At 58.1% G+C, this 115,343-nt stretch carries 98 protein-coding genes, 4 tRNA genes and 5 pseudogenes (2 of these 107 cut by a window edge); 71 read left to right on the top strand and 36 right to left on the bottom strand.

Annotation, left to right across the window (positions count from 1 at the left end; translation table 11 throughout):
• Positions 1 to 920: the 3' portion of a DUF1615 domain-containing protein gene (locus ACA079_RS08940; protein WP_497703254.1), read on the top strand. The gene continues 175 nt to the left of window position 1, outside the view; the window shows 920 of its 1,095 coding nt (coding positions 176-1,095); its start codon lies beyond the left edge, outside the window; it ends in the stop codon at positions 918 to 920.
• A gap of 80 nt (positions 921 to 1,000) precedes the next feature.
• Here the strand turns inward: ACA079_RS08940 and ACA079_RS08945 are convergent, their stop codons facing one another.
• Both ACA079_RS08945 and ACA079_RS08950 read right to left on the bottom strand, forming a co-directional pair.
• Positions 1,001 to 1,402, bottom strand: a complete 402-nt coding sequence (locus ACA079_RS08945; RefSeq protein ID WP_497703255.1) for a hypothetical protein — start codon at positions 1,400 to 1,402, stop codon at positions 1,001 to 1,003.
• Between the two features lie 153 nt (positions 1,403 to 1,555).
• Positions 1,556 to 2,350, bottom strand: a complete 795-nt coding sequence (locus ACA079_RS08950; protein ID WP_497703256.1) for a DUF4349 domain-containing protein — start codon at positions 2,348 to 2,350, stop codon at positions 1,556 to 1,558.
• A gap of 163 nt (positions 2,351 to 2,513) precedes the next feature.
• Here ACA079_RS08950 and ACA079_RS08955 point away from each other — a divergent pair, with 163 nt between their 5' ends.
• A complete protein-coding gene (locus ACA079_RS08955) occupies positions 2,514 to 3,137 on the top strand; it encodes a glutathione S-transferase family protein (protein WP_497703257.1) in 624 nt (207 codons plus the stop codon).
• A 1-nt stretch (position 3,138) separates the two neighbouring features.
• Here ACA079_RS08955 and ACA079_RS08960 read toward each other — a convergent pair whose 3' ends face one another.
• Positions 3,139 to 3,579 carry a CBS domain-containing protein gene (locus ACA079_RS08960; RefSeq protein WP_123366129.1) on the bottom strand — a complete coding sequence of 147 codons (441 nt, stop codon included), beginning with the start codon at positions 3,577 to 3,579 and terminating at the stop codon, positions 3,139 to 3,141.
• Positions 3,580 to 3,945: 366 nt separating this feature from the next.
• On the opposite strand from ACA079_RS08960, the gene ACA079_RS08965 reads away from it, so the two are divergent.
• Positions 3,946 to 6,306, top strand: a complete 2,361-nt coding sequence (locus ACA079_RS08965; RefSeq protein WP_497703258.1) for a DNA polymerase II — start codon at positions 3,946 to 3,948, stop codon at positions 6,304 to 6,306.
• Here ACA079_RS08965 and ACA079_RS08970 read toward each other — a convergent pair.
• Together ACA079_RS08970 and ACA079_RS08975 are read right to left on the bottom strand one after the other, a co-directional pair.
• Positions 6,271 to 6,741 (bottom strand): DUF1810 domain-containing protein, encoded by a 471-nt coding sequence (locus ACA079_RS08970; protein ID WP_497703259.1) that lies wholly within the window; start codon positions 6,739 to 6,741, stop codon positions 6,271 to 6,273. The genes ACA079_RS08965 and ACA079_RS08970 overlap by 36 nt on opposite strands.
• Positions 6,742 to 6,770: 29 nt before the next feature.
• Entirely contained in the window at positions 6,771 to 7,592 is an 822-nt protein-coding gene (locus ACA079_RS08975) for an aldo/keto reductase (RefSeq protein ID WP_497703260.1), read from the bottom strand.
• A gap of 222 nt (positions 7,593 to 7,814) precedes the next feature.
• Between ACA079_RS08975 and ACA079_RS08980 the strand changes: the two genes are divergently transcribed.
• The 5 genes and pseudogenes from ACA079_RS08980 to ACA079_RS09000 all read left to right on the top strand — a co-directional run.
• Positions 7,815 to 8,564, top strand: coding sequence for a hypothetical protein (locus ACA079_RS08980; RefSeq protein WP_497703261.1), 750 nt, complete (start codon positions 7,815 to 7,817; stop codon positions 8,562 to 8,564).
• Positions 8,565 to 8,791: 227 nt separating this feature from the next.
• A complete protein-coding gene (locus tag ACA079_RS08985; RefSeq protein WP_046047606.1) occupies positions 8,792 to 9,577 on the top strand; it encodes a sulfite exporter TauE/SafE family protein in 786 nt (261 codons plus the stop codon).
• 183 nt (positions 9,578 to 9,760) lie between these two features.
• Positions 9,761 to 10,360 (top strand): biliverdin-producing heme oxygenase, encoded by a 600-nt coding sequence (locus ACA079_RS08990; RefSeq protein WP_497703262.1) that lies wholly within the window; start codon positions 9,761 to 9,763, stop codon positions 10,358 to 10,360.
• Positions 10,357 to 11,838, top strand: a pseudogene (locus ACA079_RS08995) (GAF domain-containing protein); the annotation flags it as partial. The gene ACA079_RS08990 and the pseudogene ACA079_RS08995, both read left to right, overlap by 4 nt.
• A gap of 75 nt (positions 11,839 to 11,913) precedes the next feature.
• Positions 11,914 to 12,567, top strand: a pseudogene (locus ACA079_RS09000) (sensor histidine kinase); the annotation flags it as partial.
• A gap of 20 nt (positions 12,568 to 12,587) precedes the next feature.
• On the opposite strand, the gene ACA079_RS09005 reads toward ACA079_RS09000, so the two are convergent.
• Complete coding sequence (locus tag ACA079_RS09005; protein WP_497703263.1) at positions 12,588 to 12,956, bottom strand: VOC family protein; 369 nt, start codon at positions 12,954 to 12,956, stop codon at positions 12,588 to 12,590.
• 179 nt (positions 12,957 to 13,135) lie between these two features.
• On the opposite strand from ACA079_RS09005, the gene ACA079_RS09010 reads away from it, so the two are divergent.
• Positions 13,136 to 13,699 (top strand): DUF4174 domain-containing protein, encoded by a 564-nt coding sequence (locus ACA079_RS09010; RefSeq protein ID WP_497703264.1) that lies wholly within the window; start codon positions 13,136 to 13,138, stop codon positions 13,697 to 13,699.
• 117 nt (positions 13,700 to 13,816) lie between these two features.
• Here the strand turns inward: ACA079_RS09010 and ACA079_RS09015 are convergent, their stop codons facing one another.
• From ACA079_RS09015 to ACA079_RS09025, 3 genes are all read right to left on the bottom strand, one after another.
• Entirely contained in the window at positions 13,817 to 15,967 is a 2,151-nt protein-coding gene (locus ACA079_RS09015) for an autotransporter outer membrane beta-barrel domain-containing protein (RefSeq protein WP_497703265.1), read from the bottom strand.
• A gap of 96 nt (positions 15,968 to 16,063) precedes the next feature.
• On the bottom strand, positions 16,064 to 19,636 hold the full coding sequence (locus ACA079_RS09020; RefSeq protein WP_497703266.1) for an ATP-binding protein: 3,573 nt from the start codon (positions 19,634 to 19,636) through the stop codon (positions 16,064 to 16,066).
• Between the two features lie 3 nt (positions 19,637 to 19,639).
• A complete protein-coding gene (locus ACA079_RS09025) occupies positions 19,640 to 20,263 on the bottom strand; it encodes a response regulator (protein ID WP_497703267.1) in 624 nt (207 codons plus the stop codon).
• Between the two features lie 500 nt (positions 20,264 to 20,763).
• On the opposite strand from ACA079_RS09025, the gene ACA079_RS09030 reads away from it, so the two are divergent.
• Entirely contained in the window at positions 20,764 to 21,132 is a 369-nt protein-coding gene (locus ACA079_RS09030; RefSeq protein WP_497703268.1) for a DUF6124 family protein, read from the top strand.
• Between the two features lie 165 nt (positions 21,133 to 21,297).
• On the opposite strand, the gene ampC is transcribed toward ACA079_RS09030, so the two are convergent.
• The gene (gene ampC / locus ACA079_RS09035) at positions 21,298 to 22,458 is read right to left on the bottom strand and encodes a class C beta-lactamase (RefSeq protein ID WP_497703269.1); all 1,161 of its coding nucleotides are present in this window, start codon (positions 22,456 to 22,458) and stop codon (positions 21,298 to 21,300) included.
• 142 nt (positions 22,459 to 22,600) lie between these two features.
• Between ampC and ACA079_RS09040 the strand changes: the two genes are divergently transcribed.
• Entirely contained in the window at positions 22,601 to 23,479 is an 879-nt protein-coding gene (locus ACA079_RS09040; RefSeq protein ID WP_497703270.1) for a LysR family transcriptional regulator, read from the top strand.
• A 126-nt stretch (positions 23,480 to 23,605) separates the two neighbouring features.
• Here the strand turns inward: ACA079_RS09040 and gudD are convergent, their stop codons facing one another.
• Entirely contained in the window at positions 23,606 to 24,949 is a 1,344-nt protein-coding gene (gudD, locus tag ACA079_RS09045; RefSeq protein WP_497703271.1) for a glucarate dehydratase, read from the bottom strand.
• 24 nt (positions 24,950 to 24,973) lie between these two features.
• Positions 24,974 to 26,320, bottom strand: coding sequence for an MFS transporter (locus tag ACA079_RS09050; RefSeq protein WP_497703272.1), 1,347 nt, complete (start codon positions 26,318 to 26,320; stop codon positions 24,974 to 24,976).
• Between the two features lie 281 nt (positions 26,321 to 26,601).
• On the opposite strand from ACA079_RS09050, the gene ACA079_RS09055 reads away from it, so the two are divergent.
• Positions 26,602 to 27,315 carry a FadR/GntR family transcriptional regulator gene (locus ACA079_RS09055; protein ID WP_046054181.1) on the top strand — a complete coding sequence of 238 codons (714 nt, stop codon included), beginning with the start codon at positions 26,602 to 26,604 and terminating at the stop codon, positions 27,313 to 27,315.
• A gap of 134 nt (positions 27,316 to 27,449) precedes the next feature.
• Here the strand turns inward: ACA079_RS09055 and ACA079_RS09060 are convergent, their stop codons facing one another.
• Positions 27,450 to 28,358 (bottom strand): DMT family transporter, encoded by a 909-nt coding sequence (locus tag ACA079_RS09060; RefSeq protein WP_497703273.1) that lies wholly within the window; start codon positions 28,356 to 28,358, stop codon positions 27,450 to 27,452.
• A gap of 96 nt (positions 28,359 to 28,454) precedes the next feature.
• Here ACA079_RS09060 and ACA079_RS09065 point away from each other — a divergent pair, with 96 nt between their 5' ends.
• Positions 28,455 to 29,324 (top strand): LysR substrate-binding domain-containing protein, encoded by an 870-nt coding sequence (locus tag ACA079_RS09065; RefSeq protein ID WP_497703274.1) that lies wholly within the window; start codon positions 28,455 to 28,457, stop codon positions 29,322 to 29,324.
• 182 nt (positions 29,325 to 29,506) lie between these two features.
• On the opposite strand, the gene trhP is transcribed toward ACA079_RS09065, so the two are convergent.
• The gene (gene trhP, locus ACA079_RS09070; protein ID WP_497703275.1) at positions 29,507 to 30,832 is read right to left on the bottom strand and encodes a prephenate-dependent tRNA uridine(34) hydroxylase TrhP; all 1,326 of its coding nucleotides are present in this window, start codon (positions 30,830 to 30,832) and stop codon (positions 29,507 to 29,509) included.
• Positions 30,833 to 30,995: 163 nt separating this feature from the next.
• On the opposite strand from trhP, the gene ACA079_RS09075 reads away from it, so the two are divergent.
• Entirely contained in the window at positions 30,996 to 32,057 is a 1,062-nt protein-coding gene (locus ACA079_RS09075) for an AI-2E family transporter (RefSeq protein WP_497703276.1), read from the top strand.
• Here ACA079_RS09075 and ACA079_RS09080 read toward each other — a convergent pair.
• The 3 genes from ACA079_RS09080 to ACA079_RS09090 form a co-directional block, all read right to left on the bottom strand.
• A complete protein-coding gene (locus tag ACA079_RS09080) occupies positions 32,054 to 32,236 on the bottom strand; it encodes a hypothetical protein (RefSeq protein ID WP_095128871.1) in 183 nt (60 codons plus the stop codon). The two genes, ACA079_RS09075 and ACA079_RS09080, sit on opposite strands and share 4 nt — an antisense overlap.
• A 100-nt stretch (positions 32,237 to 32,336) precedes the next feature.
• Positions 32,337 to 32,531: a hypothetical protein gene (locus ACA079_RS09085; protein WP_003179723.1), complete on the bottom strand. Its 195-nt coding sequence runs from the start codon at positions 32,529 to 32,531 to the stop codon at positions 32,337 to 32,339.
• A gap of 235 nt (positions 32,532 to 32,766) precedes the next feature.
• Positions 32,767 to 33,141 carry a hypothetical protein gene (locus tag ACA079_RS09090; protein ID WP_497703277.1) on the bottom strand — a complete coding sequence of 125 codons (375 nt, stop codon included), beginning with the start codon at positions 33,139 to 33,141 and terminating at the stop codon, positions 32,767 to 32,769.
• Between the two features lie 245 nt (positions 33,142 to 33,386).
• Here ACA079_RS09090 and ACA079_RS09095 point away from each other — a divergent pair, with 245 nt between their 5' ends.
• Complete coding sequence (locus tag ACA079_RS09095) at positions 33,387 to 34,238, top strand: shikimate 5-dehydrogenase (RefSeq protein ID WP_497703278.1); 852 nt, start codon at positions 33,387 to 33,389, stop codon at positions 34,236 to 34,238.
• Between the two features lie 12 nt (positions 34,239 to 34,250).
• Positions 34,251 to 34,769 (top strand): cupin domain-containing protein, encoded by a 519-nt coding sequence (locus ACA079_RS09100; RefSeq protein ID WP_095128874.1) that lies wholly within the window; start codon positions 34,251 to 34,253, stop codon positions 34,767 to 34,769.
• 31 nt (positions 34,770 to 34,800) lie between these two features.
• On the opposite strand, the gene ACA079_RS09105 is transcribed toward ACA079_RS09100, so the two are convergent.
• Positions 34,801 to 35,448 (bottom strand): YceH family protein, encoded by a 648-nt coding sequence (locus ACA079_RS09105; protein ID WP_497703279.1) that lies wholly within the window; start codon positions 35,446 to 35,448, stop codon positions 34,801 to 34,803.
• Positions 35,449 to 35,758: 310 nt separating this feature from the next.
• Between ACA079_RS09105 and ACA079_RS09110 the strand changes: the two genes are divergently transcribed.
• The 5 genes from ACA079_RS09110 to ACA079_RS09130 are packed head-to-tail and all read left to right on the top strand — an operon-like array spanning position 35,759 to position 39,869.
• Positions 35,759 to 36,736, top strand: a complete 978-nt coding sequence (locus ACA079_RS09110; RefSeq protein ID WP_497703280.1) for an NAD-dependent epimerase — start codon at positions 35,759 to 35,761, stop codon at positions 36,734 to 36,736.
• Positions 36,737 to 36,780: 44 nt separating this feature from the next.
• Positions 36,781 to 37,521, top strand: coding sequence for a glycosyltransferase family 2 protein (locus ACA079_RS09115; RefSeq protein ID WP_497703281.1), 741 nt, complete (start codon positions 36,781 to 36,783; stop codon positions 37,519 to 37,521).
• Positions 37,518 to 37,796 carry a lipid-A-disaccharide synthase N-terminal domain-containing protein gene (locus ACA079_RS09120; protein WP_076028031.1) on the top strand — a complete coding sequence of 93 codons (279 nt, stop codon included), beginning with the start codon at positions 37,518 to 37,520 and terminating at the stop codon, positions 37,794 to 37,796. Before ACA079_RS09115 ends, ACA079_RS09120 begins: the two co-directional genes overlap by 4 nt.
• Positions 37,797 to 37,799: 3 nt before the next feature.
• Positions 37,800 to 39,320, top strand: a complete 1,521-nt coding sequence (locus ACA079_RS09125; RefSeq protein ID WP_497703282.1) for an ArnT family glycosyltransferase — start codon at positions 37,800 to 37,802, stop codon at positions 39,318 to 39,320.
• Positions 39,321 to 39,359: 39 nt separating this feature from the next.
• On the top strand, positions 39,360 to 39,869 hold the full coding sequence (locus ACA079_RS09130) for a DUF1993 domain-containing protein (RefSeq protein ID WP_008148402.1): 510 nt from the start codon (positions 39,360 to 39,362) through the stop codon (positions 39,867 to 39,869).
• 163 nt (positions 39,870 to 40,032) lie between these two features.
• Here the strand turns inward: ACA079_RS09130 and sstT are convergent, their stop codons facing one another.
• Positions 40,033 to 41,265 carry a serine/threonine transporter SstT gene (gene sstT / locus ACA079_RS09135; protein ID WP_497703283.1) on the bottom strand — a complete coding sequence of 411 codons (1,233 nt, stop codon included), beginning with the start codon at positions 41,263 to 41,265 and terminating at the stop codon, positions 40,033 to 40,035.
• Positions 41,266 to 41,545: 280 nt separating this feature from the next.
• On the opposite strand from sstT, the gene ACA079_RS09140 reads away from it, so the two are divergent.
• Positions 41,546 to 42,700 (top strand): MFS transporter, encoded by a 1,155-nt coding sequence (locus ACA079_RS09140; protein WP_497703284.1) that lies wholly within the window; start codon positions 41,546 to 41,548, stop codon positions 42,698 to 42,700.
• 4 nt (positions 42,701 to 42,704) lie between these two features.
• On the opposite strand, the gene nhaR is transcribed toward ACA079_RS09140, so the two are convergent.
• The gene (gene nhaR / locus ACA079_RS09145) at positions 42,705 to 43,604 is read right to left on the bottom strand and encodes a transcriptional activator NhaR (RefSeq protein WP_008148408.1); all 900 of its coding nucleotides are present in this window, start codon (positions 43,602 to 43,604) and stop codon (positions 42,705 to 42,707) included.
• 249 nt (positions 43,605 to 43,853) lie between these two features.
• On the opposite strand from nhaR, the gene ACA079_RS09150 reads away from it, so the two are divergent.
• Positions 43,854 to 44,096, top strand: a complete 243-nt coding sequence (locus tag ACA079_RS09150; protein WP_008148410.1) for a hypothetical protein — start codon at positions 43,854 to 43,856, stop codon at positions 44,094 to 44,096.
• A gap of 28 nt (positions 44,097 to 44,124) precedes the next feature.
• A complete protein-coding gene (locus ACA079_RS09155) occupies positions 44,125 to 44,874 on the top strand; it encodes a TerC family protein (protein ID WP_497703285.1) in 750 nt (249 codons plus the stop codon).
• A gap of 77 nt (positions 44,875 to 44,951) precedes the next feature.
• On the opposite strand, the gene ACA079_RS09160 is transcribed toward ACA079_RS09155, so the two are convergent.
• Positions 44,952 to 45,119, bottom strand: a complete 168-nt coding sequence (locus ACA079_RS09160; RefSeq protein ID WP_165934015.1) for a hypothetical protein — start codon at positions 45,117 to 45,119, stop codon at positions 44,952 to 44,954.
• 167 nt (positions 45,120 to 45,286) lie between these two features.
• On the opposite strand from ACA079_RS09160, the pseudogene ACA079_RS09165 reads away from it, so the two are divergent.
• The 3 genes and pseudogenes from ACA079_RS09165 to ACA079_RS09175 all read left to right on the top strand — a co-directional run bounded on the left by ACA079_RS09165 (position 45,287) and on the right by ACA079_RS09175 (position 46,550).
• A pseudogene (locus ACA079_RS09165) lies at positions 45,287 to 46,016 on the top strand (peptidase C39 family protein).
• 94 nt (positions 46,017 to 46,110) lie between these two features.
• Positions 46,111 to 46,317, top strand: coding sequence for a DUF6021 family protein (locus ACA079_RS09170; protein ID WP_497703286.1), 207 nt, complete (start codon positions 46,111 to 46,113; stop codon positions 46,315 to 46,317).
• Positions 46,318 to 46,334: 17 nt separating this feature from the next.
• Positions 46,335 to 46,550: a hypothetical protein gene (locus ACA079_RS09175; protein WP_140680193.1), complete on the top strand. Its 216-nt coding sequence runs from the start codon at positions 46,335 to 46,337 to the stop codon at positions 46,548 to 46,550.
• A 54-nt stretch (positions 46,551 to 46,604) separates the two neighbouring features.
• Here the strand turns inward: ACA079_RS09175 and pbpG are convergent, their stop codons facing one another.
• Both pbpG and folD read right to left on the bottom strand, forming a co-directional pair.
• A complete protein-coding gene (gene pbpG, locus ACA079_RS09180; RefSeq protein WP_497703287.1) occupies positions 46,605 to 47,543 on the bottom strand; it encodes a D-alanyl-D-alanine endopeptidase in 939 nt (312 codons plus the stop codon).
• A 238-nt stretch (positions 47,544 to 47,781) separates the two neighbouring features.
• Positions 47,782 to 48,636, bottom strand: a complete 855-nt coding sequence (folD, locus tag ACA079_RS09185) for a bifunctional methylenetetrahydrofolate dehydrogenase/methenyltetrahydrofolate cyclohydrolase FolD (protein WP_497703288.1) — start codon at positions 48,634 to 48,636, stop codon at positions 47,782 to 47,784.
• 275 nt (positions 48,637 to 48,911) lie between these two features.
• On the opposite strand from folD, the gene ACA079_RS09190 reads away from it, so the two are divergent.
• The 11 genes from ACA079_RS09190 (at position 48,912) to ACA079_RS09240 (ending at position 59,370) form a co-directional block, all read left to right on the top strand.
• A tRNA-Arg gene (locus ACA079_RS09190) sits at positions 48,912 to 48,988 on the top strand.
• 32 nt (positions 48,989 to 49,020) lie between these two features.
• Positions 49,021 to 49,096, top strand: a tRNA-His gene (locus ACA079_RS09195).
• Between the two features lie 57 nt (positions 49,097 to 49,153).
• Positions 49,154 to 49,238, top strand: a tRNA-Leu gene (locus ACA079_RS09200).
• Positions 49,239 to 49,315: 77 nt separating this feature from the next.
• Positions 49,316 to 49,391: transfer RNA gene (locus ACA079_RS09205), tRNA-His, on the top strand.
• Positions 49,392 to 49,794: 403 nt separating this feature from the next.
• On the top strand, positions 49,795 to 51,105 hold the full coding sequence (gene tig, locus ACA079_RS09210; protein WP_046047576.1) for a trigger factor: 1,311 nt from the start codon (positions 49,795 to 49,797) through the stop codon (positions 51,103 to 51,105).
• 93 nt (positions 51,106 to 51,198) lie between these two features.
• Complete coding sequence (gene clpP, locus ACA079_RS09215; protein ID WP_033057292.1) at positions 51,199 to 51,834, top strand: ATP-dependent Clp endopeptidase proteolytic subunit ClpP; 636 nt, start codon at positions 51,199 to 51,201, stop codon at positions 51,832 to 51,834.
• A gap of 112 nt (positions 51,835 to 51,946) precedes the next feature.
• Positions 51,947 to 53,230: an ATP-dependent Clp protease ATP-binding subunit ClpX gene (gene clpX / locus ACA079_RS09220; protein WP_007946893.1), complete on the top strand. Its 1,284-nt coding sequence runs from the start codon at positions 51,947 to 51,949 to the stop codon at positions 53,228 to 53,230.
• A 161-nt stretch (positions 53,231 to 53,391) separates the two neighbouring features.
• On the top strand, positions 53,392 to 55,788 hold the full coding sequence (gene lon, locus ACA079_RS09225) for an endopeptidase La (RefSeq protein WP_497703289.1): 2,397 nt from the start codon (positions 53,392 to 53,394) through the stop codon (positions 55,786 to 55,788).
• A 147-nt stretch (positions 55,789 to 55,935) separates the two neighbouring features.
• Positions 55,936 to 56,208, top strand: a complete 273-nt coding sequence (locus ACA079_RS09230; RefSeq protein WP_002552737.1) for an HU family DNA-binding protein — start codon at positions 55,936 to 55,938, stop codon at positions 56,206 to 56,208.
• A 233-nt stretch (positions 56,209 to 56,441) separates the two neighbouring features.
• Entirely contained in the window at positions 56,442 to 58,313 is a 1,872-nt protein-coding gene (locus tag ACA079_RS09235; RefSeq protein ID WP_497703290.1) for a SurA N-terminal domain-containing protein, read from the top strand.
• A 229-nt stretch (positions 58,314 to 58,542) separates the two neighbouring features.
• The gene (locus ACA079_RS09240) at positions 58,543 to 59,370 is read left to right on the top strand and encodes a DUF2242 domain-containing protein (protein ID WP_497703291.1); all 828 of its coding nucleotides are present in this window, start codon (positions 58,543 to 58,545) and stop codon (positions 59,368 to 59,370) included.
• A 350-nt stretch (positions 59,371 to 59,720) separates the two neighbouring features.
• Here the strand turns inward: ACA079_RS09240 and ACA079_RS09245 are convergent, their stop codons facing one another.
• The 6 genes from ACA079_RS09245 to ACA079_RS09270 all read right to left on the bottom strand — a co-directional run bounded on the left by ACA079_RS09245 (position 59,721) and on the right by ACA079_RS09270 (position 67,632).
• On the bottom strand, positions 59,721 to 60,761 hold the full coding sequence (locus ACA079_RS09245) for an AraC family transcriptional regulator (RefSeq protein ID WP_497703292.1): 1,041 nt from the start codon (positions 60,759 to 60,761) through the stop codon (positions 59,721 to 59,723).
• Between the two features lie 3 nt (positions 60,762 to 60,764).
• Entirely contained in the window at positions 60,765 to 61,895 is a 1,131-nt protein-coding gene (locus tag ACA079_RS09250) for a carbon-nitrogen hydrolase family protein (RefSeq protein WP_497703293.1), read from the bottom strand.
• A 360-nt stretch (positions 61,896 to 62,255) separates the two neighbouring features.
• Positions 62,256 to 63,743 (bottom strand): hypothetical protein, encoded by a 1,488-nt coding sequence (locus tag ACA079_RS09255; protein WP_497633568.1) that lies wholly within the window; start codon positions 63,741 to 63,743, stop codon positions 62,256 to 62,258.
• Between the two features lie 506 nt (positions 63,744 to 64,249).
• Entirely contained in the window at positions 64,250 to 65,179 is a 930-nt protein-coding gene (locus ACA079_RS09260) for a TniB family NTP-binding protein (protein WP_497633570.1), read from the bottom strand.
• Positions 65,169 to 67,004, bottom strand: a complete 1,836-nt coding sequence (locus ACA079_RS09265; protein WP_497633571.1) for a TnsB C-terminal domain-containing protein — start codon at positions 67,002 to 67,004, stop codon at positions 65,169 to 65,171. The genes ACA079_RS09260 and ACA079_RS09265 overlap by 11 nt, the downstream gene beginning before the upstream one ends.
• Positions 66,946 to 67,632: a hypothetical protein gene (locus ACA079_RS09270; RefSeq protein ID WP_497633573.1), complete on the bottom strand. Its 687-nt coding sequence runs from the start codon at positions 67,630 to 67,632 to the stop codon at positions 66,946 to 66,948. Before ACA079_RS09270 ends, ACA079_RS09265 begins: the two co-directional genes overlap by 59 nt.
• Before the next feature lie 2,344 nt (positions 67,633 to 69,976).
• Between ACA079_RS09270 and ACA079_RS09275 the strand changes: the two genes are divergently transcribed.
• The 6 genes and pseudogenes from ACA079_RS09275 (at position 69,977) to ACA079_RS09300 (ending at position 73,986) form a co-directional block, all read left to right on the top strand.
• Positions 69,977 to 70,393, top strand: a complete 417-nt coding sequence (locus ACA079_RS09275; protein WP_497633574.1) for a hypothetical protein — start codon at positions 69,977 to 69,979, stop codon at positions 70,391 to 70,393.
• 751 nt (positions 70,394 to 71,144) lie between these two features.
• Positions 71,145 to 71,927 (top strand): SIR2 family NAD-dependent protein deacylase, encoded by a 783-nt coding sequence (locus ACA079_RS09280; RefSeq protein ID WP_497703294.1) that lies wholly within the window; start codon positions 71,145 to 71,147, stop codon positions 71,925 to 71,927.
• A gap of 179 nt (positions 71,928 to 72,106) precedes the next feature.
• Positions 72,107 to 72,334, top strand: a complete 228-nt coding sequence (locus ACA079_RS09285; protein ID WP_497634644.1) for a BPSL0761 family protein — start codon at positions 72,107 to 72,109, stop codon at positions 72,332 to 72,334.
• Positions 72,335 to 72,470: 136 nt separating this feature from the next.
• A pseudogene (locus ACA079_RS09290) lies at positions 72,471 to 72,574 on the top strand (hypothetical protein); the annotation flags it as partial.
• A 459-nt stretch (positions 72,575 to 73,033) separates the two neighbouring features.
• Positions 73,034 to 73,252, top strand: coding sequence for a BPSL0761 family protein (locus ACA079_RS09295; protein WP_497633577.1), 219 nt, complete (start codon positions 73,034 to 73,036; stop codon positions 73,250 to 73,252).
• 545 nt (positions 73,253 to 73,797) lie between these two features.
• On the top strand, positions 73,798 to 73,986 hold the full coding sequence (locus ACA079_RS09300) for a hypothetical protein (RefSeq protein WP_497634645.1): 189 nt from the start codon (positions 73,798 to 73,800) through the stop codon (positions 73,984 to 73,986).
• 205 nt (positions 73,987 to 74,191) lie between these two features.
• Here ACA079_RS09300 and ACA079_RS09305 read toward each other — a convergent pair whose 3' ends face one another.
• On the bottom strand, positions 74,192 to 75,082 hold the full coding sequence (locus tag ACA079_RS09305) for a LysR substrate-binding domain-containing protein (RefSeq protein WP_497633578.1): 891 nt from the start codon (positions 75,080 to 75,082) through the stop codon (positions 74,192 to 74,194).
• A gap of 127 nt (positions 75,083 to 75,209) precedes the next feature.
• On the opposite strand from ACA079_RS09305, the gene ACA079_RS09310 reads away from it, so the two are divergent.
• The 4 genes from ACA079_RS09310 (at position 75,210) to ACA079_RS09325 (ending at position 80,336) form a co-directional block, all read left to right on the top strand.
• Entirely contained in the window at positions 75,210 to 76,556 is a 1,347-nt protein-coding gene (locus ACA079_RS09310) for an NAD(P)/FAD-dependent oxidoreductase (protein ID WP_497633580.1), read from the top strand.
• A gap of 64 nt (positions 76,557 to 76,620) precedes the next feature.
• Complete coding sequence (locus ACA079_RS09315) at positions 76,621 to 78,291, top strand: FAD-dependent oxidoreductase (protein WP_497633582.1); 1,671 nt, start codon at positions 76,621 to 76,623, stop codon at positions 78,289 to 78,291.
• A complete protein-coding gene (locus ACA079_RS09320) occupies positions 78,179 to 79,465 on the top strand; it encodes an NAD(P)/FAD-dependent oxidoreductase (RefSeq protein WP_497634646.1) in 1,287 nt (428 codons plus the stop codon). Before ACA079_RS09315 ends, ACA079_RS09320 begins: the two co-directional genes overlap by 113 nt.
• A 73-nt stretch (positions 79,466 to 79,538) precedes the next feature.
• Positions 79,539 to 80,336, top strand: coding sequence for a transporter substrate-binding domain-containing protein (locus tag ACA079_RS09325; protein ID WP_497633584.1), 798 nt, complete (start codon positions 79,539 to 79,541; stop codon positions 80,334 to 80,336).
• Between the two features lie 299 nt (positions 80,337 to 80,635).
• On the opposite strand, the gene ACA079_RS09330 is transcribed toward ACA079_RS09325, so the two are convergent.
• Complete coding sequence (locus ACA079_RS09330) at positions 80,636 to 81,232, bottom strand: cupin domain-containing protein (RefSeq protein WP_497633585.1); 597 nt, start codon at positions 81,230 to 81,232, stop codon at positions 80,636 to 80,638.
• A 178-nt stretch (positions 81,233 to 81,410) separates the two neighbouring features.
• Positions 81,411 to 83,372, bottom strand: coding sequence for an oxidoreductase (locus tag ACA079_RS09335; protein ID WP_497633586.1), 1,962 nt, complete (start codon positions 83,370 to 83,372; stop codon positions 81,411 to 81,413).
• 241 nt (positions 83,373 to 83,613) lie between these two features.
• On the opposite strand from ACA079_RS09335, the gene ACA079_RS09340 reads away from it, so the two are divergent.
• From ACA079_RS09340 to ACA079_RS09440, 21 genes are all read left to right on the top strand, one after another.
• A complete protein-coding gene (locus ACA079_RS09340; protein WP_497633587.1) occupies positions 83,614 to 84,261 on the top strand; it encodes a TetR family transcriptional regulator C-terminal domain-containing protein in 648 nt (215 codons plus the stop codon).
• Positions 84,262 to 84,353: 92 nt separating this feature from the next.
• Complete coding sequence (locus ACA079_RS09345) at positions 84,354 to 85,070, top strand: response regulator (protein WP_497633588.1); 717 nt, start codon at positions 84,354 to 84,356, stop codon at positions 85,068 to 85,070.
• Positions 85,071 to 85,096: 26 nt separating this feature from the next.
• A complete protein-coding gene (locus ACA079_RS09350) occupies positions 85,097 to 85,849 on the top strand; it encodes a substrate-binding periplasmic protein (protein WP_497634647.1) in 753 nt (250 codons plus the stop codon).
• Positions 85,846 to 88,110 (top strand): ATP-binding protein, encoded by a 2,265-nt coding sequence (locus ACA079_RS09355; protein WP_497633590.1) that lies wholly within the window; start codon positions 85,846 to 85,848, stop codon positions 88,108 to 88,110. Before ACA079_RS09350 ends, ACA079_RS09355 begins: the two co-directional genes overlap by 4 nt.
• Before the next feature lie 218 nt (positions 88,111 to 88,328).
• Positions 88,329 to 89,741, top strand: coding sequence for an amino acid permease (locus ACA079_RS09360; RefSeq protein ID WP_497633591.1), 1,413 nt, complete (start codon positions 88,329 to 88,331; stop codon positions 89,739 to 89,741).
• Between the two features lie 371 nt (positions 89,742 to 90,112).
• Positions 90,113 to 90,904, top strand: a complete 792-nt coding sequence (locus tag ACA079_RS09365; protein WP_497633593.1) for an enoyl-CoA hydratase/isomerase family protein — start codon at positions 90,113 to 90,115, stop codon at positions 90,902 to 90,904.
• Between the two features lie 43 nt (positions 90,905 to 90,947).
• Positions 90,948 to 92,108 (top strand): acyl-CoA dehydrogenase family protein, encoded by a 1,161-nt coding sequence (locus ACA079_RS09370; protein WP_497633594.1) that lies wholly within the window; start codon positions 90,948 to 90,950, stop codon positions 92,106 to 92,108.
• An 18-nt stretch (positions 92,109 to 92,126) separates the two neighbouring features.
• The gene (locus ACA079_RS09375) at positions 92,127 to 94,226 is read left to right on the top strand and encodes an acetate--CoA ligase family protein (protein ID WP_497633595.1); all 2,100 of its coding nucleotides are present in this window, start codon (positions 92,127 to 92,129) and stop codon (positions 94,224 to 94,226) included.
• A 10-nt stretch (positions 94,227 to 94,236) separates the two neighbouring features.
• A complete protein-coding gene (locus ACA079_RS09380) occupies positions 94,237 to 95,844 on the top strand; it encodes a 5-guanidino-2-oxopentanoate decarboxylase (protein WP_497633596.1) in 1,608 nt (535 codons plus the stop codon).
• Between the two features lie 71 nt (positions 95,845 to 95,915).
• Positions 95,916 to 97,106: a pyridoxal phosphate-dependent aminotransferase gene (locus ACA079_RS09385; protein ID WP_497633598.1), complete on the top strand. Its 1,191-nt coding sequence runs from the start codon at positions 95,916 to 95,918 to the stop codon at positions 97,104 to 97,106.
• Positions 97,099 to 98,514: an aldehyde dehydrogenase family protein gene (locus ACA079_RS09390; RefSeq protein WP_497633599.1), complete on the top strand. Its 1,416-nt coding sequence runs from the start codon at positions 97,099 to 97,101 to the stop codon at positions 98,512 to 98,514. The genes ACA079_RS09385 and ACA079_RS09390 overlap by 8 nt, the downstream gene beginning before the upstream one ends.
• A gap of 98 nt (positions 98,515 to 98,612) precedes the next feature.
• Positions 98,613 to 100,226: an ABC transporter substrate-binding protein gene (locus ACA079_RS09395; protein ID WP_497633600.1), complete on the top strand. Its 1,614-nt coding sequence runs from the start codon at positions 98,613 to 98,615 to the stop codon at positions 100,224 to 100,226.
• Between the two features lie 106 nt (positions 100,227 to 100,332).
• On the top strand, positions 100,333 to 101,292 hold the full coding sequence (locus ACA079_RS09400; protein WP_497633602.1) for an ABC transporter permease: 960 nt from the start codon (positions 100,333 to 100,335) through the stop codon (positions 101,290 to 101,292).
• Between the two features lie 3 nt (positions 101,293 to 101,295).
• The gene (locus ACA079_RS09405) at positions 101,296 to 102,123 is read left to right on the top strand and encodes an ABC transporter permease (RefSeq protein ID WP_497633604.1); all 828 of its coding nucleotides are present in this window, start codon (positions 101,296 to 101,298) and stop codon (positions 102,121 to 102,123) included.
• Between the two features lie 2 nt (positions 102,124 to 102,125).
• Positions 102,126 to 103,772, top strand: coding sequence for an ABC transporter ATP-binding protein (locus ACA079_RS09410; RefSeq protein WP_497633606.1), 1,647 nt, complete (start codon positions 102,126 to 102,128; stop codon positions 103,770 to 103,772).
• Positions 103,773 to 103,781: 9 nt separating this feature from the next.
• Positions 103,782 to 104,504, top strand: a complete 723-nt coding sequence (locus ACA079_RS09415; protein ID WP_497633608.1) for an NAD(P)H-dependent oxidoreductase — start codon at positions 103,782 to 103,784, stop codon at positions 104,502 to 104,504.
• A gap of 173 nt (positions 104,505 to 104,677) precedes the next feature.
• The gene (locus ACA079_RS09420; protein WP_497633609.1) at positions 104,678 to 106,681 is read left to right on the top strand and encodes an aminotransferase class I/II-fold pyridoxal phosphate-dependent enzyme; all 2,004 of its coding nucleotides are present in this window, start codon (positions 104,678 to 104,680) and stop codon (positions 106,679 to 106,681) included.
• Positions 106,682 to 106,709: 28 nt separating this feature from the next.
• A complete protein-coding gene (locus ACA079_RS09425; protein ID WP_497633611.1) occupies positions 106,710 to 107,492 on the top strand; it encodes a transporter substrate-binding domain-containing protein in 783 nt (260 codons plus the stop codon).
• A 123-nt stretch (positions 107,493 to 107,615) separates the two neighbouring features.
• Complete coding sequence (locus tag ACA079_RS09430; RefSeq protein WP_449646112.1) at positions 107,616 to 108,329, top strand: ABC transporter permease; 714 nt, start codon at positions 107,616 to 107,618, stop codon at positions 108,327 to 108,329.
• Between the two features lie 18 nt (positions 108,330 to 108,347).
• Positions 108,348 to 109,046 (top strand): ABC transporter permease, encoded by a 699-nt coding sequence (locus ACA079_RS09435; RefSeq protein ID WP_497633612.1) that lies wholly within the window; start codon positions 108,348 to 108,350, stop codon positions 109,044 to 109,046.
• Entirely contained in the window at positions 109,046 to 110,050 is a 1,005-nt protein-coding gene (locus tag ACA079_RS09440; protein ID WP_497633613.1) for a DMT family transporter, read from the top strand. The genes ACA079_RS09435 and ACA079_RS09440 overlap by 1 nt, the downstream gene beginning before the upstream one ends.
• On the opposite strand, the pseudogene ACA079_RS09445 reads toward ACA079_RS09440, so the two are convergent.
• Positions 110,006 to 110,635, bottom strand: a pseudogene (locus ACA079_RS09445) (TetR/AcrR family transcriptional regulator); the annotation flags it as partial. The gene ACA079_RS09440 and the pseudogene ACA079_RS09445 sit on opposite strands and share 45 nt — an antisense overlap.
• Positions 110,636 to 110,652: 17 nt before the next feature.
• On the opposite strand from ACA079_RS09445, the gene ACA079_RS09450 reads away from it, so the two are divergent.
• A complete protein-coding gene (locus ACA079_RS09450; RefSeq protein WP_497633614.1) occupies positions 110,653 to 111,669 on the top strand; it encodes a M14 family metallopeptidase in 1,017 nt (338 codons plus the stop codon).
• 82 nt (positions 111,670 to 111,751) lie between these two features.
• Here the strand turns inward: ACA079_RS09450 and ACA079_RS09455 are convergent, their stop codons facing one another.
• The 3 genes from ACA079_RS09455 to ACA079_RS09465 all read right to left on the bottom strand — a co-directional run bounded on the left by ACA079_RS09455 (position 111,752) and on the right by ACA079_RS09465 (position 114,985).
• Positions 111,752 to 113,059, bottom strand: coding sequence for a Xaa-Pro dipeptidase (locus ACA079_RS09455; RefSeq protein WP_497633615.1), 1,308 nt, complete (start codon positions 113,057 to 113,059; stop codon positions 111,752 to 111,754).
• Positions 113,060 to 113,094: 35 nt separating this feature from the next.
• Positions 113,095 to 114,375: an OprD family outer membrane porin gene (locus ACA079_RS09460; RefSeq protein ID WP_497633617.1), complete on the bottom strand. Its 1,281-nt coding sequence runs from the start codon at positions 114,373 to 114,375 to the stop codon at positions 113,095 to 113,097.
• A gap of 226 nt (positions 114,376 to 114,601) precedes the next feature.
• Positions 114,602 to 114,985, bottom strand: coding sequence for a VOC family protein (locus tag ACA079_RS09465; protein ID WP_497633618.1), 384 nt, complete (start codon positions 114,983 to 114,985; stop codon positions 114,602 to 114,604).
• Positions 114,986 to 115,273: 288 nt separating this feature from the next.
• Here ACA079_RS09465 and ACA079_RS09470 point away from each other — a divergent pair, with 288 nt between their 5' ends.
• On the top strand, positions 115,274 to 115,343 hold the beginning of the coding sequence (locus ACA079_RS09470) for a hypothetical protein (RefSeq protein WP_497634758.1). Its footprint extends 188 nt past the window's final position; only the first 70 of its 258 coding nucleotides appear in the window; its start codon is at positions 115,274 to 115,276; its stop codon lies off the right edge, out of view.

The raw sequence follows: 115,343 nt of genomic DNA on the forward strand, positions 1-115,343 counted from the left end.
CAGCATTTGCTGCCCAGAACATCTATCCATCCACCCAAAACCTGTGCTCGGTACTGGCGGTCACCGAGCAGGAATCGACCTTTCAGGTGGACCCGCCGGTACCGGGCCTGGGCAAAATCGCCCGCGAGGAGATCGACCGCCGTGCCGACAAAGCCCACATTCCCGGCCTGCTGGTGAGCGGTGCGCTGCAGGTGAGTTCATCCAACGGCAAAAGCTACAGCGACCGTCTCAATGCGGCGCGCAGCGAAAAAGAGCTCAGCGCGATCTTCGATGACTTCATCGGCATGGTGCCCATGGGCCGGACGCTGTTCGGTGGGTTCAACCCGGTGCACACCGGTGGGCCGATGCAGGTCAGCATCGATTTCGCCGAGCAACAGGCAAAGGCGTATCCGTACCCGGTGGAAGGCTCGATCCGTCATGAAGTGTTCAGTCGTCGCGGCGGCCTGTACTTTGGTATCGCCCACTTGCTCGGCTATCCGGTGAGCTACAAACAACCGCTGTATCGCTTTGCCGATTTCAATGCCGGTTGGTACGCCAGTCGCAATGCTGCGTTTCAGAACGCGGTGAGTCGCGCGTCGGGCATACCGCTGGCGCTGGATGGTGACTTGGTTCGCTACGATTCGATCATGCCCGGCACCACGGAATTGGCGGTGCGCACCCTCGGCAAGCAACTGGGCATGCGCAATCCGACCATTCGGGACCAATTGGAGGAGGGCAAAAACTTCGAATTCGAGGACACCCAACTCTATGCACGGGTTTTCGCCCTGGCCGAAGAGGCGGAAGGTCGGCCATTACCGCGCGCGGTGTTGCCAGGGATTGCGCTGCAAAGCCCGAAAATCACCCGCAAACTCACCACCGCGTGGTTTGCCAAGCGGGTCGATGAGCGTTATCAGCGTTGCATGGCACGGGCCGGCAAGTGACCGAGCGCAAAAAACAGGCGTAAAAAAACCCGGCTGATAAGGCCGGGTTTTTCATTGAGTCCCGCGGTAAAACCATTCATTTATGCGGCGCGGCTTTCGATCAGACGATCCGAGCCACCTTCAGCGACGCGGTTTTCGATCAGACGATCCGAACCACCTTCAGCCACACGGTTTTCGATCAGACGATCCGAGCCACCTTCGGCAACGCGGTTTTCGATCAGACGATCCGAGCCACCTTCAGCGACGCGGTTTTCGATCAGACGATCGGAACCACCTTCAGCAACGCGGTTTTCGATCAGACGATCCGAGCCACCTTCGGCAACGCGGTTTTCGATCAGACGATCCGAACCACCCTCAGCCACACGACTTTCAATCAGTCGATCCGAGCCGCCTTCAGCGACAACCGGGTGAGCAGAGGTAGCGGCGAAAGCGTTAACTGCAAAAACCGAGAAAGCGATGCTGAGGATAGTTTGGCGTTTCATGATGGTGTGCTCCGGGGTGTAGTTGTTTGGTCTGGAGCTGATGTTACGCCGCGGATTTTTTATGAGAACTTCATTGCCGTGATGGTGAACATCGACGGCAATGATAGGAAGCACGACGCACCCCACGCGAGCGTGATGTTTCAGTTCAACGACTCACGTGCGACGGCGGACAAACTTGCGCCACAGCCAGACCCACAGCATGAACAGCGGGAAGGCCAGAATCAGGAAGGGCAGCGCATAGCTGACTTTTTCCAGCGCATCGGCGGCGCCATCGGCCAGGTTGTCCAGCAAATTGCTGAACGCTTGGCTCAGGTGCGACGAGCGACTGCTGGCGCCGGTCGGCAGGAACGACAGCGTGACCCGATTGGTGTCCAGACGGCGCTGGTGTCCGGCGGCGATCTGGGCCAGGGCTTGCAGGTCGTTTTCGATCCCGGCCTGCTCTTTGCTCAAGGTAATCAGGTCCGTGACGCTGATGTCTTTGCGGGTCGCCAACTCATCCAGACGTTGCTGCTGAGCCTTGAGCCGCTCTTGGCGCCGACGAGTGTCGTCCACGGCATCGGCCAGGTCTTCGGCACTGGTGATTCGTTGACCCAGTTCCCCACCCTCGGCCGCCATCGTGACCAGCGGTTCGACGCCAGCAGGGGCAATGCGCAAAGTGATCTCGGCGCGGCCGGCGCCTTGCTCGATACGCAGAACGTTACAGGCCCCGAAGCGTGCGGTTTCGCAGGCCTCACGTGTGGCCTGCAAGCGCGGCCCGATTTGCGCCTGGGGCAGCAACAGTTGCAGTTCGTGCTCATAGGCGAGCATGGCGCCACCGCGCCCTTGTTCACCGGCTAAACTGGCCGATGACGAGTGTTCGCTCGGCGAGCAGCCACTCAAGGCCAGGCCTGCCAGAAGAAACCCATAGATACGAAGAAACGGGGCGAGACCGCCATCCTGTTGGCGCATGTTCTTTCCTTGAAGTGTGCAGTAGGGCTTGAACCGCGACGGGTAGTCATGAGTGCGGCCCGGGAGGCGTATCTTACCTGTATCGCCCGGCCCAATGGCAGGGAACGTGCCTCGTGCCCAATCGTTTGCTGACTCTATTTTCGTTTCGCCAGGAGCGCGCGATATGTACCAGCTATACGGACACCAGAACTCCGGCGCTGCCGCGATAGAAGCGGCGCTGGAACTTTGCGAAATTCCTTACCGCTTCATCGACGTTGAAACCTCTCCCGAGGCGACCCACGCGCTGGAGAAACTCAATCCGCTCAAGCAGATCCCGACACTGCAATTGCCCGATGGCAGCGTTCTCACCGAGAGCGCGGCGATTCTGATTCACCTGGGGCTCACGTTCCCCAAATCAAACCTGTTGCCGAAAAACACCGCGGCGCGGGATCAGGCCATTCGAGGCCTGGTGTACATCGTCAGCAATTGCTATTCGGCCATTGGCGTCATCGACTACCCCGAGCGCTGGTTGGCCGAGGCGGATGAATCGTCCAGGCAAAACCTCATGATCGGCGCCCGCGCGCGACTGCACAGGAATTGGGAGGTGTTTGCCGATCAGTTTTCGGGCGATTTGTATCTGGGCGACGAGACGCCGGGAGCCCTGGATGTGCTGGCGGCGGTGGTTTCCAGATGGGCGGGCAGTCGGGAACATTTACGCAGTGCAAGGCCTGGGTTTTTCGCGTGGCTTATGCGCATCGACCGGCACCCGACATTGGCACCGGTCTTCGCGCGGCATTGGCCGGATTGATCTATTCACCGCGGATGTACTGCTCCAACTGGCGAATCAACTCAGCCTGTTCGGCGATGGCCTCCTTGACCAGGTCGCCGATCGACAGCAAGCCGATTAACTGGCCGTTTTCCACCACCGGCAAGTGGCGCAGGCGTTTGTCGGACATGATGCCCATGCAGGTTTCGACGGTTTGATGGGTGTCCACGGTGATCACCGGCGACACCATGATGTCTTCGACCGGTGTACCAACGGAGGAGCGGCCCTTGAGTACGAGTTTGCGCGCATAGTCACGCTCGCTGATGATGCCGACGACCTCGCCATTCTTCAGGACCGGCAAGGCGCCGACGTTTTTGGCGGCCATGACCATCAACGCTTCCAGCACCATTTGATGCGGTGCAATGGTGTGGACTTCATGATTCTGTTCAGCCTTTAACTTCAGCAGTTGGGCGACGGTTTTCATGGCAGTTTCTCAGGTGTTGTCGTTGTTCTTGAAGAATCGTAGACACAGGCGCTGAGGGCAAGAGAGAAAGCGGCAGATAACACGCAAAAAACGCCATTCAGCGGTTTTTCTTCGGTCAGCCTGAAATTTTTCGCAGTTATTCATTGATCCATGGGCTCCATCAAACCCTGTGGGAGCGAGCTTGCTCCGGGCGGCGTTCCGACGATGAGGCCATAGCATTCGACATCTCTATTGCCTGTTACACCGCTATCGCGAGCAAGCTCGCTCCCACAGGTTCTAGGTCTGTTCGAGACGTTGGAGCCAGACGGGCTATCGCCTTCGATGACGCGTAGAATTGCGACCTGAATCAAATGTGAGGTTGCAGTGGTGGATTTACAGCGGGGCTTCGTCCTGACCCGGCATTGGCGCGATACCCCGGCCGGTACGGAAGTCGAGTTCTGGCTGGCGACCGACACCGGTCCCCAGCGGATCCGCCTGCCTCATCAAATGTCGGTGGCGTTCATCCCCGCAGCCCAGCGCGAGCAGGCCGAAGCGCTGCTGCGCGGCGAAAAGAACGTCGAGCTGCGGCCGCTGGCGTTGCTGGATTTCGAGCACCGCCCGGTGCTCGGTCTGTATTGCCAGCAGCACGGTCAGCTTATGCGTCTGGAAACCGCGCTGCGCAAGGCCGGCGTCGACATGTTCGAAGCCGACGTGCGCCCGCCGGAACGCTACATGATGGAGCGTTTCATCACCGCACCAGTCCGCTTCAGTGGCACGCCGAACGCCGAGGGCCTGCTGCTCGATGCGCAGATGAAACCCGACCCCGACTATCGCCCGAGCCTCAGGCTGGTCTCACTGGACATCGAAACCACCGCTCAGGGCGAGTTGTATTCCATTGCTCTGGAAGGCTGCGGCGAGCGCCAGGTCTACATGCTCGGCCCGCCCAATGGCGACGACCGCGAGGTGGATTTCCAGCTCGAATACTGCGAATCCCGAACCCACCTGCTGAAAAAACTCAACGTGTGGTTCGCCCGCCATGACCCCGACGCGATCATCGGCTGGAACGTCGTACAGTTCGACCTGCGCGTGCTCCACGAACACGCCCGGCGCCTGGCGGTGCCGCTGAAACTGGGGCGTGGCGGCGAGGAAATGCAGTGGCGCGAACACGGTAGCCGCAACCATTACTTCGCCTCGGCCGCTGGCCGGCTGATCATCGACGGCATCGAATCCCTGCGCTCGGCGACCTGGAGTTTTCCTTCTTTCAGCCTGGAAAACGTCGCGCAAACCCTGCTTGGCGAGGGCAAGTCGATCGACAATCCGTACCAGCGCATGGACGAAATCAACCGCATGTTCGCCGAGGACAAACCAGCCCTGGCCAAGTACAACCTCAAGGACTGCGAGCTGGTGACGCGGATTTTCGCCAAGACCGAGCTGCTGACCTTCCTGCTGGAACGGGCCAGCGTCACCGGGTTGCCGGCAGACCGCAGCGGTGGCTCGGTGGCGGCGTTCACGCACCTTTACATGCCGCTGATGCATCGCCAGGGTTTCGTCGCGCCGAACCTTGGGAACAAGCCTGCACAGGCCAGCCCCGGCGGGTTTGTCATGGACTCGCAACCGGGCCTGTACGAGTCGGTGCTGGTGCTCGACTACAAAAGCCTCTATCCGTCGATCATCCGAACCTTCCTGATCGACCCGGTGGGCTTGATCGAGGGGCTTAAACATCCCGATGACAGCGAGTCGGTGCCAGGCTTTCGCGGCGCGCGTTTTTCCAGAACCCGGCATTGCTTGCCCGCCATCGTCGCCCGGGTCGCCGAGGGTCGCGAAACCGCCAAGCGCGAACACAACGCGCCTTTGTCCCAGGCCCTGAAAATCATCATGAACGCCTTTTACGGCGTGCTCGGTTCCAGCGGTTGCCGCTTCTTCGATACACGCCTGGCGTCGTCCATCACCCTGCGCGGTCACGAGATCATGCTGCGTACGCGACAGCTGATCGAAGCCCAGGGCCACACGGTGATTTACGGCGACACCGACTCGACCTTCGTCTGGCTGCGCCGTGCCCACGGTCAACAGGAAGCAGCACAGATCGGCCGCGCGCTGGTGGATCACGTCAACCAATGGTGGCGCGAGCATGTGCAGCAGGAATACGGTCTGGAAAGTGCGTTGGAGTTGCAGTTCGAAACTCACTACAAGCGCTTTCTGATGCCGACCATTCGCGGCGCCGAGGAGGGCAGCAAGAAGCGCTATGCAGGTCTTGTGACCCGCGCCGATGGCACTGACGAAATGGTCTACAAAGGCCTGGAAACCGTACGCACCGACTGGTCGCCGCTGGCCCGGCAATTCCAGCAGGAGTTGTACTTGCGCATCTTCAATCGCAAACCCTATCAGGATTATGTGCGCGACTACGTGCGCAAGACGTTGGCGGGGGAGTTCGACGATCGCCTGATCTACCGCAAGCGCCTGCGCCGCACCCTCGATGACTATCAGCGCAACGTGCCACCCCACGTGCGGGCCGCGCGAATGGCCGATGATTACAACGACCAGCAGGGCCGTCCGCGGCAATACCAGAACGGTGGCTGGATCAGTTACGTGATCACCGTCGCCGGGCCCGAGCCGCTGGAAATCCGCAGCGCGCCCATCGACTACGACCACTACGTCACCCGGCAACTGCAACCGGTGGCGGACGCCATTCTGCCCTTCGTGGACGACGACTTTTCAACCTTGATTGGTGGGCAGTTGGGCCTGTTTTGAGTCCAGCAGCAACAACGTCCAGTCATCCAGGATGCCGTGGAAATACTGGTCAAGTGCTCGATGAAAGTCGCTGTTAGCGCCGGCAACCTGGGCGAACAGCGTCATGGAAGAGTGAAACTTGAGATCGTCGGGATGGCCGAATATGCCGGCAATCGAGCTTTTTTCGATGTTCAGCACCATTTGCGTGCAGGTGCGCAACCGTGAGCCCAGCAGCGGATGATTGAGGTACGCCGCAGCTTCCTCTTTGGAACGAATGGCAAAGTGGCGGGACATCTCGCTGCCGCCCAACCCTGCGAATTGCGGAAAGATGAACCACATCCAGTGACTGCGCTTGTGGCCGGCGTTCAGCTCGGCCTGGACCCGTTTGAACACCGGGTCCTGTGCCTGGATAAAGCGTTGCAGATTAAAGGAATCGTCCTGATCAGTGCTTCTCATGCCGAAGCCCTCTGACAGACTGCGATGGCTCAGACCATGGCCAACCGCTGTTTGCGTTGTGGCGCGCGAAACGCCTGGTCCAGCGCCTCCAGATCCCCAGTCTCCAATTGCAATTGCGCGGCTTGCGCGTTGAGTTGTACGTGCTCGGGCCGGACCGCTTTGGGGATGGCGATCACGCCTTCCTTACGCAGCATCCATGCCAGTGCTACCTGGGCCGGCGTCACACGGTGACGGGCGGCTATTTGTTTGAGCGTTGTATGGTTCAGCATAGGCCCACCCTGACCGATCGGACAGTAGGCCATGACTGGCATTTGATGCTGGCGGCTCCAGGGCAACAGGTCAAACTCGATGCCGCGTTCTTCCAGGTTGTAGAGCACCTGATTGGTGGCACAGGTCGGTGAAGCCAGTTCCTCCAGGTCGTCGACATCAAAATTGGAGACGCCCCAGCGACCAATCTTGCCTTCTTCACGCAAGCGTTCGAAGGCTTCGACCGTTTCTTCGAGGGGGTACTGGCCGCGCCAGTGCAGCAGGTAAAGATCGATGTAATCGGTATCCAGCCGCCGCAGACTGCGTTCGCACGCCTGGGGGATGCCTTTGCGGCTGGCGTTGTGCGGGTAAACCTTGCTGACGAGAAAGACGTCGTCACGCCTGCCGGCGATGGCTTCACCGACCACTTCCTCAGCGCCGCCCTCGCCGTACATTTCAGCGGTGTCGATGAGGGTCATGCCCAATTCGATGCCCTGGCGCAATGCCGCCACTTCCTGGGTGCGTCGGGAAGGATCTTCGCCCATGCGCCAGGTGCCTTGGCCGATGACCGGTACATTGACGCCGGCCAGTTCGAGGGTCCGCATTCAAACCTCCTTTCTGAATTTCGATCGTTACTTCAATGGGCAGCAGAATAGCCCGGTGGTTCCGTCGACGTGTAGCCGCTGTCGAGCCTGCGAGGCTGCGTATGAGTCGGTCCGCGCCCCTTACTGACCGTCGGCACTGCACTTTTTAAGGATTCACGGCTCTATCCTTGGCCAGCCTGCGGCGAATCCCCACCGCCGGCCCATGCCCAAGTTCAAGAACCCATGGCTCGAGTTTTACCCCGCACCACCCCACCAATCCGCCGCTGTTGCTTACTGTTGGCCTGCTTGTCGATGCTCGCGACCTCCGGGTGCAGTCAGCAGCAGGGCAGCGACATCGTCAGCCAGTTCCGCGAAGGCAAACCCCAGGAATTCCTCCAGACCAGCGTCGACCGCATGGCGACCCTGACGATGCGTGACAACCTCGACAGCCTCTACCTGCTGATGAGCAAGCTCTACCTGCGTAACCCGGACGAGCTAAAAAAATCCGGCTTTCTCGACGCCCGCACCGCTGGCAAGCAAGTGCGCATGGCCATCGAACAGCAACAACCGCTGCCGACCCTGGGTGGCAAAAAAGACCTGGCAGCGCTGAGTTATGCCATGAGCCCGGAGTTTCTCGGCGACCGGGTCGGTGCCTTCATCTATGCCATCGGCAGCATGCTCGTCACCGCCCACGGCAATCGACTCGAGTTCTACATGACGGATGCGATCAACCCGACGTTCGTCAGCAACGCTGCCCGCAATATCGAGAAAGCCACCTGGATACTCAGCCAGCGGCAAAGCAAGAACGGCGAGCCTTTACTGTTCTCCAACGAAATTTCGGAGGAGGGCAGCAACCTGAGTTTTGCGGTGGAGTTCGGCAAGATCGTCGCGCGGCTGGATCTGCTGACGCAGATGCTGGACGAGCGCTACCGTCGGATCGGTCTGAATTACGCACAGAGTTTGCTGTTCCTCAACTTCCTGCCCGTGCAGTGAGTTTGGCCAACTCAGCAGATCCCCTGTGGGAGCGAGCTTGCTCGCGATAGCGGTTTAACATTCAGCAATGATGTTGGCTGTGAGTCCGTCATCGCGAGCAAGCTCGCTCCCACAGGGGTAATTCAAGTGCTTAAGGCATAAAGATAGATCGCATCGATATAAGTGGTTATAAGAAAAATCGCTATGCTGCGGGCCAGATTTTTCATGCGTTTTTTGTGGGCGTGTTAATGGAATTCGGTAATTTCGGTTTAGTCGTGGCAGGTCTGGTGGTCGGCTTTATTGTCGGGATGACTGGGGTAGGTGGCGGTTCTTTGATGACCCCGATTCTGTTGTGGTTCGGCGTCAATCCGGCCACCGCAGTGGGGACGGATTTGCTGTACGCGGCGATTACCAAGTCCAGTGGCGTGCTGGTTCATCGAAAGAACAAGAACATCGACTGGGCCATTACCGGTTGGCTGACCCTTGGCAGTGTGCCGGCAGTGGCGCTGACGTTGTGGTTCCTGAGCACCTTGCAAACATCGCCCGAGGCGATGAACGCGGTCATCAAACAGGCCTTGGGGTTTGTCCTGTTTGCCACGGCGCTGGCGATTTTCTTCAAGAAGCGCCTGCTCGATTTCGCCCACAAACGCGCGGGCGGTCATTACAACCCCAGCGGCAACCGCTTGAATGCGTTGACCGTGATCACCGGCCTGGTCCTCGGCACCATGGTTGCCCTGACGTCCATCGGCGCTGGCGCCCTGGGCACTGTCGCATTGTTCATTCTCTATCCGCTGCTGCCTACCCGCCGCCTGGTGGGCACGGAAATCGCGCACGCCGTACCGCTGACCCTGGTTGCCGGCCTTGGCCATGCGAGCATGGGCAACATGGATTGGCACGTGCTGGGCTATTTGCTGATCGGTTCGCTGCCGGGGATTTACCTGGGCAGCCACCTGACGGGCCGCATCTCCGATGAAGTGCTGCGACCTTGCCTGGCCACGATGCTGGTGCTGATCGGGTACAAACTGGCGTTCTGATTCCGCCCGTCCCAGAAACAAACCACCTCCTGCACCGCATAGGTGCTACGGTGAAAAGCCAGCTTTCATTCACCCGTGAATGACCTGTCGGCATTTCCCCGTGATCGACAAGAGGTGGCACGTGTCCACGCCAATCGCCGAATATCAAAGCCACGAAGCCGGGTATTGCCACGACACACTGTCGTGACCGCCCCGCCCAAAAGCCTGCCGCTGATTCTCAGTGAGCTGCGCACCGCCACGACCTGGCAGCATCAATTGCTGGAAAAACGCATTCCGTTTTTCACCGCCGATTTATTGCTCTACACCCGCCTGATCGAGGCCTACTACGGTTTTTATCGGCCGCTGGAAAACCTGCTGTTCCCGGTGGCGATGACCATTCCCGGTCTGGACTGGTTGATACGTAGCAAAACCCCGTCGCTTGAAGCCGATCTGTATGCCTTGGGTCTGGACGCTGCCGCCATCGATGCCATCCCCCTCTGCCCGTTTGCCCTTCAGCCCCGCTCGATTGCCAATGTGCTGGGCGTGTTGTACGTCCTTGAAGGCGCGACGCTGGGCGGGCAATCACTGCGCAACGGCCTGTACTCGCGCCTCGGTGTCGATGAACACACGGGCGGCCGGTTTTTTGCGGTGTATGGCACGTCGACCTTGCTGATGTGGCGCGGTTTCCTGGCGTGCCTGTATGAGGTGTGTGATCCCGTTGAACGAGCGGAGTCGGTGGTCGCGGCCCAGGCAACCTTCGAATCATTCGAAAACTGGCTCGAGCATTGCGAGGTATTGGTATGAACCGCCTCAATGATGAGCAACTCGACGCCGCGCTCGCCGAATGCGCCAGCGAAGCGATCCGGATTCCGGGGTCGATCCAGCCCCATGGCGTTCTACTGACCCTGAGCGAGCCGGAGTTGATCATCCAGCAGATCAGCCGTAATTGTGCTGCGTTGCTCGGTCAGACGGCGGCGGCTTTATTGCAGCAACCGTTGACGATGCTGTCGGGTGCCAGGGCGACTGAGCAGGTTCGCCAAGCGCTGTTGTTGAATGACCTGGAGGACACCAATCCGTTGTTGCTGGAGATAGGGGCGCAGCGGTTCAACGGATCGCTCAACCGGCGTGACGGTGTGATTATTCTTGAGCTGGAGCCGTTGCATGACGCTGCACCGGACAATACCGGCATCCTGCTTCGCGCCCTGCGACGGATGCAGGCAGCCAGTACGCTGGAGGACTTGTACACCGTCAGTGTCGATGAAATCCGCCGCCTGACCGGCTTCGACCGGGTGATGATTTATCGTTTCCGGCCGGCGGGGCATGGGCAAGTCATCAGCGAGGCGCTGGGCGGTGTTCTGCCCGGTTACCTCGGGCAATGTTTCCCCGCCTCGGACATTCCGGCGCAGGCGCGTGAGCTGTATCGCCTGAACTGGATCCGGGTGATCCCGGATGCACGTTATGTGCCGGTGCCGATTCTTCCGGTGTTACGCCCTGACACCGGGCAGCCTCTGGATCTGGGGTTTTCGGTCCTGCGCAGCGTTTCGCCAGTGCATTGCCAGTACCTGGAAAACATGGGCGTGCGGGCCTCCATGAGCCTGTCGCTGCTGGAGAACGATCAGCTTTGGGGGCTGATTACGTGTGCCCATCCTGAACCGTTGCTGGTCAGTCACTCGGTGCGCACCATGTGTGCCGCAATCGCCCAGTTGCTCAGCGTGCAGATCACGGCCCTGCAAACCCGGGATGAACAGCGTCAGCGTGAACAGAAATCCCGGCTGATCAATGAACTGACCGCCGCGATGCGCCTGGCTGACAGCGACGTGCTGGAGGGGCTGCTCAACCACCCGGCGCAATTGCAGGACTTGACTGAGGCCAGTGGCGTCGCCGTATTGATCGAAGATCGCTTGCAGCTGTTCGGTGAGTGTCCGACGGTCGAGCAGGTGCGCGCCCTTTACCTGTGGGTGCGCGAGCAATGCCTGGAAAGCGGCGAGCCGCTGTTGACCGACCACCTGCAAGGCCTGCACGGTGCCAGCGCGCTCTACAGTGACGTGGCCAGCGGTCTGCTGGCTTTCGTACTGCCCAAACCGGTGGACAACGGCGTCCTGTGGTTCCGCCCGCAACTGCGCTCCAGCATGAAGTGGAGCGGCAATCCCGATGAGCATTTCAGTGCCGGGACCGACAACCGTCTGCAACCGCGTACATCCTTTGCGCTGTGGGAACAGCAAGTGGAGGGCAGGGCGCGTGAATGGAGCACCGCGGATGCTTATGCGGTCAGAGAACTGCGCCGCAGTGCCATCGAAAACGACCTCGCCCGTCAGGTGCTCCGCGAGCATGAAGCGGTGCGCAAGCGTGATGAGTTGGTGGCAGTGGTGTCCCATGACCTGCGCAATCCCATGACCATAATCATCATGCAGTGCGGCATGATGCAGCGCCTGGTCGCCAAGGACGAAAGCAAGCATACCGAGCGCCTGAGCGCAGCCCTGGGCAGCATGGAGGACGCCACGGAAAGGATGAACACCCTGATTGTCGATTTGCTGGACAAGTCGAAACTCGATGCAGGCAAGTACCCGCTCGCGTGCAAGCCGCTGGATGTGGTGAACCTGCTTCAAGAGGCCTGTGGGTTGCTGGTGACCCTCACGTCCCACAAAAACATCGAGCTCAACTGCAGCAGTTCTGAAGGTTTGAGCATCGACGCCGATCCCCAGCGGTTGTTCCAGGTGCTGTCGAACCTGTTGGGCAACGCGATTAAATTCACCCCCTCGGGCGGACGTATCGACCTCAGCGCCCGCCAGGTAGACGGCAAGGTGCTGATCTCGGTGCGCGACAATGGCGGCGGTATCCACGCCGTGCATTTGCCGCACATCTTCGAGCGCTACTGGTCGGTTCGTGACGGAAATCCCAACGGCAGTGGACTGGGTTTGTACATCTGCCGCAGCATCGTGCAGGCCCATGGCGGAGAGCTTTGGGCAGAGAGTGAACCGGGGATTGGCAGCGTGTTCACCTTTTCCATTCCGGCGTTGGTGGCGGGCGCGGCTTAGGCCCGGGTCAGAATCTCCAGCAGATGCCCGTCCGGGTCATCGAAGTAAACTCGCCGGCCACCGCCGTAATCGTTGATCTCGTTTGGTCGTTGTTTGCCGGGGTCGGCCCACCAGGGTTGCTTTCGGGCTTGCAGGCGGGCGAAGGCCGCATCGAAATCGTCGTCACCGATCAAAAACGCGTAGTGCTGGGAAGCAATCGGCGGGTCATTGTCGTAGAAGTCCAGCGACACACCGTTGTCGAACTTGACGATCAGCATCGGGCCGAAGGGTTCGGGGCAGGGCAGACCGAGGATGTCTGCCAGATAGTTGGCTGATGTCTGCTTGTTGCGACACCAGACGATGGTGTGATTCAACTGAGCGCTCATGCAGTGGTCCTCACGGCGGATCAGGGCGTTGTTATTGAGCTATGAGATTAGCTCAGCCTGTTGCGCAATGACCGCGCTGACCTAAGCTTGGGGCAAGGCGAGACATAATTGCGTGAGTCACCCGGAACGAACGCCGCGATGCGCAATCATTAGAGCGTGGATATCAAAAGGAGATGCGCATGCTCATCAGGTCATTGACCCTGACTACCCTGCTGGCTTTCGCCGGCCCCTTGTTCGCTGCCGATGATGGCTCACCTCTGGATATTGACAAGGGCAGGGCCCGGCCACTGATTGTGATTGCTCCCAGCACGGTTGACCCAGTCTGGGTGGGCCTGAAAAAGTCGCTGGACGATCCAGCCAACAAGGAGGGTGTCGCCCAACGCAATCTCAGGGTGTACACCGTGCTGAACATGTTCGGTCAGCTCGACGGCAAGGATCTCGGCCAGCAGGACACCATGGCACTGATCCGCTCGCTGAAACTCGGCGCGGGGGCGTTACCCAAAGTCATCCTGGTGGGCAAGGACGGCGAGAAGAAGTTCGAGAGTTCGGGGGATGAATCAAAATCGGTCAATTTGAAGAAAATCTTCGATACCATCGACGCCTTGCCAGCGACGGAGAAAGAAGCTGCAGCGCCGACGGTCGCGACGCCCGTTGTAGCGGAACCTGCCGCCAAGGGTGCCAAAGGCGCAAAACCGGGCAAACCGGCGAAGCCTGCCAAGCCGCCTGAAATGCCGGATGATTGAGTCACCATTAACCCCTGTGGGAGCGAGCTTGCTCGCGATGGCGGCGTAACAGGCAACGCAGATGTCGACTGTTATGACCCCATCGCGAGCAAGCTCGCTCCCACAGGTTTTGCGTCGTTACCAGTTGTAGCGATAACCCACCGTCACCGCCCAAGGCTGTTCGATATCACTGCCCTTGGTGTAACCGCCCTCAACGAACAGGTTGTGCTTATCAGCCGCCGTCACCATCACCCCACCACCGATCTCGCCCCGTGAACCCGGCAGGCGGCTGTCCAATTTTGCCCCGTTGACCTTCACATGGCTGTCGCCGGCATGTTCGGTGATCCACGTCGCTTTGGCATAGGGTTTCACAGCGATGCCGTTGCCCAGCTCCAGATGGCGTCCGAACATCCCGCCGACGCGGCTTTGAACCGAGTTCATCGCATCCTGCTTGACGTTCAAGCCATTGCTGGCCGTGTAGCGCCCCCCACTGATGTGCGCCATTTGCAGCCCCACCTGAGGTTCGACAAACCAGCCCCGGCCCAGATCGATGTTCTTGCCCATTTGCACATCCGCACTGACCGCGTGGTTCTTGTAGCGCGCCTTGACCTTGTCCCCGAGGTTGCTGGTGATGTCGATTTCGTTATCCAGACGGCTGTATTTCAGTGCGCCATCGATGTACAGGCCGCTGCGGTCCAGGTAGCTGGCATAACCGCCGAGCGTGCGGCTGTCGATCGTGCCTTTGCTAGCCTCACCGAATTGTTGCCGCCCCTGACCCTTGCCGAGCAAACCACCCACGTAAAGCGTTCCGTCGGCGAAAGGCAGGGCTTTGTCGGCGCCGATTTCCATGCCGTTGACTTGCTGGTCGAAGGCGCGGCTGGCACCGGTGTCCAGGCGTTGATCGGTGCCGTAGCCGCGAGTCCAGAGGCCGCCCTGATCCTTGCCCGAGCGCAGTTCGCCAAAGTGCTGGGCCGTCGCGCTCATCTGGGCGCTGATCAACGCTGCGCTGGCGGCGTGACTGGCCACCGCCGCGTTGGCGCCCTTGCTCAGGGTTTGCGCCTGCGGAACGTGCGGCGGCGGGGCGGGTGTTTTGTCTGACGTGTCGGGCAGGTCTGGCTCGACAGGCTCGGCAGGTTCGACAGGTGCGATAGGCTCGACAGGATCGACCACCGTGTCGGGGTTCTGCGGATCCTGAGTCGCCAGATTGGCCAGGTACCAGTCATTGCCTTGCTGCTGCAATTGATAACGATAAGCCCCGGCATCCACAGTTTCACCGTAGAGCTTGAAGTCGCCGCTACCACCGTTGCCATTCACCAGCATCAATTTCTGCTGCGCACCACTGGGCGAGTTGCCCGAGTCGGCAACCACCAGGGTGTGGCTGTCGCTGACCGGACCTTGCACCCTGAGCAGATCACCCTGCAGTGCAGCCAGATCCGTGTTCATCAGGAACCTGCCGTCGCCAGTCAGTGGCCCTTTGATCGTCAGAGTATGAAAACCGTTGACGGCCGGATCGGCAAACGCGACCTGGCCGTCGACACGGCTCGCACCGCCCAGAATCGCATCACCCTTGAGATGCAGGAAACCGCCCGAATTGATCGTCGTGTCGCTGGCATCGGCGCGGTCACCCAGCACCATCACACCACCCTGATTGACGGTGGTGAAGTGCACATGAGTGCCCGCCACGCTTTCCATCTGCCCACCCTGATTGACCACGGTGTTGATCACCGAAGCGTCATCGTTGACCGACAGCTCGCCACCGTCATTGACCGTCGTGCGGTCGGCGTTGCCGTTTTGATAGACAGTCATGCGGCTGTTGTTGACGCGAGTGTTCTTGGCGGTGGCATCGCCATACACCCACATGGCGCCACCGTTGAGTTGGGTGTCGCTGACCACGGCATTTTCCGCCACGTCCAGCTCACCGCCATTGACGGTGGTGCGAAGTGCCGTGGCTGAACCGGTGACGACCATGTTGCCGGCTTCGACGACGGAGCCGAATGCCGATCCGGCGTCATATAGATGCAGCCATCCATTGCCGTCGACCGTGATGCCGGCTACATCCCCCGCATCCAGGATCTGTATGAGTCCGAAGCTGACGGTGCTGTCGCTCAGGATGCCCCCGGTGCCGACGGAGAACGTGCTGCCATCGTTGACCACGACATTGGCCTGCGAAGTGGTCAGGCAGGTGAGTGGATCGCAGCTGGCGGCGAACACGGGAGCCGGTACGCAACCGAGCATCAACAAAGCACCGGACACCGAAACACGAGAAAACCGCACACCAAACGTAAACATGATCATCCGCCGACTGCAGGGAATTGAGGCGCGGATTCTCCGTAGGCGAGGGGGATGGGTAACGCGGGTGTTTCCTAACTTTTTGTGGGAAATGTCCTACACGCAGGTATTGATACTGGCTCGAATGCTGTCCTGGAGACGCTTCATTTGCAGGACGAAGGCCTCATGCAACAGGCTCAATTCGTTTCCCGGAACGGCATTTTCGCAACCCTGTTCAAGTTGCTCGCAAGCGCTGATCAAGGGCGCCGCGTGGATGATCCGCGCACTGCCGAGGATCTTGTGGCAACGGCTGCCCATGGCCGTGAAATCGCCCGCCGCGTACAGCGCTTGCATGGCGTCGAAGTCTTCCTGATTGGTGCGCAGCACGGTGGCCAGCAATTGTCGGGTCATCGCCGCGTCGCCGGCCGTGATGTCGCTGATTCTGGACAGGTCGAAGCACGGTGCGGCGGCCAGTTGCGTCTGTTCGACCTGGCGAAGATAGCGCTCCAGTGTGGTTCGGGTGACGGGTTTGAACAGGCAATCGTTCATGCCGGCGTCCAGGCAACGCTGGATTTCCTGGGGCAGGGCGTTGGCCGTCAATCCGACCACATGGGTGGGTTGGCGACCTTCGCTGGCTTCCAGCGTTCTTAACTGACGGGTCATCTGATCACCATTCATCTGCGGCATGTTGCAGTCGGTGATCACGTAGTCGAAGTCTTCCTGAGCCCACCAGCGCAAGCCCTCCAGGCCATTGTCGGCGCAGGTCACGTGCATGCCCAAGGCCTCGAGTTGCCGCTGCAATACCACGCGATTGAACTCGTGATCCTCGACGATCAGGATGTTGCGCGCAGGCAGCGGCGCAAGGTGCCCGGCATCGACCGAGGGCAGCGCTTCGTCGCCCGGAACCGTTGCAACGTCCAGCTCCAGGGTGAAACACGAGCCTCGTCCCGGCTCGCTGACGCAGGTCAGTTGCCCGCCCATCAATTGCGTCAATTGCTGACAGATCGCCAGGCCCAGACCGCTGCCTGACTGCAACTCGGTATCGCTGGAATCGAACTGTGTGTACGGCTGAAATAGCCGCTGGCGTTGCTGCTCGTCCATGCCGATGCCAGTGTCCAATACCTCCAGGCGCAGGTGGGCGAGATCGTCATCAGGCTCAAGCGTCAGCTCAACGGTGACGGTGCCCTTGGGGGTGAACTTGATCGCGTTGCTGATCAGGTTCGAGACAATCTGCCGGAACCGCAGGGAATCCATTTCCACTGCGCAGTCGGTCCCGTGCGGCACGAATGCCAGCGCCACGTTTTTCTGCCGGGCGAGGCTGGCGAAACTCTGGATCACGGTGTTGGCCAACTGCTCGGGATGGCAGGTACCGGTACGCAATTCGAACTGGCCGGACTCGATTTTCGACAGGTCAAGAATCTCGCCGATCAGCTCCATCATGCCGCTGGCCGACTTCTGGGCGATGTCGATCAGTTCCGCGTCGGGACGTTTGTCATGCATTAACTCCAGCACACCGATCAAGGCACTCATGGGCGTGCGGATTTCATGGCTCATCACCGCCAGGAAATGGCTTTTGCCGCGATTGGCTGCTTCGGCCAGATTCTTGGCCTGATGCAGTGCGTGCTGCAAATGCTGTTGTTCGGTGAGATCGATCCAGCCGCCGATGACGCCGGTCATGGTGCCGTCGGAATCGCGATAGGGCAGGGCCCAGTGGTAAATGTGATAAGTCTTGCCGTTGACGGTCATGGCGAAGTTGTCGAAGGACGGCTCGCCGCTGGCAAGGGTTGCCTGATGAATTCGCTTGTAGCGGTAGGCGTCTTCGGGGACGAGGATGTTCGCCTCGATCAAGCCTTTGCCCTGCACCTGATCAAGTTCGATTTCCATCACTTGCAGATACGCACGATTGCACGTCAGCAGCAGGCCCTGGCGATCACGCACATAAATCGGGTGCGGCGTGCCATCCACCAACACCTTCATGAACACCAGTTGGTCGTTCAAGGCTTTTTGCGCTTTTTGGCGTTCGGCGATCTGCCGGCGTAAGCCCAGGTTCCAGGCCAGAATCGCCAGCACCAGCCCCAACAACCCCAGCACCGCTTTGTAGAACCAGCTTTTGTAGGCGTTCCAGCCGCCCTCGCTCTCCTGCGGGTTTTGCCAGCGATTGGCCAGGTCGCTGAACTCGTCGGGCGGGATGTCGAGCAGGGCCTTGTTGAGGATCGAGATCAGTTCTGCGTTCTGGTGCCCGGTGGCGAAGCCGATCAGCGCAGGTTGGGAGCCGATCACCGAATCGATTTGCAGGCGGCCGCGGAAAAAGCGGTCAATCAGGTAAGCGGCGCCCATTTGCGGCTGGATGACACCGTCGACCCGCCCCTCAGCGAGCAATTCATAGGTCTCGATCGGCGCGTCGACTTCCACCTGTTGAATGTCCGGCCACTCACGCTCCAGCCAGTTGGCGGCGGTGGAGCCCTTGATAATCGCCACGCGCAGGCCCTTCAGACCCGTGAGGCCCGTATGTTCGGTCTGGGTTCGGGTGATCAGCACAAAGGGGTTGACCACATAGGGACGGGAGAACACCAGGCTGGTTTCGCGGCGCTCGCTGTAAGTCAGCGCGCCGATGAGGCTGACCGGGTCACGTTGCGCACGGCTGACCAAGGCGTCGATGGAGGTGATTCTGCTCGGCTGGAACACCAGGCCGGTGCGGTCGTTGATCAGTTCCAGCAAATCGGCCGCCATGCCGCGCATCTGATCGTCGGCGTTGAAAAAACTGAAGGGCGAGTACAGGTCGCTGGCCAGTACGTCGATGCGGGGATGATCCTTGATCCATTGCTGCTCGGCCGCGGTCAGTTGCAGGCGGCTGTAACCCAGTTTCGGATTGGCTCCGATGCCCCAGCGTCGGGCAATCACGCTGCGCTCCTGAGGCGAAATGTTCGACAAGGCGCTGTTGAGCAGGGTCCGCAACTGACTGTCCTGGCGTTGCACCGCGAAGCTGAATCCCTGCCCCTCGGAATCACGCTGAATCGTCTGTTTCAGGCTCTGCTGATAACTGCGTTCCACCAAGTACTGCGCGGAAATCGCATCGGTCAGCAGCACCATGCCTTCGCCATAGGCGACCAGGCCAAGGCCTTGTTGGGTGGAATGCACGGACTCCACCTGCATCCGGGGAAACAGTGCCGCCACACGCTCCTGCGCTATCCAGTCGGGATCGAACAGCACCGTGGTGCCGGCCGGCGGTTGATCGTTGGGCCAATGAGTACCGAATTTGCTGATCAACACCGCCTGATCGTAGGCATACGGCGCACTCAGCAGTAGATCGGCATGCTTCGGTTCCAGGTGATTGATACGCGGAACCAGATCGACTTCACCCTGTTGCAACGCGGCCAGGGCCTGTTCCTGGCTGGCGTAGCCGTTGATCTGTAGGCGCACGCCCAAACCCCGCGCCAGCACATCAAGGTAATCGGCGGAAAGGCCTTCGTAATCCTGTTGATTGGCGGTCATGTCCAGCGGTGGCCGGTCGGGCAAGTACACGCCGACACGCAGCACAACCTTGTGCGCCAACCATTGGCGCTGCGCGGTAGTGAGCGTCAGCGCCACACTGCTGTTAGCCGCACGACTGAGCAGCGAAAGCGGTTCGGCGCAGACGTGGAAAGAGAGAAGCATCAGCACGCACAACAGAACTCGACAGATCGCAGTCATGATTCAGACCAGGTCATTACGCTTGGCGAACTCGATCAGTTCCAGCAGCGTGGACGCATTGAGCTTTTGCATCAGGCGGGTTTTGTAGGTGCTGACGGTTTTGTTGCTCAGCAGCATGTCGTCGGCGATTTGCTTGTTGCTTTTGCCCAGCGCCAGACCGTGCAGCACCTTGAGTTCACGCCGGGTGATGGCGCTCAACAACTGCGCATCGTTCTGGGCGAAATCGCTTTTACGCACCGAGTCGAACGTGCTGACGGGAAACCAGGTCTTGCCGTTGGCGACGGCTTTGAGGGCGGTGACGATTTCCACCGGATCATCGATTTTCGACAGAAAGGCCGACGCACCGGCGCGCAGGCATTGCGCCGCATAGGCCTGGCTTTTCAGCCCCGTGTGCACCAGCACCCGAGCCGGACTGCCACCGATGCGCAACCGGTCGATGACGGCCATGCCATCGAGCTGCGGAATGTCCAGATCGAGCACGATGGCGTCGGGCTTGAGCTCGAACGCCTTGCTGAGGGCGTCCACGCCGTTGTCGCACTCGCCGACGACCTCATGGCCTTCACGGGCCAGAATCATCCCGATCGCCATGCGCACCACCGCGTGATCATCGACCAACAGCACTCTCATCGATCAGCCCTCATGCCCTGATTCAGCATAGTCCCTGAGCCAAAAGCGGTTTGGAGGGGCTGATGCGTGGCGGGGTAGGTTAAAAAGGGCGCGATCGTACCGGGTTTGGGTGGCTATGCCACGTTGAAATCGACAATCCGATTTCCGTAGCAGCTGTCGAGCCTGCGAGGCTGCGTTCGGCTGCGCAGCAGTCGCAATCCGGCCAATGCGGTTTTCTTGAAAGAACGCGGTTGCAGGTTTTACGACTGCTTCGCAGCCGAACGCAGCCTCGCAGGCTCGGCAGCTGCTACAAAAAACCGGGTGTTCCGGGGTGAGATGTATTGGCTTCTATTGGTCTCGGAAGTTTCCTGCAAGTCCTGTCGGTCTTGATGAACTGGTTTCTGTCAGAGAGCACCGCTAGCCTTCGTCAGCCACCGCAAAATCGCGGTCGGACGTGGGAATCCGCGACACTGAGGGATCCAGGGACGAAAAAACCAATGGCACAAAAAGGAGCCTCGTCTGTGAAAAAGTTCAGCAAGCATCAACCGCAAACCCTAACCGACGCCGATCATCCCGATCCCGCGAAGCTGTGTGAAACCGCAAAAGTCGCAGTCACCCGAAGCCCCAGGCGTACCGCCACGACCCAGCAGATTTTCACTGTTGCTCCTGGTGTCGACACACTAACCCTGCTGAATCAGGCCTGCGAAAACCTTGCCTCCCTGAATGTCCTGATTGCGAATTTTGCCGGGAAACTGGAAGGCTCGAACCGCAAGGTGCTGCTGTCGATTCAGCAATTGGCGGCGGTCACCGAGTTGTTGGTGAATCAGGCACGGGAAAATCTTGATCCGAGAAGCGATGCACCTGACGCTCAGCCGCCGACTCGGCATTGAGCTGACGCAGTAACGACAATGGGCGACCTCAAAGGGGTCGCCCATTTTGTTTGTCACTGCTAAACCCTGTGGGAGCGAGCTTGCTCGCGATGGCATCTGCACATTCAACATCAATGTGACTGCCAGGCCGCCATCGCGAGCAAGCTCGCTCCCACAGGTACCAGATTACTTGGCCAGTGCGCTCAATATCGTATGAGCAATCTTGATCCGCTCAGGGTTCGGGTAGTTTTTGTTGGCCAGGATCACAATGCCGATGTCTTTCGACGGCACGTACGCCACGTAAGCACCGAAGCCGCCCGTTGAACCGGTTTTATTGAACAGCACGTTTTTTGGTTGAGGTTGAGGCGGGGTCAGCCACTGGACTTCGTGAGCCTCCATCGTCATCTGCGTCGAGTTACCCGCCAGCAATGTATCGAGGGTGACCGGGTAGTTGTAGAACTCCCAACCCAACCCCTGAGTCATCTCGCCCACCTTGTAGTAACCGGTATGCGTCGCGGCGATTGCCTGTTGCATCGGGTCTTCGAGGCTGGCTGGCTTCATGTTCGCCTCAACATAGCGAATCATGTCCGCCGCGCTGGTTTTCACCCCATAAGCCTCCGAATCCAGTGCCCCCGGCCCAACCCGCACAGGCTTGTCTTCCTTGTTGTAACCCTGAGCGTAAAGCCCCATCTGAGCTTGCGGCACCTTGAGGTAGGTGTGTTTCAGCCCGAGTTTCGGCAGCAGGGTTTTTTCCATCACGTCATCAAACGGCGCGCCCATGCTTTGGGCGGCGAGGTAACCGAACAACCCCAGGCTGGGGTTCGAATACTGCCGATGGGTGCCGGCGGCATAGGTCGGTTTCCACTGCTGGAAATAGCCGAGCATCTTGTCCGGTGCATCGGCCTCGTCGGGGAATTGCAGCGGCAGGCCGCCGGCGCTGTAGGTGCCCAGTTGCAGCACGCTGATGTTATCGAACGCGCTGCCACGCAGCTCCGGCAGCACGCTGCTGGCCTTGTCCGACAGGGACAGTTTGCCGGTGGCCTGAGCGTAGGCGGCGAGGGTGGCGGTGAAGGTTTTGCTCACCGAGCCGATTTCGAACAGGGTGTTTTCGGTGACGGCTTTGCCATTTTCCTTCGAGGCCACGCCGTAGTTAAAGTAATGAGGTTGGCCGTTGACGGTAATCGCAACCGCGACACCGGGGATCTGCTGTTGCTGCATCACCGGTTCGATGGCGGCCTTCACGATGGCTTCAATGCGGTCATCAGCAACGCAATGACCGGCGCTGAGGAAAAGTGCGAAAGCGCTGTAAGACGCGAGTTTGTTATGCATGATTGATTCACTTTCCATGAGTTTCAAGGGTGTTAACCGCTACACTCCGAGCGGCTTTTCAATTCGGGTTGCTGATGGGCGAGCCAAATCTATGCAGTCTGCCGAGGTTCGACAACCGATGATATTTCGGACGAGCCATTAGAAAAATTTTGGAGTGGGCATGATCCGGCCTCAATTACCGCTCAATGCATTGCGCGCCTTCGAGGCCTCCGCCCGGCATTTGAGTTTCACCCGGGCCGCCGTTGAGTTGTGTGTCACTCAGGCGGCGGTGAGCCATCAGGTCAAGAGCCTAGAGTCTCAACTTGGCGTGACCCTGTTCAAGCGCTTGCCCCGCGGGCTTATGCTGACCAGCGAGGGCGAAACACTGCTGCCGGTGCTGCGCGAATCTTTCGACCGTATCGCGCAAACCCTTGAGCGATTCGAAGGCGGACATTTTCGCGAGGTATTGACGGTCGGGGCGGTGGGGACGTTCGCGGTAGGCTGGTTGTTGCCACGGTTGACGGACTTTCAGGCGAAACATCCGTTCATAGATTTGCGCCTGTCGACCAACAACAATCGCGTGGATGTGGCAGCTGAAGGGTTGGATTACGCGATTCGGTTTGGTGCGGGAGCCTGGCACGGGATTGAAGCAGTCAGGTTGATTGAGGCGCCGTTATCGGTATTGTGCGTTCCCGAGATTGCCCGAGAACTGAAAACACCGATAGACCTGTTGCAGCAAACGCTGTTGCGTTCTTATCGCGCTGACGAGTGGCCCGAATGGTTTCAGGCTACCGGCCTCTCGACCCACGCAGCGTCGCCCCGAAGTATCGTCTTCGACTCGTCGCTGGCAATGATGGAAGCGGCGCTGCAAGGGGCGGGCGTTGCATTGGCGCCGCCGCTGATGTTCGCCCGACAACTGGCGGCGGGTGCAATCGAGCAACCGTTCGCTATCGGGATCACCACCGGCAGTTACTGGCTGACCCGCTTGCAGTCGCGCCCTGAAACGTCGGCGATGGCGGCGTTCAAGGATTGGCTGCAGCAAGCGGCACAGATGGTTTAGCGAATGCCATTCCTGTGGGAGCGAGCTTGCTCGCGATGACGGCGGCACCTTCAGCATCAATGTATCCGACAGACCGCCATCGCGAGCAAGCTCGCTCCCACAGGTACTGCGGTGTTTTTCAGATGGTTAGCGCACCAGACACGGCCGCTTGTTATCGAATTTCCATCCCGGAATCAGAAACTGCATCGCCACGCTGTCATCCCGCGCGCCCAGTCCCATGCCTTTGTACAGTTCATGGGCCTTGGCCAACTGATCCATGTCCAGTTCGACGCCCAGCCCTGATTTTTTCGGCACCTGCACACAGCCGCCGACGATTTGCAGCGGCGCTTTGGTCAGGCGCTGGCCGTCCTGCCAGATCCAGTGGGTGTCGATGGCAGTGATTTCACCCGGCGCGGCGGCCGCGACGTGGGTGAACATCGCCAGGGAAATATCGAAGTGGTTGTTGGAATGCGAACCCCAGGTCAGGCCCCACTCATGGCACATCTGCGCCACGCGGACCGAGCCCTGCATCGTCCAGAAGTGCGGGTCGGCCAGCGGAATGTCCACTGATTGCAACTGGATCGCGTGGCCCATTTCCCGCCAGTCGGTGGCGATCATGTTGGTGGCGGTTTTCAGACCCGTGGCGCGACGGAATTCAGCCATGACTTCTCGGCCCGAATAACCGTTTTCCGCGCCGCATGGGTCTTCGGCGTAAGCCAGCACATGATGCTGATCCCGGCACAGGCGAATAGCTTCTTTCAGTGACCACGCGCCATTCGGATCGAGGGTGATGCGCGCGTCGGGGAAGCGTTCGGCCAGGGCGGTGACGGCTTCGATTTCTTGATCGCCACTGAGCACGCCGCCCTTGAGTTTGAAATCCTTGAAACCGTAGCGGGCGTGGGCGGCTTCGGCCAGACGCACCACGGCATCGGCGGTCATGGCTTTTTCGTGACGCACGCGGAACCAGTCGTTGTCGGCGTCCGGTTCGCTGCGGTAGGCCAGGTCGGTTTCGTTGCGATCACCGACATAAAACAGATAGCCCAGCATCTTCACTTCATCGCGCTGCTGGCCTTCGCCGAGCAGGGCGGCGACCGGCACGTCGAGGTGCTGGCCGAGCAAGTCGAGGAGGGCGGCTTCCAGGCCGGTGACGGCATGGATGGTGATGCGCAAGTCGAACGTCTGTAACCCGCGGCCGCCGGCATCGCGATCGGCGAAGGTCTGGCGCACTTGATTGAGGATCTTCTGATACGTGCCGATCGGGCTGCCAACCACCAGGCTGCGCGCATCTTCGAGGGTCTGGCGAATGCGCTCGCCGCCCGGTACTTCACCGACGCCGGTGTGACCGGCGTTGTCCTTGAGGATCACGATGTTGCGGGTGAAAAACGGCCCGTGGGCGCCGCTCAGGTTGAGCAACATGCCGTCGTGGCCTGCCACGGGAACAACCTGCATGCTGGTGATGATCGGGGCTTTGGCGGTTTCTTGTGTGTTCATTGTTATGTCCTTCAAAACAGATGTTCAGGCGTGGTTGGACGCTGGTTTGGCCAGTGCAACGGCAGGTGCGGTTTTCGGTTTGTTACGTGCGGCGAAGACGATGATTGCGGCAATGATCGAGGTCGCGGCCAGGCCGTACAGCCCGCCCTGAATCGAACCGGTGCGTTCTTCCAGCAGGCCGAACGTAGTCGGCGCGACGAAGCCGCCGAGGTTGCCCACCGAGTTGATCAGCGCGATCACACCCGCCGCGATCCGTGCATCCAGATAGGCCTGTGGAATCGGCCAGAACAGCGACGACGCCGATTTGAAACCCAACGCAGCAAAGCAGATCGCAACGAAAGCGAAGATCGGCCCTCCGGTGGTGGACATGAACATCCCGGCTGCTGCGATCAGCAGGGCCGCGGCGACCCACGCTTGTTGATGCTTCCATTTGGCCGACAGCGAAGCGAAGGCGTACATGCCGACGATCGACAGCAACCAGGGGATCGAGTTGAACAGCCCGACTTGAATGTCGCTCAGGTCGCCCATCTTTTTAATGATGCTCGGTAGCCAGAAGGTCGCGGCATAGATGGTCAATTGGATGAAGAAGTAGATCAGGCAGAACAGGATGATCTGGCGATCCTTGAGCAGCTTGCCCAACGACGGTTTGATCGGCGTCGCGGCTTCGCGGGCCAGTTGTTCGTCGTCGATGGCCTTGACCAGCGCGTCTTGCTCTTCGCGGCTCAGCCATTTGGCGTCGTGGGGTTTGGAGTCCAGCCAGAACCAGACGAACACGCACAACCCGACCGAGAACATCCCTTCAATGAAGTACATCCACTGCCAGCCGTGCAGGCCGAAACCGCTGATTTGCAGCAGTAACCCGGACAGCGGGCCGGAGATCAGCGAAGCAATCGCCGAACCGCTGAGGAAGATGGCAATCGCCTTGCCGCGTTCAACGCCAGGCAACCAACGAGTGAAGTAATAAATCACTCCGGGAAAGAACCCGGCTTCGGCCACGCCCAGCAGGAATCGCAGGATGTAGAAGTGGGTTTCGTTCTGGATGAACGCCATGCAAGCAGCGACCAGGCCCCAGGTCAGCATGATGCGGGTCAGCCAGATTCGCGCGCCGACTTTTTGCAGGAGGATGTTGGAGGGGACTTCAAACAGCGCGTAACCGATGAAGAACAAACCGGCGCCGAGGCCGTAGGCGGCAGCGCCGATGCCCAGGTCGTGTTCCATGTGGGCGCGGACGAAGCCGATGTTCACGCGGTCGATGTAGTTGACGATGAACATGATCACGAACAGCGGCAGAACATGGCGTTTCACTTTCGAGATGGCGGATTTCAGGACCGAATCGGCGCCATCGTTCATCCCGGATATGGATGTATTCACTGCGTTATCTCCCACTGATTATTTTTATGCGGGGTGTGACTGGGTGTTGCTATGTTGATAGACATCATACAACTAGGTTTTTTCATCCTGCAATAGTGGTTGCCCAACAAAATGGCGCTTTGTGGGGCGTTTGTTATTCTTTTTTGGTGATGCAGGATCTTTCTGATGGTCACGAATACCCTGTTTGTTGAGTGTTGTCATACAAGTTGCTCAGCGTTTTCCTGAGATTCCCATCGAGCGCAGTGCTACGATTCCGGTAGCCCTGCTTCCGGATGATCGCCATGCAAGAAGACCTCGACGCGCCTGCCCGCAAGCGCACCCACAACCTGGCCCATGACCTGGTCGCCAAGCTGACCCAGAGCATCTTGCTCGGCCAGATGCTGCCCGGGGACAAGCTGCCGTCCGAGAACACGATTGTTCAGGAGCACGGGGTCAGTCGCACGGTGGTGCGCGAGGCGATCTCGAAGTTGCAGGCGTCAGGTCTCGTGGAAACCCGGCACGGTATTGGCACTTTTGTTATTGAGCGAGCGCCGGAGCAGGGCCTGCGGTTGAACGTCGATACCGCGCTGGGGGTGCGCAGCATTCTGGAGTTGCGCATGGGCCTGGAAACCCAGGCCGCCGCACTGGCGGCAACCCGTCGCACCGAGCATCAATTGGCGCAGATGCGCGAAGCGCTGGACGACTATCAAAGCCTGCTGGCCAACAACGACAGCTGCGTCGAAGCCGACAAGCGCTTCCACCTGCTGATCGCCGAAGCCACCGGCAACGTGTGCTTCACCGAAATCATGCAGCACCTGGGCAGCGCCATGATCCCGCGCACCCGCGTCAATGCCGCCGAGCGCGGCGCAGTGGACTTGAGCAAGCTCGGGCAACTGGCCAACCTTGAGCACGAGGCGATTCTCAATGCGATCAAACGGCAAGATCCGGACGCGGCGCGTGCGGCCATGTGGCTGCACCTGACCAACAGCCGCGACCGGTTTTCGGCCGATCGCTGACCACCGCCGGGATCCGTGTGGGAGCGAGCTTGCTCGCGATGACGGTCTTACATTCAACACATACGTTGTCTGCCAGTTCGCTATCGCGAGCAAGCTCGGTCCCACAGGTTCTGCGCCTCAACACAGATCAATCATCAGACGCTAGCCACCTGAACCACCGGCCTGCGTTCCAGGTTCAATGCCAACACGCTGACCAGCACCACCAGTGCTCCCGCAACGATCATCAACGTCGGCTGCTCGCCCAGCGCAAAAGAGGCAATCGCCATGGCGGTCGGTGGGATCAGATACAGCGTCATCGTCGCGCGGCTCAAATCCACATGAGTCAGCACATAGGCCCAGGCGAGATACGCAAGGGCACTTGGAAAAATGCCCAGCCCGATGACCGCCAGCTGCACTTCAACCGGCGCGGTGATGACCTGGTTCACCAGCCCCGGGAGATAAACCAACAGCAGCAGCGTCCCGAACCAAACCGTGTAACACACCAGCGTCAGCCCGTCGTAGCGCCGCGAGTGATGCTTCTGCAAGGCAAAGTAGAAACTCCAAGAGACCGCCGCTAGCAGGATCAACAAACCATGGGCGTCGATGCCTCCCAGTCCGTGATCCCCGGCCACCACAATCACCACACCGATCAACCCCAGAAGAACGCAGCCCCAGCGCCACGCGCTTACCCGGTCCTTGAAGACGAAGCGCGCCAGCAGCGTGCTGAACAACGGCGTCGATTGTGCCAACACACTGGAGGCGCCGGCGCTGACACTTTGCTGACCGAAATTCAGCGCGACATGGTGCAGGCTCACGGCAAAGAAACCGAGCGCGAACAGCAGCGGCAGGTCACGCCTGTTCGGCAGGCTGATGCCTCGGAACACCGCGACCACCGCCATGAATGCCGACGCCAGCAGAAACCGCAGCAAGGCCAGATGACCAGGATCATAAGCCTGCAAACCGATGTGAATGCCGGTCGGTGAGTAACCCCAGCAGCCGACCACAAATGCCATGGCCAGAATGATTTTGATGGGAGAACCGGGGGAGGGCGTGAGTGGCTTCATGATCGGGCACCTGTAGGCGGATGCACCCAGTATCAGAAGCCTGACTGTTCTCCACAACTGACTTATAGTGTGTCAACTATTCACTTTGGGTGATGTATGGAGCTGGCACAGATACGCATGTTCAAGACCGTCGCCGAGGTCGGCAGCATCGCCCGGGCGGCCGAGTTGTTACATTGCGTGCCGTCGAACATCACGGCACGGATCAAGTCCCTGGAAGCGGAGCTGGGAGTCGCGCTGTTTCTGCGTGAGGGCCGTGGGCTGCGAATCAGCCCGGCGGGGCAGACCTTTCTGGCTTATGCCTCGAAAATTCTTGCCCTGACGGCTGAAGCCAAGCGAGCGGTGGACCCTTCGGCCGAGCCGTCCGGACCGTTGCGCATTGGCGCCATCGAGTCGTCGGCGACCGGTCGATTGCCGCGGTTGCTGGCGAAATTCCACAAACGTTTCCCCGCCGTCGCGCTGGAACTGACCACCGGTACCTGGGGCCAATTGCTCGACGACACGCTCAATCACCGGCTCGACGGCGCGATCGTCGCGGTGGATGTTGAGCGCGCACACCTCAAACGCACGCCGATGTACCGCGAGGAGCTTCTGCTGATTGCCTCGACGTCCCTGGGGCCGGTGCGTGACATCGCGGATTTGCAGGACAAGACCGTGTTCATGTGGCCTCAGGGCTGTCCCTACCGGGCGGCGCTGGAACATTGGTTGCTGCGGCAGGGGCAGGCGTTGCCGATCGTCAGCCTGGCCAGTTACGGGGCGATTGTCGGCTGCGTCAGTGCCGGGGCGGGTGTCGCGCTGGTGCCAAAAGGCGTGTTTGATCAGTACGCCAAAGGGGCGGGTTGCGTGGGGTATGAATTTCCCGAGCTGACGGCGATCGATAACCTGTTTTACTGGCATGAAAACGCCGGGGTTCATCCGGCGCGGGAGGCGTTTGTGGGGATGTTGCGGGAGGAGTTTTTGCCGGGATAGGTGGTGAAGCTGAAAAACACCCCTCACCCCAGCCCTCTCCCCACGGGGGCGAGGGGAAAGGGGGCCGATCTTCAAGCCTTTCAAACCTGAGTTCGACTCGGTTTTTCAGGTCGATGTCGCCCCAAGAACAACTCGGTCAGTCCCCTCTACCTCTGGGAGAGGGTTAGGGTGAGGGGGTGGATCTAAGCCACACCCACATCCCGCATCAACAACCCAAACCTCAAATCCACCGCATCCGGAATCGGCAGATACACCGTATGCCCATCCCCCGGCGCCACCTCGATCGGCTCGCCTTTAACGTTTTGAAGCTGCTGCAAGTCGAATTGGAAGTTGCCCTTGGGCGTCATCAGTTCCATATGGTCACCCAAACCAAATCGATTCTTCACCTTGACCTCCGCCATCCGGTCACGCCGCTCGCCGGTCAGCTCGCCGACAAACTGCTGCCGCTCCGACACCGAACTGCCGTGCTGGTAGTTCTGGTATTCGTCATGCACATGCCGCCGCAGGAAACCTTCGGTGTAGCCGCGCTGGGCGAGGGATTCCAGATCCGTCATCAGACTGCGGTCGAACTCGCGACCGGCCACCGCGTCGTCGATTGCCCGGCGGTAAACCTGAGTGGTCCGCGCGCAATAAAAGTGGGACTTGGTCCTGCCCTCGATTTTCAGTGAGTGCACGCCCATCTGCGTCAGGCGCTCGACGTGCTGCACCGCGCGCAGGTCCTTGGCGTTCATGATGTAAGTGCCGTGTTCGTCTTCGAAGGCCGGCATCAATTCGTCGGGCCGATTGGCTTCCTGCAACAGGAACACCTGATCGGTCGGGGCGCCGATGCCCAGGGTCGGTTCGGGCTGGAAGGTCTGCACGATTTCGCCGAGCTGGTTTTCCGTGGCCTGCTGCGCCGAGTACTTCCAGCGACAGGCATTGGTGCAGCTGCCCTGATTGGCGTCGCGCTTGTTCATGTAACCCGACAGCAGGCAGCGACCGGAATAGGCCATGCACAAGGCGCCGTGGACGAACACCTCCAGCTCCATCGCCGGGACTTGCTGGCGAATTTCGGCGATTTCTTCCAGGGACAGTTCCCGCGACAGGATGATCCGGCTCAAGCCTTGTTGCTGCCAGAACTCGACACTGGCCCAGTTCACTGTGTTGGCCTGTACCGAAAGGTGAATCGGCATCTGCGGATAATGCCGGCGGACCAGCATGATCAGGCCTGGATCGGACATGATCAGCGCATCCGGCGCCATGGCAATCACCGGCGCCAGGTCTTTAAGGAAGGTTTTCAGCTTGGCGTTGTGCGGGGCGATGTTCACCACCACGTAGAAGCGCTTGCCTTGAGATTGGGCCTCGTGGATGCCGAGGGCCAGATTGTCGTGATCGAATTCGTTGTTGCGCACCCGCAGGCTGTAGCGCGGTTGACCGGCGTACACCGCATCGGCGCCGTAGGCGAAGGCATATCGCATGTTTTTCAGGGTGCCGGCGGGGGCGAGCAGTTCTGGAGGCAGGAGAGTCATGGCAGAGTCGGTCACAAAAGCCGCCGAGAGTAAGCGGCTTGCCCGCGGGGTTCATTGATCTGGATCTATGCTTGATGAACAAACGGATGGCACTCGCGCGAACCGTGGCGGACTAAGCATCAGGACGCGATATTGTGTCCTTGCGGACTGACATGGATCGGACATGAACGAAGAGACACTGCAAGACAAATCACTGGTGATCTTGCTAGGGCTGGTCACCGCCGCTTTCATCTGGATTTTGCTGCCGTTTTACGGCGCGGTGTTCTGGGCGGTGATCCTCGGCATCCTCTTCGCACCCCTGCAGCGGCGACTGCAACTGAAGTTCGGCTGGGAGCGCAACCTGACGTCGCTGCTCACCCTGAGCATCTGTCTGGTGATCGCGATCCTGCCGGTGATCATCCTCAGTATCTTGCTGGTTCAAGAAGGGGCCGCGCTGTACAAGAGCATCGAAAGCGGCGAACTGGACATCGCCGGGTACGTGACGCATTTCAAACACAGCCTGCCGCCGTACTTCCAGCACTTGCTCGATCGGGCCGGGGTTGGCGAGCTGGACGGCCTGCGGGAGAAAATCATCAAGAGTGCGGTGACAGGCAATGAATTCATTGCCAACAAAGCCTTCAGTTTTGGTCAGGGTACGTTTGATTTCGTGGTGAGCTTTTTCATCATGCTCTACCTGTTGTTCTTCTTTTTGCGCGACGGTGCAGAACTGGCGCGAAAAGTACGCGCTGCCGTGCCCCTGCAAGAGCACCAGAAACGCCGTTTGCAACTCAAGTTCAATCGTGTTGTACGGGCGACAGTGAAGGGCAACCTGCTGGTGGCGATCACGCAGGGCGCATTGGGCGGTTTGATTTTCTGGTTTCTGGATATTCCGAGCTCGTTACTCTGGGCGGTGCTGATGGCGTTTCTGTCGCTGTTGCCAGCGGTGGGGGCGGGGATCGTCTGGGCGCCGGTGGCGGCGTTTTTCCTGTTCACCGGGGCGATCTGGCAGGGCGTGGTGCTGGGGTTGTTCGGGGTTTTTGTGATCGGCCTGGTGGATAACGTGCTGCGACCGATCCTGGTGGGCAAGGACACCAAGATGCCGGACTATCTGATCCTGATCTCGACACTTGGCGGCCTGGCGATCTTCGGCCTCAATGGCTTTGTCATCGGGCCGCTGATCGCTGCGCTGTTTATGTCGAGTTGGGCAATCTTCATTGAAACCAAGCCGCGGGTGCAGTTGCCTTAAGCGCTGAGTTGGCCTTGGCCAATACGTTGCGACAATGCCTGGGCGGCCGGCAGCGAGGTGAGCGGCCCGCTAATCGGTTCGCCGTCCTGCACAAGGTACCAACAGGCGAGCAATCCTAGCTCTCTGAGCGGTGCGGGAACGGCGCTGCCGATAACGGACATGATCTGAACCTGAGACATAAGTACCTCCATCAATCTATGGAGCTACCTTACGGACCGGACGCTTGAACGAACAATCAACGCTTTCGATAGTCGTCATTGATGCCAATGAGGCTTCGCTTCAGTCGACCACCAGATCCAGCATATGAACCACTTCCTGCTCGTTGAGCAGGCCTTTTCGCACCAGGTTTTCTGCCAGCAACGAAAGAAACTTGGCGCTGCGATGGCCTTCCAGGTGCTTGAGTTCGGTCAGTGCGTTGTACACCTTGCTGGAAGTGCACAAGCCGACAATGCGGTGCGGGTTTTGCGTGGGCATGAGGTCGTCCTTGTTTTTATCAACCTGTTGTTAACGGACAGATCCAAGATTGCGGACCCGACATGACATAAATATGACCGTTTTCCCCAACGCGGGGGAAGGATGGCGAGTCAATCTTGCCAACTTGCACCGTAAAGACTGTCCCGACAGCGACCTTGGCGAGATTTATCCAGACCTCTGCCGACGGACGGTCACAAAAAAGGCCCCGCTGTTGAGGCGGGGCCTGATGATTCCGTTACCAGCGGCCATAACCGTGGGGAGGGCCGTAGTAACCGCGCGGTGGACCGTAGTAACCACGTGGCGGGCCGTAGTAAACCGGCGGCGGGCCGTAATAGACCGGTTGTTGCACGTAGACCGGTGCCGGCTGGTAATAAACCGGCGGCGGGGCGTAGTAAACCGGTTGTGGCTGAGCGTAAACCGGTTGCTGTTGTACATAGACCGGTCGATTGCTGTTGATGAGGGCCGAACCGACGATGGCCGTGCCAACGATCGCGCCAAATACCGCTGGCCCTTCCCAACCGTGACCGCCGTGACCGCCGCCAGCCTCTGCCTGCCCTGCGATAGCAAGAGCACCGATCAGCAAGGCTACTGTGGGGATTTTACGGATCATGATAGTTCCTCGGTTCTTCGCCCCGGCGCTTGTGTCTGCAATAGACCCAAGGATTGTCGCGGGGATACTTCTAAGACAGCGTTTTTTTGAAAATCAGCACAGCCGTTGGGTAAATTTTGTGTAAGGTCTGTATTAGCTTCTTTACGGTCCAGTGAGGCCGCGTGCAGACACACCGTTATGATCGATCAGACCCGATGGAATGGCTAATCCCGTCCATCTGAAAGTGCTATTCAAGGAGATTTTTCATGCAGATGAACCCCGACAGAGACACCCAGCTGTGCATGTCGCTTTCCGCACGCCCCGGGAATTTTGGCCTGAGGTTTCACAATCATCTGTATGAGCAACTGGACCTGAATTTTTACTACAAGGCCTTCAGCAGTCAGGATCTGCCAGGCGCCGTTGGCGGCATTCGCGCCTTGGGGATTCGTGGTTGCGGGGTGTCAATGCCGTTCAAGGAGGCGTGCATTGCGCTGGTCGATGAACTGGATCCCTCCGCTGCGGCCATTCAATCGATCAACACCATCGTCAACACTAACGGCCATCTCAAGGCTTACAACACCGATTACATCGCGATCGCCCAGTTGCTTGACACCCACCAGGTGCCGAAGGAGTTGACCTTTGCCCTGCGCGGCAGCGGCGGCATGGCCAAGGCGGTGGCCAGTGCCTTGCGCGATGGTGGCTACAAAAATGGCCTGATCGTCGCCCGTAACGAGCGTGCCGGACGGGCGTTGGCCGAATCGCTGGGCTATCGATGGCAAGCGGAGCTGGGCTCGGAGCGGCCGCAGATGCTGATCAACGTCACACCGATTGGCATGTCCGGCCCCGAGGCCGATCAGCTGGCGTTCGATGCTGAAACCATCGCCGCTGCCGAGACTGTCTTCGATGTAGTGGCAGTCCCCTCGGAAACACCGTTGATTGTGCGCGCTCGTGCTGAAGGCAAGCGAGTGATCACCGGGCTGGAAGTGATCGCGATCCAGGCGCTGGAGCAGTTCGTGCTGTACACCGGCGTGCGGCCGACCGATGAGCAGTTTCACAAAGCCGTGGATTTTGCCCGCAGTGGTCTTGGCTATCCTGCTGCCCAGCAAGCGAAACCGTGACTGAGGTGACTCATGCATCCTGCCATTCTGAATCTGGATCAGGCCGAACTTGAGCCGCTGCCCGAAGCGTTTGCCCCGACAGGAGACACCGCCGACCGCTATCAGCAACGGCAGGCGCGCATCGGCCAGCAACTTGGTGCGCAGAAGCTGGGTTATCGCCTGTACGCGCTGGAACCGGGGATGCGTGGCAGCCCGTTTCACAGTCACCGGGTCAACGAAGAGATGTTTTACATCGTGGCCGGGGAAGGGGAGATTCGCTTGGGCGCCGAGCGCTTTCCCGTTCGCGCCGGTGATGTCATTGCCTGCCCGCCGGGCGGCCCTGAAACCGCGCACCAGATCATCAACACCAGCAACGCCGAGCTGCGCTACCTGGCGGTCAGCACCCAACAATCACCTGAGATTTGCGAGTACCCGGATTCCGGCAAGTACGCGGTGATGGACGACTTCAAGGTCGACGCCGAGGGCAATGCCTCGGGCTTCGTCGCTGTCGCCAGGCCGGCGGACGGCGTGGATTATTGGGACGGCGAGTAGAAGCACCGCAAACCTAATGTGGGTTGCCGGGTTATTCGAGGCGGGCCAGGCGCTCTTCCAGCGCCGCAATTCGCGCCTCAAGCTCTTCGATCCGCTCAACCGATACGCCGCCACCCGCGCCACGCTCGGTCGGGTTCTGCCGTGCCGCCAGGATCACCTCGATGTCCGCCGGGTCGCCCAAGGCGTGCATGTAGCGGTCTTCACGCTGACCGGCCTGGCGCGGAATCAACAGCGCCAGACCGCGAGCGATCAAGCGTTCCAGTTGATGCACCACCTGTTCGGCATCTTCGAAGTCATGCATGCGGCCGCTGCGGGTCAGCAGTTCATTGACCGTTTGCGGACCGCGCAGGAACAGCAGCCCCGCAAGAATGACCTGAGCCGGCACCAGTTCCAGTGCCTTGTCGACTTTGTGTTCCCAGCGATCCGCACGACTGCCCATCACCAGTTTGGTGAAGCCGCGTCCTTCGAGGGCGCGCAGGCTTTGGCCGACCTGACCCTGGGTCAGGTTCATCACCGGCTCGCGGCTGGTTTTCTGGTTGCAGGCAATCACCAACGCATTGAGGGTCAGCGGATAGGTTTCCGGGCTGGTGGCCTGCTTTTCGATCAACGAACCCAGAATGCGGATTTCCGTTCTGTTGAGTCGCGGCTCGTCGGAGGTCGTTTCTTGCTCGGTGCTCATGATTCTGCATTCCTTCCCGGGTTCATGATTTTCTCCTGCTGGCATGCACTTTAGATTGACGTGTGCCAATGGCAACTGAATTCGTCGCCGCACCTTGGCAATGGTCACAAAACTTAAATCAACCTGTTACGCCATCTTAACAATCAGACGTGCACCGTATGCATGGCTGCAGAGGACTGCGGCTCATCACGGGTACGGCGAAAATTCCTATCGACGACGTCACCGGCCTTATTAATTGTGCAGTGGAGCAAGGCATGAAGCTGACGTGGGCATCGACCCGCAATAATGCGCTGATCGGCGCGCGCCCGCTATGACCGTACTGGTCACCGGCGCCGCCGGTTTCATCGGGTATCACACGGTCAAGCGCTTGTGTCAGGAAGGTCTTGAGGTGGTCGGTATCGATAATCTCAACGACTACTACAGCGTGGAACTCAAACACGCACGGCTCAAAGAGCTGAAGCCCTTGTCGGGCTTTCATTTCCAGGCACTGGATATCGTCGACAAACCGGCCTTGATGGCATTGTTCAAGGATCACGGCTTCACAGAGGTTATCCATCTGGCTGCCCAGGCGGGCGTTCGCTACTCGCTGGACAACCCGGACGTGTATGCGCAATCGAACCTGACGGGTTTTCTGAATGTGCTCGAAGCCTGCCGGCAGCATCGCCCCGAGCATCTGATTTATGCATCGAGCAGCTCGGTGTACGGCACCAACAGCAAAATGCCGTTCAGCGTCGAAGACGCCGTCGATCATCCGATTTCGTTATATGCCGCCAGTAAGCGTGCCAACGAGCTGATGGCCCACAGCTATTGCCATTTGTATGGATTGAAGGCCAGCGGCCTGCGTTTTTTTACCGTTTACGGACCTTGGGGGCGCCCCGACATGGCGCTGTTCAAATTTACCGAAGCGATCCTTAACGACAGGCCAATTGACCTCTACAACCAAGGCCAGATGTCGCGCGACTTCACCTACATCGACGACATCGTCGAAAGCATTGCGCGCCTGCGCCCAAGACCGCCGTTATCGGACGGACCTGGCGATGGCGCCAACCGGATCTTCAACATCGGGCGCGGCACGCCGGTGGCGCTGCTGGATTTCGTCGAGTGTCTGGAGTCGGCATTGGACAGGGAAGCCCGGCGCAACTTCCTGCCGCTGCAGGCTGGCGATGTGGTCAAGACCTGGGCGGATGTGTCGGCATTGGCGCAGTGGGTCGATTTCCGTCCACAAGTGACGGTTGAAGCCGGTGTAGCGGAATTTGTGAAGTGGTATCGCCACTTTTATCAGAGATAAAACGTTGGCCCTTGATAATAAAATCCAGGGTAATAGGGGCCTCTATGAGCCAAGACATATTTGTATCCGTGCTGATTCCGGCAAAGAACGAGGCGAGCAATCTCAAATCGCTGCTCGAAGAAATCCGTATCGCACTGGTCGATGAGGCGTATGAAATCATCGTCGTGGACGATGGCAGTACTGACGCTTCCTTGCAGGAACTGCGGCAGACCCGGCACAGCGGTCTGAGCACGTTGCGTATCCTGCGCCATGAACGTTCGCTGGGGCAGAGCACTTCGCTCTACCATGCGGCGCTCGCCGCCCGGGGCCAATGGCTGGCCACGCTCGATGGCGACGGTCAGAACGATCCGGCGGATATCCCCGGCATGCTGGCATTAGTGCGCAGAGAGCAGGGGAGCGTCGACCTTCAGTTGGTGGCCGGGCACCGGGTCAACCGTCGCGATACCGCGAGCAAGCGCTGGGCCTCGCGTTTTGCCAACGGATTGCGCAGCCGGATGCTCAAGGACCAGACGCCAGACACCGGCTGCGGGCTGAAACTGATCCAGCGGGCGGCGTTTCTGCGCTTGCCGTACTTCGACCACATGCACCGGTTCATTCCTGCGCTGATCCAGCGTCATAACGGCCGCATGATTACCCATCCGGTCAACCATCGGCACCGCATGGCCGGGGTTTCCAAATACGGAAACCTCGACCGCGCCCTGGTGGGCATTCTCGATCTGATCGGCGTCTGGTGGCTGATCAGGCGCACGCGTCTGCATGCCCATGCGCAGGAGATCGAAGGATGAACCTGTCCCGCGAAACCCTGTGGCTGGTGGTCGGTTTCAGTGGCCAGATCGCCTTCACCGGTCGCTTTGTCCTGCAGTGGCTGTACAGCGAATACAAGAAACGCAGCGTGATTCCGGTGAGCTTCTGGTACCTGAGCATCGTCGGCAGTGCGCTGCTGTTCGCTTACGCCATATACCGACAGGACCCGGTTTTCATCGCCGGTCAGGCGTTCGGTTCCATCGTCTATTTGCGCAATCTGCAATTGATTGCCCGCAGCAAAACCTTGAAGGACTGAACCGTGCGCCGAACCCTGTCACCCAGCGTCGAATGCCTGGGGCTGATGTTGCTTGCTCTTTTATTGGTCGGCGCCGGGTTTGGGCTGCGTCAGCCGCAGAATGTCGACGAGGAGCGATTCCTCGGCGTTGCGCTGGAGATGCTGCACAACGGTTCTTGGCTGATTCCGCACCGAGCCGCGGAGATCTACGGCGATAAACCACCGATTTTCATGTGGACGGTGGCGTTTTTCACCTGGATCACCGGGATGCCCGCCCTTGCCCTTTATATTCCGGGGCTTTTGTCTGCCACATCGGTCACGGCCATGCTCTACGACCTGGGTCGCCGGTTATGGAATCAGCGGGCCGGACGAACAGCAGCGCTGTTGTACCTGGCCACGTATCAGACCTACAGCATTCTGCGGACCGGTCAGATCGACAGTTTTCTGATTCTGTTCACTTCTCTGGGTATGTACGGCCTGGCCCGTCACCTGCTGCTCGGGCCCGCCTGGCGTTGGTTCTACGCGGGTTGCGCGGCCATGGGCATTGGCGTGATCACCAAAGGGGTCGGCTTCGTCCCGGCGTTGATGCTGATCCCGTATGCCTACGCGGTGCGCAAAGGCTGGCCTGGGGTGGTGGCCATGCCGGGCGAGGCGCGCAAATGGTGCCTGGGCATTTTGGTGGTGCTTGGCGCCGTCGCGATCTGGCTGCTGCCCTTGGCGGTGTCCATCGCATTCAATGGCGCTGCTGACGAAATCGCCTACGCACGGGAAATCCTGCTGCGCCAGACAGCGGGGCGCTATGCCGCCGCGTGGGATCACCGAGAACCGTTCTGGTACTTCTTCGTCAACGTCATCCCGCAATACTGGATGCCGTTGGTACTGGCCTTGCCGTGGCTCGTGCCCGCCTGGCGCAGGCAGCTGCACAAGCGCGACGGGCGAGTGCTGGTGCTGCTGGGGTGGGTCGTACTGGTCGTATTGTTCTTTTGCCTGAGCAGCGGCAAACGCAAGTTGTACATCTATCCGGCGTTGCCGGGGCTGGTGCTGGTTGCAGCGCCGCTGATTCCGTGGCTGCTCAAGCGCTGGTTCGGCAAGCGACCGCGCGGTCGGCGGGTATTCCAGGTGTTGGCCGTCACGTGGTTCACGCTGTGGTTCGCTCGCGGTTTCATCGACCCGGTCAAGGATGGACCCAATCCCCACGAGGCGCTGATGGCGCAAGCAGCGGCGATGACCCAGGGCGCAGACCTGGTGCTGGTCAACTGGCGTGAGGGCCATTGGTTATTCGCCCGACAGCCGATTGTGCATTTCGGGATGATCGGCTCCACGGTCGAGCAGGCCGCTCAATGGCTGCGCGAACATCGTCAGGCGTACGCCTTGGTGCCGGATGAACTGCTGAGCCGGTGTTTCAATCCTCAGGCCGCCCATGAGTTGGGTGAAACCTCTCGCGCGCAATGGTCGATCGTCGGTGCCGATGCTGATAACGGCCGTTGTCATCCCGGACAGCCAGCCAATATCTATCGCTTCACCTGGGACCGCGCATCGCTATAATCGCCCCACGTTTCCCTCCTGTCACAACACGAGACTGCCATGACTATTTCCCTGTACGCCGCTTCCGTCCCGGTTTTCAAACAAATGCTCAACGCCCTGAGCGACGTTTTGAACAAGGCCGAAGCCCACGCCACCGCCAAGAACATTGACCCAAATGCTTTCCTGCAAGCCCGTCTGTACCCGGACATGTTCCCGCTGGTCCGTCAGGTGCAGATCGCCGTTGATTTCGCCAAGGGCGTTTCCGCGCGTCTGGCCGAAGTTGAACTGCCGAAGTACGACGACACCGAAACCACCTTCGCCGAGCTGCAAGCGCTGATCGCCAAAGTGCTGGCCTTCATCGGCGAGATCAAACCGGAACAGATCGACGGCAAGGAAGGCATCGAAATCATCACCCGTCAGGGCACGCCGAAAGAGAAGCGCTTCACCGGCCAGGCTTACCTGCTGAGCTACGGCCTGCCGCAATTCTTCTTCCACGTCACCACCACCTACGCACTGCTGCGTCACAACGGTGTGGAAGTGGGCAAGCGCGATTACATGGGCGCGTTCTAAACCTCCCAGCGTAAAAAAGCCCGCCAAGGTTCGCGCCTTGGCGGGCTTTTTTTTGGTGAATCAAAAGATCGCAGCCTCGTTTCACTCGACAGCTCCTACATTGAGATGCGTACAGCCTGTAGGAGCTGTCGAGTGAAACGAGGCTGCGATCTTTTGATCTTTGTTAAGCCAATCGCTGGGATTTCTCGTCTTCGCCCAGGCACGCCGCCGCGGTGAACAGTACGTCGGTGGAGGAGTTCAGCGCCGTTTCCGCCGAGTCCTGCAGCACGCCGATGATGAACCCGACGGCCACCACCTGCATGGCGATTTCACTGGGGATGCCAAACAGGCTGCACGCCAGTGGAATCAACAGCAACGAGCCGCCTGCCACGCCCGAAGCGCCACAGGCACAGATCGCGGCGACGATGCTCAGCAGGATGGCGGTCGGAATGTCCACGGCGATGCCCAGCGTATGCACGGCGGCCAGGGTCAGCACGGTAATGGTGATCGCCGCGCCCGCCATGTTGATGGTTGCGCCCAGCGGAATCGAGACCGAGTAGGTGTCTTCGTGCAGGCCCAGGCGCTTGCTCAATTCCAGATTGACCGGAATGTTCGCCGCCGAGCTGCGGGTGAAAAATGCGGTGATACCGCTTTCACGCAAGCACGTGATCACCAGCGGATACGGGTTGCGACGCAGCTTCCAGAACACGATGACCGGGTTCATCACCAGCGCCACGAACAACATGCAGCCCAGCAGCACCGCCAGCAGATGCACGTAGCCGATCAAGGCACCGAAACCGGAGGTGGCGAGGGTCGAAGCCACCAGGCCGAAAATGCCCAGCGGCGCAAAACGAATCACCAAACGCACGATCAGGGTCACGCCGTTAGACAAGTCGCCGAGCACCTCGCGAGTGGTGTCACCGGCATGGCGAATGGCAACGCCCATCCCGATCGCCCACGCCAGAATGCCGATGAAGTTGGCATTCATCAGCGCGCTGACCGGGTTGTCGACCACGCTCAGCAGCAGACTTTGCAGCACTTCACTGATACCGCCCGGCGCTGTGATCGCAACGTCGTGAGTCGCCAATACCAGGCTCGAGGGGAACAACGTACTGGCGACAACGGCCACCACCGCCGCCGCAAACGTTCCCAGCAGATACAGAAACAGAATCGGCCGGATGTGGGTTTCCTGGCCGTGCTTATGGTTGGCAATCGAGGCCATGACCAGCACGAACACCAGAATCGGCGCGACGGCTTTCAGTGCCGATACAAAGACTTTGCCGATGAACGCGGTGGACTTCGCCACCTCCGGCGCGAACAGGGCCAGGGCAATCCCGGCGACCAGGCCGATGATGATTTGTGTGACCAGGCTTAAGCGTTGCAGGCGTAACCATAGCGAAGGGGATGAAGCGGTCATAAAACGGCATCTCTGATTTTATTAGGTGCGGGGTATCGCGACATCAATGCCAATCAATGGCCGATGAACAGGGTGTACGTATCGCGGGGCGCGGACTTTATCACAGCGTGGTCTTCATCCTTCAGACCTGTGACGATCTGCCGCCCGCGGGGCCAACGAGATCGGCAGGTTCGTGCAACCCTGATCGGAAACACTCTGTTAAGATTCGCCATCCTCATTTTCAAGTCATGCCAGTGGGCCTTCGGGTTATCGCTGGTGTCGTCGTTTTCTGGAGTTGTGCATGCTTTTGCCCATCCTTCTGTTGTCTGCCGCCGGTTTCACGGTGCTGACCACGGAATTCGTCATCGTCGGCCTGTTGCCGGCGATCGCTCGAGACCTTGAAGTCAGCATCCCCCAGGCGGGTTTGCTGGTGACCTTGTTCGCCTTCACGGTCGCCGCATTCGGGCCGTTCCTGACCGCCTATTTCGCAAGGTTCGAGCGCCGCAAATTGTTCATCTCGGTGCTGATCATGTTCGGCCTGGCCAACACCCTCGCGGCGTTTGCCCCGAACATCGGGGTGATGGCCATTGCCCGGTTGATTCCGGCGTTGGGTTTGCCGGTGTTCTGGGCGCTGGCCAGTGAGACGGCGGTGGACATCGTCGGCCCGGACTACGCCGGCCGCGCCATCGCCAAGATCGGATTCGGGATTGTCTGCGCCACCGTGTTCGGCATTCCGGTGGGCACACTGATCTCCGATGCATTCGGTTGGCGCAGTGCCTTCGGCATTCTGGCGGTGATCGCGTTTGCCAAGGCGTTGCTGCTGTTTATCTACCTGCCGAAAACCAATCTGCATCAGCATCAGGTGAGCTTCAGTTCGCAATTCAAAATTTTGCGCAGCCCGCTGATGGTGGGTCATGTGCTGCTGTCGGTCCTGGTGTTCAGCGGCATGTTCACCGCTTATACCTACCTGGCGGACATTCTTGAGCGCCTGGCTGGTTTCAACGGCACGGTGGTCGGCTGGTGCCTGATGGGCTTCGGCGCGGTCGGCTTGATCGGCAACTCATTGGGCGGCCGCGCGGTGGATCGTCATCCGTTGATCGCCTCGATGATGTTCTGCGCGTTCATGATCGCCGGCCTGGTGGCGTTGGTGCCGAACATCCATTCGCCGCTCGGTCTGGCGGCGGCGATGGGGATCTGGGGTGTGACTCAGGCGGCGTTGTTCCTGGTCAGCCATGTGCGATTGATGAAGGCTGCACCCGAAGCGCCGGCGTTCGCGGCATCGCTGAACATTGCCGGGGCTAACCTCGGGATCGGCCTGGGCGCCATGATCGGCGGTAGGGTCATCGACGGTGTAGGCCTGCAAGGTCTTGGTTTCGCGGCAGCCGCTTTTATCCTCGCCTCGATCCTCTTGGCCATCGCGCTGATGACCTTCAAGCCCCGCGAAGTCTGCGCCTGACACCTCACATCTCGGTGAACAGCTCGCGTCGGGCACCTTCGGTAATGGCGACAATGCCGGGGTGCTTGACCTTGCGTTCCACCGAAATGGCGTAGAACGACTCGGTCACCGCGTCGGTCTGGCCAATCAACTCCACACCGTATTGGCGTATCACTTCATCGGCAATCACGCTCGGGCCGATGAAGATCCCGCTGCCGGATTGGCCGAAAGCCTGCATCAAGGCGCTGTCATCGAACTCGCCGACGATGCGCGGCTGAATCTGCTGCTCGGCAAACCAGCGCTGCAAGCGACTGCGCACCACGGTCTCCGGCCCTGGAATCAGCAGCGGTGCGCCGTGCAGGCTGCGGGGGAAATCCTGTCCGTATTGCGCCGCCAGTTCAGCAGTGGCGAAGAAGCTGATCCCGCATTCCCCGAGTTTCTGGCTGTAGCCCTTGATGTCCAGGTGCGAGGGCATCGGGCTGTCGGAGATCACCAGGTCGAGACGCTGGATCGCCAGGTCGGCGAGCAGGCGTTCCAGTTTGTCTTCGCGACAGGTGATGCGCAGCGGCTCGCTCAATTCCATGGTCGGCGCAATCAGCCGATAGACGATGGATTTCGGCACCACATCGGCTACACCTACCCGAAACAGAATCTGCTGTTCGTTGGGCTGTGCTCGCAGCATCAGCTCCAGTTCGCCGCCCAGCTGAAACATTTGCTCGGCGTAGGGCAGGGTCTGACGCCCGGCTTCGGTGAGTTCCAGCTGCCGGCCGACCCGGCGAAACAGCTCGATGCCATACGTTTGTTCGAGCAGGGAAATCTGCCCGCTGATGGTCTGCGGCGTCAGGTTCAGTTGCTCGCAGGCGCGCACGATGCTGCCGGTCTTGGCCACCACCCAAAAGTAATGCAGCTGTCGATAATTCAACATGATGTTTATGACCTGTAGGAGCTGCCGCAGGCTGCGATCTTTTGATCTTGTTTGTAAAAGCGAAGATCAAAAGATCGCAGCCTGCGGCAGCTCCTACGCAAGGCGATCGGCGTACGCAGATCTGGATTCGTAAAAACCGAAGTATAACCGCTAAAAATACGAATTTTCCTGAAGTGTTTGCCTCCCTAGAATGCCTCGCTATCAACGGGCCATCGTTTCCGTCCGGATTGTTCTATCGAGGAAAGCATCATGAAGCTTAAAACCACGGCACTGCTGATCACGTCTTTACTGGTATTGGCCGGTTGTGACCAGGCCGAGAAAAGCGCTCAGCAACTGATGGGCAAGGCTGCCGAAACCGCCAAACAAGCGATCGACGACACCCACAAAGCCGCAGAGCAGGCAATCAGCGACGCCACTGGCGGGCTGATCAGCAAGAAAGAACAACCGGCCAAAGAGACGGACAAAACCGAATCTTCGTCCCAAGAAATCTAAACCGTCTTAAAAGAGTCAGGACTGACCCATGGAATACCTTTTAGAACTTGCTGCAAGCCCCACCGCCTGGGTCGCCCTGGCTACGTTGATCGTTATGGAAATCGTGCTCGGCATCGATAACCTGATCTTCATTTCGATCCTGACCAATAAACTGCCCGAGCAGCACCGGCAGAAAGCGCGGCGCATTGGTATCGGCATGGCGCTGATCCTGCGACTGGCGCTGTTGAGCACCATCGCGTTCATCGTCCAGTTGACTGAGCCTGTGATCGATATCTTCGGCCAGACGTTCTCCTGGAAGGACATGATCCTGATCGCCGGCGGCCTGTTCCTGTTGTGGAAGGCGACCACCGAGATCCATCACAGCATGGACCCTGCGCCGGATGATCCGACGTCGGCCACCTCGACCGTGACCCTGGGCTTCGCCGCCGCGATCGGTCAGATCCTGCTGCTGGACATGGTGTTCTCCATCGACAGCATCATTACCGCTGTTGGCATGACCGAGCATTTGCCGATCATGATCATCGCGGTGGTGGTGTCGGTACTGGTGATGTTGCTGGCGGCTGATCCTCTGGCCAAGTTCATCAACGACAATCCGACGGTGGTGATGCTGGCGCTGGGCTTCCTGATCATGATCGGCATGACGCTGATCGCCGAAGGCTTCGGCGCCCATGTACCGAAAGGCTACGTGTATGCGGCCATGGCGTTCTCGGCGACGATCGAGGGTTTGAACATGATGTCGCGACGGTCGAAGCAGAAGCGTTTAGCCGCTGAAGCTTAACTCGCGTTAAACGAAACGGCCGCCTGTGCTCGAAAGAGTCAGGGGGCCGTTTTTATTTGGATACATAAGGGTGTCGGTCAGTGCGCAGTAGCGTGCTGTTCAGCGGTTTTATCGGGTTTCGCCACCGGCGTCGACTGAGCCGGATGATGGTGCCGGCGGGTAATTCGCAGGACCCCCCATAACATGGCGGCGGCAACGGCCAGCCAGCCAGAAATCAACATCACAATGGTCATTGTCAGGCTCATCAGTGCCTCCTCTTCGCCCTGCTGCGGGCACACACTCTTTGCACATGACAGTCTAGTCGCTGCTGTGTTTCAGGCTATTGACCAAAGGTCGGCCGTGACCAATCAGTTCGCTCTATCGAATGCCATCATCTGCCGGTTAAGGCTATACCGCTGCCGCGCGGCGTCCTATGATCGACGGCCAAGCCGGGAGCGCGAATACCTGGCGTCTAAATCAAGAGAGTGATGATGGTGCGGGTATTTTCTCGAATTCGATCTTTAGTGCTGGTCGTTGGCTGCGTTGCAGGTCTGGCTGGCTGCGCGGGGAGTGTGGCGCCTGAAATCAAGCGCCTGCCGGAGCGAGTCGAGCTCAGTGGCACGTTCTACCGTGGCGTGGCGAATCAGAGTGGGCCGCAAGTGCTGGCCAGCATGTTGTCCCAGCAAGGGATTGTGATTACGCCAGGCTTGCTCGAAAAACCGTTGCATTTGCCGGGTGCCGAAGCCCAGTTGCAGCAGAACATGCAGAACCTCGCTCGCGAGTACGGCATGGTCGTCTATCCCCTCGACAGCAATCTGCCTGCACTGTTGACCCAGGTTGCGGCTGGTTACCCGGTAATGGTGCGTTTCACCGAAGGCTCGGCGTTCTGGGCTGAACCGCGTTACGCCATTCTTGCCGGGTACAACCGTCAGAAGCAGACAGTGCTGCTGCGCTCGGGCATGAATCGTCGGGAGTTGATGGGTTTCGGTTCGTTTGAATCGGCGCTCAAGGATGCCGGTGGCTGGGCCGTGCTGATTCAGAAGCCGAATCAACTGCCGGCCAATGTCGATCAACAGCGATGGCTCAAGGCCGCGAGCGACCTTGCCCAGGCAGGTCAGGAGCAGGCGGCCGCCAGGGCGAAGAAAGCGCTGAACGCGCAATAAGTCCGTTCGTCATCTGTCGGGCACCCCTGCACGTTGCCGACCTCTAACAAAGTAGGGCCCGGATTTCTCCGGGCCAGACTCAAAGGAGGCGCCCATGGCACATTCCACTACCCCCGTCGGCCCGCACTCATCTGAGCATTCTTCGGGCGATGAGTTGGGGTTCGACCCCGATTCACCGGACCTCGCCGATCCTCAGGTCGACCCCATCGGACCCGCCAAGGCCCCGAGGGATGTCAAGCCGGGCGACAATCCCAAGGCGCCTGCGAAGCCTTACGATCCACTCGCAGATCTGAAACTCTGAGCCTGAGTGAGGTGCGTATGTCTACCGATTCGAGTTTCAACGACAAACGTCCGGACAGCGTTCCAACCACGCCGGAAGAGGGTATTGACCCCGTGATGGATCCGAACGATCCGTTAAGGGACCCCTTGGCGCGTCCGATGGTAGTGCCAACGGAACATCCTCACGGCACGAGAGATCCGAGTGCCGGGGACGGCATTCCAGATGACGACCAGATGCCGTTGCCCAATGATTAACGCTGGACGAAAAAAGCCCCGAATATTCGGGGCTTTGTTTTATTTGTCGTTTAGTTATTTCGACGCTTCAACCACGCCGCTCTGGCGATGCTTGAGGTTCTTGTCGGATTTGTACTGCAAGGCTACAGACGGCACGTTCGTGCCCTTGCCGGTTTCCACCCAGCTGCGAATGCGACTGGCATCGGCAAAGTGCGTGTACTTGCCAAAGGCGTCGAGGATGACCAGCGCAACCGGGCGATTGCCCATGCTGGTGACCAGCACCAGGCAGTGACCCGCCTCGTTGGTGAAGCCGGTTTTCGTCAGCTTGATGTCCCAGTTCGGCTTGTTGACCAAATGATCGGTATTACGGAAACCCAGGCTGTAGTTGGGTTTACGGAACGAGACGGTTTTTTCCTTGGTCGTACTCAGCTCAGTCAACAGTGGGTACTTGTGCGCAGCGATCAGCAGTTTGCTCAGGTCGCGGGCCGTGGACACGTTGCGAGGGGAGAGGCCGGTCGGTTCGACGAAGTGCGTGCTGGTCATGCCGAGTGCTTTCGCTTTGGCATTCATTGCGGCAATGAACGCGACGTAGCCGCCCGGATAATGATGGGCCAGGCTCGCGGCCGCGCGGTTTTCCGAGGACATCAGGGCGATCAGCAGCATTTCCTTGCGCGGCATTTCGCTGTTGAGTTTCACCCGGGAAAACACACCTTTCATTTCCGGCGTGTCGCTGATGTTGATGGAGATGTATTCGTCCATGTTCTGCCTGGCTTCAACCACGATCAGCCCGGTCATCAGTTTGCTGACGGAAGCAATCGGCACAACCACGTCAGGATTGCTGGCATAGATGACTTTGTTGGTCTGCAGATCCATCAGCAATGCGCTGCCGGAAGCGATCTTCAGTGATGACGTATCTCGCGGCGCCGAAGTGGTGTCGGCAGCGTTGACCATTGGCGTGGTGAAAGTCCCTGTAAATGCAAAAAATAGGCTCAGGATGGAAAGACGGATTTTCACGCTGGCAGACTCGTTAGGTGTGGATAAGCCGTTCTGTAACGGGTTGTTTCTTTAAAAACGACGCATTTTAGGAGTATGGCTGAAGAACTGTCGATGGTTGATCAATGAACAGGTCAAAGTCCTTTAAAACCCCTACAAACAGTAGGTTTCCGGCGAGTGGTAGCGTTTTTAATTCAGGCAAAAAGAACCCCGCCAATGGCGGGGTTCCTTTGTCTGTCGCCGCAATGAAAACGCGAACTCAGCCGTGCAGTGTTTCGGCTGCGTACAGCGTGTTTTCCAGCAGGCAAGCGCGGGTCATCGGGCCAACGCCACCCGGGACTGGAGTGATCCAGCCGGCGCGGGGCAGGGCGGTGTCGTAGATCACGTCACCGACCAGTTTGCCGTCTTCCTGGCGGTTGATGCCGACGTCGATCACGATCGCGCCTTCCTTGATCCACTCACCCTTTACCAGTCCCGGCTTGCCGGCGGCGACCACCACCAGATCGGCGCGACCGATGTGGCCTGCCAGATCCTTGGTGAAGCGGTGGGTGACGGTCACGGTGCAGCCGGCCAGCAGCAATTCCATTGCCATCGGGCGGCCAACAATGTTGGAGGCCCCGACAACCACTGCGTCCATCCCGTAGAGATCGACACCGGTGCTTTCCAGCAACGTCATGATGCCTTTAGGCGTGCACGGACGCAGCAGCGGAATACGCTGGGCCAGACGGCCGACGTTATAAGGGTGGAAACCGTCGACGTCCTTGTCTGGACGAATGCGCTCCAGCAATTTGGAGGCGTCCAGGTGTTCAGGTAGAGGAAGCTGAAGCAGAACGCCATCAATCGCCGGGTCGTCGTTCAGGCGGTCGATCAGATCAGTCAGCGCTTCTTGAGTGGTTTCGGAAGGCAGGTCGTAGGCTTGGGAAATGAAGCCGACCTCTTCACAGTCTTTACGCTTGTGCGAGACATAAACCTGAGAGGCGGGATCGCTGCCGACCAGGATCACCGCGAGGCCGGGCGTGCGCAGACCTTGCTGGCGACGCTCGTTGACGCGTTTGGCGATCTGCTGGCGCAGGCTGGCGGCGATCGATTTGCCGTCGATTAGTTGTGCAGTCATTGCGCGTGATTAACCATCGAGAGGGGAAAAAAAGAGAACGCATTCTCGCATGTCATGAGGTGAGGGCAAAGGCGCTTGGTCTGCAAATTCCCCTAACCCCTTTAATTAAATGAATTTTTTATAAAAAGGATTTGACTGCCTTCGGGGCGCTCTATACTATTCGTCGCACTTGTCGGGCACAGCCTAGCACTGGATGAGAAGGTCGAGCGGAATTGTGATTCTGCGAGGCTGGAAAGCACTTAGTTTGTAGTCCTCCAAGAGTACAGATTAATAAGGCGCCCGTAGCTCAGCTGGATAGAGCATCCGCCTTCTAAGCGGATGGTCGCAGGTTCGAGTCCTGCCGGGTGCGCCATTAGGCAGCTTTGGCACAAGTAGCGCAATATGGTGGGCGTAGCTCAGTTGGTAGAGCACGGGATTGTGACTCCCGTTGTCGAGGGTTCGATCCCCTTCGTCCACCCCATATTTCGAAAGGCGCCAGATTAACAGTCTGGCGCCTTTGCTTTAACAGCTTCAAACCGCGGATGTGGTGGAATTGGTAGACACACTGGATTTAGGTTCCAGCGCCGCAAGGTGTAAGAGTTCGAGTCTCTTCATCCGCACCAAATAAAGCTTCACCCAGGCCGGTTGGTTTGGTTGGGGCGCAGCAAGGGAGTTTTTGGCTTCTTTGTCAGGCAATATGGTGGGCGTAGCTCAGTTGGTAGAGCACGGGATTGTGACTCCCGTTGTCGAGGGTTCGATCCCCTTCGTCCACCCCATATTTCGAGAGGCGCCAGATTTAACAGTCTGGCGCCTTTTTTGTTTTAGCGGTTCGAGTATCAATCGGCTGCATGTCCTGGGTCGCAGGGGTGGGGTGTTTCGTCGTATTTATGTTTCTCGATGATGCCGCGCCGCCCGCCGGCCTTGCTCGCAAGACCGGCTGTCAGGGAGATGATTGGCAACTTCTTCTATATATAGAAGGATTGGTGCAGAGCCCTGGCGTGACTGGCTGTATTTGCTAACAGGGCGAGGCACAACCGTTTGTCCCTCGCCTATAAATTGCCTGCTGCTTTTTTACCCGTTTTCAGTAGGGTGACTTCTTGAGTTTGACCCACTAGAATGCATGCCCTTGATTCTGGGGTCGGAAACGGCCGGCTAACGTCTGTGCAACGAGGAATATCCATGCAAGTTTCTGTTGAAAATACTTCTGCTCTTGAGCGCCGCATGAGCATCACCGTGCCGGCTGAGCGCATCGAGACTCAGGTCAACAAGCGTCTGCAGCAGACTGCCCAAAAGGCCAAGATTGCTGGCTTCCGTCCAGGCAAAGTGCCAATGAGTGAAATCAAGCGCCGTTTCGGTGCTGATGCACGTCAGGAAGCGGTCGGCGACGTGATCCAGTCTTCTTTCTACGAAGCTGTCGTTGAGCAGAAGCTGAACCCGGCTGGCGCTCCTTCGATCGAGCCTAAATCGCTGGAAGCTGGCAAAGACCTGGAATACGTCGCGATTTTCGAAGTGTTCCCTGAGTTCACCGTTGCCGGTTTCGAAGGTATCGCGGTTGAGCGCCTGAGCGCTGACGTGGCTGATGCCGATCTGGACAAAATGCTGGAAGTGCTGCGCAAGCAGAACACCCGTTTCGAAGTGGCCGATCGCGCTGCTCAAAACGAAGACCAGCTGAACATCGATTTCGTTGGCAAGGTCGACGGTGAAGTGTTCGCTGGCGGTTCCGCCAAAGGTACTCAGCTGGTTCTGGGTTCCGGCCGCATGATCCCTGGTTTTGAAGACGGTCTGGTTGGCGCTAAAGCCGGCGAAGAGCGCGTTCTGAACCTGACCTTCCCAGAGGACTATCAGAACCTCGACCTGGCAGGCAAAACCGCTGAGTTCACCGTGACCGTGAACACTGTTTCCGAGCCAAAACTGCCAGAACTGACCGAAGAATTCTTCGCTCAATTCGGCATCAAGGAAACTGGTCTGGAAGGCTTCCGCACCGAAGTTCGCAAGAACATGGAGCGTGAACTGCGTCAGGCGATCAAATCCAAGGTCAAGAATCAGGTAATGGACGGTCTGCTGGCCACCAACCCGATCGAAGTGCCTAAGGCTCTGCTGTCCAACGAAGTTGACCGTCTGCGCGTGCAGGCTGTTCAGCAGTTCGGTGGCAACATCAAGCCTGAGCAACTGCCGGCCGAGCTGTTCGAAGAGCAAGCCAAGCGCCGCGTTGTGCTGGGTCTGATCGTGGCTGAAGTGGTCAAGCAATTCGACCTTAAGCCTGACGAAGCCCGCGTTCGTGAAATGATTCAGGAAATGGCTTCGGCTTACCAGGAGCCTGAGCAGGTTGTGTCTTGGTACTACAAGAACGACCAGCAACTGAACGAAGTCCGTTCGGTTGTGCTGGAAGAACAAGTTGTGGATACTGTTCTGCAGAAAGCTAGCGTGACCGACAAATCGGTCTCTTACGAAGAAGCAGTCAAGCCGGTAGAAGCTCCACAAGCCGACTGATCGTTTTTGCGGTAAGAAGTACACACCATAAGCCAGCCTTCGTGCTGGCTTATGCGTATTCAAGACATAACTATTTGGGAGTGACTGCAGAGCATGTTCCGTAATTCGTATATTCAGCAGAACTCTGATATCCAGGCCGCTGGCGGCCTGGTCCCGATGGTTGTCGAGCAATCTGCTCGTGGCGAGCGCGCCTATGACATCTACTCGCGCCTTCTCAAGGAGCGAGTGATCTTTCTGGTTGGTCCGGTAGAGGACTACATGGCCAACCTGATTTGTGCGCAACTGCTGTTCCTTGAAGCGGAAAACCCGGACAAGGACATCCATCTCTATATCAACTCCCCGGGCGGTTCGGTGACAGCGGGCATGTCGATCTATGACACCATGCAGTTCATCAAGCCAAACGTGTCGACCACCTGTATCGGTCAAGCGTGCAGCATGGGTGCGTTTCTACTGACGGCCGGTGCCGCCGGCAAGCGTTACTGCCTGCCGAACTCGCGTGTGATGATTCACCAGCCACTGGGCGGTTTCCAGGGCCAGGCTTCGGACATCGAAATCCATGCCAAGGAAATCCTCTTCATTCGTGAGCGTCTCAACACGCTGATGGCCAAGCATAGCGGGCACACTCTTGAAGAAATCGAGCGCGATACCAACCGCGATAATTTCATGAGTGCAGAAGCAGCGCGTGAATACGGGTTGATCGATGAAGTGATCAGTCAGCGCCCCGCTTAAATTAAGCAGCTCAAAATAAGGTTGGTCGGCGCGTCCGATCACCAGCGGGCTTGAAAAAGCCCGCAATAGCCTTCATCTTGTGTTGCAAGCCTATCGGATTTGGATCGAACGAATGACTGACACCCGCAACGGCGAGGACAACGGCAAGCTGCTCTATTGCTCCTTCTGTGGCAAAAGCCAGCATGAAGTGCGCAAATTGATTGCCGGCCCCTCGGTCTTTATCTGCGACGAGTGCGTCGACCTGTGCAATGACATCATCCGTGAGGAGGTGCAGGAAGCCCAGGCCGAAAGCAGCGCGCATAAATTGCCTTCGCCTAAAGAAATCAGCGGCATCCTTGATCAGTACGTGATTGGTCAGGAGCGTGCGAAAAAGGTTCTGGCCGTAGCGGTGTACAACCACTACAAGCGCCTGAATCAGCGTGACAAAAAGAATGACGACGTCGAACTCGGCAAGAGCAACATCTTGCTGATCGGCCCGACAGGCTCGGGTAAAACCCTGCTTGCCGAAACACTGGCCCGCTTGCTGAACGTTCCGTTCACCATCGCCGACGCAACCACCCTCACCGAGGCAGGTTACGTGGGTGAAGATGTCGAAAACATCATTCAGAAGCTGCTGCAGAAGTGCGATTACGACGTAGAAAAGGCCCAAATGGGCATTGTCTACATCGATGAGATCGACAAGATTTCGCGCAAGTCTGACAACCCGTCGATCACCCGGGACGTTTCCGGTGAAGGCGTGCAGCAGGCCCTGCTCAAGTTGATCGAAGGTACGGTCGCTTCCGTTCCGCCGCAAGGTGGTCGCAAGCATCCGCAGCAGGAATTCCTTCAGGTTGACACCCGTAACATCCTGTTCATCTGCGGTGGTGCGTTCTCCGGTCTGGAAAAGGTTATTCAAAACCGTTCCACCAAGGGCGGCATCGGTTTCAACGCGGAAGTGCGCAGCAAGGAAGAAGGCAAGAAAGTCGGTGAGTCCCTGCGTGAAGTCGAGCCTGACGATTTGGTCAAGTTCGGTCTGATCCCGGAATTCGTCGGTCGTCTGCCTGTACTTGCCACGCTGGACGAGCTTGATGAGGCTGCGTTGATGCAGATTCTCACCGAGCCGAAAAATGCTCTGACCAAACAGTATGCCAAGCTGTTCGAGATGGAAGGTGTGGACCTGGAATTCCGGGCCGACGCTCTGAAATCGGTCGCCAAACGTGCCCTGGAACGCAAAACCGGTGCCCGTGGACTGCGTTCGATTCTCGAAGGTGTATTGCTCGACACTATGTATGAAATCCCCTCGCAGTCCGAGGTGAGTAAAGTAGTGATCGACGAAAGCGTTATAGAAGGCAAGTCCAAGCCACTGTATATCTACGAAAACAGTGAGCCGGCTGCCAAGGCAGCGCCAGACGCCTAAGCGTCACGCTGCTGGAATAAAGAAGGGGCCTTCGGGCCCCTTTGCTATTTGCGCGTTTTAACACCTTCTTTAAGCTTGTTTTTTTTGAAGGTAGCCCCCATCTTGGTTTCAAGCTCACTTCCATCTGTTTACGGCCTTATGGCCGCCGTAGAGGCGAAATCATGAAGACAACCATCGAATTGCCTCTCCTGCCATTGCGTGATGTTGTGGTTTATCCGCACATGGTTATCCCGCTGTTCGTGGGGCGCGAGAAATCCATCGAAGCCCTCGAGGCAGCGATGACGGGCGACAAGCAGATCCTTCTGCTGGCTCAGAGAAACCCTGCTGACGACGATCCCGGTGAAGAAGCACTTTATCGCGTAGGTACCATTGCTACCGTTCTACAGCTGCTCAAGCTGCCTGACGGCACGGTCAAGGTCTTGGTCGAAGGTGAGCAGCGGGGCGCTGTTGAGCGTTTCAGCGAAGTGGACGGCCACTGCCGTGCCGAAGTCTCATTGATAGACGAAGTCGACGCGCCAGAGCGCGAGTCGGAAGTGTTCGTACGCAGTCTGCTGGCTCAGTTCGAACAATATGTGCAGCTGGGCAAGAAAGTCCCGGCTGAAGTCCTGTCGTCGCTCAACAGCATCGACGAACCAGGCCGCCTGGTCGACACCATGGCCGCACACATGGCCCTGAAGATCGAGCAGAAGCAGGAAATCCTCGAAATCATTGATTTGTCGGCCCGGGTCGAGCACGTTCTGGCGTTGCTGGATGCCGAGATCGACCTGCTGCAAGTCGAAAAACGCATTCGTGGTCGCGTCAAAAAACAAATGGAGCGCAGCCAGCGCGAGTACTACCTGAATGAGCAGATGAAGGCCATTCAGAAAGAGCTCGGCGACAGCGACGAAGGCCACAACGAAATCGAAGAGCTGAAAAAGCGCATCGATGCCGCCGGTCTGCCGAAAGATGCCTTGGCCAAAGCCCAGGGTGAACTGAACAAGTTAAAACAAATGTCGCCAATGTCTGCGGAAGCGACCGTGGTGCGCTCGTATATTGACTGGCTGGTTCAGGTGCCGTGGAAGGCTCAGAGCAAAGTGCGCCTGGATCTGGCGCGCGCTGAAGACATTCTCGATGCAGACCACTATGGTCTGGAAGAAGTCAAAGAGCGGATCCTCGAATACCTCGCCGTGCAAAAACGGGTGAAGAAAATTCGTGGTCCGGTGTTGTGCCTGGTCGGTCCTCCTGGGGTGGGTAAAACCTCTCTGGCGGAGTCGATTGCTCACGCCACCAACCGCAAATTCGTGCGCATGGCCCTCGGTGGCGTGCGTGATGAAGCGGAAATTCGTGGTCATCGCCGTACTTATATCGGTTCGATGCCAGGAAGATTGATTCAAAAGATGACAAAAGTGGGCGTCCGCAACCCGCTGTTCCTGCTCGATGAAATCGACAAAATGGGCAGCGACATGCGTGGCGATCCGGCGTCGGCGTTGTTGGAAGTGCTCGACCCTGAGCAGAACCACAACTTCAACGATCACTATCTGGAAGTCGACTACGACCTGTCCGATGTGATGTTCCTTTGCACCTCGAACTCCATGAACATTCCACCAGCCTTGCTGGACCGGATGGAAGTGATTCGTCTGCCGGGTTACACCGAAGACGAAAAGATCAACATCGCCGTCAAATACCTTTCGCCTAAGCAGATTACGGCTAACGGCTTGAAAAAAGGCGAGCTGGAATTCGACGCCGAGGCGATCCGTGACATCATCCGCTACTACACCCGCGAAGCCGGTGTACGTGGGCTGGAGCGCCAGATTGCCAAGGTTTGCCGCAAGGCGGTCAAAGAGCATTCAATGGAAAAACGCTTCTCGGTGAAGGTCACTGCCGAGATGCTGGAACACTTCCTGGGCGTGCGCAAATTCCGCTACGGTCTGGCCGAATCGCAGGATCAGATCGGTCAGGTCACCGGGCTGGCGTGGACTCAGGTGGGCGGCGAATTGCTGACTATCGAAGCCGCCGTCGTACCGGGTAAAGGCCAGTTGATCAAGACCGGTTCCTTGGGTGACGTCATGGTCGAATCGATCACTGCGGCCCTGACTGTTGTTCGCAGTCGCGCGAAGAGCCTGGGGATTCCCCTGGACTTCCACGAGAAGCGCGACACGCATATCCACATGCCGGAAGGGGCGACCCCGAAGGACGGCCCTAGCGCCGGTGTGGGCATGTGCACGGCTCTGGTGTCGGCATTGACCGGGATCCCAGTGCGCGCGGACGTCGCCATGACTGGCGAAATTACCCTGCGTGGTCAGGTGTTGGCGATTGGCGGTTTGAAAGAAAAACTGCTCGCTGCTCACCGTGGCGGAATCAAGACGGTGATCATTCCTGAAGAGAACGTACGCGATCTGAAGGAAATTCCTGACAATATCAAGCAAGATCTGCAGATTAAACCGGTTAAATGGATTGACGAGGTCCTGCAAATTGCGCTGCAATACGCGCCGGAGCCCTTGCCAGATGTAGCTCCAGAGATAGTTGCAAAGGATGAAAAACGCGAGTCTGACTCTAAGGAAAGAATTAGCACGCATTAGTACGCATTTGCCTGGGTGGCTTGTTGACAGCTTTTTAGAGCCCTTGTTATAAAGCGGCTCTTAAGTGTCTGTAGGCCATTCAGCACTCGTTTTTGCTTTCACCAAAAAACTTAGAATCATACTCAAATAGATATAAGGGGACTTAGAGTGAACAAGTCGGAACTGATTGATGCTATCGCTGCATCCGCTGATATCCCGAAAGCTGCTGCTGGCCGTGCGCTGGACGCTGTAATCGAATCCGTCACTGGCGCTCTCAAGGCTGGCGACTCTGTTGTTCTGGTTGGTTTCGGTACTTTCTCCGTAACTGATCGTCCAGCTCGCATTGGTCGTAACCCACAGACCGGTAAGACGCTGGAAATTGCAGCTGCTAAAAAACCAGGTTTCAAAGCCGGTAAAGCACTGAAAGAAGCTGTCAACTAAGTTCGATTCAGGTTTTTGCCTATCCGGGTCGGGGTCATGCCTGACCTGGCAGCGGAGCGGTAGTCCAGTCGGCGAGTCGCCGATCCGAGACGCCGAGGCTCGCAAGTTCGAGTCATCGGTCCGCTCCGCCAGTTACGAGAAGGCGCATCCTCGGATGCGCCTTTCTTCTATCCGGATTCTACCCACGCTCCACGGTTGCCTAATTTTGAAGTTCAACCGTTTCTGGGGGACGCATGCTGCAGAATATCAGGGACAATTCACAAGGCTGGATTGCCAAGACCATTATCGGGGTCATCGTTGCACTGATGGCTTTGACCGGTTTCGACGCCATTTTTCAGGCCACGACGCATCGTAATGATGCGGCCAAGGTCAATGGCGAAGAAATCAGCCAGAACGAGCTGAGCCAGGCGGTCGATATGCAACGCCGTCAGCTCATGCAACAGCTGGGCAAGGATTTCGATGCTTCCTTGCTCGACGAAAAAATGCTGCGCGAATCGGCCCTCAAAGGCCTGATCGACCGCAAGCTGCTGCTGCAAGGCGCAGAAAACTCGAAGTTCGCTTTTTCCGAAGCTGCTTTGGACCAGGTGATCCTGCAGACGCCGGAATTCCAGGTTGATGGCAAGTTCAGCTCTGAGCGTTTCGACCAGGTTATTCGCCAACTCGGCTACAGCCGCATGCAATTCCGCCAGATGCTGGCTCAGGAAATGCTGATCGGTCAGCTGCGCGCTGGTCTGGCAGGAAGCGGTTTCGTCACCGACGCACAGGTTCTGGCATTCGCCCGTCTGGAAAAACAGACCCGCGATTTCGCTTCGCTGAACGTCAAGGCTGACCCGGCGGCTGTGAAGCTGACCGACGATGAAGTCAAAGCCTACTACGACGAACACGCCAAGGAATTCATGACGCCGGATCAGGTGGTCATTGATTACCTGGAGTTGAAGAAGGCTTCCTTCTTTGATCAGGTCAGCGTCAAGGACGAAGACCTGCAAGCGGCGTATCAGAAAGAAACCGCGAACCTGTCCGAGCAACGCCGGGCTGCGCACATTCTGATCGAAGTGAACGACAAGGTGACCGAAGCGCAAGCCAAGGCCAAGATCGAAGAGATCCAGGCACGTCTGGCAAAAGGCGAGAAGTTCGAGGCTCTGGCCAAGGAGTTCTCCCAGGATCCGGGTTCGGCCAACAACGGCGGTGACCTCGGCTATGCCGGTCCTGGCGTCTACGATCCAGCCTTCGAAACAGCGCTGTATGCGTTGGCCAAGGATCAGGTCTCGGCACCGATCCGCACTGACTTCGGTTTCCACCTGATCAAGCTGTTGGGTGTCGAAGCGCCTGAAGTGCCGACGCTCGCCAGCCTGAAAGACAAGCTGACCCGTGAGCTGAAAACCCAGCAGGTCGAACAACGTTTCGTCGAGGCGACCAAGCAACTGGAAGACTCGTCGTTCGAAGCCTCCGATCTGGCTCAGCCGGCGCAGGACCTGAAGCTCACTGTTCATACGTCCAAACCGTTCGGCCGTGAAGGTGGCGAAGGTGTTGCGGCCAACCGTGCCGTGATCACTGCTGCGTTCAGCCCTGAAGTGCTGGATGAGGGTGCCAACAGCACCGCCATCGAGCTCGATCCGGAAACCGTGATCGTGCTGCGCGCCAAGGAGCACCTGAAGCCTGCGCAACTGCCGCTCGAAAGCGTAGCTGCCAGTATTCGCGTGCAATTGGCCAAGGAGCACGCCAGTGCTGCCGCCAAGACCAAGGCTGAAGAGCTGATTGTCAGCCTGCGCGATGGCAAGACTCCGCTGGACAAGGCTATCGACGGTCAGAGCTGGAAAGTGACCCAGGCAGCCACTCGTGGCCAGGAAGGGGTTGACCCAACCGTGCTGCAGGCGCTGTTCCGCATGCCGAAACCTGTCGCCAAGGACAAGCCAACCTTCAGCAGCGTGACCTTGGCCGATGGTAGCCTGGTGATTGTGCGTCTGAACGGCGTGAACGAAGCGGCTGCGCCGACCGAAGAAGAGAAGGCTCAATACCGTCGCTTCCTCGCTTCGCGCATTGGCCAGCAAGACTTTGCGGCCTACCGCAAACTGCTGGAAAGCCAGGCTGAGATCAAACGCTTCTGATGCCTGACTGAGTTTTGCGCGACACAAAGACCCCGGCCGAAAGGCTGGGGTTTTTTATGGGCGAAACAAAAGCAGCGCGGGTTACCCGTCGCCTGAGTGTTTACCGCGCGACTTTTTCCTGTAAATGACAGTCAGTACACTTGTAACTGTTTTAAGACACTAATCGATACTCCGCTAAGCATCGATCTGTTGCACAATACGCCCCGGACCGTTTTCCTCAGGATGTTCAATGTTTAAATCATTTCCCATGCGTGTTGCCGGGCTGGCGTTGGTGCTGGCCGCCGCGGCCGGCTGCTCGTCGAAGAAAACCCCTATCTACGAGCATGAGAACTTCGATGACTCCGGAACGTTTTCGCGCAGCTACCCGGTGACGGATGCGCAGACGTGCGAAGCCGCCCGTCGGGCGTTGCTCAGCCAGGGCTACATCATCACCAGCTCTGACCCGAAACTGGTCAGCGGACACAAAAGCTTCCAGCAGACCGGCGAGAGCCACATGGAGATCAGCTTCAGTGTGGTCTGTGCCGATGACGGCAGTGAGGGGCTCCACGCGACCATGTTCGCCAACGCCCTGCAGGACCGTTATGCGCTGAAGAAGACCAACAATTCCGCCAGCGTTGGTGTAGGCGTGCTGGGTTCTGTGTCGATGCCGATCGGCTCGTCCGACGACTCTATGGTCAAGGTCGCCAGCGAAACCGTATCGTCGCCCAAGTTCTACGAGCGGTTCTTCACCCTGGTCGAGTTGTTCCTGCCGCCGGAAGCGAAAAAGGCCGCGCACATCAAGGATAAGCCGAAACCCGATCTCGGCGTGCCTGAAGCCAAGCCCGCACCGGCTACGTTGGCGCCGACCCCGGCACCTGCGGCAGAACCTGCGCCGGCACCTGCCGAAGCTGCTCCAGCAGCCTCTGAGCCGGTTGCACCGCCGCCTGAAGCCGCTCCGATTGCTCCGGCCGAGAACAGCGAACCTGCATCGTCCACGGAAACGGTCACTCCGCCGCCCCAATCAAGCCTGCCTCCACCCACCGAGCCTATTTCGGCAATTCCTGTATCTGGCCAGTAATCGTGCTCTGACGCTGCGGGATCGGGTCAGACGACACCGATCGCGCAGCGGCTTTTAAATTGATCCGCGTCAACCCAGGCCGTTGTCCTACGGCCTGTATCGAAAAAATCCTGTGATAAATTCCTGACGGCCTGCTACGTTTTATTAAGTAGCCGCTGAGCGGTGTGCCTGCGTCATTTTTCTTTCACGTGGGCACTTTATGCTCGGGGCGCTGGTCATTTATTCAGGCGTTTTTTTCAACGAGCTGTGGGGGATTCAAAATGGACGAATATCAAGAAGAGCTGCTCGAGTATCAGGCGTTTGAACTGGACCCGCTGGAACCGGCCGAAGACGCTACCGAGCTGTAAGCGTCAAGCGGATTGGCGATGACTGCGGCGAAACTCGCCGGGAGTCTGGCCGCTCCAGCGTTTGAAGGCCCGTTGAAAGGCTTCGGCTGAGGCAAAGCCCAGCAGGTAGGCGATTTCTCCGAACGCCAGTTCGGTATCGCGGATGTAGGTCATGGCCAGGTCGCGACGCGTGTCATTGAGGATCGCGCGAAATTGCGTGCCTTCCTCGGCGAGTTTGCGGCGCAAGGTCCAGGTCGGTAGCTTCAGGCGTGCCGCCACTTCTTCCAGGTCGGGTTCCCGGCCACCATTGAGCAATGGCCCCAGTAGCTGAGTGATGCGTTCACGCAGGCTGCGGGTGCGTGTCAGTTGCTCCAGTTCCCGCTCACACAGTTGCAGCAAGTGTCGCCAGGTGCTCGGGCAGTGTTCCGGGTTGCGTTGGGCGAGGCTGGCAAGGCTCAAGCGGAGTTGATTGTGCTCACTGCCGAACTGGATCGGGCAGTCGCCCAGCACTTCATAAGCCGTGCGGTAATCTGGCTCATCAAACTCGATCTCGATGCGTTCGGCCCGCAACGGGGCAGGGCTTATGCTGGACAATTGTTGCAACCAGCCAGCGATGATCGAATCCACCACGAAGCGGTTGTAGGCGTTGTAAGGGCTGATGGAATAAAACCGCAGCCAGGCACCTTGGGCGTCTTCGTGAAAGCTCGATTGACCGCGATAGTTGGAGCCATACAAGGCTTCGAAGCGAATCAGGCATCGCGCGGCTTCTCGCACCGTTGGCGCCTGAGCGGCCGTGACCCCGGCCAGGCCGACCTGGCTCAGGCGACTGAGCTGACCCATACGCAAGCCAAGTGCCGGGTTGTCGGTCAGTTGAATGGCGCTGTGGCCCAGGCGCATGTAGCGCGGGATCGAGAGCCGGGCGCCTGCTTCGCTGAGGCGAGCGGCGTCGAGACCGTATTGTTCGAGTAGCGGCTGAGGGTCTGCACCGTGGCTGCGCACGGCGTCGGCCAGGCTATGAACAAAGCCCACCGACAGATCGCCGAGGCGCATCGGCAACGGTTTCATCGCTTACAACCAGAGGTTCAGCAAACGCGCGCCACGGGCATTGCCGTCGGCGAACTGCTGCCCGTTGCTGCTGAGAAAACTTTGACCGGCGCTGCCCTGATCCCAGAACTGACCGCGCAGGAACACGCTCATGCCGGCGATTGCCTGGCTGCTGGGCGGTTGAGCGGTGAGTGTCAGACGATGCCAGGCCTGGCCTTCGCTGAGCTCCCCGGCCTTGAGACTGACGGAGCCAGGCGTCGACAGTCCCTTGTAACCGCGCCACGGTTTGTCCCAGGTGCCGCGCCCGATCACAAACGCCGGGACCGCGACGAATTGCGCACCCTGGTCGTCGAGCTTGCGGTAATTGTCCGGGTACCAGCTGTCGCTGCCGATCAGCACACCCAGGCGTCCGGCCGGGGTGTCGACGACGTTGAGCGTATGCTCGCCATTGGCGGCGATGACTTCATGTTCATCGAAAATCGGGTGCATCTGGCGCTGGGGTTGGCCGATCGGCAGGCCATCGCGACCGAATACCACGCTGCTGTTGTACAACGCGCCGCGGCCGATTTTCAGGGTGCCGTCGATGACGCTGGGCTCGGGCAGCACGATGGAGCCCGCCACCAACGTCACGTGGAATTCTTTCGCCAGACCACCAAACAGAGCCTGGTAGTCCTTGGCCATACCTTTGGCCTTCATGCGCAGATGCGCGTCGTCCAGACGTTTGTCGCCCTTGGCGCTGATCAGCGCGCGGACAAACTTCAGCGGGTTACTGACCGCCAGCCAGTTCATGGCTTCCTTGAGCGTGGTCGCCTGGTACAGCTCATCTTTCTCGCCGCTGACCATCAACCATGTGCCGACATGTTCGGGCAGGACGACGATGGTTTTTTCGTTCAGCAGGCCCTGGTCCTGGGCCTTCTGCAAATAGGCCGCCAGCTTGCGGTGCAGGCGCTCGGAGCTTTGATAGTCGGTGGGAAAGAGCTCGGGCTGGATGCCCAGCAAATTGCCGCGATCAGCGGGTATGCCTTGGTCGACCGCGAGGTTGATCCGCAGGTCCGACAGGTAGTGACCCACCGGACGGTCCGCGGCCCACATGGCGTAGGTCGTAAGGGCGGCAATCAATGCCATGGAGAAGGTCAGGTACAGAAGTTTGCGCATGGGGAAACAGTCAACGGCCGTGTGCAGGCATAAGTTTTCATTATGATTAAAATCGATGGCTACAGCAAATCAATGGGTTGGCGGCGAAGTTTCCATCTCTCTTAAAATTAAATTTGCACCTAATGTGAGATTGGTAAGGTTCGTGAGCTCTGGCAGTGAAGACGATACACCTATATGGAGCAAAAAAAATTTACAAGCACGTAGCGACGTACGACTGGTTTGAGTTTGAAATTTTTATTAAACGATATTTCGATCGTTTTTAGTGACTTCTTGCAGATCAGCAGCAGTGCTCAAAGGAGCTAAAGAGCTAAGGTGCAGAGCGGAAGGAGAGGGAAAATTGCAACGGGTGTTATAGGTATTCTAGTTATGATGTTTAATCACAACTCTCAAAGGGCGCTTGGAGTAAAAATTCGCAATCGCTTGTTTTGCTTGAGTTCGACTCACAACAATTTGTCCTTTTATATAATCAGGGTCGGACTCGGTGAGTGCATGGACTTTATTGGTGGCAATCAAACTGGAAATTGCTTTAACAGTGCATCCTGTTTCTGCGCAAAGAAAATTAAGTGTGGTATATTTTTTATAGTGAGCTTTTATTTTATTTAAAGTTTCATTTGAGACAAAATGATTACACCTAAATTCAGTAAATTTTGCGAATCCACTTGAAATAAATCTTGTATAAATTAAATGTTGGCTGCACTTTGCTTTTAGTGCTACTTCCTTCAGTGAGTGGTGATTGTTGCGCCAAATAGTCGCTGCTTCTAAACTATCACCGGTGCAATACTCACGCCCGACTGATCCGCGTGAAGGTAGAGCATGAGATAATTTAAGCAGGCCACAGGCAATCATTGGTTTGATATCTTTAACGTTGACGCGTAATAACTTGGCTGTTTCCGCAAAATTTACCAAGTTATTTGGTCCAAGCGGTTGTTTTATAATGTTAGCTGCCACATCGTTCATCGCATTTAATAGCATCTTTGGTAGATGGTCTCGACGGTATACCGGGATGTTCGTTACGTACGGGGGGGAACCTATTCTCATAGGGGCACAATTTGAAAGTAAGTAATCAATTACTTTGGCGTGTAATGTGGTTCTGGAGCGGATTTCAGATTTTAGGATGTATTTCTCATTAAACTGCCTGACTGAGGATAATGGCGTAAAAAATCCTTCAAACTTATGAAGAACTACTGTTTTTAGTAGTCCGGACTTTAGAAGTCTTCGAACTCTAGCTGGAGTAGTGTGTAGTAATTCGGCGGTTTCGTTGGTGTTAAGTAGCTTGAATTCTGGTGATATGGTCGTAGGTTTAGTAATTTTATCCCAGGTAACAGCATCATGATGCATCAAAGATTCGCACATGTCCGGGCAATTGTACAGTGCTGATTGTGCGTATTCGTTAGCGTAAATGCAGCGTTGTTCAGATTTTAACTGTGTAACGTTTTGTTCGGTTGAAAATACGAATTTAAGTTCTTTTTCGTCGAAGAGTAAATCGCTGCAACAGCATCCGGTAGGGTGCCTAATGGGTCTCGCCTGCTGAGAGGAGAAAAGAAACTCCATACCATATTTGCTTAGAGTTGTATCTTGACTGAGGATAAAAGGGGCAAGCAGGGCACGACGATGTAAAGAAGGAAATTGCTCCTGTAATTTAATAATTTCGTTAAAAAATGCAGTTTTTTTTCCGTTGGCAATATTAACGCAGATCTCCATGAGAAATGAGCGATTATTGGTGGTGGACAAAAATCTAAGTGCATTCATACAAGACATAAGCAGGTCAAAAAAAGCCGCATTGTTCTCATGCATGGCACAATCAATGATTTTACTGAAGTGATCGTGCACAACAGTAGTGGGGGTCATGCGTAGATCAAAGCCACACTCGCAGTAGTAATCGGCAAGTTTCAACCAGTTAAGAGGGGTGCTGCATTGGGGGCATGTATGAATATAATTTTCATTGTGCATTGGGCAAACGTCGGACCAACGAAAAGTGTGCATTTTGTTGAGATAACCAGCGCGGATGCAAGACGGGCATAGTGCCAATTTAACCCGTAGCATAGACGCAGGGTAAAGTACACCGTCGATGCTAATAAAATACCGAGACCCCTCCCGCCTTAATACATGAAACGCACGATTAATTAGCTCTTTATCTTCCAGTGTTAACCTTTCGTGACGCGTAAAAAGGTTGTGAGTTGGGGAGCCTTGCCATAGACGAGAAACATCGCCATGTAGCTTCAATTTGAAGGCCCGATTAAAGACATCAAGATTGTTGAAGCCATTGCATGCTGCCGTGCGGAGTAACATGCTGATCGCGCTTTCATCTTGCTCAGGTATGGGCGTGTGACATAGGCGAAACATGGAGGCACCGATTAATATAAGGCTTTCCTAAGTTGAGCGAGAGACATTTCATAAGGGTTTTTTTTTGTAACTCGCGTTGTAAAGTTGATACGGTCTGCGGTGATTGAAAAGTCAGATGACAATAAATTTTGGTCATCACGTTCTAAGGCATCAGTTAATGCTTCATACAGCAGAGTGCGTATTGAACGCATGTTCCCGCCCGTGAGAGCGTATAGTGCTAACACCATTTTTTCATCGGTTAATGCAGGCATTTTTTTGAACTCCATCGTCCTGGCGATTTCGATAGAAAATGCTCGGATGAGCCTAACAAGATCGTTGTACTCCTCGGGAGAGCCAAGTGTGAATGGATTTAGACGTGCAATATGTGGGAAACGACCAGATAATGCGGAGTGGTATTTAATGATTTCCTCACATACTGGTGTGCCGACTAAAATAACTTCTCCCCTAAATAAATCAGTTAATACTTTTATCCAATCACAAACGCTTTCTTGTGTCCGTATAGCACCTCGTCGTAAAAGGTGTTGGAGTTCATCCAAAAATATGAGCTCCGTTTGGCAACTGGTTAATAATGCCCTCAGCCGATTTTCTAGGGCCCACATAGGTTGGTAAGTGCTGTCTGTTTGGAAGCACTGAAGTAAGGCGACGACTACTCCTTTGATTGTGACGTTGTTAGGAATGATGCAATAGATTGAAGGATAAAGTTCTTGGAGTCCCCCCTTAACTTTCAGTGTCGAAGCTTGATCCAGTTTAGCGATTACATGGTCGCATACACGGGTTTTACCTGTGCCTGGTTCGCCAAGTAACAATGCGCAGCTAGGTTCACCCCTAAGTTTGGTAGCTTGTATTGAGCGGTTGATTGTATTCAATGCCTCTCGAAATTGCGGGTGTGCAATTGTGAATGACTTAAACCGCAATAGTTTTGATTGCGCTTCACTGTTCATTGGAACCACCCTTTAAAAAAAATGTGGGGTAGTCTGTAGAGTCAAATATAGTTAGTGAATGTTGTGATGGTAGCGATGGTGTAGTCCGTTTTTTTTGTGCGGTTTTTTCTTTGTGCGATTTACTTTTGTAAGATTCTATCAACTGGTTAAGTTCATACATTTTCTGGGAGGCTTTACTGCCATCAAAATCTCGTTTTTCATCTTTGAATGCCTGCAAGACTCGTTCATGATCGGAGAGGGTTAAACCATTCTGATAGCCACTGCGAGTCGCGTATGCCGGGTGCCAATCTTTAGGAGTATCGGGATGGGCCACCCATACTGTGCCAAGGTCGCAAGGATTAAAATAAACAAAGGCTTTTTGTTGAGCCGACAGCCGTTCGGCAACTTCGGGTAAGCCAGGCCCTGTCCAAAACAAGTGTTTTGATTGCACCCTGCCTCGAGAGATTCTCAACCGCCACGTGCTTAAGCAAAGTTGTTGAAGATCGTCTGCGGAATAGCGCTCAGCGGGTGGAGACAGCTTTTCCAATTCTTCGCGTTTTTTTGCGGGGCTGGTACCTAGACCCTCATGATAGGTGTTGTGATATACCTCCAGCCACGCGTCAAAGGCGCTGCGCAGCTCGTCAAGTGTCATGCAGGCGCGATCTTCGGAGGGATAGTCACCTAGCGTGAGGTGGTTACTTTTAGTGGTGCCTGGCAGGTTGTTGCAAAAACTAGTATTAACTGTGCCAAAAAAGCGTTCGATGAACGCTTTGGCATCGGGATCCCCTACGGGGACATAATCGATAACAATACCTAGCGTATTGAACGTATTTTGGACCCAGTTGTTAAAAACTTCCGGGCCGTGATCGGTAGTGACACTTGCATATTTACCGTCCCTAATAATTGCGCGGATCGCCGCCCGAATGGTTTTTTCTGCGCAGGGCGCACCTATGTCTATATCATAGCCTGGGCACTCTCGACATGCAGGGTTGAATAACGCTGAAAAGATAGGACGACCGATACAGTTGCCTTGCTGATCGATTACATTAACATTCATGGTCAAGGTGTCATATTGAACGTTGGCGTTAAGATCATTATCGACATATAAATGCCCGCCAAACTTATGGAGCCGCTGCGCAGCTTTCAAGCCCTGTCGTTTACGGGTCACTAGAAAGCGGTCCATCGCTAATATTCTACGTCTAAAAGTTGCGTACGACGGAATTTCAAGAGCTAAACTTTCAAAGTTGGTTCGGCGGTTATTTTCAACTGTTATATGTGACTCTAACAATTTATATGAGTGCATTACGGTAGGGCATTCTCGTTGCAGGTAAGAGGTTTTGATGTAGTGGGTAATGAGTTCTTCCACAAGGTGGGCAGTTCGTTTTACCCGTTTTGAGCCATAGCGTTTGAGTAATGAAAAGGGGTTTCGATTACTCATGCGGTAATTGTGAGTCCACCTCCACACTGATGAGACGCTGGGAGCGTGCAGGTCGCCAATTTTATCAGCTATGCGTCCTATCAATGCCTTGGTGGCATCTTTCGGTAATCGACCTTTCAATACTTTGTTACACGCCTCAATGTATTTAAGGCGATATCTGAAATGCTCCTGTTGTTTGGCGGGTAACGAAACTAATTGTGAGGCCTCGCTCAAATCAGCGGGCGCTCGTTGGTGTTGGACTAAAACTCCTTTCTGTTCCATTGAGGCAAATGAGTCAAAGTCAAGATAGCGGTGATAGTGATGAACTAGCGAGCACAGAGAGATCGTATCGTCTACAATCGAAATAACCTCATACACTTGGCTGTCGAGTGTATACTGTGCACCAATTTTCGGAGTGGTTGTGTCCATCTTTTCGACCCTCAAGTAGGGTGTTCAATGTTATCCGTTTGTTTAAGTTGAAAGTCAAACTTTGGTCGAACATTGCTTTGTAAATGGAGCGTGTGCTAGGTCTGTTACACACTGCAAACAGATCTCCCAGCCTAATCGGATAAGTGATCGCTTTCAGTTGTCTAGCGCAGTCGCCGAGTTCATCTTTGCCTACGTTAAAAGAGTGAAGATACAAGAACTTTAAGTTTCTCAGTATTTCGCCTTTACGAATGGTGCTTTCGTCGGCAAATCTTAATGAATGACCCATGCTACTGAAGTAGTGACTGGCGGCACACAGTTTGGTCTTGACCCGGCTAGAGAGCTTTTCGAAGTTTGCTTTGACTTCGGTGTAATATAGTAATTCGGAAGTTTCTACTAGAAAGTCAGGTGTGTAGTCCTGAATTTCCTCCTTGACGCATATTTTAAACACGCCGGGACAAGCATTATAGCATTCCACTATGGGGTCAAACTCAAGGAGAATGCAATAATCGGCTTCCAGCATGCTATCGCAAACGATTTGTCTCTGGTTCTTCTGAGAGGGGAAATAAACAGAATGTTTACCAAAGTAAGACTTCTTTGGTAGTTCGTTGAGGGTTTGGAAAGTATGCATCAAACACCTCCTTGTTTCTCCTAGTTGTGGCTAAGTGGTGGGCCTGTTTCTGAAAGTCAACTGGCATGAAATATCTAAATGTTCTTCGCTAGTGTTCTAGATCAAAAAAATTCAATAAATTCTACTTATTGCAACCTGTCGCTATTTTGGAAAGAGCGGTAATCGATTGCGATCTTATTAAAATCTCTCATTTATCAAAAATTTTCACTCGCTGATATCCAAGCGGAGAGTGTGGGTGCTCGGTGGCTTGCATGGTGGCGAGGTCGCACTGTTTTCTTCAGCGACGCTCCATTTTGAGTGTTGAGCGCTAGGGTAAAGGTAAACCTTATTGTTCCATTTTTCTATAAGTAAGCGATGAAGGGTGTTGCTCTGTTAAATATGTTGTAAATAGAAGCTGTTACGTAAACTGATGTTTACCTTAGTTGGTAAATAATTTACCTTAGTTGGTAAATCGGTTCTACCATCTCGAGGCCTAACGTGCATCGATCCGAGCTCCGATTTCGAGCGTTTCACCAGGGTGTTGACACTCTCCAAGGAGATAGTGGCACATGTTTGACTGGCGTTGCTGGACCTGCTGATGAGCGGCTTCGTATGGGCTCATGCTTCAAAGGCGCCCGATGTTGTTCCGCTGGGGGGGCAACACCTGGTAATCATTGACGTGTTTTGCTCGGATCAATCAAGGGTTCGGATGCAACCTATGCCTCCGGTACCCCCGTTAGTGAGAGATGCTTCCTGCAGCTGGTTGTTGCAGATGTCTGCTTCGCCGATTCCCATGTTTTAAGTGCCAGAGCTTAGTGTGTTTACGACATATCGAATTTCGCTCACTGTCTCGCTATTTTTTGTTGGCTGATACAAGGTCGCTACTCAGTAGGTATGTGTGTTTTGGTTATCGCTTAATTTTATTTTGTAATGTACCGGGCTTTTGTGGTTGTCGTGCATACTCCTGAATCATTTCGCTCTAAAGTTGTTAGCGGAATATGCATGAAGGCTCAGCTAAGAGGAGAATGTATGGATTATGTTTGTTATGACTGTGCGCGTTGTAAACTGCTTGTAAATCGTCGTGCGCTGCGCTCTATGGCTCAATAGTTAATGGGGGGGTGGGTCTTTAGTTATTACTTTCTCTTAGGTATTTGATAAGACAGCTGCCTGGTTTCTTTCTGTTTTGTAACGCCGCTATTCATTCCATTACTGCTTTGTTGTTTGGGCGAGAAAATCTTTGATGTTGCTACGCATTGATCTGCCGTGCCCATCGATTGTATCTGCTGAGCTGTTAGTTTCCTTGGGATTAAAAACTTTAAGTCCGTATTTAGTCATCAGTGAACTCACGCCACTTTGTTCCATATTGGTCGAGAGTAGCGATGGTTAGCAACGCGCGAAGTTCGACATGTTTATGTGCCGGCGATATGGCAAGGATTTAACATGTTTAAATTTCTTTGGATCCAATTTCGGTTTGGTCGACGGACATGGCGCCATTCACTTGGTACTTACGTTAGATCTGCAATATGTCCGATTTTCGCATTAGGGCTGGTCGGTGTCATTATGCCATGCAGCCCACTTTTTTGAACTGTATTACGTAGCACGTAATTACACTATACAAAGCTGAAAATTATACACCTGTTTGCTAGAGGTACTGACACGGGATAATGGCATGTTACCCCGTGTGATGATCGTTTATCGGGAAAATAGCCGAAAATTCGGTATCATTTGATGGGTAACCAGCGATTATTCCTGGTGTAGACCCTCGCCCAAATTCGCCTCCGTGACGGCTTTACTTATAACCTAGGCTTAATTTTCAAGAAGTTTTGATGCCGATTGGGCGTTTAATACTCCAGCATCGGCAGACGATTAGTTACATACAATAATACGACACCTTGCAAAAGTATGCCGCTGTCTATCCGCCGCGCGGTAAATAGGTGGTCGACGGATGCTTAAGCCGCACGCCCTCACGGTGTTTGCGTGCCTGTGAAGTGGCCTTTTTCGTCGTTTAATGCCTGTTTCGAGCTGAAGGGAAAACCGGATGCGTCATGAGAGGACGCGTCTAGCCTTGAGCTGGGCCAGACTCAAAGGAGGCCTCGACGGCTGAATGGCTGAGGAGGGGTCTGGCAGGAGCGTCCACTCTGGCGACGGACTTCGACGTAGTTATCCTGTGCTTGTTGCCGTATTTAATGCCGCGATCCTCCCGCGGGCGTACACAGGATTCCGGTGGTTTCATTGGCCTCCCGCTTGAAGTATGTTGGACTTCGCTGCCGCATTGATCTAATGACGGCCACCTGATAACGATTGGCCGGACGTGGGTGTACGGTCTTGCTCATCATGGCGTTCCACTCGCGGCGGGTGTCCGAAGATGTCTGATCAGCCTCTGAGATACGGTAGTTACCAGTGGTTTGAAGAAACCGCAGAGGAGCTTCCGCTCAACTCGAGTGAGATCGAGGTGCGGCTGGCCATCGCCGAATTCGTAATTCGGCGGGTTGCGGGGACACCCGTCGGGGAAGAAATTTTCAATGGGTTGTTACAGCTTTTTGAGAATCGATATCCCCAGCACAAAGTGCTTTCGCATTATTTGCTCAGCCCTGGCTACTTGGCTCCGCACGCCGAGGACGTTGAGTCAGAGGCGGAGGAAATCACTTTGGGATTCGGTGCACTCGATGAGCGGCTGATCAATAACTTGCGCCATCGCGATGAAAGCCTGGAACCACCCGGCCAGCTGGCGGGAGTAGGTACGGATCTCCCGCCTCGCGGCACTCGTCGTCGAAAACCGTAAGTCAGCAGTACCGCGAGGGGCATCTTTATGAGTTCTTTATTTCGGTCGATCGCCACCAGGGTGCCGCGTATGTTATCCGCGACTTCAACTGCACCACGTTGCTCTACCCAGTTTGAAAGTTCTAGGATGGCAGCTTCCAGGGCGAGTTAATTTTCATTGAGCTTGGACAACAGAGAAGGCAGCAGGCCTGAGGAGGGCATGGTATTTCCTCCCTGAAGAGAAAAGCGTAGCAGGTCGTGCCGGCCTCCGATGGAATCAACTGCCAGCTGCTGCTTGTGGAAAACGGCCACTGAGGATCGGAAGGGTAGCTCGCGTGAAGCGTTTTTCAGAAACTGGGCTTAACGAGACGTCATGAGTATCCACTGCTGATCGGTGTAATCGGTTTGATCGCTTTTGTCGTTCCGGTTTTCCTCAGCCTCATTGCTGAGGCTGGCAAATCATCTAGTCCTGGGAATGGGAGACGTTTCGCGCCAGATCGCTTTGACCGATTCGGCGGCCAGTTCCAGGCTCGCTCGATCGGCGGTGTACACCGGATCAATAAACCTATCTCCGGCCCGTCGTTGGCGACCAATATCTGTGCGACGCTGGAGTATGCCGACTGCTTGCGGTCTTTGTTCAAATGGTCATCCGTTTAGAAGTTACGGCCATGCACTCTACACATCCGATATCAACACAACGCAGAGAGCCGCGCCCACGCATCAACAATGCTCAGCCGCAACTCCTTGAAGCGTAAAGCGGGAAGATTGTTACCATGACGGTCATAGAGCAAGCGGTAGACGCACTGCAGAAGGCCAGGAAGGTAGTCTTTTTCACCGGCGCTGGCATCTCCGCCGATAGCGGCATTCCCACGTACCGCGAAAAACTGTCTGGTATCTGGGCAGGATACGATCCTAGGGATTTAGAGACGGCCAAGGCCTTTCGGGAGAACCCCGCATTGGTGTGGGGATGGTATCTGTGGCGGCGTCTCCGCGTTGCTCAAGCAGAGCCCAATGCCGCACATCTTGCAATACCGCGCATGGCTAACTATCAGCGCCAGGTGTCTGTTATCACCCAAAATATTGACGACCTCCATGAGCGAGCAGGCTCGTTAAATGTGGTGCATTTGCATGGCAGTTTGGCAATGCCCAAGTGCTTCGCCTGCCATCGGCCCACGGTTGTGTCACCAGATCCGTCAGCAGTGCCGGATGAGGGTGCTCTGATCGAGCCTCCTAGGTGTCAACGTTGTAACGGCAAAATGCGTCCCGCGGTGGTCTGGTATGGAGAGGATTTGCCAGCCCAGTCTTGGAACACTGCAGTGCACTTGGTGAAGGATTGCGATCTGCTGATCTCAATTGGTACCTCCGGGATCGTCATGCCTGCCGCAGGCCTTCCCGACCTTGCGTTGGCGTCTGGAGCTTCGGTCATTCATGTGAACAAGGTTGACGTTGCAATGAGTGAACCGAGGGAGTTCATGCTGATGGGGGCTGCCGCCGAAGTGCTGTCGATGCTGCTCGAAAGGATAGAGACGGGTAAGTCCAGGAAGCTTGAACTTTGAAGCTGCGTTTCGAACACGCGTATCTGATCTGCCCATTAGACCCCTACAGACGTCAGTAAGGTGTGTTGGCGGACGCTTACGAAAAAGGTTTATAGGGAATTATAGAGTGATTATATGTGGCCGAATCTGGTCGCTTTGTATTGGACTGACGACCTAAACGCGTGGAGGCTTAAATGACGATGCCATTTGAACGGAGCAGGTCCGTCGCACAAACTCATGCTTTCTTGGAGGAACTTGCTCGCGACACAGAAGTGCCCGAACGCGTTAGACAAAACGCTCATTTCCTTTTACGCCACTTTCCCACTAAGCATGATGTTCTCCAGGCTGGCCGAATTGAAGAGCAAGCGAAAAAATTAGGGATAGGTACATTTGGACCCGTTTTTTGCTCCTCAACTGAAGACTGGTAGCAGCCAATCACCGCAGGCACTTCCGACCCACGCTGTATGAAAACGTCTGAAACTGCTCAATCTTATGATCGTCTAGATCATGGTGGGGACGATCATCAAGCGATTCATCTAAGGTGAGACTCGGACGCAGGTCGCCTTGGTGCTGAGGTGCCTGGATTATTACGTTGCCGAAGAAGACCAGCGCAGGTAGTCGACGTTTTCGTCGATGACCTCGATCTGGGTGCACTTGGGTTTGAAGGGTGTTGATCGGAGTTCCGTGCGGCGCTTATGGTGGCTGGTACGATGTGCACACCGCCATGCGGTGCGTGGACGCCGATGCGCCGTTCGGTGACTGGCGGCGCCACCCGCATGACTCAACATTACAGCGCGGCGATGATTTCGTACTGCGCTACGGCCTACGTTTTTACAGCTGTACAACAAGGCCAATTCACCCTTGACGAGAGCGTTTAAACAGGTGTGAGAAACCAAGATTTCTCAAACCTTATGGCGATTTTGGTGCGTGCTAGCTCGAATGGCGGTACGCCGGGGGGCGGTGAGGGGAGTGTTCCACGAAAAGCCCGTGCGGATCCCGGCGATTGCGTCAATGTGCAATCTTGTTTTCGGTGTAGGCTTGAGGCAATTGACGGTGGAAAAAATTTCGTCGGCAGCCTTCAAGCTCAGCGCGGCCAGCCCGTGCACGGTTCTTGAGAGGAGGAAAACATGACGATGCCGAGCGAGCGCACGCGAGCGCTGATTCAGACTCGAGACCTTCTGGTCGAGCTTGCGCAAGATCCCGCGCTTGCAGAGTCCATTCGCCGTCAGGCCCGCCAGCTGTTACGGCATTATCCCCATGCAAACGAGATCCTGCGGGCAGGGCAGCTCGAAGAGCGAAGGGTCGACCGATTGACCGAGCCGTTCCTGAGCTCAAGTATTGATTAGCCGCCTTGGCTACTCATCCTCGGCCAAAAGCCGCTGATCCTGAGCCATTGATACGTATAGGGTAAATGGCTCCCTCGCCTTATCGACCTAGAGCGTTATGGATTTCCACTGGCGCTCAATGGGGCAGTTCCGATTAGACCGGCGTTAGCTCATATTCCATTGGATGGGAAATCATTGGGAGGACGTTTGATGGGCACTTCACCTGCGACTCGACGTCCGGCAAAAAAGAAAGCTGTGTCCCGAGAGGAGGGCATCGCTGCCTTTTGGCGATTCAGTTCCGATCAAGAGTCGCTGACGGATTCGGAGAGGCTGCAGCAAAAAAAGTCGTGTTTCCCGCTGACCTCATCCTTGCTTTTCGCTTGGCCTTCGACCTTCAAGACCGCCACCTGGAAACGTTGCTCAATGCATCAATGTCGACCCTTGAAAGACGGCGGCGCGAGCACAAGAACCTTGATCCTGTCGCCTCCGAGCATTTGGACATAATTGCTACGGTCAGTCACCTGGCAGAGGAGATATTTGAGACACAAGTGACTGCCACACGTTGGATGTCGACACCGAATAAAGCGCTCGGTGGGACTGCACCGATCATGCTCTGCGAAACTGAGATAGGGGCAATCAAGTTCGTCGTGTCCTTCAGGCCCTTGGGTGGGGAGGTCCAGCCTGATCAGGGTAGGGCGAGGCACACACTCACAGAGGTGAGCTTATGTCTTTCACGACTGACCGGAAACCCATAGCTGCCTGTCGCGACTCTTAAGCGTCAGGCGCCAGCCCCGAGAATGTCGTCAAAATACAAGTTTTAGTGGTGGATCATAAAGAAGAATACGTCGGCTATATCCAGTCCGAGATGAAAAAACTGTTTGGGGGCATCTCCCTGCCAGCACATTAATTCCTGTCCCTGGATTGGCCAGCAGCCGTGCAAGTCTGCTTGGAAAAGGCGACTCAATTCATCGCACCCGGCACCGGCCGCTCTTGCTCCAGCCAGTCGAGGAACTCGGAAAAGCCGCTTGAGCGCTTCACCCGCTTTGGATAGACCAGCGTGTAGCGTCCGCCGGTAATGATGCTGCCAGAATGCACTCGCACCAGTTGCTGAGCGAGCAACTCATCGCGTGTGAGAACGGCGTCGACGAGCGCTATGCCCTGACCACATTTCACGGCGACGATGGCGGACTCCAGTGTATCAAACGTCAGATGTGAGTTATCGGGGCCGGTTGAACCAGGGTAGTATTCTTCCCATCGGCGCCAGTCTAGGCGATCCATGCTCGAGTCCACGAGCCGAGCGGTCTTGAGTACTTCTTCCGGGGTTGTCCCGGCGAGCAATACCGGCGAGCACACCGGAATCAGTTGCTCTTCCCACAGTTCCAGCGCTTCGAAGTCGGGCCATGTGGCTGTGCCATACGCGATCATGGCGTCGATCGATTCAAACGCAAAGTCTGGAAAACGGTGATACACCGTGTCGACACTGACGGTCACCTCCGGATGCAGGCGATAGAAGGCCGAAAGCCGAGGAATCAGCCACCGCGCCGCCATGGTCGGATGCGCGCGCAGGCTGACACTTCTTCCCACTGTTGCGAGCATGTGCGATGCATCCGACAGTAGGCCGATGACCTGTTCGGCAACCGGCACCAGTGATTTGCCTTCGTCAGTGAGCACGATCTTGCGCGTGTGGCGCTCGAACAGGCGGGTTTCCAGACGCGCCTCCAGTTGCGCGACCTGCCGGCTGACCGCGCTCTGGCTCAGGTTGAGCTGCTCACCGGCCTTGCCGAAGTTTCCCATCTTCGCAACCGTCAGAAATGCCTGCAAAAGCTCGATGGATGGCAATTGGCGACTCATGTTTTCTATGCGCTCCTAACATGGGATTAATGCAGATACATCACTGTTCTTTCAACGGATCGGGGCACATTCTTAGCTGAAATAAAGACGCCGCGCTACGCGTCATTCTCAACTGACGGTTTTCCTCATGAACATTCCAGAAGCGGCATTGGCCAACGTGTTGGCGTCCCGGGACAACCCTCTGCCTCGTGAAGTCGACGTGGCGATCATAGGTGGCGGTCTGATGGGTTGTGCGTGCGCGTATTACCTTGGCAAAGCGGGCGCGAAGGTTCTTCTCCTCGATAAAAGCGTGATCGCCGGTCAGCAATCGTCTCGCGCGTGGGGTTTTGTTCGCCAGCAATCGCGTGACGAAGCCGAATTGCCACTGATGCAAGCCAGCATCGAGATCTGGCGCTCGCTTGAGCACGAACTCCAGACCGACCTTGGATGGCGCAACGACGGCTGTCTTTTCGTCGCGGGCAATGAGGCCGAACGTGACGGATACGAATCGTGGCTGAGCGTCGCGCGCAGCTTTTCGGTGGATACCGTGATGCTTTCGCCGCGCGAGGTGGTTAAAAAACTGCCGGGTTACGCCGTTCCGCAAATGGGTGGCTTGTTCACCGCCAGTGACGGTCAAGCGGAGCCCACACTCGTGGCTCGCGCCTTCGCGATGCGTGCCCGCGAGCTTGGCGCGCACATCGTCGAAAACTGTGGTGCCAAAGGCATCGACGTCGCCGCCGGCCAGGTCGTGGGCATTGAAACCGAGCGGGGCTACGTGAAGGCGAAAACGGTGGTGTGCGCCGCTGGTGTCACGACGTTCCGCCTGCTGAAGATGCTCGGCATTTCACTGCCGCAGCAGCTGGTGCGGGGAACGGTGGCGCGGACCACGTCCGGGCCAACGCTGAGCGGAATTTCTACGATCGCAAACGGCGTGGGCTTCCGGCAAAGGCTGGATGGCAGCTTCAACATCGCCGACGACGCCCATGTCGACGTCGACATGACGCTCGGCCATCTGCGCGCACTGCATTGGTATGCACCTTCGCTTTGGGCGCATCGAAAATCGTTTCGCTTCAATCTGAACGGTGCGTGCCTGACGGATCTGCACCAGCGCATGCCGTGGTCGGAATCGTCGCGGCTGGGCGCGGGGATTCACCAGCGCAATCCCCTTATCCCACCGAATAACAGGGGGCTCGGAACGGCCATGGCCGCGCTCAAGGACGCGTTCCCCGGGCAGGTGGATACTCAGATCGTCAATCGCTGGGCTGGCACCATCGATGTCTTGCCGGATGGCATTCCCGTCATCGACGCACACACGTCGCCGCGCGGCTTGGCCGTAGCCACCGGATTCTGCGGCCACGGTTTTGCCATGGGCCCAATCGTGGGTAAGACCCTGGCTGACTGGATTGACTCTGGCGATCCGGGACTGGATATGCACCAGCTCCGTCTGTCGCGATTCGCCGAAGGCGACGTCAAGCCGCCTTCTTCGCTGTTCTAGTCGATATCCACATGCCAACGCTCATGCGCCAGCGCTCACGCGCATACCTCACGGGGGAAACACGGTGACCACACAAGACATCTACTACGATCCCGCCTCAGTGGCAGGCAAAGCCCCGCCGATCAGCGACGAAACCGATATTCTCATCGTAGGTGCGGGCCCGGCCGGGCTCGCTGCTGCATTGACCGCCGCCGGCCATGGCCTGCGCGTCACCCTGGTTGACGAAAACCCGGTCCCCATTGAAACCATGGGCGAAGAGGTGCCGCTGCATTTCGGAGGAAGGATGGGCGCTGCGGTTTCCAATCGCAATAGCGTGCTGCAGACCCTTCTTGATGCCCACCCGGAAATTTCCGAGGCGCTTGAAGCCGGTGTCGACGTGCGACTCGGCACGGCGGTATGGGGCCTGTTTCCACAACGACCCACCGCGGCGTGGATCGACGGCGCCGTTGCTGGCCTCGCCGATGACCAGAACGCCTGGCTGCTGCGCTTCAAGCAGGTGATCGTCGCCGCCGGAAGGCGCGACATGGGCCTCGCGTTTGACGGTTGGGATCGCCCTGGCGTAATGGGCGTCAGCGCCGCTCATCGCCTTGCGACTGTTTACGAGGCGCTGGAATGCAAACACGCCGTGCTGGTTGGCAGTGATACGCAAGCACTGGTGTCGGCCCATGCGCTGATCGGCAAGGGCGTGCATATTGCAGCGATCATTGAACAGGCCGGCCAGGTGATCGGCGATCCAGCGCTGCTCCACCTGCTTGTCGAGCAAGGCGCTCAGGTTTTGACGGGGCATGTCATTCGCGAGACGGCCGGGGATGCATTCGGCGTCAAACGCATTACCGCTGTCGCTGTCGACACGGCGGGCAGCCACGTCCACGGATCTTCGAAGGAGATCGAATGCGACACCGTGCTGCTTGGCGTGGCAGCCATTCCCGCGATCGAACTGGTCGAGGCAACAGGCTGTAGCACGTCATTCCAGGCCGAACGCGGTGGCCACGTCCCCGACACGGATTCTTTGCTGCGCACGTCGTTGCCATTCGTTTTGGTGGCCGGCGACTGCGCCGGCGTCTGGGCGTCGAAAAGCCTCGATGACAACATTTCCCGGCGCGAAGGCCGGATCGCCGCGCACACCGCGCTTGTCGCGCTGGGCGCCGACATCGCTCAGAGCGACAACGTTCAGATCGGCGAGAGGCCGATACCCGACGAACCTGTCTGCGATGTTGCCGCCAGTCGCACGGCCTGGGTGCGCGCGTCCACCGTTCATGCACAGAACGAACCTTTCGTTTGTCTGTGTGAAGAGGTGACGGCCAGCGAAATTCTGGCGCTCCAGCCGCCGCGTTATCTTGACTGGACACCCGCCGATGAAGCGTTGGAAAACGCGATGACGGCGCAGCAAAACGGCTCGCCCAACCCGGATGTGACAAAGCGTCTCACTCGGGCTTGCATGGGCCCGTGTCAGGGACGTCGTTGCCGCGAACAGGTGGCGACCTTGCTCGGCATCGGCGCGGGCGTGAGTGTCGACGACATTGCTCTGGCCTCGTTTCGTCCGCCTGTGCGCCCGTTGTCACTGCAACAGGCTGGTCAGATCGAGGAAACGGCGCAGATGCGCAGCCGCTGGGATGCATGGTTTGACATGCCGTCGCAGTGGACGCCGTTCTGGCTGTGCACCGGGCAGCAGACCGTCGCCAAGCGCCCCCAAGACACCGCCCGTCCAACCAACCCACCGCATAATGAGGGCTGACACCATGCAGGGACTTAAGAAATCGTCCACCCGTGCGTCCGTTGTCATCGTCGGTGGCGGCGTGACCGGATTGAGCGCCGCCTGGTGGCTGGCACGCGATGGTATCGATGTGCTTGTTCTCGAAGCAGGCTTGATTGGCTGGGGCGCCTCGGGCCGTAACGGAGGCGGATGCTCGCATCACCACAGTCCGCTCTTTCTCGAAGAACAGCGTCTCTGGCCGATGATGGACGAACTGCTCGGTTATCCGACCGAGTATCGCCCGGATCGCATCAGTATCGATCTCGATGAACACCAGATTTCGCTCGATAAAAAAGTCGTGAATGAAGCCGCTTACTACGGATTGCGCGTCGACGAGCTGGACCCCCAGCAGGTTCGGGAACTCGTGCCCTTTGCCGGCGATAACGTGCTGGCTGGCTACTACTACCATTTCGGCGGCCACGCCAACCCGCACCGCACCCTGCAGGCCTATGCGTGGGCACTGCAGAACCTCGGCGGGCGCGTTCTCGAGCACGCCCCCGTCGTCGAAATCGTCCGGGACGGCGACCGGGTGACTGGCGTGCGCACTGCACAAGACCTGATCACCTGCGACCACCTGGTGATTGCCGCAGGCCCGCATACTGGTGAATTGGCGGCTAAAATCGGCGTAGATATTCCGCTGGTCACCGCGCGCGCCGAAATGATCGTGACCGAACCGCTGCCGTTGATCGAGGTCGGCGGTGTGGATGGCAATGGTTTGTATGGACGGCAAACCCTGCGCGGTAACCTGGCATATGGTGGTGGACCGCACGAATGGGTCGATCTCGCCGATCTGCGCGACACTCGTGCGCAGTCGACACCCCTGCAATGCAATATCGCCAAACGGCTCGCTGAGCTGTTCCCCAAGATCGCTCACAAACGCGTGATTCGCAGTTGGGCAGGGTTCATCGAAAACACGCCGGACGGTCGCCCCGTCATCGATCGTCCCGCCGGGCTGGATAACGTCACCGTCGCGACCATGTCCGGTGTCGGTTTCGGACTCTCGCCGGCGACTGGTCATGCCATTCGCGATCTCGTCGTCGACGGGACATGCAGTTTCGCCGACCTGTCCGTTTGCTCGCTCTCACGTTTTGCGTCCCTAGAGTCTGACTGGCAAGCCATCCAGGGATGGTTGCCGTTACCAGCATCCGGGGCGTAGAAAGATTTATTTAATCCGCACGCAATCGGACCGAACTGTTTCCACCTTTCCTCCATAATAAAAAGGATCGACCATGAAACGAATGCTCCGCAATCTCACTTTGCTGGCCTCTCTCGGTCTGACGTTGTGTTCCTTTACGGCCCCCGCCAGTGCAGCGCAGGATAAGCTGCGTTTTGGTGTTGCCGCGGAGCCTTATCCGCCGTTTCTGGTCAAGACACCCACCGGGCAATTCACCGGCTTCGAGCCCGACCTCATCCGTGCGCTCTGCGAGCAGATGAAAGCCGAGTGCGAAATCAAGGAGGTGGCATGGGACGGCATTATTCCGGCGCTGATCGCCAACAAGTTCGACGTGCTCTTCAACTCGATGGGGATCAGCCCGGAACGTCAGAAGGTCATTGCTTTCTCGCGTCCTTATTATGAGACGTCGGGAATTTTCGTCGCCGCGAAAGACGTCAATCCGACGCTCACACCTGAAGGTCTGAAAGGTAAAGCAATCGGCGTGCAGGGCTCGACGACTAACGCCGAGTTCATCCGGACCGCTTACGGCAAAACCTCGGAAATCCGCATTTACAATACGCAGGACGACTGCAATGCTGATTTGGTGGCTGGCCGTATCGACGTCATGTTCCTCGACAAACTCGGCGACATAGCATTTCTGGAGTCCAAGGACGGGGCGGCGTTCGAAGAAAAAGGGACGGGCAGCGTCAAGATGGACCCGTTGCAATATGGTCTTGGAGTAGGGGCGGGTATGCGCAAGAGTGACACCGCACTCAAGGCGCGAATCGACCAGGCGCTCACGCAATTGCATGAATCGGGCAAGTACACGCAAATATCGCAAAAGTACTTCCCGATCGATCTTTGGCCACAATGAAGTCTGAATAAAGAAGTCTGTGTGAAACTTGCTCGGCGGGTCGGGCTCGTCGAGCTAGCGCTTACGGCAGAACGCGGTCAGTCGAACCTTGCATGACTGACCGCGCCGCTTTTTGAGGGTGTCGCTATCCGCGCTTGAAAGGACTGCTGCGGTTCAGCTGTATTCGTACGCGCCGACGATGAAATTGAAGTGAACCTGGGCTCCCTGGATTTCTCCAGCAGCTTGCACACGCTGTTCAAGGAATTGCCAAGCGACATCCTCAAGCGCGCGAGCGTCACTCAGCCGGGGTGCAGGCGCGGTTAGAAGGTCGGCGGGGTAATTACCCAGATCACCACCGCATCCACATCGCCGGGGTTGCCGTAGCGGTGCTGTTCCTGGCTGGAGAAACTGAAACTATCGCCTTCGTTGAGCTGAAAATAGCGCTCGCCCACCCACAACTCGAAACTGCCCGACAACAGATAACCGGCTTCTTCACCTTCGTGGCTGTAGCTTTGCTGGCTGTACGTGCCCGGCGGGAAGCGCGAGTGGAGCATTTCCAGCTGACGGTTGGGCGGCGGGGTCAGCAACTGGTCGACGATACCGTCCTCGTAATGCACGCTCAGGCGACTGTTTTTGCGCACCACCACACCGTCGTCTTCGGGATTGGTGTTGGCTTCGCTGGCGAAGAACCACTGGATGGTCACCCCGAGGCTGCGGGCGATATTGAACAGCGCCGGGATCGACGGATAGGCGAGGTTGCGTTCCAGTTGGCTGATGTAGCCGGCGGTCAGCTCGCTCAAGTTAGCCAGTTCCGTCAGGGTCATGCCCCGACGTTTGCGCAGGCTGCGAATGCGTGTGCCGAGAAAGTGTTGTTCGGCGATACCGGTTGCGGACTGCGTCGTGCTGTTGTTGCTCATGGTGATTTCCGAACCGGGAAGGGGCTTAAGTTAATTTGCACAATCCCTGTGGGAGCGAGCCTGCTCGCGAAAACGGTGTGTCAGTCAACGTTGATGTTGAAGCTGGCGACCCTTTCGCGAGCAGGCTCGCTCCCACAGGTTTGGTGTTAGCCGTCAAAGTCCCGGAGTATAAACAGCCCTAAAGCTCCCACGCGACTTTCAATCCTTCGTATATCGCTTCTTCAGCGGTGCGCGGTGCCAGGCAATCGCCGATGCGCCGAAACTCCACCAGCCCTTGCAACTCGGCGCCCAGCATGTCCACTGGCTGATGCCCCTGGCACAGCACCAGGGTATCGATGTTTTCCAGCAGCATCGGCTCACCGCTGGCGGTGTGTTGCAAGTAGACGGTGTTGTCATCGCAACCGTACAACCGCGCATACGGCGTGATCGGAATACCGAGTTTGTGCAATTCGCCAGCCAGTTGATCGCGCACGTACAGCGGCAGGTTTTCCCCGCAATGGGTGCCGTTGACCGCCAGTTGCACCTGATGCCCGGCGCGGGTCAGGCGCTCGGCTATGCCGGGGCCGATCCAGTCGCAACGCCAGTCTACTACCACCACGGAGCGGCCGATTTGCACCTCGTCGCGCAGCACCTGCCAGGCATCCACCACCTGCAGTTCGCCGCCGCGTTCGAAGTGCGGCCAGTACGGCTCAGCACCGGTGGCGACAATCACCATGTCCGGTTTTTCCTGTTCCACCAAAGCGCGGTCGACCCGGGTGTTGCGCACCACGCGCACCCCGGCCAACTCCATTTCCCGTTGCAGGTTGGTGCTGGCACCGCCGAACTCGCTGCGCCGTGGCAGCAATTGCGCGAGCAATACCTGACCACCGAGTTGCGAACTGGCTTCGTACAGCGTTACATGATGGCCGCGTTGCGCCGCCACAGCAGCCGCTTTCATCCCGGCGGGACCACCGCCGGCAATCATGATGCGTTTGCGGTTTGTCGCCGGTTGCCGCTGGCCAAAGATCAGCTCACGACCGGTTTCCGGGTGCTGGATACAGGAAATCGGCAAGCCCTTGTGGAAGTGCCCGATGCACGCCTGATTGCACGCAATGCACGCGCGCACGTCTTCGACGTGGCCGGTGTCGGTCTTGTTCGGCATTTGCGGGTCGCAGATCAGCGCCCGGGTCATGCCACACACATCGGCTTGCCCACGGGCGATGATCAGCTCGGCTTCCTGGGGCTGGTTGATGCGACCGGTGACGAACAATGGAATGTTCAGGCTGGCCTTGAACGTCCCGGCCTCCTTGGCCAAGTAAGCCGCTTCAATCGCCATCGGCGGCACGATGTGCACCGCGCCACCCAGCGACGCCGAGGTGCCGGCGACGATGTGCACATAATCCAGTTGCGCTTGCAGCGACTGCACGGCGGCGAGTGATTCGTTTTCGGTGAGGCCTTCAGGGTCACGTTCGTCTGCCGAGATGCGCAGGCCGATGATGAACTGCTCATCGGTCGCGGCACGGATGGCGGCGATGATTTCACACAAAAAGCGCAGGCGCTGTTCCAGTTCACCGTTGTAGCCATCTGTACGGCGATTGACCCGTGGGTTGATGAATTGCGCCGGCAGATAGCCGTGGCTGGCAACCACTTCGACGCCATCGATCCCGGCCTGATGCAGACGCCGGGCGGCAGCGGCATAGCCGGCGACAATCTCGTCGATCATCGTCTGATCCAGCGCTCGTGGCATCACCCTGAAACGCTCATTGGGCACCGCCGAGGCGGAGTAGGCCACGGCCAGCAAACCATCGCTGGACTCCATGATTTCCCGCCCCGGATGGAACACTTGCGACAGCACCAAGGTGCCGTGGGCGTGGCAGGTTTGCGCCAGTTTGCGATAGCCCTCGATGCAGGCGTCGTCGGTGGCCATCAGCACATGAGAGGTGTACCGCGCGCTGTCATGCACGCCTGCCACTTGCAACACGATCAGCCCGGCACCGCCTTCGGCACGCGCACGGTGATAGGCGATCAACTGCTCGTTGACCAGATTATCAGTGGGCATCGAGGTGTCGTGACCGCTGGACATAATGCGGTTTTTCAGGCGCTTGCCTCGTATCTGCAAGGGTTCGAACAGGTGGGTAAAAGCAGGTTTCGAGGTCGACATGGGGCAGGTACTCCAGGCAGGCTGACGCCGAAAGGTCGGGTCGTTGTTATTATTACCCTATAAAAATTTACCCACAGTAAAAAATCAACTTGTTTTTTTACTTTGGCGCGCAGCAGTTATGTTTAACCATGGCGAAGAGCTGGAAAAAGACTGACTGGAGACTGACCACACTCTTGCTGTACAGTCGTTCAGCTCGTAAATACAACGCGGGCCCCGTGATTGAATCCAGGAGCGTGTCGTCATGAATCAGGAAGCCCGTTTTTCTCGCATGGAACCGGAGTTGCGCAAGGCCAATCTGATCGAGGCGACGTTGGTTTGTCTCAAGCGCCATGGCTTCCAGGGCGCTTCAATCCGTAAAATTTCCGCTGAGGCAGGTGTGTCGGTCGGCTTGATCAGCCATCACTATTCCGGCAAGGACGAACTGGTGGCCGAGGCCTACATGGCGATCACCGGGCGCGTCATGACCCTGCTCCGCGAGTCCATGGAACAGGCGGCGCCCAATGCCCGCGAACGGTTGTCGGCGTTCTTCCGTGGTTCGTTTTCCGCCGAATTGCTCGACCCGCAGTTGATCGATGCCTGGCTGGCATTCTGGGGCGCAGTGAAAACTGCCGAGGTGATCAACCAGGCTCACGATCAGTCCTATGGCGAGTACCGCGGCATCTTGCGCAAAGTGCTGATGGAACTGGCGCTGGAAGAGGGCTGGGAGAATTTCGACGCCGATCTCGCCGCGATCGGCCTCAGTGCCTTGCTCGATGGCCTGTGGCTGGAGTCCGGACTCAACGCCGGCACGTTTACCCCGGAGCAGGGTGTCCAGATCTGCGAGGCCTGGGTCGACGGTTTGCAGGCCGGCGGACGGCAGCGTTTTTGTGTGCAGACGAGCAACTGTTGATCACTTGTTCAACAGTGGATACTCTCTGGCGCTGATGCAACAAAACATTCTAATAAGAAACACGCCTTCGGGCCTGTGCAGGACACCAAGCAATGACCCCTCGGGTACTGATCGTCGATGACGATCCGCTGATTCGCGAACTCTTGCAGGCCTATCTTTCCCAGGAAGGCTACGAGGTACATTGTGTCGCCACGGCGGAACTGGCCGAAACCTGCCTCGCCAGTCAGCCCGTGGACCTGGTCATGCTCGATATCCGTTTGCCCGGCAAGGATGGCTTGACCCTGACCCGGGAGCTGCGGGTGCGTTCGGAAGTGGGGATCATCCTGATCACCGGGCGCAATGACGAAATCGATCGCATCGTCGGCCTCGAATGCGGCGCCGATGACTACGTGATCAAACCCCTCAATCCACGGGAACTGGTGTCCCGGGCGAAAAACCTGATTCGCCGGGTTCGGCATGCGCAATCACCGCAGCTCGTGGCGGCTGTGTCCAAACCGGTCAAACAGTTCGCCGATTGGGCGCTGGATACCGATCGCCGGCGTCTGATCGATCCGACCGGCAGTGAAACCCTGCTGACCCACGGCGAATACCAGTTGCTCAGCGTGTTCCTGCGCAACAGTGGCCACACCCTGAGCCGCGACCAGTTGATGGACCAGATTCGCAACCGCGAATGGGTGCCTAACGACCGCTCCATCGATGTGCTGGTTGGCCGCTTGCGACGCAAGTTGCACGACGATCCCGCCGAGCCGCAGTTGATCATCACCATCCACGGCGCCGGTTACCTGTTCACTGCCAGCCTGGCGGCGTGACGGTTGTGAGGCGACTGCTTTGGCTGATGCTGGCGCTTGTGGCCGGCAGTACCCTGGCGGCCGAAAAGGTCCGTTATTGCGATTACCCGGTATACCCGCCGATTTCCTGGAGCGACGGCAAACAGGTTCGGGGTCTGGCGCCGAGCGTGGTGAAAAAGCTGTTCAGTCAATTGGGCTACGAGGTCGAGATCGTGGTGCTGGGCAACTGGAAGCGCTGCCTGCTGGATGCCGCTGAAGGCAGGGTCGACGTGGTGCTGGCGTACAGCAACGCGCAACGGGAACAGAGCATGCTGTTTTCCACGGTGCCGGTGCTGCGCGAAGAAGTTGCCTTGTTCATCAATCGCCAGCACCCGGTGAAATTCGAACGGCTGCAAGATCTGGCCAAATACCGTGGTGGCTTGCTGTTCGGTGAAAGCTACGGCGTGGAATTCGATAGCATGGTCGCGCAAAACAACAACATCGAATGGGTCTCCGACAACCGCCAGAACTTCGGCAAGCTGATTCGCGGGCGCATCGATTTCATTACCCAAGAGCGTCGCACCGGTCAGTTGTACGTCGCCAACCTGCCCGGCGCTCAAGACATCGTTGCCTTGCCCGATGTATTGAGCGTGGATTACCTGCGGGTGGCCGTTTCGCGTCTTTCGCCGCTGGCCACGCATATGCCGCAAATCAATGCGCAGCTGCAGCGCATGGTCGATGCCGGTGATATTGAGCGTCTGCTCAATGAAAGCGAAGTCACCTACCGCGACATGATTAACCTGCCGGCCCACACACAATGATCCGCGCCCGCCCCGGTGGACTATTGCGGCGTCTGCTGCTGTTCATTCTGTTGTTCAGCCTGTGCTTCACCGTGCTGGCTAGCAGCGTACAGCTGTACATCGAATACAGCCGGGAAATGCGCGAGATCGACTCGCGCATGGAGTTGATCCGCGCCGGTTATCTGGCGAGCCTGGAGCGCAGTTTGTGGGATCTGAACCTGGAGCAGTTGAACGTGCAATTGCGCGGCCTGGTGGGTTTTTCCGACGTGGCGCGGGTGCATCTGACCAGCCCGGACTACGACTTGCTACAAGGCAACCCCAACCCGGTGGGGCCGTTGCGCATCGAGCGTTTTGCCCTGGACTATCAACCGCCATCCGGCCCGTTGCGCCAGCTCGGTGAACTGGAAGTCAGCACGGATCTGGGCGCGGTGTATGAGCGCCTGTACGCCACCGGGTTGACCAGTTTGTTGTGGATGGGCGTATTTCTCTGCGGTTTGGCGGTGGCGCTGTCCGGCTTGTTCTATCGATTGGTCACCCGCCACTTGCAAGTCATGGCCGAATTTGCTGGGCGCATCGCCGCCGGTAAATGGCACGAGCCGTTACGCCTGGACAAGCGGCGCAACGCTCAAGAAGATGAAATCGACACCGTGGCCAACGCCCTGGATGACATGCGCCGGGCGATCCTCATTGATATCGACCGCCGGGAAACCGACCGCCTGGCCTTGCAGGACAATCGCGATGAATTGCTGCGCAGGGTCGAGCGGCGCACCGCCAGCTTGATGCGCGCCAAGGACGAAGCCGAAGCGGCCAACCAGGCCAAGTCGCGGTTTCTGGCGACCATGAGTCACGAGTTGCGAACGCCGCTCAACGGCATTCTCGGCATGGCCGAGTTGCTGCGCGGCGCCAGGCTGAATCAGCAGGACAGCAAACGCCTGGATGCCTTGCACAAGGCCGGTGAGGGCTTGCTGGCCATTCTTGATGAAGTGTTGTATTTCGCCAAGTTGGAGGAGGGCGCGAGCCTGCCAGAGCCGGTGAATTTCTCGATTCGCCAATTGCTCGACGAAGTGCTGACCTTGGTGGAACCCGAGGCGTTGAACAACGACACGATTCTCAATTGCCGGGTCGATCAGCGGGTGGCCGAACAACACCACGGCGCGGAGCAATTTTTGCGGCAGGTCTTGAGCAACTTGTTGGCCAATGCGATCAAGTTCACTGAAGGCGGCGAGGTCAGCGTTGAAGTGGGGTTGCTCGCTCAGATTGAAGGGCAGAGCGGGCAGCACTTGCGGCTGAGTGTCACCGATGACGGCATCGGAATTGCCCCGGCGATGCAGGCGAAGATTTTCGAGCGCTTCACCCAGGCCAGCGAGGAAGTGGCGCAGCGCTTTGGCGGCACCGGGTTGGGGTTGGCGATCTGTAAACGTCTGGTGGAGCACATGGGCGGTTGCATCGGTGTCAGCAGCGAAGTCGGTCGCGGTAGTTGTTTCTGGTTCGAACTGCTCTTGCAGCCGGCCAACGATGTCATCAACGTAGCGCCGCTTCCCGAGGTGGACCCGGCGCTGGACATTCTGGTGGTCGAGGATGTGGCGCTCAACCGTGAAGTGGCCGAGGGGCTGCTGCTACGGGATGGGCATCAGGTGTGGCTGGCCATCGATGCTCAACAGGCGTTGGTGCTGTGCGCGACGCGGACTTTCGATCTGATCCTGCTGGATGTGCATCTACCGGGGATGAGCGGCGTCGAGCTATGCTCACAGATCCGTAGCACCGACGGGCCGAATTTCCAGACCCGCATTTTCGCCCTGACTGCCAGCGTACAACCGGCGTTGGTACGCGGTTACCTGAACGCCGGCATGGACGGCATTCTGGCCAAACCGCTGAAGCTGGACAGCCTGCGCCAGGTGCTGGCGGGGCAGACGATTGTCAAAAAACCCTTGGTAGCTGGCGGGACGATCGACTGGCCGTTGCTGCAAACGCATCGCACGTTGCTCGGTGAGCAAAAGGTGCAGGGCCTGCTGGCGTTGCTGCACGACTCGATTCTTCAGCACCGAGAAGCGCTGGACGAAGCAATCGAGGCCGACGATTGCACAGAGGTTGCGCAACTGGCGCATCGCCTGGCCGGCAGCAGCGATTCATTGGGTTTTCGTGGATTGGCCGAGGTATTGCGAAGGCTGGAAACAACGGCGCTGGGCAACGACGAACCGGCGATCCGTGAGCTGGCGCCGACCGTTCAAGCGCAAATACAACGGGCGCAGCAAACCCTGGAAGATCTGTTGCAGCACAGATGAACAAACCGCTCTTACAATATCGTTACGATTTTCTACAACTTAGATCGCTGCGTACAACGCGACCTTACATAGCGTTCCAATAATCGACTCAGCCGCTGCAGCGCGGCCTTCGAAGCTTATTGGAGATAATAATAATGAATTGCCGTAAAGCTGATCCTTCCCCGCGCCATGATCTCCTGTCATGCGCCGCGCACCTCACTGACTGCTGAGGTGCCGACATGAACGAAAGCACTGATCGCAAAGGCATCCAACTGACCCGAGCCCTGAAAAGCCGGCACATTTTCATGCTGTCTCTGGGCGGCGTGATCGGCACCGGGTTGTTCATGGGCTCCGGGGTGATCATCAACCAGGGCGGTCCGGTGGGGGCGATTCTGGCGTACCTCGTCGCCGGTTTCCTGATGTACCTGGTGATGGTCTGCCTGGGCGAACTGTCGGTGCACATGCCGGTATCCGGTTCGTTCCAGACCCACGCCACCCAATACATCGGCCCGGCCACCGGGTTCATGATCGGCTGGGTGTACTGGATGAGCTGGGCCACCACGGTCGGCCTGGAGTTCACCGCAGCCGGGATGCTGATGACCCGTTGGTTTCCGCAGGTGCCAATCTGGTATTGGTCGGCGCTGTTCGTGGTGGTGCTGTTCGGCCTCAACGCCCTGGCGACCCGCGCCTTCGGTGAGGCGGAATACTGGTTTTCCGGGATCAAGGTCGCGGCGATTCTCGGGTTCATCGTGGTCGGCGTGCTGGTGATCTTCGGCGCGATCCCGCTGAGCAGTGGCGCACCCGCGCCGATGATGAGCAACCTGATCGGCGACTCGTTGTTCCCTCACGGCCTGTCGGCGGTGTTCGCGGTGATGATGACCGTGGTCTACGCCTTCCAGGGCTGCGAGATCATGGGCGTGGCCGCTGGCGAAACCGACCAGCCGGAAAAAAGCATCCCGCGCGCCGTGCGCAACGTGGTGTTTCGGGTGCTGATTTTCTATGTGCTGGCGATTATCGTGCTGTCGGCCATCGTGCCGTGGCAGCAGGCGGGGCTGATGGAAAGTCCATTCGTGCAGGTGTTCGACATGGTCGGCATCCCGTACGCCGCTGACTTGATGAACTTTGTGATCCTCACGGCGATTTTGTCGGTGGGCAACTCCGGCCTCTACGCGTCGACCCGCATCCTCTGGGCCATGTCGAAAACCGGCATGGCGCCCAAAGGCCTGTCGGTGCTGAGCAAGCGCGGCGTGCCGTTGCGCGCCCTGAGCATCACTTTGTGTTTCGCCCTGGTGTCGCTGATGACCAGTTTCGTAGCGGCGGACACGCTGTTCATGGTGCTGATGGCGGTGAGTGGCATGTCTGGCACCGTGACCTGGATTGTCATCGCCCTGGCGCAATACAAGTTCCGCAAAGCCTACCTGCGCGATGGCGGCAAACTCAGCGACCTGAAATACCGAGCTCCGTGGTTCCCGGTGCTGCCATTGATGTGCATCACGCTGTGCTGCTCGTTGTTCGTGTTCCTGGCACTGGACGACACCCAGCGCCCGTCGCTGTATTGGGGCTTTGGTTTTATTGCGCTGTGTTATGGCGCGTATTTCGTGTTCCACCGCAAACGCGAGGCGGTGTTGGCGCCGAGTTTGCCGAGCGCTTGATTCCCTGATTTAACGCATACCTTGTGGGAGCGGGCTTGCTCGCGAAGGCGTCATGCCGGTCAACATCAATGTCGACTGACAGACCGCTTTCGCGAGCAAGCCCGCTCCCACAGTTGTTTTGCGGCGCGCATTAGGTGCCCTCATGACGCGACAGCGTTGCCAATCTTCAATGTAGGCAGTTGTTCGAAGTTGTAACAGTTTCAGATAGTGAAGTCAGGCAATTAGTAAATAATCCAATAAATACAACAGTATAGAGACATTTATAGCCAGTTACAGCCCATTCCATCACCAATTGCCGCCTTACTGAACACTCGTTTAGTATGGTCTCAAGTCGCATCACCTCACGCCAACACAATAATTCGAGGACTCGCATGACTACTCACGATTCGCTGCTCAGTCAGGTGGAAGCAGGCGTCGCCTGGATCACCCTTAATCGCACCGCTCAGCGCAACGCGCTGGACATCCCGACGCTGAAAAGCCTGCACGCCTTGCTCGACACTTACAACGCCGATCCTGCGGTCCGCGTTGTGGTGCTGACCGGCAGCGGACGCAGTTTTTGTTCCGGTGCCGATCTGGACGAATGGGCCGCCGCCGAAGCCCGTGGCGCGCTGGAAAGCTACGGCTGGACCGAAACCGCTCATGCCTTGATGACCCGCCTGTACAGCCTGGAAAAACCGACAATCGCCGCCATCAACGGCACGGCCGTCGGCGGGGGCATGGACCTGACCCTGTGCTGCGACTTGCGTATCGCCGCACAATCGGCACGGTTCAAGGCCGGCTACACCAGCATGGCCTACTCGCCGGACGCCGGCGCCAGTTGGCACCTGCCACGGCTGATCGGCGCCGAGCAGGCCAAGCGTCTGTTGTTCCTCGACGAATTGTGGGGCGCCGACCGTGCCCTGGCCGCCGGCCTGGTCAGCGAAGTCTGCCCTGACGATCAACTGCAAACCGTCGCCAGCGAACTCGCCAAACGCCTGGCCACAGGGCCGACCTTTGCCTTTGCCCAGACCAAAAAACTCATGCGCGGAGGCGCCGACCGTAGCTTGCCCGAGCAACTGCAAGCGGAACTGGCCGCCGGCCTGTTGTGCGGTCGCAGCGAAGACGGCAACGAAGCCCTGCGCGCGGCCATGGAAAAACGCCCGGCACGCTTTATCGGTCGTTGAGCCTCGGCACACCTCTATCAGCACACGAACAACAGGTAGCACCATGAATTTCCAACTTACCCAAGAACAAGAAATGTTGATGGACGCAGTACGCAGTTTCGTCGCCAAGGAACTACTGCCCTATGAAGATGAAGTCGATCGCGCCGACGAAGTCTCCCCGGAGCTGGCGGCGCAGATTCGCGGCAAGGCGATCGCCGCCGGTTTCTACGCCTTCAACATGCCGGAAGAGGTCGGCGGTGGCGGTCTGGATTACCTGTCCCAGGCGCTGATCGAGCGTGAGCTTTCCAAGGTGTCCTGGGCGCTGCATGTCTTCGTTGCACGGCCATCGAAAATTCTCATGGCCTGCACCGGCGATCAGGTCGACGACTACCTGTTGCCGTGCATCCAGGGCGAGAAGATCGACTGCTTCGCTTTGACCGAACCGGGCGCCGGTTCCGATGCCAATGCGATCCAGACCCGTGCCGTGCGTGACGGTGACGACTATGTTCTCAACGGCAGCAAGCACTTCATCAGCCACGCCGGCCACGCCGACTTCGCTATTGTCTTCGCTGTCACCGACACCTACGAACACAACGGCCGCAAGCGCAACGCCGTGACCTCGTTCCTGGTCGACCGCGACACCCCGGGCATGACCATTCGCCGTGGCCCCAAGTGCGTGAGCAACCGTGGTTATCACACCTTCGAAATGTTCTTCGACGACTGCCGTGTCCCGGCTTCCAAAGTGTTGGGCGAAGTCGGTAAAGGCTGGGAAGTGGCCAACGCCTGGCTGACTGCCGGCCGGGTAATGGTCGCCGCCAACTGCGTCGGTCAGGCGCAACGAGCGCTGGACGTGTCGCTGCAATGGGCGGCGGATCGCAAGCAATTCGGCCAGCCGATCGGCACCTATCAAGGGGTGTCGTTCAAACTGGCGGATATGGCCACGCAGATCCGCGCAGCGGAACTGCTGACCCTGCATACCGCCTGGAAAATGGACCAGGGCACCATGACCGATGGCGACGCTGGCATGGCCAAGCTGTTTGCCAGCGAAGTGCTGGGGCGCGCGGCCGATGAGGCGGTGCAGATTTTTGGCGGCATGGGCCTGATGGACGAAGGTCCGGTGGAACGTATCTGGCGTAATGCGCGGATCGAACGGATCTGGGAAGGCACCTCGGAAATCCAGCGCCACATCATTTCCCGCGAGCTGCTGCGGCCACTGCTGCGCTGAACGCCCCGGAGAATTCCCATGTCGCCAACGATTCGTGACAACCTCGAACGCATGCTCGCCCCGCGGCACGTGGCGTTTGTCGGTGGCCGCAGCATGGCTCGCGCGCTCAAGCGCTGTGCCGACGGCGGTTACCCAGGGCAAATGTGGCTGGTCAATCCGCAGCACGACAGCCTCGAAGGCGTACCCTGCTTGCGCAGCATTGCCGACTTGCCGTGCGGCCCGGACGCGGTGTTCATCGCGACCAACCGTGAACTGACACTGACCTGCGTCGCCGAACTCGCCGCCATCGGTACGGGTGGCGCGATCTGCTACGCCTCGGGGTTTGCCGAGACCGGCGCCGAAGGCCAGGCCCTGCAACAACAACTGCTCGGAGCCGCTGGCGACATGGCGTTGCTCGGCCCCAACTGCTACGGGCTGCTCGACTACCTGCACAGCTCCGCGCTGTGGCCGGTGGCCCACGGCGGCAAAGCGGTGGAGAAGGGCGTGGCCGTCCTGACCCAGAGCGGCAACTTCGCCTACAACCTGTCCATGAGTGACCGCTCGCTGCCGGTGGCCTACATGGCCTCGGTCGGCAATCAGGCGCAACTGGGCGTGGCCGAATTGATGGACGTGTTGCTCGATGAACCCCGGGTCACCGCCATTGGCCTGCATATGGAAGGCTTGAAAAACGTACCGGGTTTCGCCCGCGCCGCGCACAAGGCTCTGGAGAAGGGCATTCCGATCATTGCTCTGAAAACCGGCGTGTCGCAGATCGGCGCCGAACTGGCCCTGAGTCACACCAGTTCGTTGTCCGGTTCCGATGCGCTGTACGACGCGTTGTTCGCAAGGCTCGGAGTGATTCGCGTCAGTGGTCCGGTGAGTTTTGTCGAAACCCTGAAAGCTGCGGCCTGCGGCAACCTGCCAGCGGGCAACAGCCTGATCGCGCTGGCCTGTTCCGGTGGCGACGCCGGGTTGATTGCCGATTACTCCGAACGCAACGAACTGAGCCTGCCAAAACTCGACGAAGAACAAGTCGGCGAACTGGCCCAGGTGCTGCCGAGCTACGCCAACCTGGTCAACCCGCTGGATTTCACCACGGCGATCTGGGGCGACGGCGAAGCCTTGAACCGCATGCTCGACAGCGCTCTGCGTACTGAAGCGGATGCGGCGATGCTGGTGCTCGATTACCCGGCGCAATTTACCGGCGAGCGCAAGGAATGTGACCTGCTGCTGGATCTGTACTGCGAGGCGCTGGTGCGTCACGGCAAGACCGGTTTTGTCACCTCGGCCTTCCCCGAGTTGCTGCCGGCTCATGCCCGCGAGCGTTTGCACGGGCAAGGTGTGGCGGCGTTGCAGGGTGTCGAAGATGGTTTGGCGGCCTGGGGTCGTATCGCCGGTTATCAGCGCAATCGTCAGGCGTTGTTGGCATTGGGCGAATCGGCTTTGGTGCCACTCTGTCCGCAGGCGCTGGAAGGCGAAGGGCAGTTGCTAAATGAATGGGATTCCAAGCAGGCCCTGCGCGAGTTTGGCCTGCCGACGCCCAACGGTGTACTGAGCACGCCAGACAAAGCACTGAAGGACGCCGAAGCATTGGGCTATCCATTGGTGCTTAAAGCGGTCAGCGCGCAGTTGCCGCACAAGACCGAAGCGGGTGCCGTGGCACTGAACCTCAAGGATGGTGCCGCGTTAAGCGCTGCCCTGGAAAAAATGCGCGCCAGCATGGCCGCTTACGCGCCTGGCGTGCCTTTCGATCAGTTGCTGCTGGAACCGATGGCCAAGCCGCCGCTGGCGGAGCTGATTGTCGGCATCAAGCGCGAAAACGATTTCGGCCTGGCTTTGGTGATTGGCGCCGGCGGCATTCTGGTGGAGTTGCTCAAGGACAGTCGCAGCCTGTTGCTGCCGACCACCGACGGGGCGATTCGCCAGGCCGTGCTGAGCCTGCGCAGCGCCGCATTGCTGCAAGGTTTTCGAGGGCGCGAAGCGGCGGATCTGGACGCCTTGGTGGCGGCGATCGGTGCGGTAGCCGAATACGCCTGCGAGAACGCCGGACAATTGCTGGAACTTGATGTGAACCCATTGTTGGTCGGCGCCGATGGCACGACTGCGGTCGATGCGTTGATTCGTATCGCACATGCGTGAGGACCTGAACATGCAAAGCAAAACCTTGACGGGTGGCCAGGCGCTGGTGCGTCTGCTGGCCAACTACGGCGTCGACACTGTGTTCGGCATTCCCGGCGTACACACCCTGGAACTGTATCGCGGCTTGCCCGGCAGCGGCATTCGCCACGTATTGACCCGCCATGAGCAGGGCGCCAGTTTCATGGCCGACGGCTATGCGCGGGTGAGCGGCAAACCCGGCGTGTGCTTCATCATTACCGGCCCCGGCGTGACCAACGCCGCCACCGGCATCGGCCAGGCCTACGCCGATTCGATTCCGATGCTGGTGATTTCCAGCGTCAACCACAGCGCCAGCCTCGGCAAGGGCTGGGGTTGCCTGCACGAAACCCAGGATCAGCGTGCGATGACCGCGCCAATCACGGCGTTCTCGGCGGTGGCGTTGACCGCCGAAGACTTGCCGGAACTGATCGCCCGCGCTTATGCGGTGTTCGACAGTGAGCGTCCGCGCCCGGTGCACATTTCGGTGCCGCTGGATGTGCTGTCGGCACCGATTGCCCGCGACTGGAGCAACGACGTCGTGCGTCGTCCGGGTCGCGGCACGCCAGCCTCCACTGTGCTGGACGAAGCGGTAGCCAGGCTGCATGGCGCGAAACGGCCGATGATCATCGCGGGCGGCGGCGCATTGAATGCCGCATCGCAGTTGCAAGAACTCAGCACCCGCCTGGCCGCGCCGCTGTTCACCAGTGTCGCCGGTAAAGGCCTGCTGCCACCGGACGCACCGCTTAATGCCGGTTCGTCGCTGTGCGTGGAACCGGGCTGGAACCTGATCGCCGAGGCCGATGTGGTGCTGGCGGTCGGCACCGAAATGGCCGACACCGATTTCTGGCGCGAACGCCTGCCGCTCAATGCCCAATTGCTGCGGGTGGACATCGATCCGCGCAAGTTCAACGACTTCTATCCGAGCGCCGTGGCGTTGCACGGTGATTCGCAACAGACGCTGGCGGCGCTGCTGGAGCGCCTGTCGCCTGACGTGCGTGATGCCAGTACGGCAATTGCCTCGGTAGCGGCGCTGCGTGAGGCAGTGAAAAACGGTCACGGTCCCTTGCAGTCGATCCATCAGGCGATTCTGCAGCGAATTGCTGCCGAACTGCCGGCCAACGCTTTCATCAGCACCGACATGACCCAGCTGGCCTACACCGGCAACTACGCCTTCGATTCACTGGCACCACGCAGTTGGTTGCACCCGACCGGTTACGGCACCTTGGGTTACGGCTTGCCCGCCGGCATCGGCGCCAAGTTTGGCGCGCCGCAACGTCCGGGGCTGGTGCTGGTGGGTGACGGCGGTTTCCTCTACACCGCGCAGGAACTGGCGACGGCGGTCGAGGAGCTGGACAGCCCGCTGGTGGTGTTGCTGTGGAATAACGACGCCTTGGGGCAGATCCGCGACGACATGCTCGAGCTGGACATCGAACCGATCGGCGTGCTGCCGCGCAACCCGGATTTCGCCGCCCTCGGTCGCGCTTTCGGTTGCACCGTGAACCAGCCGCAAAGCCTGGCCGAGTTGCAAACTGATCTGCGCCACGGTTTCAAACGCAATGGTGTGACCCTGATCGAACTCAAGCATGCCTGTGCGAACTGATTTTCACCTTTGTTTAGCGGGGCTTTTTAAAGGGGCTTCTTTTAAGGGACTTCTTTTGAGGGAACAGGACCATGCGCTTTTCCGATCTGACTCAACGTATCGCCGGTGACGGCGCTGCCGCCTGGGATATTCATTACCGCGCACTGGCAATGCGCGAGCAGGGCGAAGACATCTTGCTGCTGTCGGTGGGCGACCCGGACTTCGATACGCCGCCGCCCATCGTGCAGGGTGCCATCGACAGTTTGTTGTCCGGCAATACTCACTACGCCGAGGTGCGTGGCAAGCGCGCCTTGCGTGAAGCCATCGCCAAACGCCACGGGCAACGCAGTGGGCAACGGGTGACGGCGGACGAGGTCACGGTGCTGGCCGGCGCACAGTGCGCACTGTTCAGTGTGGCTCAGTGCGTGCTCAATCCGGGTGATGAAGTGATCGTCGCCGAACCGATGTACGTCACCTACGAAGCGGTGTTCGGTGCCTGCGGCGCCGTGGTGGTGCCCGTGCCGGTGCGTTCGGAAAACGGTTTTCGCGTGCTGCCCGAAGACGTCGCCAGCCGTATCACCCCGCGTACCCGCGCCCTGGTGCTGAACAGCCCGCACAACCCATCGGGGGCGAGCCTGCCGCGCAGCATCTGGCAGGCCTTGGCCGAATTGTGCATCGCCCACGACCTGTGGCTGATTTCCGATGAGGTTTACAGCGAGCTGCTGTTTGAAGGCGAACACGTCAGCCCGGCGAGTTTGCCGGGCATGGCCGAACGCACCGCGACGCTCAACAGCCTGTCGAAATCCCACGCCATGACCGGCTGGCGCGTCGGCTGGGTGGTGGCGCCATCCTCGTTGTCCGCGCATCTGGAAAACCTGGCGCTGTGCATGCTCTACGGCTCGCCGGATTTCATCCAGGACGCCGCCGTGGTGGCGCTGGAAAGCCAGCTGCCGGAACTGGACGCCATGCGCGAAGCCTATCGCCAACGTCGCGATCTGGTCTGCGAATGCCTGGGCGACTGCCCCGGCGTGCGCGCCTTGAAACCCGATGGCGGGATGTTCGTAATGGTCGATATACGCGAAACCGGGCTCAGCGCCCAAGCGTTCGCTGATCGTTTGCTTGATCGCCATGGCGTCTCGGTCTTGGCCGGCGAAGCCTTCGGTCCGAGCGCGGCCGGTCACATCAGAATCGGGTTGGTGGTGGGGGCCGCGCCATTGCGTGATGCCTGCCAGCGCATCGCCCGTTGTGCTCACGAATTGATGGAGGTTCAGGTACATGCTTAATCACCAATCACTGTTCATTGACGGACGCTGGCAAACCCCGTCGGGGCAAGGTGTCGCCGAGGTGATCAACCCGGCCACTGAGGACGTCGCCGGCAGCGTGCCGCTGGGCGATGAACGCGATGTCGACCTCGCCGTGGCGGCGGCGCGCAAGGCCTTTGGGCCATGGTCACGGACGCCATCGAGTGTGCGCGCCGGGTACATCCGCGCTCTTGCAGAACAAATGCAAACCCGTGCCGACGAAATGGCGGCGGTGATCACCACCGAACTTGGCATGCCGGTGCAATGGAGCCGTTCGGTACAAGTGGACGGGCCGATCATCGGTCTGGAGCAGTACGTCGAACTCGCCGGTTTGATGGACGAAGTGCGCGAGGTCGGCAACTCGCTGGTGATCCGCGAAGCGGTAGGCGTCTGCGCGTTCATCAACCCGTGGAACTATCCGCTGCACCAGCTGATCGGCAAGCTCGGCCCGGCACTGGCGGCCGGTTGCACAGTGGTGGTCAAGCCAAGCCAGGACACCCCGCTGCATGCGTTTTTGCTGGCGCAGATGATCGAGGATATCGGCTTGCCGGCCGGTGTATTCAACTTGGTCAGCGGGCCGGGAGCGAAGGTCGGCGAAGCCCTGGCCAAACACCCGGACGTGGACATGGTGTCGTTCACCGGTTCCACCGGCGCGGGTGTGCGCGTTGCGCAAGCGGCGGCGCCTTCGGTGAAACGGGTATGCCTGGAACTCGGTGGCAAGTCGGCGCTGCTGATCGCCGAGGATGCGGATCTGGACGCTGCCGTGCGCTACGGCGTGCAGGACGTGATGATCAACTCAGGGCAAACCTGCACCGCGTTGACCCGCATGCTGCTGCCCGCCAGCCGTTATGCCGAAGCGGTTGAAATTGCGTTGGAGGAAACCCTGAGCCTGCGCATGGGCGATCCGCTCGATCCGCAGAGCTTCCTTGGCCCGATGTGTTCGGCGGCGCAAAGGCGCACCGTGCTCGATTACATCAAGGTCGGTCAGGAGGAAGGCGCGCGTCTGTTGTGCGGGGGCGACTCGACACCGGGCATGGAGCGTGGTTACTACGTCAGCCCGACGCTGTTCGCTGACGTCAATAACAGCATGCGCATCGCCCAGGAAGAGATCTTCGGCCCGGTGCTGTGCCTGATCCCCTATGCCGATGAGGCGCAGGCGATCCAGATCGCCAACGACTCCCCGTTCGGCCTGTCCAGCGGCGTCTGGGCCGGCAGCACCGAGCGTGCCTTGCAACTGGGGCGGCAATTGCGGGCGGGCCAGTGTTTTCTCAATGGTGCGGCGTTCAACTATCAGGCGCCGTTCGGGGGCTACAAACAATCCGGCAATGGACGTGAATGGGGGGAAGAGGGGCTCAACGAATTCGTCGAAGTGAAGGCGATCCAGATGTGACGGTTGGCGATTTGAACGATTTACGCACCGGGCCATGGTCCGGTGCCTTGCGTGGTTTTGAAGGGTTATTTCATTAGCTTTCGATCAGGGGCAATGCAATGAGCGATAACAAAAACAAGATTACTCAAGCGAACCAAGAATCAAGTTTCCCGCGCCGAGATTTTCTTATAGGGAGCTTGAAGTACAGCGCAACCGCCGCAGCTGTGGCCGGGGCGTTCTCCATGGGCCTGCCATTGGGTGCCTTCGCCGAGGATGCAACACCAAAACCCGGTGGTGTGTTGCGCCTTGGCTTGGCCGGTGGCAGCACCACCGACTCGAAAGACCCCGGCTCCTGGGTTGATACCTTCACCTTTGTCGGTTTCTCGGCGATCTATAACACCCTGACCGAAATTGCCGTCGACGGCACGGCGATCCCCGAACTGGCCGAAAGCTGGACGTCGACCCCGGACGCACGGGTCTGGACCTTCAAATTGCGCCAGGGCGTGACCTTCCACAACGGCAAGGCCCTGACCGCCGACGACGTGGTCGCCTCGATCCAGCATCACCTCGGGGATAAATCCAGCTCGGCGGCCAAAACCGTGTTGGGCGATGTGGCCAAGGTCAGCGCCAACGGCAGCGACAGCGTGGTATTCGAACTGCATTCGGGCAACGCTGATTTCACCTATGTGGTCGCTGATTACCATCTGGTGATCATGCCGAGCAAGGACGGGGTGCCAGACTGGCAGGCGGGTGTCGGCACCGGCGGTTATCGCCTCAAGGACTTCGAACCGGGTGTGCGCATGACCCTGGAACGCAGCCCGGATTACTGGAAACCGGGCCGCGCGCACTTCGCCAGCGCCGAACTGATCGGGATCGCCGATGGCGCCGCGCGAATCAACGCGTTGGTCACCGGGCAAGTGGACGTGATCAACAAGGTCGACCTGAAAACCGTGGCACTGCTCAAGCGCAATCCGAACCTGGTCATCGAAGAAACCAAGGGCGCCCAGCACTACACCTTCCCGATGCTCACTGACAGCCAGGTCTTTCAGAACAACGACGTGCGCATGGCGATGAAGCACGCGATCAACCGCGAAACCCTGCTCGCTTCGGTGCTGTACGGTTACGGTCTGGTGGGTAACGATCACCCGATCCAGCCGGGCAGCCGCTTCATCAACAATGCGCTGGAGCAACGCAGCTACGATCCGGACAAGTCGCGTTTCTACCTGAAAAAGGCCGGCCTGGATTCGCTCAAGGTGCGCCTGCAAGCCTCCGATGCGGCGTACACCGGCGCGGTGGACGCCTCGGTGTTGTTCAAGGAGCAGGCGCGTGCGGCCGGGATCGACATCGATGTGGTGCGCGAACCCTCCGATGGTTATTTCTCCAATGTCTGGATGAAACAACCGCTCACCACCTCGTTCTGGTACAGCAGCCTGACCGCCGACCGCATGTTCAGCATTGGTTACGCCAAGGGTGCGGCCTGGAACGAAACCCACTGGGACAACCCGCGTTTCAACCAATTGCTCAACGCCGCCCGGGGCGAAATGAACGATCCGTTGCGCCGCGAGATGTACAACGAAATGCAGTCGCTGTGCCGGGACGATGGCGGGGCGATCGTGCCGCTGTTCGCCAGTTCCGTGGCGGCTCGTTCCAACCGGGTCATGCACGGTGGGCAGACTGCGCCGTATGGCGAGCTGGATGGACTGCGCGTGATCGAGCGTTGGTGGCAGGCGTAAATCGGGATAGTTAAAACACTGAAGATCAAATGTGGGAGCGAGCAGGCTCGCTCCCACATTAGTTGTGGTGGTCTTCACCAGCGTGCCCAATTCAAGGAACTGCACGATGAAGAGTATTTTCAAGCTGTTGGCGCAGCGTTTGGCATTGGGGCTGTTGTCGCTGTTTGCGGTGTCAGTGATCATTTTTCTCGCGGTCGGCATGCTGCCGGGCGACATCGCCCAGACCATGCTCGGCCAGTCCGCCACTGCGGAAACCGTGGCGGCGTTCCGTGCGCAACTGGGCCTGGACCTGCCACCGCTGACCCGTTTCGGGCATTGGATCTGGCACCTGCTGCAAGGCGACCTCGGCGTATCGCTGGCCAACCAGCGGCCGATCGCCGAACTGGTCGGCACACGCCTGGGCAACACTTTCAGCCTGGCGTTGCTGGCGGCGCTGGTGTCGGTGCCGCTGGCCTTGCTGCTGGGGATGCTCGCCGCGTTGTATCGCAACAGCTGGTTCGACCGTTTGCTCAATACCTCGGCCCTGAGCGCGGTGTCGTTCCCCGAGTTCTTCGTCGCCTACCTCCTGATCCTGTTGTTCGCAGTAAAACTCAACTGGTTTCCGAGCATTTCCAACTTGGCGCCGGACGCCTCCCTCGGCACGGTACTGGAACGTTCAGTACTGCCGGTCGCCACGCTGAGCCTGGTGGTGATCGCGCAGATGATGCGCATGACTCGCGCCTCGCTGATCAACCTGCTGGCCAGCCCGTACATCGAAATGGCCAGGCTCAAGGGTATCAGCCAGTCGCGGATCATCTTCCGTCATGCCTTGCCCAATGCCCTGGCACCGATCGTCAATGTGGTGGCGCTGAACCTGGCGTACCTGGTGGTCGGCGTGGTGGTGGTCGAAGTGGTGTTTGTCTATCCCGGCCTCGGCCAGTTGCTGGTGGACTCGGTGGCCAAGCGCGATATCCCGGTGGTACAGGCCTGCAGCCTGATCTTCGCCGCGACGTACATCCTGCTCAATACCAGCGCCGATGTACTGTCCATCGCCAGCAATCCACGCCTGATGCATCCGAAGGGGTAAGCCATGAGCCTGTTCAAACAATTAGTGCAAGCGCCGCTGAGCGCGAAATTCGGGCTGCTGGTGATCGTGCTGTACATCCTGGTGGCGCTGTTCGCCCCGGTGTTGGCGCCGTTCGGCGAAACCCAGGTAGTGGGCGAGGGCTTCGCGCCGTGGGGCGGGCAGTTCCTGTTGGGCACCGATAACCTGGGGCGAGACATGTTCAGCCGCCTGGTCTACGGCGCACGCAACACCTTGGGCATTGCCTTCCTGACCACGGCGCTGGCGTTCCTGCTCGGTGGTCTGAGCGGGCTGATCGCGGCGATCAAGGGTGGTGTGATCGATCAGGGCCTGTCGCGGGTGGTGGACATCCTGATGGCGATTCCGCAACTGATCTTTGCCTTGTTGATCCTCAGCGTGGTCGGCACCACCGCGACGTCGCTGGTGCTGGTCATCGCGCTGCTGGATGCGACCCGAGTGTTTCGCCTCTCAAGGGCGGTGGCGATGAACGTGGTGGTGCAGGACTTCGTCGAAGCCGCGCGCCTGCGCGGTGAAGGCCTGTGGTGGCTGGTGACCCGCGAAGTTCTGCCAAACGCGGCGGCGCCGCTGATTGCCGAATTCGGCCTGCGTTTCTGCTTCGTGTTCCTGTTCATCAGCGCGCTGTCGTTCCTCGGCCTGGGCATTCAACCGCCCACCGCCGACTGGGGCAGCATGGTGCGCGACAACGCCGTCTTGATCACCTTTGGCGACATCAGCCCGTTGCTACCCGCCCTGGCCGTGGCGTTGATCACGGTCAGCGTCAACTTCGTCGTCGACTGGATGCTGCACAGATCCAGCGGCCTCAAGGAATGCTGAACATGACGACATCCAACACTTTGCTGGAAATCCGCGATCTGCACATTGAAGGTCACTTCGAAGACGCCTGGCATCCGCTGATCAAGGGCATCGACCTGACCCTGCAACGCGGTGAGGTGCTGGGCCTGATCGGCGAGTCGGGGGCGGGCAAATCGACCCTCGGCCTGTCGGCCATGGGCTACACCCGCGATGGCTGCCGGATCACCGGCGGCTCGGTGCATTTCGACGGTATCGACCTGCTCAAGGCCAAACCCGAAGCCCTGCGTAAATTACGTGGCTTGCGCATCGCCTACGTCGCGCAGAGTGCGGCGGCTTCTTTCAACCCGGCCCACAGGCTGATCGACCAGCACGTGGAAACCGCGGTAAAAAACGGCGGCATGAGCCGCGCCCAGGCGATGAGCGAAGCGGTGGAACTGTATCGGGTGCTGCACCTGCCCAATCCCGAGCAGATCGGCCAGCGTTATCCGCATCAGGTTTCCGGCGGCCAGTTGCAGCGGGTGATGACAGCGATGGCGATGGCTTGCCACCCGGACCTGATTATCTTTGACGAACCGACCACCGCGCTGGATGTCACCACCCAGATCGAAGTGCTGGCGGCGATTCGCAATGCGGTGTCGACCTACGGCAGCGCCGCGATCTACATCAGCCACGACCTGGCGGTGGTGGCGCAGATGGCTGACCGGATCATGGTGCTGCGCCACGGCAAACTGGTGGAAGAAGCCGAGACCCGCAAGATGCTCGGCGACCCGCAGGAGGACTACACCAAGTCGTTGTGGGCCGTGCGCAGTTTCCGTACCGAACCCAAGGCCTTGCCGCAGCAGGAACAGCCGTTGTTGGAATTGCGCAACAGCTGCGCCAGTTATGGGCATCAACCGGTGCTGCATGATGTTTCGCTGAAGCTGTACCGGGGCCAGACCCTGGCGGTGATCGGCGAGTCAGGCAGCGGTAAAAGCTCGACGGCGCGTTTGATTACCGGCCTGCTGCCACCGACTGCCGGACACGTGTTGTACGACGGCGAGCCACTGCCAGCGGACTTTCGTCAGCGCAGCAAGGAGCAACTGCGGCGCATCCAGATGATCTACCAGATCCCCGATACAGCGCTCAATCCACGCCAGCGCATCGTCGATATTATCGGCCGTCCGCTGGCGTTCTATCTAGGGCTCAAGGGCAAGGCCATGCGGGCACGTGTCGCCGAGCTGCTGGAAATGATTGAACTGGACCCGGCGACTTTCATGGAGCGTCAACCCCGTGAACTGTCCGGCGGCCAGAAACAGCGGGTCTGCATCGCCCGAGCGTTGGCGGCCGATCCGCAACTGATCATTTGCGACGAAGTCACCTCGGCACTGGATCAACTGGTGGCCGAAGGCGTGCTCAAGTTGCTCAACCGTATTCAGCAGCAACTGGGTGTCGCCTATCTGTTCATCACCCACGATGTCGCCACCGTGCGCGCGATTGCTGATGAGGTACTGGTGATGCAACAGGGCAGGGTGGTGGACCACGGTTCGCGCAGCGCGATCTTCACACCGCCGCACCAGGACTACACCGGGCTGCTGTTCTCATCGGAACCGCAAATGGACCCCGACTGGCTCGACAGTTTGCTGGCCAGTCGCGCCGCCACGAATTCAAACCCTACGCTGGAAAAAGTCTAAGGAATCGCCATGAAAGTACTAATCGTCCACGCTCACCCCGAGCCAAAATCCTTCACCGCAGCCCTGCGTGATCAGGCTGTCGCCACCCTTGAAGCCCAGGGCCATGAGGTGCAGGTCAGTGACCTGTACAAGATGAACTGGAACCCGGTGGCCAGCGCCGACGACTTCTCGTCGCGGGAAAATCCCGAGTACCTGGTGTATGCGCTTGAGCAACGTTTGGGCGTGAAAAGCCAATCGTTGGCGGCGGATATCCACGCTGAACTGGACAAACTGTTGTGGGCCGACCTGTTAATCCTCAACTTCCCGATTTTCTGGTTCTCCGCCCCGGCCATCCTCAAGGGCTGGATCGACCGGGTGCTGGTGTCCGGCATCTGCTACGGCGGCAAGCGCTTCTACGATCAGGGTGGCCTGAGCGGCAAGAAGGCGCTGGTTACCGTCACTTTGGGCGGTCGCGACCACATGTTCGGCGACGGTGCGATTCACGGTCCGCTGGAGGACATGCTGCGGCCGATCCTGCGCGGGACCCTGGCGTATGTCGGGTTTGATGTGCTGGAACCTTTTGTCGCCTGGCATGTGCCGTACATCAGCGACGAGGCGCGCAAAGCGTTCCTTGTGAACTATGCCAAGCGCCTGGAACACCTGAATGACGAGCAACCCTTGGTGTTTCCGAAGCTGTCGCAGTTCGATGAAAAGCTCTATCCACTGAGCCATCCCGTTGCCGTGGATGTCTGAAATGACACTACGCAAAAACGCCACGACTGTCGTAAAAACGACCTGTTTACGCTGAACGCGAACCGTGAGAATTTTTCTGTTGAACGAGTGTTCAGCTTGGTCTATGTTCGTTTCACATCTCTCTCCCGGTTGGTTGCGGGCTTGCGTTTCTTCACTTCGAACGAGGCACTGGCATGCGGTTTTCACCCTTTGTTGAGCGAATCTCAGGGCAAGGCGTTGCTGCCTGGGATATTCATTACGCTGCGTTTGAAGCACGACGCCGTGGCGAGGATGTCATCATTCTTAGCGTCGGTGATCCGGATTTTCCCACGCCCGACTTCATCACCGATGCCGCCATCCAGGCCCTGCGTGAAGGTGACACTCACTACACCGAAATCGCCGGTCGCATGGCCTTGCGCGAAGCCATCGCCGCGCGTTACGGCAAGCTGTTCGATCGCGCGTTGCAAGCGTCAAACGTCATCGTCGTGGCCGGGGCGCAAAACGCACTGTTTGCAGCTTCGATGTGCCTGCTCAATGCCGGCGACGAGGTCATTGCCCTCGATCCGATGTACGTGACCTACGAAGCAACGCTCAAGGCCTCCGGCGCCACGCTGGTGCGGGTGGCCTGCTCGGCGGATGATGATTTCCGCATCGATGCCGCCGTGCTGGCCAAGGCAATCACTCCGAAGACCAGGGCAATGTTCTTCTCCAACCCGAACAATCCCACTGGCGTGGTGATGAACCGCGAAGAGCTGCAAGCTATCGCCGACCTTGCCATAGCCAATGACCTGTGGGTGGTGGTCGACGAAGTCTATGAAAGCCTGACGTTCCAGCGCGACCATCTGAGCCTGGCGGCGTTGCCCGGCATGGCCGAGCGTTGCGTGGTGATTGGCAGTCTGTCGAAATCCCATGCCATGACCGGCTGGCGCATTGGCTGGATCGTTGCCGATCAGGCATTGGTCGCGCATGCCGAAACCCTGGTGTTGAGCATGTTGTACGGTTTGCCGGGGTTTGCCATGGAGGCCGCGCTCAAGGCTGTGCAGGCCCATGAAGAAGTGACTCACGGCATGCGCGATATCTATCGCCGTCGACGTGATCTGGTGGTGGCAGGTCTATCGGATTGCCCGGGGATTTCAGTGCTCAAACCCGATGCCGGCATGTTTGTGCTGATGGATGTGCGCGGCACCGGTCTGACCTCGCTGGAGTTCGCCTGGCGGCTGTTGCGCGAGGCGCGCGTCTCGGTGCTGGACGCAGCCGCCTTCGGCGAACCCGCACAAGGTTTTGTGCGTCTGTCGTTCACCCTCGGTGAAGAGCGGCTGGCCGAGGCCTGTCAGCGTATCCGCGATTTCGTCCTGGTGGTCAACGGCGAAGCGCCGCGGCCCGTCATTGCACGCGTGACCCGTGAAGCCGTGACGGCGCCCGTTGCGGCCCGGACCATGATCGAGGTCGAGCAACTGCACAAACGCTTTGGCAATATCGAGGTGCTCAAGGGCGTGTCCCTGACCGCCCGCGAAGGGGAGGTGATCTCGCTGATCGGCGCCAGCGGCTCGGGTAAAAGTACCTTGCTGCGCTGCATCAACATGCTCGAAGTGCCGGACCAGGGGCGCATTCTCGTGGACGGCGAAAGCATTCACCTCAACCAGACCCGCCCTGGCCTGCCGCTGGTGTCCGACGCCAAGCAGCTTGTGCGCATTAGGTCGAGCCTGGGCATGGTGTTCCAGAACTTCAACCTCTGGCCCCATCGCACGGTGCTGGAAAACCTTATCGAAGCGCCGACCCAGGTCCTGCGTGAAAGCCGTGCCGAAGCCACTGAACGGGCCGAAGCCTTGCTCGAACGTGTCGGGCTTGCAGCCAAGCGTAACGAGTACCCGGCGTTTCTTTCCGGGGGACAGCAACAACGGGTGGCCATCGCCCGTGCCTTGGCCATGCGGCCCAAGGTCATGCTGTTCGATGAACCCACCTCGGCACTCGACCCGGAACTGGTCGGCGAAGTGCTGCGGGTGATCCGCTCTCTCGCCGAAGAAGGCCGGACCATGATCCTGGTGACCCATGAAATGGCCTTCGCACGTGATGTTTCGTCCAAAGTTGCCTTTTTGCATCAAGGGCTGATCGAGGAAACCGGTTCGCCGGATGAAGTGTTCGTACACCCACGCAGCGAACGTTGCCGACAGTTCGTCAACGCTCATCAGACTCGCTAATCCATCATAAAAAGACGGGAAAAGAATCATGGGGAATCGACGATTTGCAAACTGGTTTACCGGCGTGGCCTGCGTAATGCTGGCCGGCATGAGCGCGGCACAGGCTCAGCCGATCAGGTTCGCGGTGGCGGCCGAACCCTATCCGCCGTACACCGAGAAACAGGCCAACGGTGAGTGGAAGGGCTTTGAGGTCGACCTGATCCACAAGCTGTGCAGTGAAATGAAAGCCGAGTGCGAGATCAAGGAAGTGGCATGGGACGGGATCATTCCATCGCTGCTGGCGAAGAAGATCGACGTGATTTTCTCCTCGATGTCGGTGACCGAAGAACGTGAAAAGCAGATCGCTTTCAGCAAGGCCTACTACGACTCAGTGATAGCCGTTGTCGGGCCGAAGGAAGCTTCGGTAAAAAAATACCCCGACGACCTCAAGGGCAAGACCATCGGCGTGCAGAACTCGACGGTGAGCGCCAGCTACCTGAAGACTTACTACGAAAAAATTGCCGACGTTAAGTATTACGACACCCAGGACTCGGCCAACGCCGACATGATTGCCGGTCGTATCGACCTGATGATGGCCGATGGCACGGCCATGGCGGCCTTCGTCAAGACTGCGGACGCGAAAGACCTGGCCTACCTCGGCGCCGTCCCGTACGACCCGATCTTCGGCAAGGGCGTGGGCGCCGGTCTGCGCAAGGGTGACACCGAACTCAAGGCCAAACTCGACAAGGCGATCAAGACCTTGCTGGCGAGCAAGGACTATGACGACCTGTCCCAGAGCTATTTCGGTACCAGCGTGAAGCCGACGTTCTAATGACCTGAATGCAAATCCTGTAGGAGCGTGGCTTGACCGCGATGGGGCCCTTTAGGCCGCCAAAATCATCGCGGGCAAGCCACGCTCCCACTAGGTTCGGTGGTGCTCTTACTGGAGACTGAAATGCCAACGATGTTCGAGATGATCGGTTTCAGCGAACAAGGATGGGGCGGGGCGCTGCTGAAGGGGCTCCTGATGACCCTGCAGATATCGGCCGGGGCCTTTGTGGTCGGGCTGATCGTCGGATTGATCGTAGCCTGCCTCAAATTGGGTGCGCCCAAGCCGATTGCGGTACTGGCGCGTGGTTACACCACATTGTTCCGCGCCGTACCAGAGTTGTTGATGATCCTGTTGCTGTTCTATGTCGGTTCCATGCTCCTCAATTCGTTGATGGAGTGGTTGGGTTACGGCGCAGTGAATGTCAGCGGGCCACTGGCGGCGATTGTGGTGCTGGGATTGGTGCAGGGCGCGTACGCGTCGGAAATTTTCCGGGCGGCGATACAGGCGATTCCTTATGGCCAGATCGAAGCCGGGAAGGCGTTCGGCCTGCACGGCTTTGGACTGTTTCGGCGTGTGACGCTGCCGATCATGGCGCCTTATGCAATGGCGGGGATGTCGAACCTGTGGATCAACCTGATCAAGGATAGTGCGTTGATCAGCGTGGTCGGCACCAACGAGTTGTTGTACACCGCCAAGCAAGCGGCGGGGTCGACACGCCAATATCTGTTGTTCTACCTCACGGCCGCGGCGCTGTACTACGCAGTGACTCTGGTGTCCAACTATCTGTCGGGACGGTTGGAGCGACGTATTCGTCGCTGGATGCCTCTTGTTGACTAAACCGGCTGAGTAAATGAAATGATTCCAGCGTGGGCAGTTGAATACGCATCGTTGTTGATTCGAGGGTTGCAGACAACCATCGAAATTCTGTTGATTTCCTCTGTGTTCGGTTTCGTGCTGGCGGTGCTTGTGGCGCTGGCGCGCATTTCGAAAAACAAAGTGATTGCCAAGGTCAGTCAGTTCTATACCAGCGTGACGCGCGGTACACCGTTGCTGATCCAGATCTACATTTTCTACTACGGCCTGGGCAGCCTGTTTGCGCAGTTTCCGCTGATACGCGGCAGTTTTTTCTGGCCTTATCTGCGCGACGGTTACTGGTACATCGTGTTTGCCCTGGTGATATCGGTGGGGGCGTACGTTGGCGAAGTGATTCGCGGTGGCCTGCTGGCGGTGCCCAAAGGCGAAATGGAAGCCGCTTCGGCGTTTGGCATGACTGCGCGCCAGGCTCTGTTGCGGGTGCGTTTGCCCCGGGCGCTGCGCTTGCTGTTACCGACCCTGGCCGGGGAAACCGTGATGCTGCTCAAATCCACGGCACTGGCATCGACTATCGCAGTGATCGACCTGCTGGGCGCGGCCAACGTGGTGCGGGCCCAGACGCTGCAAGTGTATGAGCCGTTGCTGCTGGTGGCCGGAGTGTACGTCTGCCTGACGTTCCTGATCGAGGCGTTGTTTGCGTTTGCCGAACGGCGGGGAACGCCAGTACGCAGGTCCGCATGATGAATACGCCACGGGTTGACCGCTCGCTACAAGGCATTGGCCTGTGCACTTTGGGCTACGCATTTCTGTCCTTGCAGGACGCGGGCATCAAGTGGCTGGTGGACGATTATTCGGTGTCCACGATCCTGTTCTGGCGCGCGGTTGTGGTGGCGGTCGCTTGTTTGCTGGTGGGTCGCCTGCAATTGGTCCAGCGAGCATGGCGCTCGTCCAGTCGGCGTTTGTTGGTGGTGCGCGGCTTGCTGTCGATCGCCGCATGGCTGATGTATTACACCGCTGCCAGGGACCTGACGCTGGCGGAAATGACCACCCTGTATTTCTCGGCACCGATCATGGTGACGGTGCTGGCGACGGTGATTCTCAAGGAGCGCGTCACCGGTTGGCAGTGGTTCGCCCTGATTATCGGGTTTGTCGGCGTGGTGATTGCCTGTCGCCCCAATAACATGGCCGATCCGTTACCGATTGTTCTGACGCTGTTGGCGGCGATGTGCTGGGCGTTTACCTACATCCAGTTACGCCAGGTGGATGACCAGACCTCGGTGCTGGAACAGATGCTGATCACCAATGTGGTGTTTGTCATCTGCATGACGCTGGCGTTGCCCTGGACCTACACCCCGACACCGACTCACGCCTGGCTAGGCATGATCGGCGCAGGGCTGATGGGCGGTATCGGGCAGTACCTGTTGTTCGCCAGTTTCCAGCGCGCCACCGCGACCGTGCTGGCGCCGTTCGAGTACACAGGGTTGATCTGGGCGTTCCTGCTGTCGAGCCTGATCTGGGGCACGCTAATGGACGTGTCGCTGATGATCGGTGCCGGTCTGATCGCGGTCAGCGGCACCCTGGCGATGATCTTCGGTCGGCACTCGTCACAGGACGTCGTCGGCTCCGAATGCTCCGTGTCGCAGCCCCTTTATCCAGCAACGGCAGATGTAGAGGCCGTTGGCGGGGCTAAAGGTCTCGGGGTTCAGGCACCACTCGATCCAGAGGCCGTCGAGCATCGCCGATAAACCGATGGCGGCGAGGCGGGTGTCGTGGATCGCGAAATATTCGCTGGCCGCCAGATCATCGAGCAACCGGCGCAGCAGGTCGAGGTAGGCGCCGTAGCTTTTTTCGTGGGACTGGCTGACGTGGTCGGAGTGGCGGATCAGGCTCCAGAACACCACCCAGGCATCCAGCAGTTTCGGGTCCATGACCCGCGGTGAAAAAGAACCGACCAGGAATGCATCCATCTTTTGCGCCGGTGTCCCGGCCTGGTGGATTTCGTGGAGCAGGGCAGTAGTGAGCTCACTGGCGAGCTTGTGGTAGGTGTCGGCGATCAGCGCATCGATGCTGCCGAAATGGTGATTGAGCAGGCCAACGGACACTCCGGCCTCGGTAGCGATGCGCCGCACGGAAATCCCGGCGTGGCCATCGCGGACCAGACAGCGCAAGGTCGCGGCAACCAGCAGTTCGCGGCGTTCGTCGGGATCGGCGCGGCGGTTTTTCGGGGCGATGGTAGTCAAAAAAATTCCTTGAAGTAGCTGCTCGTTGGCGAGCTTAGTTGAACAGGCGTTCAATCTCCAGTATCGGCAGCGACGATGTTTAACAGTCATGAAGGGAGGGCAAACACATGGTCCAGGATGTTTCGTTCGACGTACTCAACAATAACGGCGACGCGGTGCAGGTCGGTGCCTGGCGTTTCGTGGGCGACGGCCACGGGCCGAAGGTGCATTTGCAGGCCGGGGTGCATGCCGACGAAATCGCCGGGATGCTGGTCTTGCATGTGTTGATGCAACGTCTTCATGTGGCTCAAGCACAGGGCCGGTTCAAGGGCAGTGTGACCGTGGTGCCACAGGCCAATCCCCTGGGCATCGGGCAGTTTTCCCAGGGGCGGATCCTCGGGCGACATCACGATGCGAGCGGACAGAACTTCAATCGCGGATTCGACCGGTCGGCGGCGATGGAACGACCTTCAACCAACGTTCAGCAGTGGCAAAAAAAACTGGTGCAACTGGCGGCGTCGGCGGACCTGATGCTCGACCTGCACACCGACGACGAAGCGCTGCCATACCTCTATGTACACCGCAGTTTCTGGCCCCGTGGCCGTGAACTGGCGGCGGCGATGAAGATGGACGTGGCGATCATCTGGGACGACGGCGGCGATGGCTCCTTCGAGGAGACCATCATTGCGCCGTGGCTACGCGACGGCACCACCGAAAAGCACATGGCCGCGACCCTGGAGCTGCGGGGGCAGGGCGACGTCAGTGATCGATTCGCCGAGCAGGATGCCGAGGGGCTGTATGCCTGGCTGTGCGCAAATGGGGTCATCGACGATGCGGTATCACCGGCTGACTGGCCCGTCGAAGCCGTGGACATGGGACACATGGAGACCATTCTTGCACCGCAACCGGGGGTGCTGATCTTTGAAAAGGAACTGGGCGATGTCGTCGAAGAAGGACAGCGTTTTGCACGAATCCTGCGTCGACCGGGTGATCCGAGCTCCGAAGTGGTGCTGTTCGCCGAGCAAACCGGGCGCCTGGTCACCTGCTATCGGGATCGTTTCATTTCCCAGGGTATGGGGGTGGCGAAGTTCACTGGCACTCGCTTGTCGCGGAACTGGAGTGGAGGATTGCTGGACCCGAACTAGAACCGGCAGAACCACCCTTTGTGGCAGGGGTAGTGGGGCGACGTTCACGACGGTGAATCATACGCCCCGGTTTATGTTCCTTTTACTGTCCGATCGAGAGGTCAGGAGGCACAATCGCACCACCCTTCATCACCACGGGGAGGGTCTCAAGGATCGAAATATCAGCAATCGGATCGCCGTCCACAGCAATCATGTCGGCGTAGCGACCCACACTGACGGCGCCTACATCCTGTTGCCAATTGAGCAAGTCCGCGGCGACCACGGTGGCGGACTGGATCGCCTGCATCGGCGTCATTCCGTACTTGACCATGTAGGAGAATTGTTTGGCATTCGTACCAATTGGATAGACACCCGCGTCGGTGCCATAGGCAATCTTCACCCCAGCCTTGACCGCTTTGCGAAAAGCCTGACGCTGTACGTCAGTGGTCTCGGTGTTCTTGCGCAAGTACTCCTCCGGCCAGTTTTCCTTGCGACCGACCTCATCGATGTAGTCACCGTTATAGATATCCATCACCAGGTAGGTGCCTTTTTCTTTCGCCATTTTGATGCCTTCGTCATCCAGCAACGATGCATGTTCAACAGATTTCACGCCGGCACGGATAGCGGCCTTGATTCCTTCCGCACCATGGGCATGCACGGTGGCATAGCTTTTGTGAATCTTGGCTTCCTCCACCACTGCGCGCATTTCTTCTTCGGTCATTTCCATTTGACCCGGTTCAGTCCCGACGGCCAGTACCGAGCCGGTTGCCATCATCTTGATGGTGTCCACGCCGTGCTGGAACAGGTAACGGGCTTTCAATTTCGCATCATTGGCATCACGATAAACCCCGACTCGCATATCAGCCGGAATTTCCACACCTGGCGCAAATCCCGTCACTTCCCCACCACCGCCCGCAACGGTGATGTACGCGCCGACCACGTTCATTCTTGGCCCCAGCACCCGGTTAGCGTTGATCGCATCACGAAGTGCGACATCGGTAAAGGCGCGGTAGGTGCCAAGGTCATGCACGGTTGTGAAACCCGCGCGCAACGTTTGATAGGCGTGTTTCGCGCCAATCAGCGCGACATCCTGAGGCGAATGCAGGAGCGGCTCTGCCACGTTGTTGGTCATATCCCAATCGGAGATATGCGTGTGCATATCGATCAGACCTGGCAACACGGTTTTGGTCGACCAATCGATGACTTTGCTATTGGCCGCTGGTGCACTCCACGGCTCCACGGCAACGATGCGCTCGCCCTCCACCTTGATGCGTTGATCGGTCAACACCTTGCCTCGCTCGACATCCACCAGGCGGCCGGCGTGAATGTAGACCGTGTCGGCTTGAGCCGTTAATGCCATCGACGAGAGTGTTACGGCCAACGCAATGCACTTTATTGAAAAGTTTTTCATGTAAGACCTCTTGTTTTGAACGCAGGGACATCTCTTCAAAATAGATCCAGCGGAAACTCCGTGATTATTCTTAGTTGTTTCACGCTGTCTCCGGTAAAGGCATGCTCGGCATAACGTACTCGTATGGACAGATTCTTCAGGGTACCCGTTTCAACTACGGTTTTCAGGTCGATATCTCGCTCTATCTGTTTATCTGCATGAGCGAAATAGGCGTATAGGCCGTCCGGGTCGACTTTCTCATTATCAATATCAAACCCATAGACATAACGAAGCCCAAGTGTTGTGCGCAACCCGCCAGTACTTCCGAAGTCATAGGCATAACCGAGCCCCACTGACTTTTCTCCGGGGCCATTGAAATCCCCATATTGCGAAGAGTTCGCCAGGTAGATGGAGTCCATGTAAGTGCCATCTGAGCCCATCAAATAGTCGAACGGTTGACTGCCGTGTATTTTTTGCAAGGACAACGTGTAAGTGTGCGGGCCGTTTCCATAAGCGGTCGCTAACGACCAGGCCGTGACGTTTATTGCACCGGCATTGGCCTGCCCTTCATCGAGTGAGCGATAGAGGTTGAAATCAAAGCTCAGTGTTTGTTCTGCTTCCAGAGGGAAGGTGTAATTGGCATTGACGTAGAACTGACGCCACAGATCGTCTGCGCGAGACGCATAAAAGGCAACGCTACCCTCATCGACGGGCTGGTACGTCAACCCGGCGTAGTCCACGTCGCCGGCGTCCACCCCGGCGTACCCGGCCATGAACCCCTCGTTGTGATTTGTGGTTGTATAACCTCGGGAGGAATAAAAATGCCCGATATCGATACTGACCTTATCGATATCATCACTTAATAATTGAAAGCCCCTTGTGGTCATCGGCATCAATCTTAAGTCGGGCGTTGCGAACACAGGATTATAAGGACGCAGATCGCCATACTTTATAACCGTGTTCGACCATTTCATCTTTACCGACGCATTCAGTGTAGAGGACTCTGTTCTTTCTCCCTCGCCGTCAGCGGGAAACATTCCCGTGCCCACCGTGCCACGCCCACCGTCCAACTTGTAAGCGGTGTAGGCACTTGCATCAACACCGAATCCGATATCGCCTTGGGTGAAACCGGATTGGTAGTCCAACTGGAAACCCTGTCCCCACCCTCGGGAATCGGGATAATCAGACAATGAGTTTCGATTGAAATACATATTGCGCGCAATCAACTTGGCGGCTCCACCCTCGACAAAACCTTCTTGGGTTTCCTCAGCCTGCGCTTGCAAAGAACTTGCGGACATCGAAAATATAAACAGACCCAACAGTGGACGCTTCTTCATTGGAGGCCTCTGGGCTTTGATTCTTATTGTTTTATAGACGCGCCTGTACAGCTCAGTGGTAATCAGTCTCCTGAAATCAAGCCATACCGGAATGTCTAGAGTCAGCGATCATTTCTACGGTGAGCAATAGCGTGGGAATTTGGTGAAGTATCGAATTCCATGCCGCTTGCAGAAGCTAAAAAAGAGGGGTGAGGCCGGCCCGACAAAGGCTGGCCTCGTACCGGGCTTAAACGGGTTTGAAGCAATAGGCAGCCAGTTTGTTGCCGTCCAGATCACGGGCATACGCAGCGTAGGCATTCGGTGCCCAACCACGTGGCCCAGGGAGGCCTTCACACGTACCGCCAGCGGCCAATGCTGCGGCATGAAACGCGTCGATTGCGGCACGCGTCGGTGCCTCGAAACTGACGGTCACACCATTGCCGACGCTGGCGGGTGCGCCGTCAGCCGGTTTTAAAACGAAAAAAGAAGGTGCATTCTCGCCCCAGATAGAACCGTTGTCTGCGAGGTCTGCGATACGTTTATGGCCAAGTTTGCCCAGCACGTTGTCGTAGAAGCTGCGGGCTTTATTCAAATCATTGGTGCCGACTGTAACGTGGGTAAAGACACTCATTTTTTAGCTCTCATTGATAGAAACGAGGTGGTCGATGTTGGCGCTAAGAATGTGCCCCGTTCATCTGAAACTACAGTGATGTATCTGCATTAATCCCATGTGAAGAGCGCATAGAAAACATGAGCTGCCGACTGCTATCCATCGAGCCAAGGTTGGCACTATCAGAGGAGCCAGATGCAGCGACTAGCTACGCGCGCCTCGGCAGATTTGAAGGACTGCTTTTGGCTGTGGATTCAACCGGTCGTCGCAACACAACTAAATTCTGTGTAAGCAGAAGGAGTGTTGCAGATGAAGCAGAGACCTCGGATCTATTACACCGAAAGCCAGGAAAAGCTGATGTGGGATCACTGGCAGAAAG

It is taken from the genome of Pseudomonas sp. LBUM1645 (assembly GCF_059716185.1).

Excerpts from the sequence above, each read along its gene's own strand:
- ACA079_RS08945 (WP_497703255.1), bottom strand. The coding sequence starts at position 1,402 with ATGAAACGCCAAACTATCCTCAGCATCGCTTTCTCGGTTTTTGCAGTT.
- ACA079_RS08950 (WP_497703256.1), bottom strand. The coding sequence starts at position 2,350 with ATGCGCCAACAGGATGGCGGTCTCGCCCCGTTTCTTCGTATCTATGGG.
- ACA079_RS08955 (WP_497703257.1), top strand. The coding sequence starts at position 2,514 with ATGTACCAGCTATACGGACACCAGAACTCCGGCGCTGCCGCGATAGAA.
- ACA079_RS08960 (WP_123366129.1), bottom strand. The coding sequence starts at position 3,579 with ATGAAAACCGTCGCCCAACTGCTGAAGTTAAAGGCTGAACAGAATCAT.
- ACA079_RS08970 (WP_497703259.1), bottom strand. The coding sequence starts at position 6,741 with ATGAGAAGCACTGATCAGGACGATTCCTTTAATCTGCAACGCTTTATC.
- ACA079_RS08975 (WP_497703260.1), bottom strand. The coding sequence starts at position 7,592 with ATGCGGACCCTCGAACTGGCCGGCGTCAATGTACCGGTCATCGGCCAA.
- ACA079_RS08980 (WP_497703261.1), top strand. The coding sequence starts at position 7,815 with ATGGCTCGAGTTTTACCCCGCACCACCCCACCAATCCGCCGCTGTTGC.
- ACA079_RS08985 (WP_046047606.1), top strand. The coding sequence starts at position 8,792 with ATGGAATTCGGTAATTTCGGTTTAGTCGTGGCAGGTCTGGTGGTCGGC.
- ACA079_RS09005 (WP_497703263.1), bottom strand. The coding sequence starts at position 12,956 with ATGAGCGCTCAGTTGAATCACACCATCGTCTGGTGTCGCAACAAGCAG.
- ACA079_RS09010 (WP_497703264.1), top strand. The coding sequence starts at position 13,136 with ATGCTCATCAGGTCATTGACCCTGACTACCCTGCTGGCTTTCGCCGGC.
- ACA079_RS09015 (WP_497703265.1), bottom strand. The coding sequence starts at position 15,967 with ATGTTTACGTTTGGTGTGCGGTTTTCTCGTGTTTCGGTGTCCGGTGCT.
- ACA079_RS09020 (WP_497703266.1), bottom strand. The coding sequence starts at position 19,636 with ATGACTGCGATCTGTCGAGTTCTGTTGTGCGTGCTGATGCTTCTCTCT.
- ACA079_RS09025 (WP_497703267.1), bottom strand. The coding sequence starts at position 20,263 with ATGAGAGTGCTGTTGGTCGATGATCACGCGGTGGTGCGCATGGCGATC.
- ampC (WP_497703269.1), bottom strand. The coding sequence starts at position 22,458 with ATGGAAAGTGAATCAATCATGCATAACAAACTCGCGTCTTACAGCGCT.
- ACA079_RS09040 (WP_497703270.1), top strand. The coding sequence starts at position 22,601 with ATGATCCGGCCTCAATTACCGCTCAATGCATTGCGCGCCTTCGAGGCC.
- gudD (WP_497703271.1), bottom strand. The coding sequence starts at position 24,949 with ATGAACACACAAGAAACCGCCAAAGCCCCGATCATCACCAGCATGCAG.
- ACA079_RS09055 (WP_046054181.1), top strand. The coding sequence starts at position 26,602 with ATGCAAGAAGACCTCGACGCGCCTGCCCGCAAGCGCACCCACAACCTG.
- ACA079_RS09060 (WP_497703273.1), bottom strand. The coding sequence starts at position 28,358 with ATGAAGCCACTCACGCCCTCCCCCGGTTCTCCCATCAAAATCATTCTG.
- ACA079_RS09065 (WP_497703274.1), top strand. The coding sequence starts at position 28,455 with ATGGAGCTGGCACAGATACGCATGTTCAAGACCGTCGCCGAGGTCGGC.
- trhP (WP_497703275.1), bottom strand. The coding sequence starts at position 30,832 with ATGACTCTCCTGCCTCCAGAACTGCTCGCCCCCGCCGGCACCCTGAAA.
- ACA079_RS09075 (WP_497703276.1), top strand. The coding sequence starts at position 30,996 with ATGAACGAAGAGACACTGCAAGACAAATCACTGGTGATCTTGCTAGGG.
- ACA079_RS09080 (WP_095128871.1), bottom strand. The coding sequence starts at position 32,236 with ATGTCTCAGGTTCAGATCATGTCCGTTATCGGCAGCGCCGTTCCCGCA.
- ACA079_RS09085 (WP_003179723.1), bottom strand. The coding sequence starts at position 32,531 with ATGCCCACGCAAAACCCGCACCGCATTGTCGGCTTGTGCACTTCCAGC.
- ACA079_RS09090 (WP_497703277.1), bottom strand. The coding sequence starts at position 33,141 with ATGATCCGTAAAATCCCCACAGTAGCCTTGCTGATCGGTGCTCTTGCT.
- ACA079_RS09095 (WP_497703278.1), top strand. The coding sequence starts at position 33,387 with ATGCAGATGAACCCCGACAGAGACACCCAGCTGTGCATGTCGCTTTCC.
- ACA079_RS09100 (WP_095128874.1), top strand. The coding sequence starts at position 34,251 with ATGCATCCTGCCATTCTGAATCTGGATCAGGCCGAACTTGAGCCGCTG.
- ACA079_RS09105 (WP_497703279.1), bottom strand. The coding sequence starts at position 35,448 with ATGAGCACCGAGCAAGAAACGACCTCCGACGAGCCGCGACTCAACAGA.
- ACA079_RS09110 (WP_497703280.1), top strand. The coding sequence starts at position 35,759 with ATGACCGTACTGGTCACCGGCGCCGCCGGTTTCATCGGGTATCACACG.
- ACA079_RS09115 (WP_497703281.1), top strand. The coding sequence starts at position 36,781 with ATGAGCCAAGACATATTTGTATCCGTGCTGATTCCGGCAAAGAACGAG.
- ACA079_RS09120 (WP_076028031.1), top strand. The coding sequence starts at position 37,518 with ATGAACCTGTCCCGCGAAACCCTGTGGCTGGTGGTCGGTTTCAGTGGC.
- ACA079_RS09130 (WP_008148402.1), top strand. The coding sequence starts at position 39,360 with ATGACTATTTCCCTGTACGCCGCTTCCGTCCCGGTTTTCAAACAAATG.
- sstT (WP_497703283.1), bottom strand. The coding sequence starts at position 41,265 with ATGACCGCTTCATCCCCTTCGCTATGGTTACGCCTGCAACGCTTAAGC.
- ACA079_RS09140 (WP_497703284.1), top strand. The coding sequence starts at position 41,546 with ATGCTTTTGCCCATCCTTCTGTTGTCTGCCGCCGGTTTCACGGTGCTG.
- nhaR (WP_008148408.1), bottom strand. The coding sequence starts at position 43,604 with ATGTTGAATTATCGACAGCTGCATTACTTTTGGGTGGTGGCCAAGACC.
- ACA079_RS09150 (WP_008148410.1), top strand. The coding sequence starts at position 43,854 with ATGAAGCTTAAAACCACGGCACTGCTGATCACGTCTTTACTGGTATTG.
- ACA079_RS09155 (WP_497703285.1), top strand. The coding sequence starts at position 44,125 with ATGGAATACCTTTTAGAACTTGCTGCAAGCCCCACCGCCTGGGTCGCC.
- ACA079_RS09160 (WP_165934015.1), bottom strand. The coding sequence starts at position 45,119 with ATGAGCCTGACAATGACCATTGTGATGTTGATTTCTGGCTGGCTGGCC.
- ACA079_RS09170 (WP_497703286.1), top strand. The coding sequence starts at position 46,111 with ATGGCACATTCCACTACCCCCGTCGGCCCGCACTCATCTGAGCATTCT.
- ACA079_RS09175 (WP_140680193.1), top strand. The coding sequence starts at position 46,335 with ATGTCTACCGATTCGAGTTTCAACGACAAACGTCCGGACAGCGTTCCA.
- folD (WP_497703288.1), bottom strand. The coding sequence starts at position 48,636 with ATGACTGCACAACTAATCGACGGCAAATCGATCGCCGCCAGCCTGCGC.
- tig (WP_046047576.1), top strand. The coding sequence starts at position 49,795 with ATGCAAGTTTCTGTTGAAAATACTTCTGCTCTTGAGCGCCGCATGAGC.
- clpP (WP_033057292.1), top strand. The coding sequence starts at position 51,199 with ATGTTCCGTAATTCGTATATTCAGCAGAACTCTGATATCCAGGCCGCT.
- clpX (WP_007946893.1), top strand. The coding sequence starts at position 51,947 with ATGACTGACACCCGCAACGGCGAGGACAACGGCAAGCTGCTCTATTGC.
- lon (WP_497703289.1), top strand. The coding sequence starts at position 53,392 with ATGAAGACAACCATCGAATTGCCTCTCCTGCCATTGCGTGATGTTGTG.
- ACA079_RS09235 (WP_497703290.1), top strand. The coding sequence starts at position 56,442 with ATGCTGCAGAATATCAGGGACAATTCACAAGGCTGGATTGCCAAGACC.
- ACA079_RS09240 (WP_497703291.1), top strand. The coding sequence starts at position 58,543 with ATGTTTAAATCATTTCCCATGCGTGTTGCCGGGCTGGCGTTGGTGCTG.
- ACA079_RS09245 (WP_497703292.1), bottom strand. The coding sequence starts at position 60,761 with ATGAAACCGTTGCCGATGCGCCTCGGCGATCTGTCGGTGGGCTTTGTT.
- ACA079_RS09250 (WP_497703293.1), bottom strand. The coding sequence starts at position 61,895 with ATGCGCAAACTTCTGTACCTGACCTTCTCCATGGCATTGATTGCCGCC.
- ACA079_RS09255 (WP_497633568.1), bottom strand. The coding sequence starts at position 63,743 with ATGACCCCCACTACTGTTGTGCACGATCACTTCAGTAAAATCATTGAT.
- ACA079_RS09260 (WP_497633570.1), bottom strand. The coding sequence starts at position 65,179 with ATGAACAGTGAAGCGCAATCAAAACTATTGCGGTTTAAGTCATTCACA.
- ACA079_RS09265 (WP_497633571.1), bottom strand. The coding sequence starts at position 67,004 with ATGGACACAACCACTCCGAAAATTGGTGCACAGTATACACTCGACAGC.
- ACA079_RS09270 (WP_497633573.1), bottom strand. The coding sequence starts at position 67,632 with ATGCATACTTTCCAAACCCTCAACGAACTACCAAAGAAGTCTTACTTT.
- ACA079_RS09275 (WP_497633574.1), top strand. The coding sequence starts at position 69,977 with ATGTCTGATCAGCCTCTGAGATACGGTAGTTACCAGTGGTTTGAAGAA.
- ACA079_RS09280 (WP_497703294.1), top strand. The coding sequence starts at position 71,145 with ATGACGGTCATAGAGCAAGCGGTAGACGCACTGCAGAAGGCCAGGAAG.
- ACA079_RS09285 (WP_497634644.1), top strand. The coding sequence starts at position 72,107 with ATGCCATTTGAACGGAGCAGGTCCGTCGCACAAACTCATGCTTTCTTG.
- ACA079_RS09295 (WP_497633577.1), top strand. The coding sequence starts at position 73,034 with ATGACGATGCCGAGCGAGCGCACGCGAGCGCTGATTCAGACTCGAGAC.
- ACA079_RS09300 (WP_497634645.1), top strand. The coding sequence starts at position 73,798 with ATGTCGACACCGAATAAAGCGCTCGGTGGGACTGCACCGATCATGCTC.
- ACA079_RS09305 (WP_497633578.1), bottom strand. The coding sequence starts at position 75,082 with ATGAGTCGCCAATTGCCATCCATCGAGCTTTTGCAGGCATTTCTGACG.
- ACA079_RS09310 (WP_497633580.1), top strand. The coding sequence starts at position 75,210 with ATGAACATTCCAGAAGCGGCATTGGCCAACGTGTTGGCGTCCCGGGAC.
- ACA079_RS09325 (WP_497633584.1), top strand. The coding sequence starts at position 79,539 with ATGAAACGAATGCTCCGCAATCTCACTTTGCTGGCCTCTCTCGGTCTG.
- ACA079_RS09330 (WP_497633585.1), bottom strand. The coding sequence starts at position 81,232 with ATGAGCAACAACAGCACGACGCAGTCCGCAACCGGTATCGCCGAACAA.
- ACA079_RS09335 (WP_497633586.1), bottom strand. The coding sequence starts at position 83,372 with ATGTCGACCTCGAAACCTGCTTTTACCCACCTGTTCGAACCCTTGCAG.
- ACA079_RS09340 (WP_497633587.1), top strand. The coding sequence starts at position 83,614 with ATGAATCAGGAAGCCCGTTTTTCTCGCATGGAACCGGAGTTGCGCAAG.
- ACA079_RS09345 (WP_497633588.1), top strand. The coding sequence starts at position 84,354 with ATGACCCCTCGGGTACTGATCGTCGATGACGATCCGCTGATTCGCGAA.
- ACA079_RS09350 (WP_497634647.1), top strand. The coding sequence starts at position 85,097 with ATGCTGGCGCTTGTGGCCGGCAGTACCCTGGCGGCCGAAAAGGTCCGT.
- ACA079_RS09355 (WP_497633590.1), top strand. The coding sequence starts at position 85,846 with ATGATCCGCGCCCGCCCCGGTGGACTATTGCGGCGTCTGCTGCTGTTC.
- ACA079_RS09360 (WP_497633591.1), top strand. The coding sequence starts at position 88,329 with ATGAACGAAAGCACTGATCGCAAAGGCATCCAACTGACCCGAGCCCTG.
- ACA079_RS09365 (WP_497633593.1), top strand. The coding sequence starts at position 90,113 with ATGACTACTCACGATTCGCTGCTCAGTCAGGTGGAAGCAGGCGTCGCC.
- ACA079_RS09370 (WP_497633594.1), top strand. The coding sequence starts at position 90,948 with ATGAATTTCCAACTTACCCAAGAACAAGAAATGTTGATGGACGCAGTA.
- ACA079_RS09375 (WP_497633595.1), top strand. The coding sequence starts at position 92,127 with ATGTCGCCAACGATTCGTGACAACCTCGAACGCATGCTCGCCCCGCGG.
- ACA079_RS09380 (WP_497633596.1), top strand. The coding sequence starts at position 94,237 with ATGCAAAGCAAAACCTTGACGGGTGGCCAGGCGCTGGTGCGTCTGCTG.
- ACA079_RS09385 (WP_497633598.1), top strand. The coding sequence starts at position 95,916 with ATGCGCTTTTCCGATCTGACTCAACGTATCGCCGGTGACGGCGCTGCC.
- ACA079_RS09390 (WP_497633599.1), top strand. The coding sequence starts at position 97,099 with ATGCTTAATCACCAATCACTGTTCATTGACGGACGCTGGCAAACCCCG.
- ACA079_RS09395 (WP_497633600.1), top strand. The coding sequence starts at position 98,613 with ATGAGCGATAACAAAAACAAGATTACTCAAGCGAACCAAGAATCAAGT.
- ACA079_RS09400 (WP_497633602.1), top strand. The coding sequence starts at position 100,333 with ATGAAGAGTATTTTCAAGCTGTTGGCGCAGCGTTTGGCATTGGGGCTG.
- ACA079_RS09405 (WP_497633604.1), top strand. The coding sequence starts at position 101,296 with ATGAGCCTGTTCAAACAATTAGTGCAAGCGCCGCTGAGCGCGAAATTC.
- ACA079_RS09410 (WP_497633606.1), top strand. The coding sequence starts at position 102,126 with ATGACGACATCCAACACTTTGCTGGAAATCCGCGATCTGCACATTGAA.
- ACA079_RS09415 (WP_497633608.1), top strand. The coding sequence starts at position 103,782 with ATGAAAGTACTAATCGTCCACGCTCACCCCGAGCCAAAATCCTTCACC.
- ACA079_RS09420 (WP_497633609.1), top strand. The coding sequence starts at position 104,678 with ATGCGGTTTTCACCCTTTGTTGAGCGAATCTCAGGGCAAGGCGTTGCT.
- ACA079_RS09425 (WP_497633611.1), top strand. The coding sequence starts at position 106,710 with ATGGGGAATCGACGATTTGCAAACTGGTTTACCGGCGTGGCCTGCGTA.
- ACA079_RS09430 (WP_449646112.1), top strand. The coding sequence starts at position 107,616 with ATGCCAACGATGTTCGAGATGATCGGTTTCAGCGAACAAGGATGGGGC.
- ACA079_RS09435 (WP_497633612.1), top strand. The coding sequence starts at position 108,348 with ATGATTCCAGCGTGGGCAGTTGAATACGCATCGTTGTTGATTCGAGGG.
- ACA079_RS09440 (WP_497633613.1), top strand. The coding sequence starts at position 109,046 with ATGAATACGCCACGGGTTGACCGCTCGCTACAAGGCATTGGCCTGTGC.
- ACA079_RS09450 (WP_497633614.1), top strand. The coding sequence starts at position 110,653 with ATGGTCCAGGATGTTTCGTTCGACGTACTCAACAATAACGGCGACGCG.
- ACA079_RS09455 (WP_497633615.1), bottom strand. The coding sequence starts at position 113,059 with ATGAAAAACTTTTCAATAAAGTGCATTGCGTTGGCCGTAACACTCTCG.
- ACA079_RS09460 (WP_497633617.1), bottom strand. The coding sequence starts at position 114,375 with ATGAAGAAGCGTCCACTGTTGGGTCTGTTTATATTTTCGATGTCCGCA.
- ACA079_RS09465 (WP_497633618.1), bottom strand. The coding sequence starts at position 114,985 with ATGAGTGTCTTTACCCACGTTACAGTCGGCACCAATGATTTGAATAAA.